Below are 115,343 nucleotides of genomic sequence, written 5' to 3'. Positions count from 1 at the left end.
TCGAAGCCGGTGTCCACCGTGCCTCATCGATCAAGGTCGCGGAAGCGGCAAAAATCATCGAAAACACACAACGCGACCTCAACATCGCCTTAATGAACGAACTCGCAATCATCTTCGATCGGATGAACATCGATACACTCGAAGTCCTCGAAGCAGCCGGTACGAAATGGAACTTCCTCCCGTTCCGTCCGGGTCTCGTCGGCGGTCACTGTATCGGTGTCGATCCGTTCTATCTGACGATGAAGGCGGAGTCACTTGGCTACCATCCGGAAGTCATCCTTGCCGGTCGCCGGATCAACGATACGATGGGGCGTTTCATCGCCACAGCGCTCGTTAAGAACCTGATCAAACAGAATATGCCGGTGCTCGGCGCCCGGGTCACAATTCTTGGATTATCGTTCAAAGAAAACGTCAGCGACATCCGCAACTCAAAAGTTGCGAACCTCGTTCATGAAATCGAAGAGTTCGGAATCGACGTCCAAGTGACGGACCGACTCGTCGAAAAGAGTGAGGCAAAACGTGAGTACGGGATCGACTTACTCGAGATGAGTGAACTCAAACCAGCCGACGTCGTCATCTTTGCCGTCTCACACGAAGAATACGTTGAAAGTGGTTGGAATCTGGCACAACACTTACTGAAGGTCGGTCGCGGCATCGTCGTCGACATCAAAGGCATGTTGCCACGAGCAGAACAACCGGAGGGGGTCCACGTATGGCGCCTCTAAAAATCCTTCAAGTCTGTGCTCTCGATACGACGGCAGAGACGATGTTGCAGCCGCTCTTACTCGCTTTGCAAAATGCGGGGCACGATGTCGGCATCGCCTGTGCCGACACGGGTGCCTCGGTGAAACTGGCAGCAAAGGGATTCCGGATGCATGACATTCCGATCGAGCGGCGAATCGACTGGACGAGTAACTGGCGGACGATCCGTGAAATCACGCGAATCTTGAAAGAGGATGGTTACGACGCCGTCCATGTCCACACACCGGTCGCCGCTGCCCTTGGACGGGTCGCCGCCAAACGTGCCGGGACGAAGCATATCGTCTATACGGCACACGGTTTTTACTTCCACGAGAAGATGGGGCGGATGACGTATCAGCTAACGTATTCAGTCGAAAAGTGGTTGGCACGTCTCGCGACCGATTATCTGCTCCTTCAAAGCGAGGAAGATTATCAACTCGCCCAGCGCAAACGCTTTAAAGCGAATACCCGGCTGATGCATCTCGGAAATGGAATCGACTTGACCCGCTTCTACCCACGACCACGTGAAGCTGGAGCGCCGTTTACGTTCTTATTCATCGGTCGGATCGTCGAAGAGAAAGGAATTCTCGAACTGCTCGATGCATTCGAGGATGTCGTCTATCGTCATCCGGAAGCCCGTCTCGTCATTGCCGGTGAGATGATGGCAAGCGAGCGCGATCAGACGACGAAACACTTATTCTTACGGCGGATCCGCGAGATTCCAAACGTCGACTACCTTGGATTCGTCGAAGACGTACCGGGTTTGTTCCAACAAGTCGATGCCTTCGTCTTACCGTCACATCGCGAAGGCGTACCACGATCAATCATCGAAGCGATGGCGAGCGCAAAACCGGTCATCGCGACAAACATCCGCGGCTGTCGTGAGGAAGTCGTCGAGGGGAAGACAGGCTATCTCATCGAAGTCCGCGATATCACGAAGCTTGCCAACCGGATGAACACACTCGTCGAACATCCTGACCGTGCCAACGAGATGGGACGTAACGGATTTGACCGTGCCATGAAACATTTCAACGAAGCCGACGTCATCAAACGACAACTTGATCTCTTTTCAGCTATGTAAAAGGAGGACGTCATCATGAAACGCACATTCGACTTCACGGTTAGTCTTATCGCTATCCTGATCCTGATTCCCGTCTACGCCCTCGTCGCCCTAGTCATCTATACGAAGCTCGGTCGTCCGATTTTCTTCAATCAAGTCCGCCCGGGTTACAAGGGGGAGTTGTTCAAAATCTACAAATTCCGCACGATGACGAACGAAACGGATGCTGAGGGAAAACTTCTCCCGGATGCAGACCGGATTCCCGCATCACTCGAGTGGATTCGTCGCTTAAGCCTTGATGAGATTCCGCAGTTCTTTAACATTCTTCGCGGACAGATGAGCTTCGTCGGGCCACGTCCGTTACTCGTCAGTTATTTGAACCACTATACGAAGGAGCAGATGACACGGCATGATGTCCTTCCTGGTCTGACGGGCTGGGCGCAGATTCATGGACGGAACGCGACGACGTGGCAACAACGCCTCGAGCAAGATCAATGGTACGCAACGAATCAGACATTCCGACTCGATCTCTATATCTTGTTCAAGACGTTCAAAATGGTCATCTCATCAGAAGGGAACTCGACGGCTCATCAGACTGGAATGGGTGAGTTCAAGGGTATCGACGGAGGTGTTCCCCATGATGTCGTTAAGCGATGAACGGTTAATCCGGGATCCGCGCGAATGGGATGCACTCGTTGCGACCTATCAGCTCGATTGTTACTACGAACATGCTTACTTCGAACTCGCGAAGGAACACGACGAGATTCCTGAGTTGTTTTATTATCCGACGGAGTTTGGGACGTTGATCTATCCGTACTTGCGGCGACGGATTCCAGGCACACTCTTTGAAGATATCACGACACCTTACGGCTACGGTGGTCCTTACTTCAAAGGCATCTGGTCACTCGATCAGATTCGCGAAGCGCGCGAGCGATTCGAACGCTATTGCAATGAGACGGGAATCGTCACAGAGACGGTTCGCTTCCATCCACTCTTGCACAATCAAGAACTGGGCCAATACTGGTGCCATCAAACGGAGATCCTGCAGCCGACCGTGACACTCGAACTAATGGACCCGTTCGAGATGATCGAAAGCGACTTTTCGCAAATGACGCGACGCAACATCCGGAAGGCACGTCGCGAAGGCGTGACGATTCGTCTTGGGCGCCCGGAAGAATACGTAGACTTCGCGCATCTCTATCAGATGACAATGGACAAACATCAAGCGGATGCCCGGTATTACTTTAATCAGACTTACTTCAATCATTTCGCGGACGGACGGATTAACAGCGTGCTGTTGCTAGCTGAACATGACGGGCGAATCATCGCCGGGTGCATCGTCTTGACTGGTCGCCAGTTCGCGCATTATCATCTCGGTGCTTCCGATCCCGCGTCGTTAGCACTTCGACCCAACCATCTATTATTCGCGGAGATGATTCGTTGGGCAAAACAAGCCGGTTTTCAAGCGCTTCATCTCGGTGGAGGCACGACACGATCGAATACGGATAGCTTGCTTGCCTACAAACGATCCTTTAGTGCGAATCAAACGTTTTTTGGACTCGGTACGTCGATTCTTGATGCCACGATCTATGAGCGTCTAACGCGACAATTCGAACGACAACATCCGGAAACTCAAATGGGTCACTGGTTCCCGCTCTACCGAACACCGATTCGTCATCTGTCACCTCGAAGGGAGGAAACATCATGAAACACATCCCACTCTCCATCCCGCATTTAAGTGGTCAGGAAGCCCGTTACGTCAACGAGGCACTCGAGACGAACTGGGTCGCCCCTCTTGGACCAAATGTCGATGCCTTTGAACGAGATATGCAAGCATACACGGGAGCTAGTGCAACGCTTGCGACGAGCAGTGGGACAGCAGCGATCCATCTGGCGCTCGCGACACTTGGTGTCACGACGGGGGATGATGTCTTCTGTCAGTCCTTGACGTTCATTGCCTCGACGAATCCGATTCGGTATGTCGGAGCGCGACCTGTATTGATCGACTCGGAAGAAGAGACCTGGAACATGTCGCCCGTCGCACTCCGGCGGGCGTTGATCCAGGCGGCAACGCGTGGTCGACTTCCGAAGGCTGTCATCGTCGTTCATCTGTACGGTGTCGCCGCGCAAATCGAGGAGATTGCTGCGCTCTGTGAAGAATACGATGTTCCGTTGATCGAGGATGCTGCAGAATCACTCGGGACTCGTGTCAACGGGCGGATGACAGGAACGTTCGGAACGTTCGGAATCTATTCGTTCAATGGCAACAAAATCATCACGACGTCAGGCGGCGGAATGCTTGTCGCCAATGATCCGGCTCTGATCGAGCGTGCCTTTTATCTCGGAACACAAGCGCGGCAACCGGTCTTGCATTATGAGCATACGGAAGTTGGCTACAATTACCGGATGAGTAATGTCGCTGCTGGGATCGGACGGGGACAGCTTGAGGTTCTCGATCAACGCATCGGTGCACGGCGGAAAATTTTTGATCGCTACGACCGTGCCTTTGCACCGGATAGCGTCACGTCGCAAGTCGAGCAGCCTGGAACATTCGCCAACCGCTGGCTCAGTGCCTTTCTTTTACCGGATGGTCAAGCGCAACGCGATGCGATGATTCAGACACTGCAACAAGCGAATGCCGAGTCTCGCCCGGTCTGGAAACCGATGCACTTACAGCCCGTCTATCGCGACGTTCCATTTGTCACAGCAGAAGGGGTTGACGTCAGCCGTCGCTTGTTTGAAGACGGTATCTGCCTTCCGTCTGCTTCACAAATGACGTTCACTGAACAAGCCGTCGTCATCCGAAACGTTCGTCATGCTTTACAGACGACCGTACGCCGGGACGTCCAGTCATGAATATATGGGAAGGGGACATCGTCATGCGCGATATGGAGGAAGCGATCCACGCACTCCGTCTCGCTGCGAACGGGAAGAATGAATTGACGGCCAATACCTATTTCCGCTGGCAACTCCACACCACTCATCCAAGCGTCGCGGAAATCCTGATGCTGTTTGGATCGTGGCAAATCGCCTTGGAACGAGCAGGCATCGGGCATGCCCGCTTGACGTTCACGAAATCGGAAATCATTGACGCCTTGCGTCAGGCACGGGAGGAACTCCATCCTTTCACGAGTGCGACGTACCGCGAATGGGCACAACAGAAACAAGCACCAAGCCTGACGGATATCGTCCATCAATTCAACTCGTGGCAGCAGGCATTGTCAGAAGCGGATATCTTAAAGGAACGCGTCCAGGAAATGGAACAACGGATCATCGAGTCATTACTGGAAGCGCAAGGGGTCTTGCCGGTCTTGACGAGTCAGACCTACACGAAGTGGGCGGCTGGTCAAAATCGTCCGACCGTCGCAACGATTGCCCGCCGGTACGGCTCTTGGTCAAACGCACTTGAAATCATTGGGATCGAATTCCCGCGTAAACGCTGGCGGGAAGAAGAAGTGCTCGACGTACTTGCTGAAGCCGCTCGGGAGACGGAGCATCTGACGATCGCAAGTTATCAACGGTTCAGTATCGGGCGTGATGCGCCAAGCATCGGAGTCATCACTGCCTTGTTCGGTAGCTGGCGCAATGCTTTACTGGTACTCGAAGCACAACGACCGTCCTGAATTCAAATTGAAGAAAAGGAGAATGGGTGATGAAGAAATGGAAATGGATCGTACTGACACTTACGGGGATTTGCCTGCTCCTTCTCTTTAGTTCAGGCGGATATGTGTATCATAAAGCGAGTCAGACGCTCAAAGAAGTTCAGGTACCGGTCAAAGCAAACGTTGAGACGGAAAAAACCGTCGAGCAGAAAAAAGGACTCTCGTTTCTCTTACTCGGCGTCGATCAACGAAAAAATGAGACAGGACGGAGTGATACGATCATCGTCGTGACGATTGATCCGAAAACGAATACCAGTCAGATGATCAGCATCCCGCGCGACTTAAAGACAGACATCATCGGCAATGGTTCGAATGATAAAATCAACCATGCCTATGCCTTCGGTGGTCCACAGATGGCGCTTGATACGGTCAGTCATCTGTTAAAGATTCGAATCGACTATTTCGCTGAAATCAATTTAGCGGGCTTTACGGATCTCGTCAATGCGGTTGATGGGGTCAGAGTCAAGAACGATATCAATTTTTCGTACTATGAGATGCAGTTCCCAAAAGGAGAACTATTACTGAACGGGAAGGAAGCACTCGCCTATGCTCGTATGCGGCACGATGATCCACGTGGGGACTTCGGACGACAAATCCGCCAACGGCAAGTCGTTCAGGCAGTCGCCGATAAAATGACAGAGGACTTCTCGATTCGTCGCTTTAATGCTGTCCTCGACGCCCTCGGGAAAAACGTCAAGACAAATGTACCGTTTTCCGTTGCCCGGACGGTCGTGACGGACTATCGGGATGCCTTACGCAACGTCAAGACCTTGTCGTTTGATGGATCAGGAGGCATCGAATCGGACGGCATCTATTACTGGCATCTGACGGATAAGTCGTTAAAAGAAGTTCAAGCTCAACTGCAGGAAGCGCTCAAATGATTGGAATGGAGAGGAAATTGCGATATCAGGACTGATTGATAACGAAACGAACGCTACTCTCATCCGCGCTTTCCTCAGGCGGGAAATCAGCCGCGGCAACCAACATTTCATGCTGTTTGCCGGGTCTGATTCATCCCTGACGAAAGTACCAATGGCACTTTCTTTTCCTGTAGGAGTCGCGGATGAACGATAGCGTTCTCCATCAATCAAAAAAGATGCCCATCTCCGATTCATGACCGGAAATAGACATCTTTTTTTGATGAATCGATTAGCATGTCACGACGAGCGGATCGTCCGAAGCATCGAGAATTTCATCATCGTATAAAGGAAATAGACGACAGTCAGAATGGCAGCACCGCTCCATAACCATTGGTATGCCGTACTGAAGTAGCCAAACCGAAGACCAATCAGTGCCGGGACGATCAACGTCAACCAGCTTAATACGAGGGCGACGCGGGCAGTGATCGCGTCAATCGGGCGATTCATTCCCATCCCAAGGAAAAACAGGCTCCAGAGCAATACCCAGAACAACCATGTCATCCCGCCGATGATGTCTGCTGTCGTGAAGCTGACAAATGCATAAAATAAAGCGGCGATCGCAACGAACAAGGAAAACCAACCGACACCGCTTCCGTCGAGATTAAATAAGAACGTGATCCCGACATAAACATACGTAAAAGCAAACAAATAAATACTCGCGTACCCGAACGTCAACGCTGGATCACCTGCCGCACCGATGACAAGATACGTTGCGATGAACGTTTGCAGTAGACCCGTGATGAGACTGAAGACACCAGCACTACGGAGATCGACTTTTCCGAACAAGGTCAAACTATTTAAAAAGAGCGCAACGCCCCCAAATAACAAACTGACATTTCCCACGTAAAAACTCTCCTTCATTAAGACGTCAGACGTCTGATTCTAAAGTTAACTCTAAGATGAATTCGTTTTCAGCGCAAGTATAATTTGAAGGAAAAAGAAAACAGTCTGGCTCCCGAAACGGAAAACCAGACTGTTGATGAGTCGATTATTGATTTAAGACGGAGCGAAGTGTCGTCTCGGTTTGGGACAACGTTCCTTTCAGTGTGACGAGACCATATCGTGTCGATCCTTTTTTGATGAAGAAGACGCGTGTGTAGCCAGATTCCGGTGTGTAACCAGTCTTGCTCGCATAAACACGTGTATCTCCTGGAAGCGACGTATTCGTATGATACCACGTCAATGTCCGTGCATTCGGTCCTTTAACGGTCGTCTGATATGACTTGCGTCCACTGATCGTCATGAGCGCGCTGTACTTCGCATATGTATTCGCGAGTTTTTGCATATCAGCAGCTGTCGTGTAATGACTTGGATGATAGAAGCCGTGTGGGTTCATGAAATGGCTCGCACTCATCCCGATTGAACGGGCGCGGTTATTCATGTACGAGACGAACTTCGATTCAGAACCAGCTGTCCGGACGGCGATCGCTTTTGCTGCATCGTTGCCAGAGCGGATCAGCATCCCGTTCAAGAGTTGGCGCATCGTCACTTTGTCGCCAACACGGAAACCCGCTACGCTACTGCCAGCAGGGACAGATAACATCGCAGACGTCAGGGTGAACGTTTGATCGAGTGTGCCTTTACGCGCTGCTTCGTCATAAGCGACGATCCCCGTCAATAGTTTCGTTGTACTCGCTGGGTAACGGCGAACGAAACTTTCTTTCGTCAATTGATAACTTGACGATCCAAGCTTAAAATACCGCATCGACGCAACAGGATAACTACCACTCGATGGTTTTGGACTGCTCGTCGTCACTTTTCTAGCGACTTGGTTCGACACATAGTAGTAATTGGTCGTACCTTTGACCTTATACCAACCGTTCGAATACGAAACCGCATTGAACTTCGAGTTGTAAGGTGCGAGTCGCTTGATATTCTTTGACGATGCCGTGCTTGGGGATGTTCGGACGTTCGCTCCAGCTTTCGAGTAGACGACGATTTTGTACGTCTTCACTGAGCTACTCGATACTTTTTGAGCGACCTGGTTCGATAGATAACGATATGTACCTCCGTCCTTGATCTTGTACCAGCCATTCGTATACGAGACGGCTGTGAATTTTGCCTTGTACGCAGCACGTCTTACAATCGTTGCGGACGAGGCGGTACTCGGCTTCGAGCGGATGTTCGCTCCAATCGTCGAAGTGACGACGACTTGGTAACTGGCTGCCTGAGCCGGAATGGCGGGAAGACACAAAGCGAACAATAATAAGAGCGTAAGACTAGTACGGAGCAAGCGCTTCATAAAAACTCATTCCCTCCTTGTTCAAATATGGTTTTATCATAAAACAAAAAAAGGAAATTCACTTCTTTTCAAAAAAAGGAATTTGATGCCTGTAAAGGGCTGTTTCTCATCTTTTCGTGTCAATTAACGTATCATAGGGAATATAAGCAACAGTGGAAAAGGAGGAGTTCATATGAAATTAGCCGTCATTGGCTTAGGGGATATCGCTCAAAAAGCCTATTTACCGGTCTATGCTGAACGATCTGATATCGAGGTATATTTGATTTCACGAGATGAAGAGAAAGCAAAACGATTGCAAGCAGACTATCGCTTTGCGGGGACATACGCGACGTTTACTGATGCTGTACAGGAAGGGATCGACGCGGTCATGATCCATTCAGCGACCGTCGTCCATGCCGAGCAAGCGCGACAAGCGCTAGAAGCAGGAATCGCCGTCTACGTTGATAAACCAGTCTCGATGGAAATTGAAGAAATTCGTGAACTGACTCGTCTATCGGAAGAGAAGCAGTTACCGTTCATCACGGGATTCAATCGTCGCTTTGCGTCAGCACACCAGCGCTTACTTGAAGTGAACGATCCGAATCTCGTCCTCATGCAAAAGAATCGGACGTCGTTCATCGAAGACGCCAAGCCATTTCTGTTCGATGATTTCATCCATGTCGCGGACACGCTTCGCTTTTTGACGGGACGTGGTGAGATTGAAGACTTACACGTCAAGAGTAAGCAAGACGAAAGCGGGCTACATCACGTGACGATTCAATTCGTCTCAAACGGCATCACGGCAATCGGTGTCATGAACCGCGATAACGGTATGACGGAAGAACGCGTCGAAGTGATGGGACCGGAAGAAAAACGGGTCGCAACCGACGTGACGACACTCGATCAATTGACGAAGCAAGGGACGCTCCGGTATCCGCTCGATAACTGGGAAGCGACGTTAAAGCGACGCGGGTTCGTCGATATGTTAGACGCGTTCCTTCGGACGATCAAAGGGGAACATTCCGAATCGGTCGTAGCGTCTGATAGCCTCGCGACACATGAATTATGCCAACAGGTGTATGAACACGTTCAAGCTGCGCGCTGAGTAGGAATCGTCAAAAATGCCGCTTCACTCGAGGAGATTCTCTCAAGTGGAGCGGCATTTTAGCGTTTACTTCTTTGATAGTTGTTTGAGTTGATAAATCCGCTTACCGCTCGGTCCTTCGAACGTCACACGAAGTGTCGAGCGGGCGAAGCGGTAACTGACTTGTCCTTCGGATAAGTTGATACGAGCAGAGAAATCCGGTTCAAAACGAATGATCTCTTCGTCGTTTCGCAGTGCGTCCGGGAGACCGAACTGCTCAAAGCGAATCATCGCGATGAATGTGTCCTGCTCGTCAAAAGACACATGAATACGTCCGGTTCCGTCGAACGGCTCGTCTTCGAGTATACTTCGTTCGACTTCATACGTACCTTCGAACTGTTTGACTTGCTGCAACATCTCTTTTGCACTGAGGGCAATGGCTTCTGCCCTTTTTCGAACAGGATGATTCGTTGTGAGTTGAAGACGTTCGATTGCTTCCGCTGTTTTTAAGACATCACGCAGTTGATAACCAGCAAGCTGTCGTTCAAGCTGAACCATCAGCTGAGCAGCCGGTTCATCGATATCTTGTTCCGATCGTTCAACGGCACGGGTGTAGGTTTGCTGCTCGAGCTGTTCTTGAATCCTAGATGTTTCTGGCGAACACGCCATCAAAAGACAAAGAGGCAGACAAAGGAGCACTCGTTTCATGAAGTCACCTCCGTTCGATTGACATCAATGATTTGAAGATGATCCGTATGCACTTTCAGACGATAATGGACGCGGTACGTCACAGGCTCTGAACCGTTTGCTGTCGCAATTTGGTACGTTTCTTGTGTACGTAAATGATACGTAACTCCCTTTGACGTGAATTTTTGGAATGTCACGGCGAGAACACTTGGAGCGACTGGGGCATCAACGGCATTCGTTATACGATGGAGATGCTTGAACTCTGATTCAAAGACGTTCAAGGTCGTGAACTGGATCGCAGAAAACGTCTCGATGGAATCGTATTTCTTCGAGAATGTCGCAAGCTCCGGAATCGTCCGAGTATATTGACGGACGAAGCGAAGGACATCATAGGACGTTGGAGGACGGTCTTTCGAGTACGTTTGATTGTACGCTGTTTGTTCATCGGACCATTCCGAAAGCGCGAGTGCTTCGACACTAGGTGTCTGACCCGCTTCAGGGGAAACGGGATCTTGTAGCGAATACCACAGGAAACCGGCTCCTCCGACGAGAAAGAGCAAAAGGCAGGTACTGATGACCCAAGTCCGTGAAGTGGACGAAGTGGGTGGTTCGGCGAGTTGTTCTTTCTTGATAACAGGATGTTGGCAATGCGAACAAGTCGTATCGTATTGACGAAGTGGTGTTCCACATAACGAACAGCGTTCCATGAAATAAAACCTCCTGTGTATGTAAAATGAAATGTCAGATAAGGTAATGGTAATTTGAAATTAGTATCATCGTAACATTAATTGGAAACGCAATCAAAACTTGATATGAGATTTTTGAAGGGGGAACTTACAGATGGCACGTCACTTGATTTTAATGGATGCGTTCAAAGGTAGTATTTCTTCGAAGGAGGCAGCAGAAGCCGTCACGTCTGGAATACTGGCACATGAACCAACTGCAATCATCGATTCCTCACCTGTCGCGGACGGTGGGGAAGGAACGCTTGAAGTCTATCTCGCGCTTGGATATAAGGAAAAGACGACCGTGACGATTGATCTAGCAGGTCGTCCGTGTGAAGTACAGTATGCCGTAAAAGATTCAGACGCCGTCATCGAAGTCGCGCGTATTTGTGGACTGCCGATGCGACAAAGCGGAGATAATCCTGTTCGAGTGAATACGCGTGGCGTCGGGCGTTTGATGGAACAGTTACGCAATCAAGGAATAACACGAATCCGACTGGCGTTAGGGGGTACAGGTACGACGGATGGGGGACTTGGTTTACTCGCGGAAGTCGGTTGTCGTCTTCAAGATGCCTCGGGTAAGCCGATTTTGTTCCGTACAAATCCATTACTTGAGACGCAGACCATTCATTGTTCAACGTATCCGGTTCAGCTGGAAGCCCTCGTAGATGTGACAGCTCCCTATCATGGTCTAGATGGTCCGGCTTATCTGTTTGGTCCACAAAAAGGACTGCTTGCGGATGACATCATAAAACTCGATCAACGACTCGAACAGATCGGAAAGTTACTTGGATTAGAGGGCGTCAAAGGAGCAGGGGCAGCCGGCGGACTCGGTGGAGCCGTGTATGTGCTTGGTGGACGGATCGTTCCGGGCGCATCGACGATCTTGCAACACCTTCGTGTAGCAGAGCGGATGCAACAAGCGGATTATGTCTGGACAGGGGAAGGACGGGTCGACCGTCAAAGCCAAATCGGTAAGTTGCCAGGTGAGGTCACGCGGATGGCGAGAACAGCTGGCGTTCCTTGTCTGATCCTTGCAGGAATCGTCGAAGAAAACATCCCGCAGGCACTTGATTGTCGATCGATTCATGTCGATCAGCCGATCACACTCGACCCGGAACAGACGAAAACGCGCCTACAGGAGCAAACACGTAAATGGCTCGAGGAACTTTCACTGAAACAGGGATGAAGTCGGAAAAGTTTGGGTAAATAACTGTATATTGCCATACTTTTAGAGAAAGTAGGTCATCCTATGATCAATCAATCGATCCAATTATCGTTTCGCCAAGTCCGAGCGCTTGTCGAACATACTTTGCTGTTATTCAAAGAGCTCGATCAACAATTAGCGAATCGTGGATACGAACCGGTCCTACCGGATGTCGTCCAAACGGAACATGGTTTGAGCATCCATCAGACGAAAGAGAGTGCGGAGTCACTCGTTCCGCATTTCCTGACGCGGACGTACGTCCGGCAACAGGAAAAAACGAACCAACATGGATTACTGATCTCTGTTCAATATACGCATCCTCTTCATGAACGATTCGATCCCGTCGTCCTCGTCGGCGATGTGACGTTCAAGCAGGCGAAGCATGCCCACAAAATCTTGAGTGAGAAACCGTGGCTCCTGAAGTATGCTGCCTTTGAATCGACGATTGCGCAAGAGTTCGTTGCCGATGGTACACGATACACGACGCAACCGATTGAAGAAATCGAAGAGCTGATCGTCTGGGGGCATCCGTTCACGGAAATGCGCGATATCGATGATGTCAAACGATTGGCGGAAGAAATGATCAGTCGTCATCTCGAGCCAGGGACAACATAAAAATAAGCTTCCGTTCCTTCAAGAGAGAAGGAGGGAAGCTTATTTTTTAGACTTGAACGAGCAATCGTTCGATCGCTGCCGTCAAATCCGTAGGATTCGTTTTTGGAGAGAACCGCGTCACTTCTCCATCACGAGTCACGAGGAATTTCGTGAAATTCCACTCGATGTCTGTTGTACCGTCCGTCGTTGGTGCTTGTGCTTTCAGTTCTTCGAATAACGGGTGTGCTTGCTCACCGTTGACATCGATTTTTGAGAAGACGGGGAACGTCACGCCGTAGTTGACTTGGCAGAACGACTGAATCTCCTCGTCCGTTCCGGGGTCTTGGTTCGCGAACTGATTACATGGGAAACCAAGTACGGTCAATCCTTGCGAACGATAGTCTTGATGCAATTTCTCCAGTCCTTCGAACTGTGGCGTCAAGCCGCATTTACTGGCTGTATTAACGATCAGCCATGCTTGAGCTGGGTAGTCAATTAAGGATGCCGACGTTCCGTCGACGCGTTGAAATGAATGATCTTGTAACATATCAATTCCCCCTTTTTAAGTACTTCTCTAGTGTAACAAATCCGTTTTCCTGTCGTCTGCTATCATTACTTGCGTGATGACAGAAACATCACAATCAAGTATCAACGACGCATTTGATGTCAATCTTTGTTACGATGAAAAGGAATATGGAAGGAAAGGAGAGATGCCACATGAGAAAAATGTTGAAACAATCGCGGTTCGTCATGATCGCGACGCTTTGTCTCGTCCTCGTCGGAAGTTGTATTACCTTACTGACGCTTGGATTTGAACGCGATATTGTGATTCTTGTTTCTGGAGTGGTTGCCCTATGGGTGACGATGCTAGCTCCTTTGACGGTCCATGCCAAAATGAATCAGCAATCATAATTCTGATTTGCTTATGAAACCGCAGAGCGATTCGATCTAAAAAGGAGCTCCTCCATTTTAGATGAAAGAATCGATTTCTGTGGTTTTTTTTCTTCTATAGCATAGAGTCAAAAAACACTATTTTTCGAAAGTAAGTCATTAAAAAATCAGACTATTTTTTTTTCATTTTTTCTATTTACATCCTTAAAAAATCGGAGTAATATCCATCTCATCAACGAACACTAACATGTTAATGCTTCGATCTCAAAGTACGCCGAATTCATGATTGAAGCGGGGGACCCAATCGTCACGACACGTGACACGGGGTGAATCCTTTCCGAACGGGAAAGGTAGGGCGAAATCCTAGGTATGCCCGAATCCGACAGCTAACCTCGCAGGCGTTTTTAGGAGGGAACGACTCTTTTTCAGTATGCCAAGTTATAAAGGCGATGCTGGGGCCGTTTTTCGCCTCACATCGTCTTTTTGCCGTGCTTAATTGTAAAAATATTGAATAATATGGGGGTAATTTCATGATGGGAGAACTATGGAGTATCGTACTGCTCGTCTTCTTCTTCGGTACGACGTTCGGAATGATTCGACTGATCGAACGTGTCCAGTGGAGAGCAGGTGACCGGAAATGACGTGGTTTTTACTAGCAATGGGATGTCTCGTCTTTTTGTATCTCGGTTATTGTCTGATCTATCCAGAAAAATTCTAATCGCATAGGGAGAAAAGAAAAACATGTGGACTCAATTCCTGATCCAATTTTGGATCCTACTCGTCATGGCACTTTGTGCAGCGGTCTTGCTCGGTCGCTACATCGGGATGTACTTTGCACCGATCGCAGAGCGTCGGGTCGATACAATCGGTAAGGTCGAACGACGCCTTCTATCGTTACTTGGTGTCGATGAAAAGAAACAAGATCAATCGTGGGTCGGCTATTCAAAAAGTCTATTAGTCGTCAATCTACTGTTTTTCATCGGTGGGTACTTGTTGCTTCGCTTTCAAGGCAATCTGCCGCTTAATCCAAACGGTGCTGCCAATCTTGATTGGTCGACTGCGCTTCATACGACGATCAGCTTCATGACGAACACCGATCAACAGCATTATTCAGGTGAAGCTTTATCGTATCTCTCACAAACGTTCGTCCTCGGAACGATGTTATTCGTTGCACCGACGATGGCATTCACGGTCTGTATCGCTGTCATCCGTGGTCTTGCGAATAAACCGCTCGGTAACTTCTACGCCGACTTCGTTCGCTTCATCTTCCGCATCCTGCTTCCGATTTCATTGTTCTTCGGGATGTTGATGATTTTACTCGGCGTACCACAGACGTTTAGTGGCGCAATCAGCGTCACGACGCTTGAAGGGGCGAAGCAGTTGATTTACCGTGGACCGGTCGCAGCGTTTGAGGTCATCAAACAGCTTGGTAACAACGGCGGTGGTTTCTTCGGAGCAAACGGAGCACATCCGTTTGAAAATCCGAATCAGTTCGTCAACTTCATCCAGATGTTCTTGATGTTATTGATTCCGATGTCACTTCCTGTCGCGTATGGAAAAATCATCGGTTCTGCGAAACAAGGACGTCTTTTCCTCGGCGTCATGACGATTTTGTTCGTCATGATGACATTCGGCATGGCAGGTAGCCTGTTTGCAAATCCAACCGCACACGGTCAGGAATTACGCTTCGGTCAAGTCGGTACAGCGCTCTACAGCTCGATTACGACAGCAGCCGAGACGGGTGCCGTCAACGCGATGCATGACTCGCTTCATCCGCTTGCTGGTTTGATTCAGCTCGGCAACATGATGCTGAACGTCGTGTACGGCGGTGCCGGCGCTGGATTCTTGAATGTCTTGCTTTATGCTTTTGTCGCAGTCTTCTTGACAGGTCTCTTGATCGGTCGGACACCAACGTTCCTTGGTAAGAAAATCGAGACGTTCGAAGTGAAGATGATCGCTATCGCACTTCTCGTGCCACCATTCTTGATTCTCGTCGGAACGGCAATCTCCATGTACGTTGCACCAGGCGTCGCTGGCATCTCGAATCCAGGCTATCACGGGCTATCACAAGTCTTGTACGAATTCACGTCGGCGACAGCCAATAATGGTTCTGGATTTGAAGGGCTCGGGGACGCGAATGTCTACTGGAACGTCTCGACATCGTTTGCGTTATTTTTCGGACGTTACATCCCATTGATTTTAATGCTTGCGATCGTTGGTTCGCTGAAGGCGAAGCCATCCGTGCCGCAAGATGAGTTCTCATTCAAAACAGACACACCACTCTTCGGAACAGTCTTCCTCGGTACGGTCGTACTCGTCGGTGCATTGACATTCTTGCCAGTGCTCGTACTTGGACCGGTCGCGGACTGGCTGACGATGTGAACAGGAGATAAAAGCATATGATGGAACGTATCATGCATCCGACGTCCGACGAACACCAACCGAATGGGCAGCCGGAACACCAATCCAAATCAGCAATCAACGGCTCAATCGCGCGCCAGGCGACAATTGATGCCTTTAAAAAAATGAATCCCGTCAACATGATCAAACAACCAATCATGTTCGTCGTCTGGATCGGTTGTTTGCTCGCAATCGGCTATACGATCTTCATTGATGAGATGCGTGGTTTTAACTTGACGGTCAGCATCATCCTCTTCTTGACGGTCTTGTTCGCGAACTTCGCAGAATCGATCGCCGAAGGACGCGGGAAAGCACAAGCAGACTCGCTAAAAGCGTCGAAAGCGGACGTCATGGCACGTAAACGTGTCGGACAATTGATTGAGAGTGTCTCGTCCGCGACACTCCGGAAAGGCGACATCGTCTTCGTCCGGACCGGTGAATATGTACCAGGTGACGGTGAGATCATCAAAGGTCTTGCTTCGATTGATGAATCGGCGATCACAGGGGAATCGGCACCAGTCATCAAGGAAGCGGGGGGTGATTTCTCGTCGGTCATCGGTGGAACACTCGTCGTTAGTGATGAGATTGAAGTCCGAATCACGAGTAATCCAGGGGAATCGTTCCTCGATCAGATGATTGCGCTTGTCGAAGGCGCAAGCCGTCAAAAGACACCGAACGAGCTCGCTTTATCAACACTGTTGACGAGCTTGACATTGATTTTCTTACTCGTCGTCATGACGTTACCAGTCTTTACGAACTATCTTGGATTCAATCTTTCTGGTCCAATCTTGATCGCGTTACTCGTCTGTTTGATTCCAACGACGATCGGTGGTTTGCTGTCCGCGATCGGCATCGCCGGGATGGACCGTGTCACCCGTTTTAACGTCATCGCGATGAGCGGGAAGGCGGTCGAAGCAGCAGGGGATATCCAAACGATCATCTTAGATAAAACGGGAACGATCACGTTCGGGAACCGGATGGCGTCAGAGATCACGCCGGTCGGTGGACGCTCTTCCGAGCAAGCATTCGAAGGGGCGATCATCGCTTCTTTAGCCGATGAGACACCGGAAGGACGTTCTGTCCTAGAACTCGCAGAACTACGAGACATGCCAGTCGAACGCGAGTGGTTAGATGGAGCAGAAATCATTCCGTTCCGTGCGGAAACACGGATGTCAGGTCTGGATTTGACGGATGGTCGTCGTGTACGGAAAGGGGCGGGTCAAGCAATTCAAGAATGGGTGACAGAACAAGGCGGAACGATTCCGAATGATTTGCAAGAAACGATCGATTCCGTCTCACGCTTAGGTGGAACCCCACTTGTCGTTGCGATGGATGCGACGATTCTTGGAGTCATCTACTTGAAAGACACCGTCAAACCAGGAATGCGGGAACGGTTTGATCGGTTGCGTGAGATGGGGATCAAAACGATCATGTGTACCGGCGACAACCCGTTGACGGCAGCAACGATCGCTCGCGAAGCAGGCGTTGATGACTTCGTCGCCGAATGTAAACCGGAAGATAAAATCCGTGTCATCCAGCAAGAACAAGCAGCCGGTCACCTCGTCGCCATGACAGGAGATGGTACGAATGATGCACCAGCGCTCGCTCAAGCGGACGTGGGTCTAGCGATGAACAGTGGGACACAAGCCGCGAAAGAAGCAGCGAACATGATCGATCTTGATTCGAACCCAACGAAGATCATCGAAGTCGTCGAAATCGGAAAGCAGCTCTTGATGACACGGGGAGCGTTGACGACGTTCTCGATCGCAAACGATGTCGCGAAATATTTTGCGATCATCCCGGCGATGTTCATGGTCGCGATTCCGCAAATGGAAGTACTCAACATCATGCGACTCGATTCCCCGACGACAGCGATTTTGTCGGCTCTAATCTTCAACGCGATCATCATTCCGATGCTGATCCCGCTTGCGATGAAAGGTGTCTCGTATAAACCGATGACAGCCGATCAATTGCTTGGGCGTAACTTACTCATCTACGGTCTTGGCGGTGTCATCGTACCGTTCATTGGGATTAAAATCATCGATGTCTTGCTTGCAAGCATCCTTTAAGGAGAAAACGAATCATGAAACAAGCCATTCGTGTGACGATCTTCATCACAGCATTATGCGGGATCGTCTTTCCCGCCTTGTTGACGCTGTTTGGTCAGATTCTCGTACCGGATAAAGCAGCCGGTTCACTCGTACAGGAAAACGGAAAATTCATTGGATCGGAGTTGATTGCCCAACCGTTCACGTCGAAACAGTATTTTCACGGACGTCCATCAGCGGTCGATCAATTAGCGGGATCATCTGCTGGGGATAACTTGGCAGCATCGAACCCGGAGCTTGGTACGAAGATAGCGGCATTGCAGAAACAGAATCGAGAGGACGGCGCTTCGCTTCCGGACGATGCCCTCGTGACATCCGGTTCTGGTTTCGATCCGCATATCTCAGTCGCTTATGCTTTGGATCAAGCGAAGCGTATCGCAACCGCACGCGACCTATCGCATGACGAGGTACGCAAGCTAATCACGAAAGAAGCCGGGACGCATGATTACGTCAATGTCCTCCTTTTGAACCTAGCACTTGATCGGAGCAAATCATGACACGGGGAAAGCTGAAGCTTTATATCGGCTCAGCTCCCGGTGTCGGAAAAACGTATAAGATGCTTGCCGATGCACGAACCTTGACGCTTGAAGGCAAGGATGTCGTCATCGGTCTGATCGAGACGCACGGTCGAAAAGAGACGGCGGAGATGGTCGGACAGCTCGAACAAGTCCCGTTACTTGAAGTCGTCTATAAAGAGAAAGTGTTTCCTGAGGTGAACGTGGACGCGATCATTGCCCGTCACCCGGATATTGTCCTGATCGATGAACTGGCGCATACGAATGCTCCCGGATCAGAACGGAAAAAACGCTATCAAGATGTCGCGGCACTCCTTGACGCCGGGATCAACGTTTACTCGGCCGTCAACATCCAGCACTTCGAAAGCTTACTCTTTAAAGTCAAAGAAGTGACGGGTGTAGAGGTCCGGGAGCGAATCCCGGATCCATTTCTTGGAGAGGCCGATGAGATCTTACTCGTCGACGTGACGCCGCAAACGTTACGAGAACGACTCGAGCAAGGGAAAATCTACAAGAAAGAAAAGATTGAACAGAGTCTGAATTCGTTCTTCTCGCTTCAGAATCTCGCGAGCTTACGGGAGTTATCGTTACGACAAGTCGCGGACGAAGTCGACGATCAAGTCTATCAATCACGTTTGTTGATTGAAAAAGACCCAGCGACGTTACAAGAACGGATTCTCGTCTGCATCCAGCTTAATGATAACGCGCGAAAGTTGATCTATCGCGGATTTCGCATGGCAAGTCGATTAAAGGCGGAACTGTATGTTCTGACGATTTTACCGGCAGCGGAAAATCAATTGAATGCGAAACAGAAGGAAGTGCTTGCGATGGTGCGGGAGAGTGGTGCCTTGTTCGGAGCAGAAGTGCTGATCCGGATTCAAGGCGAACGTTCGATTGCTCAAGCGATTACCGCCGCTGCCAAACATCATCGCATCACGCAAATCGTCCTCGGTCAATCCGCGCGGACCCGCTGGCAGGAAATCCGACGCGGATCGATCATCAATGAAATCATGCGTCATGTCCGCGGAATCGATATCCAAATCGTCGCCGATGACATGGAACGCTAGGGGAGCCCTTCCGCGTAAATGCAGGGGTTTTCTTCGCACCATCATCAGTCTATCGTTTCATAAGACGAACGAGTCAGTTGGTCATCCTCCCTTTCCGCAGGCGGGAGGTAAGCTGCGGCATCCTCGCATTTCATGCGGTCTACCGGGTTTTACCTATCCCTGTCGAAAGCGTCGAGCGCGCTTTCTTTTCCTGCAGGAGTTGAGGATGATCCTGCTCGTTCGCTCCTAACGAAAAAGGAAAGACCGTTCCGGTGGGATCACCAGAACGGTCTTTCCTTTTTTGATGTTGGAACACATTCATTGATTTAAAGACGTTGGTTCATCGTCTCCTTAACGAGCGAAGACTGGAATATCAAAGACAGCTGTGTAGCTATCCATCTGTTGATAGAGTGAATAGATCCGAGACGTTTGCTTAACGGCCCATCCCATGTCTGTTGCGTATTGATGGCTACCAGGACGCATCGGACTCCAACGCATCTTGTAGAGCGTGTTTTGTCCGTATTCATTATGGATGTACTTCGTGCTGATGAATTCAGCACCACCGACGATTGCCGCTTCTGGTGTAAACCAGCCCATTTTATAGGCATAAGCAGCACCGGTGTTGATCGCATCATAATCATACGCACCGATTCCATACATGTTATAGACTTTACGTCCATTCCATGTCACACCCATTGCGAGTGTCGATTGTCCATTGCCTGTCTCAAGTAAAGCGTGTGAGATCAAGTAAGCTTCGTTGACGCTGTATTTTTGACCAGCATCGATGAACGCTTGTCCACAACTACCGTTGCTACACTTGTTGAAGATCCCGAGTCCTTTCGTTACGTTCGCTAACATCTTATCAAGTGTCGCAGCCGATGCTCCTGTCGTTTTCGAGAGATCGAGGAACTGATAGAAGGCAGAAGAGTTGCGGTCGACTTTCAGTGGATCGGCAACATCACGGACGTCCGTTTCCAGTGCATTCAACCATTGGATCGTTGAGTAACCACTTGTCGCACTCGTGTAGACACGTGGCTTTGTCGTATAGAAGCCACTGACTGATTGATAGACGCGAATCATTCGACCAGGTTGGAACTGACCGTAGACGTGACTCGCCGTCGAAGCACCAGAGCGGATGTTAAGTGGTGTCGTCGCTGTGACAGTCGCAATTGTTCCATTGACTGGATCAAGTGCGCCGCCGAGACGGACGTAACCCGTACTGACATACATCAATTTATCTTTATAGATATCCGTTTGTGGTGGTGGGTTCAGTTTCATCTGAGCGCTGATGAAGGTATCGAACGTATACGGTGTCGCGACAGAGTTATAGACGTTTAATTTCGAAGAAGTCGTCACGAACGCCCCCTTATACGCGTACCCACTTTTTCCATCATACGAAATCTTATACCAATCACCGATTTGACCGGAGACAGTAACGACGAGGTTTTTCGGAATCGTCTTGATGACATTGTAGGAGCTACCAACGTAAGACCGTAAGGCAGCGTCTGATGTTGCCCGTACATACATTTTGTCCTTTGATTCATATTTGATCGATGACGTATTTTGTTCAGTACGGATATAACCCGTTTTCCCGTCAATCGTCACTTTATGCCACGACGTGTTCGTGTACGACGTGATCAAAGCAGAAGTGTAATAGACATTTCCGAACGCGAGTGTCGTGACATTCGATGCTTGATCGTCCGGTGCTTGTTTGACGACGAGCGATTCATTCGCCAAAAAGCGTGCACCTGTGATCTTTTTCGTTTCGGTATATGGTGTCAGTGTTGATTTTAAGACATAACCATTTTTCCCAGCGTAGCTGATCTTTAACCACTGATCGAGACTGCCTGTTACTTGAACGACGGCTGCTTTTGGCAGCTTCGTCACTGTCGCATAGGCTGAACCGGCATCCGACTGGAGTGTCGTATCCGTCGTTGCTTGATAGCGGTGGTTATTAACGCTTTCATAGGTGACCGGTGAACCTTGATTGATTTGAACGTAGCCGGTCTTCCCATCGACTGTCAGGCGATGCCATTGCTCGGAACGACCATTCGTGACGACTTGATTCGTCGTATAGACGTCTCCAGAAGAAAGGCGAACGACGGTGTCAGCTGTCGCGTGGTGCGATGCTTTCACTTCGACGCTACGCCCAAGGCGATAATAAGAAGAAGGAATCGATTGCATCATGACTTTTTCCTTAGCGTAACGTGAAGCGATATAACCCGTCTTCCCACTGTACGTCACACGATACCAGTCGTCGATCATTCCAGTGACGGTGATGCTTGTGCCAGAAGGAATCGTTTTAACGGTCGCGTAAGTGTTTCCGGCATACGAGCGAAGTGGAGTCGAAGTCGTCGTCTGCATGACGATCCGGTCCGATTGGTACTGCACACTCTTGCCTTGGTTGACAGGAATGTAGCCCGTCTTTCCATCCTTACTGACACGATGCCATTGCTGTCCGTTTGACGTGACGAGCTGTGTCGTGTAATAGATGTCACCGCTCTGCAGTGTTGCAAGTGTCGATGCTTGTGCGTCGGGTGAAGATTTGATGGAAACCGTGTTTTCCAGTTCGAAACGGGTGCCTGAAATCGTTTGTTTCGTCGCAAGTGTCGTAAACGTGTTTGATGCGGCATATCCCGTTTTGCCGTTATAACTGACGCGGTACCAATTCCCGATCCGTCCAGAAATTTTGATGACGGTATTGCTCGGAATCGTTTGTACTGTTGCATACGATGGACCAGCATACGAACGAATCGCCGTCGATGCCGTCGTTTTTAAAGAGAGGTTTGATTCAGTTTCGTATGCAATCGCTGTCCCTTGATTGGCTGGTACGAATCCGATTTTACCTTCCTTCGATACTTGATGCCATGTTTCGCCGAGCGGATTCGTCACACGTGTTTTCGTATAATAGACGTTTCCGGCACTCAGTGTCGCAAGTGCTTCTCCATTCGCAGCAGGTGTCGTTTTGATGACGAGTGGTGATGTCAACAAGAAGCGTGAAGACGGAAGCTTTGTTTTTTCTGTGTATTCTGCCAACGTAGCGGATAAGACATACCCTGTCTTTCCGGCATATGTGACTTGATGATAGATTGCCGTCTTAGCATTCGAGGTGACGACCGTACCTTTTGGTAGACTCGCTAGACTTTGTTTTGCCTCGGCTTGACTGTAAAGTGGTGTCACACTTTTTGTCTGATACCGTGTTTGTGGAATTAATGTCACATTTTGCTTTTCAGAAGAGGCGAACGCATCTTGATGCATGTAGCCTGTCTTCCCATCGTACTGGATACTGACCCATTTTTCGATCCGACCGACGACTTTGACGTCTTTTCCAGATGGAATGGTCTGAACTTTGGGATAACCTGTTCCAGCGTACTGACGCAAGATGTAAGCATCGATCGTTTTTAACGTCGTGTTCGTCACCTTTTTATACGCGACCGCTTTTGCGCCAGCTGCGACATAGCCTGTCTTGCCGTCATATTTGACGCGGTACCATGTCTCGCCATATGGATTCGTCACACGTTGTGACGTGTAGTACACATCCTCTTCGTTCAACGTGCCGATCGTCGTTGCAGTATCCACTGCTATCTTTTTGATCGGTGTCTTTTTGAGGACGAGGTAGCGCTGTCCTGAAACGGTTTGTTTCTTTTCATACAGCGTGAGGTATTTCGACGCGACATATCCCGTTTTTCCAGCATATGTGACCCTTCTGAACGAGCCAGAAGCATACGTAGATGAAACGACAGTTCCGGTCTTGATCGTCAACAAGCGTTTCCGAGAAGATGCCGTCTTATCGTACAGATAACTATCGGTAGACAGACGGTAGGTCGTCGCTTTCGTCGTTGCTGCTTCAGCCATCGGAAGAGATGTCAAAACGATGCTAAAAACGATGAGAAAGCTTGCGAACACCTTCAAGGTCTTCGAGAATGATGTCGTGTTCAAAGTATCTTTCCTCCTAGTAGATATTCGTCCGGATGGACGGAATCGGCTTCTAGGATGTCTAAGTCTAAGTTGTAAAATCTATTGCCTATCCTTACTATCGACAATATCGGATTTTTATGAACAAAAGATTGAATAATTTTGAAAAAAGGGGTCTGGTTTTTTGAAAAACCCTCCTGTTTTTTTAAACAAGAGGGGATATGGTTAGATATGGAGACGTGCGAGGATTTCCGTTAAACGCGTCGTCGGACGTTCGCAGGAAAAATCATGACAGAGATAAGCCGTTGGTGCGTCTGGTTCTGGATACTCCGCAAGCAGTGGGACGTGCGGAAGAAGGTCGCGCTTCGTACCGATCAACAAAGCAACTTCCGGTAAGCGTAACTGTTGCAGTTGCTTGATTTCGAGCGGGATGTCTACTTCTTCCGGAAGCAAGATAATCAATTCCTTCGGTTCCATCTGCCGGTAGGTGAAGGTACTGACAAGTGAGGCGAATCCAGTCGGTTGTTGCTCGACTTCCTCTATTAAAGTTGCGAGAGCCCGTTCAGCACTCTCTTGGTAAACGAGACGACCAGTAAGACGACTGAGCGTGAAAAGGGCGTTCAAGGCAATGCTATTTCCGGCAGGTGTGACGCCATCATACAGATCGAGTGGACGAACAAGTAGTTTGTCGGAGCGTGACGACGTCAGATAAAAATAACCATCTGCTGTCTGGAACTGGTCCTGCAGCACATCTGCGAAAGCTAAAGCTTCCTTTAGATGGAGAGCGTGGTGTGTAGACTGGAATAGTTCAAGATGTGCATCAATCATGTACGCATAGTCATCGAGGAAACCGTGACCGGTCGCTTGTCCATCGCGGTAATGGACAGCAAGGTGCTGTTCGGTACGAACGAATCGTTCGAGGGACGTCATTGCACGCGTTGCGACATGCGTATAATGCGGTTCGCCAAACACACGACCGGCTTTAGCGAACGTCGAGATCATCATCGCATTCCACGATGTCAACCGTTTATCATCACGGAATGGACGCATGCGTTCATTTCGCGCACGAAGAAGAATTTGGCGCTCGTGTTCGAGTTGCGACGCTGTTTCAGCAAGCGATAAGTGAATGGAACGCGCGAATGCCTCGAGTGTTCGTCCTGTCCGGTAAAAGACGTTCCGTCCCTCAAAGTTTCCCGATGCTGAAGCATGATAGAAGCGGGGGAACAGCGCGTTTGGCCCGAGTAAGTCGGTGAGCTCACGCTCCGTGAACGTATAAAAATGTCCTTCGCCCCCTTCGCTATCTGCATCCAGTGCAGCATAAAAGGTGCCGTCCGGTGCGGTCAATTCCTGTTCTACAAACGTCAGCACTTCTTCTGCGTAGCGACGGAAGCGAGTTTGACCCGATGCTTGATACGTTTCGATGCATAGGGTCGCAAACCAGGCATTGTCATAGAGCATCTTCTCGAAATGAGGAATTTCCCACTTGGCATCGACCGTGTAGCGGAAAAGACCGTAGCCGACTTGATCCGTCATCCCGCCGTCACGCATCGCGATCAGCGATCGCATGACCATATGAAGTGCCGTCTCGTCTTCCGCGAACTGATAATAATCGAGCAAGAAACGGAGCAGGGCAGGCGACGGGAACTTCGGCGCCTCTCCGAATCCGCCATGTTGACGATCAAATTGTCGCATCGCTTGATCGAAAGTGTCATGAATGATCGATTCATTCCAAGTACGGGTAGACGTCGCAGGCTGCAATACGTCGCGAAGCGTCTGCGACATATTCTGACCGACTTGTGCGATTTTCTCTGGTGAACGGCGGAATTGTTCGCTGAGCTGGAGTGTCACTTGACGAAAACTCGGACGATTGAACTGAGGCGTTTTTGGAAAATACGTGCCGATATAAAATGGCTGTTGATCCGCTGTCATGAAGACGCTCAGCGGCCAGCCGCCTTGTCCGTTCATGACTTGAGCAGCCGTCATGTACAAATGATCGATGTCGGGACGTTCTTCTCGGTCGACTTTGATCGAGATATAGCGTTCATTTAAGAGTCGTGCCGTTTCTTCATCTTCGAAACTTTCGTGTGCCAGCACATGGCACCAGTGGCACGTCGAATACCCGATTGATAAAAAGATTGGCTTACCAGTCTCACGCGCGGCAGTGAAGGCATCCTCACCCCAGGGGTACCAATCGACAGGGTGGTGGGCATGTTGCAATAGATAGGGACTCGTTTCATGGATAAGTCGATTCGACATGATGGATTTCCCTCGTTTCTTCTATAGTAATGAGTCCTCTTCACGATACTCGGCTTTTGTAGCAGGTGCAACTCTGATTCCAAGACGAGGGAAAACGATTTTCCAAAAGAAAGATTGACTTTATAAAAGAAAGTATGATAAATTAATATAAGTCATGAATCGGGGATGATCACTCATGTGAGAATCTTCAATCCATATCATACAATTAAATCGACAGGTCAGGATTTTTAGACCGCTACTGACAAATGAGTCAGACATAAGTCATCGCTTTTATTTTGTCCTTCTTCATACTACGGGAAGAAGTCGACCCAGCAAGATAAACCTTCCAATCGATACTTTTCCGCTCATTCCCGAGCTATTTCTAAAAATCCCAGTATCATGCGTCCGTTGCAGACGCATCACGATTCTTGCTAAAATGCTTGATTCAGCTGGCGCGGCCAAGGAGCCGTAACAACGAAAGAGAGGTAGGGCTTTCGTCGTTTCAGGTGTTTTGATCACCTGTAATCCTCGATTCTCATGACAACCAAAAACAACGACACGCTGATGAGGCGTTTTTTTTATGCCTTTTTTCGGGTAAAGCGGAAAGAAGGGGGTGACGACATGCCATGGAATGAGAACAACTATCCGGATTCATTCAAGAACTTTGATCCACCGCTTCGAAAAAAAGCGATTGAGATCGCGAACGCTTTGTTAGAAGAAGGGTATGAAGAGGGACGCGCTATTCCGATTGCGACATCACAAGCTGAAAAATGGTACGAAAGTCACAAAGACGAACAATAAAATGTTGTAAGCGATACCATTTCTTTCATTTACGAAGGATGGTATCTTTTTTTACGAAAAATATACACTCTTTTGAATATAATCTGATATTATAAAGAAGTGTCAGAAAATTCAATAGGGGGTCACATCATGAAATACGGCAGTACGTTTGGAAAGTGGGCATTGGCCGGAGTATTGACTGCAGGAATCCTTCCACAAGCGGGTCTTGTCGGGGCAGAAGGCGAAGGCGTCATCTTGTCTGAATACATAGAAGGAACAAGTAACAACAAGGCAATCGAGCTATACAATGGATCGGGGCAAATCATTGATTTAGCAGACTATACACTCGTTCAATACACGAACGGTGGACCATCTGAGTCCAAAATCACATTATCGGGGAAAGTAGATCCAGGTAAAACATTCGTTATCGCGAATTCAAGTGCGAATGCAGACATCAAAGCAAAAGCGCAAATGACGACGGGTTCGTTGAACTTCAACGGAAATGATCCGGTTGCATTAAAAAAGGGCGACGTTGTCCTTGATATCATCGGACCGATCGGTTCATCCGTTGATTTCGCAAAAGACACGACACTTGTTCGGAAATCAGGTGTTACATCAGGTGTTAAGACGTATGAACCATCACAGTGGACGAGCTTTCCTGTCGATACACTGACGAATCTCGGTAGCCATCAGACGGAAGCCGGCGATATTCTCGTTGCACCAACGGCTACTCCAGTCGGTGAGGTCGAGCGTGGGGATCAAGTGACACTGTCAGGTGAAGGAACGATCCATTATACAGTTGATGGTACGACACCGACTGTTGACAGTCCGGTTTACACATCACCGATTACGATCAATGACGAAGTGACGATTCAAGCGGTTGCTGTCAAGGACGGGAAAACGTCAGCTGTCTCGACATTCAAGTACTACATCGCACCACCAATCACTAAAATCAGCAGTATCCAAGGCGTCGCGCACACATCACCATACGCAGATCAACTCGTCCGGACGACGGGTGTCGTCACGTATGTCGTTGATGCGAACAACTTCTACATGCAGGATCCAAATCCGGATAACGACAGCCGGACATCAGAAGGTATTCTCGTCTACGCGAAAAACCACGGTGCTGCCGTTGGACAAAAGGTCGCGACGACAGGTTACGTCAAGGAATGGATCCTTGGCGGATACAGCGATAAATTCGATACGGATCTAGCCGTTACGGAAATCAGTACGGTCAATCTCGTAAAGGGTGCGCTCAACGAAGGGTTACCAGCGAGCATCGTCCTTGGTGATAAAGGCGTCTTGATTCCGACTCAAGTCGTCGATAACGATTCTTTCGCTCAGTTTGACCCGGAAGAAGATGCGATCGATTTATATGAAAGCTTAGAAGGCATGCGTGTTGCTTTACCGAACGCGATCGTCACAGGACCACAAGCGAACCGGACGATCCCAGTTCGTACACAAACAGACGCAAACAAGGTCTACACGAAACGTGGCACACCGATTCTGACGAAGGACAACGTCAATCCGGAGCGCTTGTTCGTGGAGATGGGAAGTTCATCGTATCGTGCGAAAGCCGGAGACACATTCGATGGAACGATTGAGGGTGTCATGAGCTACAACTATTCGGCTTACAAAGTACTCGCAAAAGCAGCAGACCTTCCGAAACTCGTTACGAGCGAAGCGGAACGTCAACCGACGAACATCGAAACGGGTGAATCACGCCTGACTGTCGCTTCATACAACGTCGAGAACTTTGCTTCGACAGCGGATGCTGGAAAAGTTGATCGTGTCTCGGAAGGCATCGCGACATTCCTGAAGACACCAGACATCGTTGGTTTGACAGAGATGCAGGATAACGACGGCGCAACGGATAGCGGCACAGTCGACGCTTCGAAATCATTTGAGACATTGATCGCAGCGATCGAAGCAAAAACAGGTGTCCGGTATGCGTATACGGACATCGCACCAGAAGATAAAAAGGACGGCGGGCAACCAGGCGGAAACATCCGTGTCGGGTTCCTCTACAATCCAGCGCGTGTATCACTCGCACCAGGAGAAAAAGGTGGAGCGACGGAAGCCGTGGCAGTTGAAAATGGCAAGCTGACGAAAAACCCGGGTCGCATTCAGCCGACGGATCCGAACTTCGCGAGTTCGCGGAAACCGCTCGTCGCGGAATTCCTCTTCAATGGTGATTCATATCATGTCATCGTCAACCACTTCAACTCAAAAGGTGGCGATGGAGCTGACTTCGGGAAAAACCAACCGGTCGTTCGTAAGAGTGAAGTCCAGCGTCATGCGATTGCGAACATCGTCCAAAACTTCGTTTCTGAATTGAAGACGGAAGTCAAAGATTCGAATGTCGTCGTTCTTGGTGACCTCAACGACTTCCAGTTCTCAGAAACGTTAGACATCCTGAAAGGGAAAAATCTCTGGAACACAGTCGATGATCTTCCAAAATCTGAGCGTTACTCGTACGTCTACAACGGAAATGCGCAAGTACTCGACCATATCTTAATTTCGAATAACTTGAAGTCGTATACATCGTCGGATATCGTCAACATCAACTCGGATTACATGGAAGCAGACGGTAGCGCGAGTGACCACGATCCAGCGATCATCTCGATTCAAGGTGCACAAACGGCAGTACCGGTCAAAGGAACGGCAGAAGTCGGTATCTGGCGTGCTGTTCAAAAAGGAAAACATATCTTCATTGAACGTAAATTGGGTCGCAACTGGGATAAAGCCAGTGAAACACACGCCGATCAACAAGGTGAATTGCTCGCACTTCGCGTGTCACAAGGGCGTCCATACATTCAAGTGAAGACAATCAAAGGCAAAACGATCTGGCTTGAATTGTCGAACAAATACAAACTAGCTGAAACAACGAAATACCAATAAAATCAAAAAAAGCGGACTTAGCGGTCCGCTTTTTTGCGTGCTGGGATAAAGAGTAAAAGAAGTGAGAGTGTACTGATCGAGAGTGTGGAAATTAAGGCAACGGGTAACGGGATGGCACGGAACATATACGTGAAGTGAATGATGATCAATAATAGAATAATAGCGAGACCAGGAATGAATTGTTTTGAGAGCAACATACCGGAACCTGGAACGAGTATTTCAAATCCAAGTCGTTGATTGAGACGAACATCTTCGTGGGCATTGGCTAAGCTAAAGGATACAGTCAAGGCGACAAGAATCATCCAGCCGGAGAATAAGTATTGTTGAATGGGTAAAAAGGCAATGGATTCATAAATGAAATACAGTAAAACCATAGGTCAGCTCCTTCATATCATTATGTTATTTGGAAATGCATTGAAAGTTTGGCTTACGAATTTTAATGATACCGAGTCAAGATTCGGAGAGCAACCAAAATTCGCTGAGAATGAAATAAAAGAATGTTCACACATTTTAAGAAAAGGGGAATATACTTTAGTCTCTGTACTAAATGTTTTCAAGAATCGTTTAAAAGAAAGCATTTCACTAAAGGAAGAGCGTTCTCATGAAATGTGTCAGGTTTGTGGACAGAAGATGTGATTTAGATAAATGAGAGCCAATGACTGTTCGGGGGAAACAATTTCTTTTAAAATAAAGGTAATGAGATTAAAGGAGGCGAAACGACGACATGAAAAAATGGTTGATCATCGGAGTAGCAGCGGTAGCCTTTTTCGGCTACGAAAACATTCCAATGGAACAGGCAGAAGCCGATTACCCGAAAAGTGGCGGCAAGCTGATTGATCGATATAGCAGTGAGTATCCCGGATATGACTGGGAAGTCAGACGGACTTCAACGGAAGAATTCGTCGCCTTAACGAAGGATGGTAAGGACTACGGAAAATATCGTTTCAAAAACGGTGTGACGACACAAGGTGCAGTATTGAATAAGGATACGGAATCCTCTTTGAAGAAAAAGGGTTGGACCGCAGTGAAATCCTATCGTAAAGGCAACACAAACTACATGCTGAATCTGGACCATGCCGCCGTTTATGAGAAGAAAGGGAACTATGTGACGTACTTCTTCGATCAACATGACGGCAATAAAGTCAAAGCGACACTTGCGATTCCGAAAGACGTCGAAGCGAAGAAAAAAGGCTTCTACGGTACGTCATCAAATGCGCTACGGACGACGGATGAGAAATTGATGCTTCGCTTGATGAACTGGGAACGCGCTGACTATAAGTTGAATCCGTTAGCACCGTACACAGCATTGAAGCCGGTCACCCGTGGTCACAGCGAAAACATGGCGAAACATAATTTCTTCTCGCATACGGATCCACAAGGTCGTGATCCGTTCGACCGGATGAAACGCGGAGGAATCACGTTCAGCTATGCTGGCGAAAACCTCTCGATGGGGTATCCGAACGTCTTTGCCGCGCATTGGGGTCTAATGAATTCACAAGGACACCGAGAAAATATTTTGAAAAAAGAGTACAAGCAAGCCGATGTCGGTGTGGCATTCCGAGACAACGCACCGTACTTCACGATTAATTTCCGAACACCTTAAGTATGTAAAAAAGAGGATGACATTTCACGATGTCGTTCTCTTTTTCATGAGATTGTTTGTTTTATACTAAAGGCAGGAGGTGGGGCGATTGGAAATCCGTCGATTGAATCCAGAAGATGCAGTACTCTATAAAGCATTGCGATTAGAAGCATTACAGAATCACCCGGAAGCGTTCGGCTCCGATTATGAAGCGGAAAAAGATCGACCGGTCGACCAGTATGCTACGCGATTTCAGAGCGAACAGGCAGCGACGTTCGGTGCCTTTCATGAAGCGCAACTCGTTGGGGTCGTCACCGTTGTCTGCTCCGAGCTGGACAAGATGCGACATCGAGCCAATTTATTTGCGATGTACGTCACTCCAAGCATCAGAAAACAGCAGGTCGGACGGCAATTGGTACAAGAGGCATTACGGGCATTAGAGGAACGTCCTTGGATCGAGCAGGTTCATCTCTCGGTCGTTCGTACGAATGAAGCCGCTAAGGCCTTGTATCGGTCGCTTGGCTTCGAATCGTACGCGATTGAACCGCGGGCGTTGAAAATCGATGGTACCTATCATGATGAAGAACTCATGTGGTATCGGTTCTAACACAAAACGACCGAAATTCAATGAGAGATGATCTCTTTTGAATTCCGGTCGTTTTTAAAATCAGTTTGCCCAATTTGGTTTGCTGAAACCTTTGAATGATTTTTCGATGACTGTGTTGAAGGCATCGGATTCGACAGCTGTCTTCAGGTCTTTTGCGACTTGTGAGTCTGCATCTTTCGTTTGGACAGCAATGAGGTTCCGGTATTGCTCGTCCATCGTCTCAAGTGCTAACGCATCGAGTAAATCGAATTTCGCAGCAAGCGCGAAGTTCCCTGGAACTGCTGAGACATCAACGCTTTCGATGGCACGTGGCAGTTGCGCTGCTTCAAGCGGCTTGATGACGAGTTTCTTCGGATTTTTGACGATATCTTTCTCTGAGACGGTCAGTGGATCGACATCTGGCTTCAGTTCGATCCAGCCTTGTTCTGCCAAGAGGTTCAGCGCGCGTGCCTGGTTCGTTGGATCGTTCGGTGTCGCGACTTCAGCGCCCGTCTTGACGTCGTCAAGTGTCTTCGCCGTTTTACTATATAGTCCCATCGGTGCCGTCGGGACAGTGATGAGTCCTTTAAGGTCGAGGTTCTTTTCTTTAGAGAACGTCTTCAGGTAAATCGAGTGTTGGAACAAGTTAGCATCGATATTGCCGCTACCGAGTGCGATGTTCGGTTGGATATAATCGCTGAACTCGACGATTTCGACTTTATAGCCTTTCTTTTCGAGTTGCGGTTGAATCGCTTGTTTGACCATGTCACTATAAGGACCGCTTGTCGCCCCAATTTTGATCGTCTTGTCTTTTTCATCAGCACTGCTGTCTCCGCATCCTGCGAGGATTCCTGCACCGAGTAAGGCTGTAGCTAAAAAGGCATATCGTTTTTTCATGATTCAACTCTCCCTTTGTATGTATGATTAGCGTTTATCTGTTTTTCGCGCCAGTTGATTGCCAAGTGCTTGAATGCTTTGGACGATGACGATGAGGACGACGATCGTCACGATCATGATGAGATTATCATAGCGATAGTAGCCGAAGCGGATCGCGAGGTCACCGACACCTCCGCCGCCGACGATACCAGCCATCGCCGAGAAGCCGATCAAACTGATCGTCGTTAGCGTGATTCCCTGAATGATGCCAGGGAGTGCTTCTGGTAAAAGGATACTGACGATGATCCGTAATGGTTTCGCTCCGCACGCTTCCGCTGCTTCGATCAAACCAGGTGGAATCTCACGCAGTGATGTTTCAACGAGTCGTGCGAGAAACGGAATCGCTGCGACACTGAGGCTGACGGATGCTGCTGTCGGACCAATCGTATTATCAAGCAAGAACTTCGTTAATGGAATGAGGGCAACAAGCAAAATGATGAACGGCAAGGACCGGACGATGTTGACGACGAAGTCAAGGACACGTCGGATGGCAATGTTTTGAAAGAATAAACCGCGGTCGGTGACGAACAGGAGAATCCCGAGTGGAATCCCGACGACCAATGCGAAGGCAAGCGAAATGCCAACCATCCACGCCGTCTCACCAAGTGCCTTCAACAACTCGGGTAACATCGTTTGTATACGATCAAGCCACATCCTGAATCACCTCGAGTGTATGAAGTTCCGCCGCAAGCCAGTCGAGGGCAGGTGCGATTTGATCGGAGGATCCCGTCAAGCTGACGATTAGGACACCAAAAGCGACGTCTTGGATGTAATCGACTTTTCCGTGCAGGATGCTGACCGAGATATCGTATCGACGGATGGCTTCCGATAACGTACTTTCACCGGTCTTCTCGCCCGTGAACTGCAGGCGGATGATCTTTCCTGGTGTCGCTTGCAAGATGCGTTCCGGTAGCTCGATCTGGAGTGCCGTGTCGACGTAATGTTGTGTCACCGGATGTTTGGCTTGACTGAACAAATCGTATGTAGAGGCGACTTCGACGACTTCCCCTTGCGACATGACCGCGACACGATGGCAAATCTGTTTGACGACATCGATCTCATGCGTGATGAGGACGATCGTCAATCCAAGTCGTTCATTCAAATCTTTCAACAAATCTAAAATCTGCAGCGTCGTGACCGGATCAAGGGCAGAGGTCGCTTCGTCACATAACAAGACGGTTGGATCATTCGCGAGTGCCCGGGCAATCCCAACGCGCTGTTTCTGTCCGCCGCTCAACTGACTCGGGAAGTTCGTCTCGAATCCTTCGAGTCCGACGAGCGAGACGAGTTCACGGATCCGTTCCGGAAAATCTGCTCGTTTGACGCCAGCAGCCTTCAGTGCAAAAGCAATGTTATCTGCGACATTACGCGACTGGATCAATTGGAAATGCTGAAAGATCATTCCTGTCCGCAAGCGAAGTTGACGCAAATCTGCTTTTGACATTCCGCCGAGCGAGACACCGTCGACCTTTACCGTTCCTTGTGTCGGATGCTCGAGACCGTTGATCAGACGAAGCAACGTACTCTTACCGGCACCGGATTCACCGATGATCCCAAAGATTTCTCCTTTTTGAATCGTCAAATCGACATCTCGTAATGCGAAAATCGGGGTCCGGTCTCGGACGAACCGTTTCGTAATCTGTTTGAATTCAATCATCTGCTCATCTCCTTGTACAAAAAAAAGTCGCTTTTTCCTAGTAGCAGAGCAACCAGAAAAAAGCGACGAAAGTGTAAGATTTCGTAACTTATCTCTCAGAATGAATCCATTCTGTAGGATGTGGCACCGTTCCTGATAGGTGGTTGCCGGACGTCGTTGGGCCTAATCCCTCGGTCGCTCTCGATAAGTAGTTATGCTGTTGGGATTTACTTTAACGGAAATGATTCCCATCTGTCAAATGTTTTTTCAGAATTATTCCGCAACAGGTGTCCGGAACAGGTTGAGCGTTCCGATTCGGTCGACGGCCTCCTCTAGCCGTTCGACGTCAGCAATTAAGCTGATCCGCACGTATCCTTCGCCGTATTCACCAAAGAATGATCCAGGGGTCACGGCGACGTGTGCTTCGTCAAGCAGATGATCCGTGAAGCTTTGGGACGTGTATCCTTCCGGCACGGGGAGCCAGACGAAGAAGGAACCGCCCGGTCGTGGTCCACTCCAGCCGATTGCATCGAGTTTTGCGAACAACGCATCGCGTCGCGTTTCATACAAGCTACTTAACTCGCGGACGCACGTTTGGTCACTCGTCAGGGCAACGGTCGCTGCATGTTGGATCGGTGTGAAGGCACTGACGTAGAGATGTTCCTGATACGTCTCGATGCTTGAGATGACGGACGGATTTCCGATCGCGAAAGCGATTCGGAAGCCAGACATGTTGAAGCGTTTCGAGAGTGAGAACAACTCGATTCCAACATCTTTCGCCCCTTCCGTCTGCAAGAAGCTTCGTGTCGGACCGTCAAAGCTGATGCCACCGTAGGCTAAATCATGGACGACACAAACATCATGGGCATCCGCGAAGGCAACTGTCTGTTCGAAGGCTTCTGCTGTCGCTGTCGCACCTGTCGGATTACTCGGGTAATTGAGGAACAACATCCGGGCGCGCTCGACATCTGTCGTATCAAGTAAATCGTAATCCGGCAGGAAGTTATTTTTCTCAAGCAATGGAAGCGTAATCGGGTAAGCACCAGCAAGTGCTGCTCCAGACAGGTAATCCGGGTACCCCGGATCCGGGACGATGACACCTTCTCCAGGATTGACGATCGTTTGTGGTAAGGCGACGATTCCGGCTTTACTACCGAGAAGAATTGCGACCTCGGTTGCCGGATCGATTGTGACGCCGAATTCGTTCGCATAAAAGCTCGCGACGGCTTGCTTTAGAAAATCATGTCCACGAAATGGTGGATATTGAAGGTTTGTTGGCTCATCGATCGCCTGTTTCAAGGCGTCGAGAATATGTACGGGCGTCGTTTGATCGGGTGTTCCTTGACCAAGGGTAATGACATCATGTCCGGCAGCTTTCACAGCACCGATCCGGTTCGCAAGTTCAGCGAAAACGGGAGCAGGAAGCCGATCGATGGCGATGGATGGAGCGAAATGTTTCATGGATGTGTGCCTCCTTCGTAGTATTGTCGTCAAGGATAACGAATATTCAGTCAAAAGAAAAGAACTTTTTTGAAATTCAAAAAAATCGTCCAATAAACAGGTACAGATATGTGGAGCGGGAATAGAGAGTAGGGAAAGGAGTGAGGAGATGAAGCGAGCTAGCTGGAAAGAAGCAGTCGTCTATCAAGTCTATTGGCGCAGTTTTAAGGATTCGAATGGGGACGGCATCGGTGATTTGCGAGGTGTCATCGATAAGCTAGATTACATCGCATCGCTTGGTGTCGATATCGTCTGGTTAAATCCATGTTACCGTTCTCCAGACATCGATAATGGCTATGATATTGCCGATTATTACACGATCATGGACAAGGCGGGGACGATGGGCGATCTACAAGAGTTGATCACAGCGGCTCACGCACGCGGCTTAAAGATAATTCTTGATTTGGTTGTCAATCATACGAGTGACCAGCATGACTGGTTCCGTCAGTCGCGGGACCGAATCCACGACATGGATGATTGGTACATCTGGAAAGATGGAACGAAAGAGACTCCCCCGAACAATTGGCGGTCGTACTTTGCGCCGAGCCCGTGGACGTGGAGCGAAGAGCGCGAACAATATTATTTCCATTCCTTTGCGAAAGAGCAACCGGACTTAAACTGGGAACAACCGGCTGTCCGGCAAGCGATCTACGACATGATGAACTGGTGGATCGCTCAAGGGATTGACGGTTTCCGGATGGACGTCATCAACTTGATCAAAAAACGTTCGCTTGAGGATGTCGTCAATCCGTTTGATCTATCGTATCTCGGAAATCAACCAGGTGTGCACGACTTCCTTCAGGAAATGCATGCGAACGTCCTTGCCGGGAAAGACTTGTTCACGGTCGGTGAGATTCCGTTCGTCGGTCCAGAAGACGGTCTGTTATATGTCAGTGAAGAACGTGAAGAACTTCGGACACTGTTTCACTTCGAAATCGCGGACGACATGGAGGCGATGGATCTTTTACGTTTCAAGGAAATTCAGAAACGATGGTATGACGTCTTGTATCCGTTAGGCGTCAATTCACAGTTTCTCAACAACCACGATCATACGCGACAAGTGACCCGCTTTGGCAGTGAACGATACCGAGTCGAGAGTGCAAAACTACTCGGTTTGATGTTGCATACATTACCTGGCATTCCATACGTGTATCAAGGAGAAGAGATTGGGATGACGGGGATTCGCTTCTCTGATCCGTCGCTCTATCAAGACGTCGCCTTTCGCAATCGATATGAAGAGCGCGTCGCTGGCGGCGAGGATCCGGAGGTCGTACTCTCGTCAATGCAGTTACTCGCACGCGATAACTCCCGCACGCCGATGCAGTGGGACGGTACGTACGCGGCAGGCTTTACGAGTGGGAAACCGTGGTTAGCGGTCAATCCGAATTACACGGACATCAACGTCGCACAAGCAGAAGCCGATCCATCATCCGTACTTGCCTTCTACCGAGCATTGATTCAGATGCGAAAGGATCATCCAATCATGGTCTATGGTACGTATCGCGACTTAGCTCTTCATGATCCGTATCTCTACATCTATGAGCGGGAACTAGAAGGAGAAGTGTGGCGGATCGTTCTCAACGTGCATGACGAACCGATGCAAACTGCCTTCGTTTTATCACAAGATAAGTTGCTTGTGTCGAACTATCCAGATATCTCGGATGAACTACGTCCTTATGAAGCACGTGTATATCGATATACTGTTACAGAACAGAATTGAACTACTGGACGAAAAAACATCCGCGACGTGTCAGGAACGCGTACGGATGTTTTTTCGTGTGTTATTTGAAAGGTGACGATTTTTTCATCTGTAAGACGTGCGTGAATCGATCGACGGCTTGGCGCATCTCGTAACTTGGTCCAAGGATGAGAGGACCATGTCCGACGGCGAGAATATCTGGAGACAGTTCCGTTAGTTGGTCAGCGGAGCGAAGAGCAACGTCCGGATCCCATGTCGCAAGTGCTGGGAACGGAAATTGCCAACGGACGTCACCGGAGACAGCGAGTCCCCCTTGTGTCTGAAAGGCATCTCCGGCGATTAGCATCCGACTACCTTCATGCCAAAGAGAAATCGAACCAGGTGTATGACCTGGCGAGGCGATGACGCTGAGGCTACCGACTTGTTGACCACTTTCGAGCAATCGATCTGGACGTGTTTTGATGTTTTTCGGAATACCGCCTTTTAAAGGGGTCGTTTCGCCTTCGCGTAGCGTCTCGTCCCCACTGAGCAATGCAGCGTCACGGTAACTGATGCAGACTTGAGCGAGAGGAAAGGCATTCGCAAGGAAGTCGAGCGAGCCGACATGATCGGCATGTGCGTGTGTCAGGATAATTGCGCCGAGCGGTTTTTCTTGCTTTCGAATATAGTGATAAAGCGCCTTTGCGTTGATTCCGAGTCCGGCGTCAATCAATGTCAAACTGTCTGCTTCTTCAAACAGGTAGCAATTGACCGGGAAAAAGGATGGGGTCGTCTGCAATTGGTGTAAACGTTCGATGATCGTGACACGCATCGGCTTCACTCCTTCAAAAAGTAAATAGACTTCTTCTTTAGTATCGTCTGTTTTTGAATAGGCGTCTAGACGGATTATGTGTAAAAAGAGGCACCATCTATTACTAGATGATCCCTCCCATGCTAATTATTCAAATGTCACAGCGAAGACAGCACCGGCATGTGGTGCATCATCTCCGTTGGCAGCTGTCGTAACGAGTAATCGATCTTCGTAAAAAATCGGACATGTCGGATTCGAGACAGGGAAGTCGACATGATCCAGTTTTTCGCCCGTCGTAAGATTCCAACGTGTGATACATGATCCGGCGTAATGTGCAATCCAAGCATGACCTTCAGCATCCTTCGTCATACCATCCGGGAATCCTTCTTCCTCTTCGAGATCAACGGCGACGCGTTTATTCGAAAGTGGGGCATCGGGAGCGTAGTCGAAGGCATAGACTTTTTTCGTTGGTGTATCGATATGATATAGCGTCTTGCCATCTTCTGACCAGACGAGTCCATTGGAGTTCGTCAAGTCTTCGTGTAAAACATCGATGGAACCGTCATGACGCAGACGGAACAGCCCAGCTGTTTTACCGTCTTCTTCATTAATGCTACCAGCGACATATTGTCCGGTCGGATCGAGCTTACCATCGTTCATCCGATCAGAATCCGGTAATGACAATTGATGTTCGAGAGACAGATGTCCTTCCTTAAGATCGAACGTGCCAAAGCCATGTGCTGATGTGACACGCAATAAGTCCGGAGCGTCCGTCAAGGCAATCGATGTAATAGCGCTTGGCAACGTATATGGTTTAAGTGCTTCTGTAACAAGATCATATGAAAAGAGCAGTTGATTCGGAATATCGACGAAATAAAAGCGTTTTGTTTTTGCGTCGTAAACAGGGGATTCACCTGTCTTGCAGGTGATATCAATGAATAGGGAAACGGTCATGAGTACTCTTCCTCCTAAGCGGACGGCTCTACATGCTGTCCAAGTAATAACAATTTAGTATACCTGTTTTGATACGCAATCAAACCTAAGTCAAGGTGTACACTCGCAACGACTTTGGGAAAAGAAACGTTAAAAAAATAGCCTGCTTCCAAAGCAGACTATCGGTACGAACGTGACGTCAGCGGCTTTTCACCAGTAGGTTGACCGCTTCCTTCACGAGTTCTTCTGTTTGTCCATCGCCGTTTTGTTCTGCTTCCTTGACGCACTCGATCAAATTCGAGCTAACGACGACGCCGATCGTCCGGTCAATCGCAGAACGGGCAGCGGAGAGCTGGGTGATGACATCGCGGCAATCTTGCCCTTCTTCCATCATCCGTAAAATACCTCGTAGCTGTCCTTCAATCCGACTAACACGGTTTTTCATCTTCCGATCATAATCCATCTTTATTCCTCCGATTCCCGTTGACCTGACGTCATGTAGTATCTTTATGCTATGCCCATTACGGTATCGCTGTCAATTCAGCAGAATTTTAAGCTATACTTTTAATAGAATGAGGGAATATGGATGTGGTGAAGTTTTTTACTTAGAAAATGGATGAAATCGAAAACGATTTGGTGTCAGCTTGCGTATACTATATGATAGGGCTGACGTCAGAAGGAGGAGAAGGATGCACACTCAATCCGATGAATCGCTTTATCATCTGATGCGTAGCGGTGACGAGCAAGCTCTCGAGACATTATACGATAAGTACGAGAGGTTATTGTTTTCATTTGCCCATCGCTTTACGAATAATGACCGGTTGTCCGAAGAAGTCATACAGGAAGTATGGATGAAGATTTGGAATGGTCGTGTTGATTTTGATACACAAAAAGGAAAGTTTTCATCGTGGATTTTAACGATTACACGTAACGCGGCACTCGATTGTCTCCGTCGTGAAAAACGACAACCGACGATCGAAGTCGAAGAGCGGGATGGTGGATACGACGAGCCGGTCGAGCGGACGGTCATGCAGCGGGAAACGGCTGCTGAAGTACGCGGCGCGGTCAGTGAATTGAAGCCAGAACAGCAAGAGCTGATCGAACTCGTTTACTTCCAGGGGATGACGCAACAACAGATTTCAGAGCAGCTCGATTTACCTCTTGGAACGGTCAAGACGCGAATCAGGAGCGCGATTCAAGCATTACGAAAACGAATGGATGGGAGGGAACGAGATGGAAGAACGTTGTCATGACTTAATCGATTATTTTAATGGAACATTATCCGCAGCTGATCGCGACGCGTTCGAAGCGCATCTTTCGACGTGCGAAGAATGTCGTGAAGCGCTTTTAGAAATGGAAGAACTCATGCTTCCCATCGCTGAATCGCTTCCGGAGCGACCCGTTCCTGCAGGTATGAAAGCGCGAATTCTTGGAGAAGTCCTTGGTTCAGCAGAGGCAGCGTCTCCGAAGGAAGCACCGATGACTACTCCGGTAGACATTAAACAAGCACGTCAGCAACAAACGAAGAAGAAGAGTGTGCCACTCGGTTGGTTGATGAGTATCGCCGCCGCCTTGATTCTCTCGCTTGGTGCGAATGCCTACTTCCTGTCACAGGAAGAGAGCACAGATACACCAGAGACGTTAGCCATGGATGAGATCAAAGGGATGGGGAACTTTGAAAGTACCGAGTCCATTAAAGGATCGAGCATGATTTTCACGCAAAACGATAAATCGTATATGCTCGTTCAACTGAAAGATTTACCACCGCTTCAAAAAGGTCAGCTCTATCAATTGTGGACGCTCGAAGGAGAGACGCCTACTGCGAACGGTGTCATCGAAAAAGATGGAGAGGCAGCAGCTGTCTTCCCGCTTAAAGGAGACGGAAAAGTTGATGCCGTCGCCATCACGGTCGAACCCGAACCGGATTTAGAAAAACCAACGGGTGAAATCGTCGCATCGGTAGCACTCTAAAAATGATGTTTAACGGATCCGTCTCGAGCGGATCCGTTTTTGTGTAAGATGTCGAGTGGATTAGGTAAAAAAGTGATGGAATGATAAGAAATCAAACGAATTTCTAAATTTCACTGAAAAAAAGAGTCAGAGCAGACGATAGTTAGGAGAATGACATTTCATAAGGAGAGACCTCATACAATGAATGAATGGATCATCTTAACGAAACACTACGAAGTGACATTGGTCGTGTTATCGGTGCTCGTTGCCATCCTCGGCTCATATGGTTCACTGGAGTTAAATCGTCGTCTAGCGAAAGCGACTTCCTTAAAGAAGCGTGCCTTGTTCCTCTCGTCGTTGACGATGGGGTTATCGATCTGGGGAATGCATTTCGTCGGGATGGGAGCATTCGCTCTGTCCGTCACGGTTCGCTATGATTGGTTTTTAATGTTCTTATCCGTCATTCCCGCTATTTTGGCTGCTTTCATTGCCTTTCATTTGTTGTACTCGTCGACGATTACGCGAAAGAAGGTCATTTTAGCAGGATCCCTGATGGGGGTCGGAATCGCTACGATGCATTACCTTGGCATGATGGCGATGGAGTTCGGTGGAGCCGTTCGGTATGAGAGAAGTTTATTTTTTTTATCCGTCCTGATTGCAGTCACTGTCGCCTATATCGCCTTGCTACTGCTTCATCGCTTGAGACATGTCGATAAGAAACGGATCTTGATTCCCATCGCAGTCGTGATGGGGTTTGCCATCTCTTCGATGCATTATGTCGGAATGCTCGGCACATCGTTCTGTATTCCAGCCTCAGATGCCGGACTTATCGGTGATGCTCCAATCACGTCGAACATCTTGAATGAAGTCGCGATACCGGTCTTCTTGATTCTCGTGTTGATTGCAGGTCTCTACATTCACCTCGAACGTCGTGCACTGCAGATGATGGCGTATACCGATCATCTGACGGGATTACACAACCGACGATGGCTCGATCATCACATGACGAAAGTCGATGCCCAGTATGGTCGTGCTAAGCAGGAGATGGCGATGGCGTTACTTGATCTCGATGGATACAAATGGGTCAATGACACATTCGGATTCGATAAGGGAGATGCGGTCATCCGCCAATTCGCAGAACGGATGTTACAGACGTTGAAGGAAGATGAAGCGTGTATTCGTTATAACGGGACGCAGTTCTTCCTCATCAAACGTGTCTCACAAGAAGACATGACAGATGTTTTCGAACAAATTTTAGACGATGTACGTCTTCCGATTGATCTCGAAGATCAACCGGTTCATTTGACAGCAACGATGGGCGTCATCCTCCCGAATGCAAAGGAATCACTTGAGATGCGAATCGGTCAGATGGAGAGTGCGCTTCGGGCTGGCAAAAATGAGGGGCGTGATCGCTTCATCGTGTATGATGACTCACTACACTCGGATCGTAGAGAGCAATTGATTGTCGGATCCTTACGCCGGGCGATGACGGATTTCAAGGAGTTCGCCCTCGTCTATCAACCGAAGATCGCCCTTGCGACGGGAAAAGTTGATCAAGCGGAAGTCTTGATCCGCTGGAATCATCCGAAGTTTGGTTTCATCTCACCGGCGGAGTTCATCCCGCTTGCAGAAAAATACAGTTTGATTCACCGTTTAACTGAGTGGGTACTCAAAGAGACCGTCGCCCAGATGGAGATTTGGAAGAAGGAAGATTATTTCATTCGCCAAGTCTCGGTGAACTTATCGGCGATGCATTTCCGGTCCGAGTCACACAACTTAATGATTAAGGAAATCGTCCACCATTCATTGAAGAATGGGAGCGAACTACAGCTACAGCTTGAAATCACGGAAACATCCGTCATGGAGAACCTCGACCGGGCAATGATGATGCTCGGTGAACTGAAACAACTCAGTCTGACGATTGCACTTGATGATTTCGGAACGGGTCTATCATCATTGACACACCTGAAGCATCTCCCGATTGATATCCTGAAGATCGATAAATCGTTCATCGATGAAGTCCCGCATGACGAACGCGGAACGGCAATCACGGAAATGATCATCCAGCTTGCGAAGAGTCTCGGGATCGAAGTCGTCGCGGAAGGCGTCGAGACACTCGAACAGCATCTTTTCCTGAAACGTCTCGGTTGTGATTATGGACAAGGTTATTATTACAGTAAGCCGATGCATGTGAAGGATCTGAATCAGCGGACGATTGAAGAGACCGTTCTAAATGTCGGATAAAGCAATCCAAACACGACTTTCGTTCGTATACTAGATAAGCATGCTAGGATGATGCATGCGACGTCTGGGGGGACGCAAAGCGCTGGATTTTCTCACCAGCTTGTGCACGACGCAGACAGACATCTAGTACATTCAATCATACTCAGACCATCCAAGCTTTTAACGTAGCACCTGTCTGTTCGAACACAAACAAAGGCAACTTCCATCGCGGAAGTTGCCTTTTTCGTCTGTGCTTATGAACGAACTGTCAGGACACAGCCTGTTTGATCCGTAACGAGCACGTTCGTATTGAAGTATTGTCCATCGCTTTTAAGGATTAACGCTTTTTTCTCCGCGTTGTAATCGAGCGTCATGTCTTGATCGAGGAAATGACTCGACCATCGTTTGACAAGAACGGGTCCGACATTCGAGTCGATCGTCATGTCTTCCGGTGTCGCTTCATCGACGAGACGAATACTGAAAATACCAGAGTTTCCGCAACCGCAACCTTCTGTATCGTAGTAGAGGTGTAGTTGACCGGATACTTCACCGCGTAATTGATTGATTCGTTCCTGAGCAGATGATGTAAATGTGATGTTCATGGTCATTCACTCCTTTTCTCTAGTATACGCCGTTCGAATGAGAAAGGAACGTCACTTGCTCACGCTGACTCGACGGCGCATCCGTACAAGAAGGAAGATATACCCGGCTAACAATAAGACGACGCTACCGAGAACCGCCGTATCGACGAGACCGTTATCCGACTCGAAATTGATTGCGATGTACGCCCAGACGAAGACGAGCGGATAAATCGGATCGCGGTTTGTGAACATGAAGAGAAGGGCGACGATGACACCGACGACCAGCATAATCATCGTCCAACCGGCATCTCCGATTCCAAGCCACGACGTCACGCCCTCTGCGTTGATCGTTAGGAAGATGTCGGCGATCGTTGCGACCGATACCCAGCCGAGATAAAGCGAGAAAGGTAGCTTGAAGCGTAAGCCTTTCGTCTCGCGGTCGATTTTCGAGTAGATGACGATCAATGACAGCAAGAGACCAACGATGACGACGACAGATACGACGAACAATTCGAAGGTGAATGAGACAATCCAGCCAGCATTGAATAAACAGCTGATCAGGAACCATGGTCCGATTTTTTTCGCCAGTTCATGTTCCTTGAATTTTGGGATCGTTTGGAGAATCAACCAAATGAGTAAAATCGTATAGATCAATCCCCAAATCGAGAACGCATAACCAGCCGGTTTGAATAACGTAAAGATGGAGTCAGAAATCCGTCCTGTCTTTCCACCATCGAGGGCGTTCACAGCAATCGTAAAGATGAAGCCGACCCAGTTAAGCCAAATCCATTTATTTTTCAAACAAAAAACCTCCTTTATTCTCTAAAGAAGGTTTACCCAAAAATCATTTTCATTAGTCATCATGGTCGACGCGTCGGGTTCAAAAAGGACATGCCGATGGCGGGGTTTCCGGTATGTGAACCGAGAACCGGCGTTAAATCATCGATTCGGACCCGGACGTCGAACTGTGCTTCGAGTCGATTTTTCCAATCGAGCGCCAGTTCATACGCTGTCGCGTGGAACAACGAGATGTCCGTCACTTGACCGCGCTCGAGAATCAAAACAAGGTGATCAAAAATCTTTGAATGGGCTTTCTTGAACGTCCGAACGGTTTGGTATGGAACGATCTTTCCTTCTTCGAAGTGGAACAACGGACGCAGTTGCAACAAGTTACCGACGAATGCCTTCGTCGAGGAGATCCGTCCACCGGCTTGCAATTGATCGAGGTTCGCGACAGTGAATTCGATATGGTGGTCGAAACGACGCTCCAGAATGAACTGTTCGACGGATTCAATCGAATGTCCCGCTTCGACGAGCTCGATTGCCTCTGCTAAGAGCTGACCAGCCGGATAAATCCCACAACGAGAATCAATCGCGATCAAGCGGAAGCCGGCAATTTCTGCGCCTTGGACGGACGCGTTATACGTTCCGCTCAGTTCACTCGACAGGTGGACAGCAAAACCGATGTCGTAATCTTCTTTTAGTCGTTCGTAGTGTTCGGTAAAACTACCGATGGAAGGTTGACTCGTCGTCACTTTATGTTTTGCATCAATCCAGCTATAGACGGTTTCCGCATTTACATCGACCCCATCGATGAAACTTTCGCCATCCTTCATGACGAGTAAAGGGACAACCGAGAGATCGTCGCGCTTTGCGATCGTATCCGGTAAAATCGTCGTACTATCAGTGATCCAAGCAATCCGCATTACAAGTTCCTCCTCAAATTAGTACCTGATAATAATTGTAGGTGTAAGCGTTCTCGCTGTCAAATGAACATTAAAAAATATCAAACGTTTTAGTTGATTAAATAATGAAATACGCTATAATCGGTACGTGATTAGTAAACTTTTAGTCATCTTATACTAAACTAAGCCGATGAGAGGAGGACGTCGATTGTACTCAATCGGACAAAAAATCAAGAACCTCCGTCTTCAAAAGGGATTGACGCAAGAGGAACTCGGGGAAAGAACAGACCTGAGTAAAGGGTACATCTCGCAACTCGAACGGGAAATCAGTTCCCCATCGATCGAGACACTGTTTCATCTCCTTGAAGTCCTTGGCATCTCACCGAAGGATTTCTTTGATGAGGACGCACTTAATCAAAAAGTCGTCTATGGAGAAGAAGATGTCACAACATATGCGGACGAAGAACAAGGGTATCATGTCACATGGCTCATCCCAGAATCGAATGAAAAAGAGATGGAACCGGTCCTGCTGACACTTGCGCCAGGGGGAGCCTTCAAGACATACGAACCGTCGGGAGCGGAGACATTCGTCTATGTGCTCGCGGGGAACGTCACGTTGACGCTCGGACGTCAGTCTTTTTTAGCGAAGCAAGGGGAGACACTTTACTATAAGGCTTCAGAAATTCATCAATTACGCAATGAGTCAATGCAAGAGACAAAGGTCCTCGTGACCGCAACCGACTCATACCTATAAAGGAGGAACTAGATTGGCAGATACTACGATCATTCAATTCAAGGACGTCACGAAACGTTATGACGATCAGACCGTTCTTGATCAAGTCAGCTTTGAAATCGAACGCGGCAAGTTCTATACGTTACTCGGACCATCGGGTTGCGGGAAAACGACGATCTTACGACTTATAGCCGGTTTTTCGGAAGCGACAGAGGGAGACATTATCTTCGACGGGAAACGGATCAATGATGTGCCGGCGAACAAACGTCAAGTTAATACCGTTTTCCAAGATTACGCACTGTTCCCACACTTAAATGTCTTCGAAAACATTGCTTTTGGTCTTCGGATCAAGAAGGTGAAGGAAGCGGAAATCGCACAACGTGTGACCGATGCATTGAAGTTCGTCAACTTGTCAGGTTATGAGAAACGGGAAATCACCGAGATGTCGGGTGGACAACGGCAGCGTGTCGCGATTGCCCGGGCAATCGTCAATGAACCGGAAGTCATCTTGCTCGATGAGCCGCTCTCAGCACTCGACTTGAAATTGCGGACAGAGATGCAATATGAGCTCCGTGACTTACAACGTCGTCTTGGGATCACGTTCATCTTCGTCACACATGACCAAGAAGAGGCACTCGCGATGTCAGATGAAATCTTCGTTCTCAATCACGGTGTCATTCAACAATCGGGAACGCCGACAGATATTTATGATGAACCGATCAACCGCTTCGTCGCGGACTTCATCGGCGAGTCGAATATCATTCCTGGACGTATGATTGAAGATTATCGAGTTTGGTTCGCAGAAAAAGAATTCGAATGTGTTGACCGCGGTCTTGAGCTGAACGAACCGGTCGAAATCGTCATTCGTCCCGAGGATCTTGAAATTACGAATGTGACACAAGGAAAACTAAAGGTTACGGTCGACTCACAGTTGTTCCGTGGGGTGCACTATGAGATCGCCTGTATGGATGAAGTCGGAAACGAATGGCTCGTCCACAGTACGAAAAAAGCGACGGTTGGTGAACAAATCGGTCTGACGTTTGATCCGGAAGCGATTCACGTCATGCGATTGAACGAGACGGAAGAAGAATTTGATAAGCGTCTGGAATCCTACGACGGGGTGTTATGATGCAGAAATCACGTAACTGGTATCTCATCCCGTATCTATTCTGGATCGCCTTATTCGTCATCGCACCAATTGTGCTCGTCGTCTATTATTCGTTCCTTGATCTTGATGGCAATTTCTCATTTGAGAACTACCGGAACTTCTTCACATCGACGTATCTAACGATGACGCTTAGTTCGTTCTGGTATGCTTTTTTGATCACCTTGTTTTCACTCTTGATCGGTTATCCGACGGCTTATTTGCTGACGAAGACGAAACATAAACAACTTTGGCTGTTGCTCGTCATCTTGCCGACGTGGATCAACTTATTGTTGAAAACCTACGCCTTCATCGGATTGTTCAGTACGTATGGTCTCGCAAATCAAACGCTTGAAGCGATCGGAATCGGACGGAAGCAAATCCTGTTTACCGATTTCAGTTTTGTCTTCGTCTCGGTTTACATTTTCATTCCGTTCATGATCCTACCGATCTTCAACGCGATAGAAAAACTGAACCCATCGCTCGTCTTCGCGGCACGTGATCTCGGAGCTTCAAATTTCACGACATTCCGTCGTGTCGTCTTTCCGTTGACACTTGACGGTGTGAAATCAGGCTGTCAGCTTGTCTTCATTCCGGCATTGTCACTGTTCATGATCACGCGTTTGATTGCCGGGAACCGCGTCATTACGCTCGGTACGGCGATTGAACAGCAATTCCTCGTGACACAGAACTGGGGCATGGGCGCTACGATTGCCGTCTTCCTCATCATCGCGATGGCAATCATCCTTGCCTTGACAAGTACGAAACGGAAGAAAGGAGCGACGACTTGATGAAACGTCTGAAACTAGCAAATCTTTATTTGATCGGTGTCTTCATCATTTTGTATGCTCCGATTTTTTATCTCGCATTCTATTCGTTCAACAGCGCTGATAACATGACGAACTTCGATTCGTTCACGTGGGATTGGTATAAGGAAGTCTTCCAAGATTCACGCTTGTTGATCATCGTCTTGAACACACTCGTCATCGCGTTGTTGTCGGCTGCAATCTCGACGATTCTCGGAGTATTCGGAGCGATCGGGATCCAGGCGGTCCGCAAGAAACGTGTCGAGACGTCGTTGTTGACGCTCAACAGTATCTTGATCGTCAGCCCCGATGTCATCATCGGAGCATCGTTTTTGATCTTCTTTACGATGCTTGGAATCCAGCTTGGCTTTACGTCAGTCTTACTCTCTCATATCGCATTTTCGGTACCGATCGTCGTCATTCTCGTCTTGCCGAAATTACAGGAGATGAGTCCAACGCTCGTCGATGCGGCGCGTGACTTAGGCGCGAGTCGCTGGGATGTCTTAACGAAGGTCGTCCTGCCGTACATCACACCCGGTATCTTTGCTGGATTCTTTACAGCATTGACGTATTCACTTGACGATTTTGCGGTGACATTCTTCGTAACAGGAAACGGCTTTACGACATTATCTGTCGAAATCTACTCACTTGCCCGCCAAGGGATTTCGATGAAGATCAATGCGTTGTCGACCGTCATCTTCTTGTTTACATTCCTGCTCGTCATCGGCTACTACTTCTTGAACCAACGAGCTGCTACGAAGCTTTCGCGACCGGAGGTGAAATGACCGTTGAAAAAATTGATTCAATTATTCGTCGCGATTTTCTTGATCTCGGGTGTCATCCTATTCACCTTGAATCAGTTAAACGAGACACAAGGGTATTCAGGTAAGAATGTCTTGAACATTTATAACTGGGGCGATTATATCGATCCGGCACTGATCAAACAGTTTGAAAAAGAGAGTGGCATCAAGGTCGTCTATCAGACATTCGACTCGAACGAAGCGATGTTGACGAAAATCGAACAGGGAGGAACGACGTATGATATCGCCGTCCCATCCGACTATGCGATCGCAAAGATGATCGATGAGAAGCTCGTCCTGCCGATTGATCATCAAAAAATCCCGAATCTCAAAAATATCGATTCACGTTTCTTGGATCTATCCTTTGATCCGAAAAATAAATATTCGATTCCGTATTTCTGGGGAACGGTCGGTATCGTCTACAACAAAGACTTGATCGGAAAAAAACCAACGAGCTGGAAGGATCTATGGGATCCGAAGCTGAAGAACCAGATTCTACTTGCCGATGGTGCGCGTGAAGTAATAGGTATGAGTTTGAACAGTCTCGGTTATTCCTTGAATGAGACGGATGAGTCGAAGCTACAGGAAGCAAAAGCGAACCTGATGCGTTTGACGCCAAATGTCAAAGCGATTGTCGGGGACGAAATCAAGTTATTGCTTGCGAACGAAGAAGCAGGACTTGGTGTCGTCTGGTCTGGAGATGCGAACGAGATCATGAGTGAAAACGACAAACTTGACTATGTCATTCCAAAAGAAGGCTCGAACGTCTGGTTCGATAATATCGTCATTCCAAAGACAGCTAAAAACGTCAAGGGAGCACATCAGTTCATCAACTTCATGTTACGCCCAGATATTTCAGCGAAAAATGCGGACTACGTCGGTTATTCGACACCGAACAAAGAAGGCTTAAAGTTACTCGACAAGTCGGTTCGGACGGATAAACGATTCTATCCTGATAAACAAGTCACTGATACGCTTGAAGTCTATGAGAACCTCGGGAAGAAGATGCTCGCCCATTACAATGAGTTGTTCTTAGAGTTTAAGATGCATAAGAAATGAGGAAAAACCTAGTGCTAGGGGGCACTAGGTTCTTTTTTTATTTCTCTTCATAAAAATAAATATAAGTTCCCAAAAAAAAACTGTAAAAACTGAATAATTTTTTGGAATAGGGGAATCAGTTTATTATCAACGCCTTTTTACAGGCACCGGGGAGGACATCATCATGAAACAAGTTCTAGGAATCATCTTAACTGCCGCTCTCACTGTCAGCATCGTGTCAGGCACTTCATATAAACAGCAACCGGTCGAGGCATCAAAACAATCAGACGTCAAATGGCTTCAAGAAATTCAAACACAAGCGAAACAAGCGCGCTCACTCGATGGAAAAGTCGTACTTGAAAAAACGACACTTGCACAAGTACATAAAGCGTACAAAGGGGAAAAGAACTCCAATTGGTGTCAAAGTGGAAATGGTCTTGCTTCAGCAGATCGCTCCCTTCATTACTGTTCAACGTATGGCGTGAAGGACACAAAAGCTAAAGTTAGCGCCATCGTCTATGATCCAAAGCAAATCAAACGGACGGTGACGGTCAAAGAAGCTAAAAAAGCATATCCGACAGCGAAACTCGATAAAACATTCAACGTCATGACTGTTTCCTCGAAACAGGTCAACATTTATCTAAATTTAAATTCCGACCGTACACAAGTCATGTCAATTCTAGTAAAATATAACTAACGAAAAAGGATGACCGATTCGGCCATCCTTTTTATTTAATCGTTTTATAGAGTGGTACGAGATGCGAATAGGTATTTCGAATCATTTCGAGTAATTCTTCGCGTGACAGTTGATGAACTTGTTCTGCCGGAATATGGCGACCGACAAGGAACTCTGCTTTTTTGACGTCGTGGAAACGTTGTAAACCTTTTTGAAGATCCGTCGCGTGAACAGGAACCGCGTCTTTTTTCATATGGTCATAAGAAACGACGAAATCATCCGGAAGAGTCGTCAGCAGTTCCGTATGCTGTAACAGTTTTGATGCATATTGTTGTTTGTTCGGTAACTCATAAATATAAGCGAGCCAAATGAACAAGTGATCATCAAATAGACCGATTTGAAAGTGCGGATGTTTTTTATATCCACGTTTATCGGGTGAGAATGCCATCCATGTATCTTTCGGAGGATTGACCTTCCGCCGAGCATGTTGCGCGATGTGGACATGGACATCTTCTGCTGTTGCGACCGTCAAGTCAGGTGCGACTTCTTGACCGATGTCGCGGAAGACAGGCTGAATCCGTTCACGAATCGCCTTCATCCGGGGTTCTAATCCATCAATCTGAAATGTATCAAATGCATGTTGCGTGAATGTGTTTGTCATGAAAAATATCACCTCACATTAATTGTATCAAAGGATACTATCGAAGTTCGACATTTTGCTTGAAAAGTAGAATAATGGACATTTCGATTTCCAGTAATATACAACTACATACTTAAGAGGAAGGGGAATGTTTTGTGCGTCGTTTTCAACAATATCTCCTCCGAAGCTGGGTCGTTTTTTTCGTAATCGTCATTGGCATCGATCTTTTTGCGAAGTCAAAGGATTATAATCTCAGCATCGATTTGTTTACGTTCTTATTGATTGCCGTCTTGTCGACGATTTTCGTCATCGATCCTGTCCGCCGTCGTCATATGAGTTTTACCTTTCATTTTGGATTTGTTCTCTTTACGTTTTTATCATACGGTTTGTTATCAGCGATTTTCGTCGGTCAACTGACGATGCTCATCTATCAGTTGCGGACGATCCATACGCCGATCGGACGTCGTCGAATGTTGCACAACTATCCGTTCAATGTCGCGCTCGAGTTGTTTCTGATCGTGCCAGCAGGTCTTGCCTATAATGCCCTAGGTGGAACACACGGAGACGCATTCCTGTTGACAGAAAACATCGTTCCGTTACTAGCGATGGTCGCGATCCTTTGGATCGTACTCTTGTTACAATACCAGTTATCTCGATTTCTTCTCGGAGAAAACATTCCGAGTGACGTCATGTTCCAGCTCTTACGTTTTGAAGCAGTCGTCATCACGGCAGAACTGTTATATGGGATCTTCAGTACACTCGTCGTCCAAGGGAATGGGAATAGTGGACTCGTCATGGCAGCATTTGCATTGTTCATCATCAAACGAGCACTCGGGAGTTCGGTCGAAGCGTCTGATCGTATCGAACATTGGGAGCAGATCGAGCGATTGAAAGAAGCAGCTTGGAAGGACGGCGATGCACAGTTCATCATCGAGCGATATCTGCGACAGCTCAATCAATTCGTCAAACCGGATATCGCTTGGATTAAGTTTGATTTTGAAGAAGGCAAGCAGACTGTCTACTATTCGTTGAAGGATGGACGAAAGTTAAAAGCAGATCATGTCGAAGGACGAATCATTGAAGATATCATCGAAAAAGAAGAAGTCCTTCTTTACGGCATGCAACAGGAATGGGATATTCGTCTGTACGATTGTCTGCCAGAAGAAACACAATCTGTCCTCTTCATCCAACCGGAGGCGACGGAGACGATTAACTGCTCCTTATTCCTTGCGTCCCATGCGAGTGGAGAGTTCACGAAGGATTTCGGATACGAGTTATACCGCGCTTTACGTGTTCTATCATGGGCCGTTGAACGAGCGCACGAGCGAGAGCGGTTATTGACGGATAGTCGAACAGATGCGATGACAAAATTGCCAAACTATCGTGCGCTACAAGAGTGGGGCGATCGTCGTATTAAACAACGCGATCTGTATCCGTTCTCTGCATTGATGATTGATTTGGATCACTTTAAACAAATCAATGATACGTATGGTCATGAAGTCGGAGATGTCGTTTTATTTGAAGTCGCGAAGTTATTGATGCAAGCAACACGTATCACGGATCTCGTTGCGCGTTACGGGGGAGAGGAATTCGTCATCTTGCTACCAAATACGGATCTTGATTCCGCACAAATCGTTGCAGAACGGATTCGTGAGACGTTACATGCGCATCCTATTTTAGTTGAAGGTCACACCCTTCAGATCACAGCAAGTATCGGGATCGATACGTTAAAGGAACTTGGGGATCTCGCGAGTCTGATTCGAAATGCGGACCGGGCGATGTACGTCGGTGCCAAGTTCCAAGGACGCGATCGTGTCGCATCGTATCAGGAGTGGAAAGAGAAGGTCATTTAAAGAAGCGAATAGAAGGTGGCGGATGCGTCACCTTCTTTTTTGATGTAAAAAATCCTTCCAGTTCAAATGAACGAGAAGGATTGAAGAAGGTATAAGTTCATTGGGCTTGTTGTTTACTAAGGCGAATCTCGTTTTCGATCGCATGGATCGCGGCTGACCAAGACCCATAGCGATGAAGTAAGGCTTTCGTCGATGGTTTGTTGTTTCGCTTTGCCCATTCTCGATATGCTTCAAAGGAGAGGGAGAAGCCAACTTCTTCGATTGCTTGACGCAGGGAAGCAGCAAGTTCAGCTTTTGAATAGGTGACACTTGCTTCAAGTCCTGCTGCGGTACAGGCGTCATGCCATGAACCGAACATCTTGACGATATGATAGTGACTCGGGGCATGATGGACGGATTTACGCCACATTTGATACTTTTTGAGCGTGATCGTCGAGCCGACGTCTTGTGCATACCGTTCGAATGACTTTAAGATCTCGTCTTTCGTGTATTTAGGTGCACGCTCAAGTTCCTCCGGCTGTTGATCGACATTCCACTCGTATCCAGCAGCAGATAAGGCTTCTGGCCATGAACCGAATTGACGAATGATGTTTTCTGGCTGAGGCCAGTCATTCACGAGAGCATAACGGCGATAGACAGTGCGGCGTGGACGATCCTGGATGAGTTCACCGACCGCGCGGATGGCTTCAATCATCTCAAGTTGCTCTTCTGTATAACTCTGTTGACTCGTAAGTACACGTTGCTTCATGAGTGAGTCCTCCTTCCTAGTTCGATGTAATATTGAGGCAAAAGTCCTCTGTATTAGATATATCGGTACATTTCCATTAATTATGAATAATTCCCGCAAAATATTGTAAATAAAGTGAATCGGATTCTTTGCTTAGTATAAATGGAAGTCATGGAAATGAAAACAGAATGACACGAAATTTTAATTCTATTCAGAAAAATAGGACAAACGGCTCATATGGAAAAAAAGACCAGACACGCTCGTCAGCGAATCTGGTCTTCGGATATAACTTATTTTCCTTCAATGGAAGCCCATTTGTACGAAGTATCCGCACCAACTTTGTGGTTGACGACTCCTTTGACATACGGTTTACGTAGGAAGGATGCTCCACGTTGGTACATGACTGAGATGGCTTGATCATCCTCAAGGAGTGTTTTCTCAGCATCTTTCAGTGACTGCCAACGTTTTGCTGCATCGACTTCTTTTTGAGCCGATTTGATGAGTGAATCATACTTATCGCTTGTGTACTTACCACGGTTGTATGGTCCACCTGTTACCCACATATCAAGGAACGTCATCGGATCCTGATAGTCAGGTCCCCATCCTGCGAATGACAGTTCGAATTCACCTTTTGATTCAAGATCCAATTTGTTCTTGAACGGTTGTTGTTTGATCGTGACTTCAAGACCTGGAAGGTTTTTCTCCCACTCGCCTTTGAGGTACTCAGAGATTTTCTTCGAGTTGTCATCATCGTACGAAAGAAGCTCGAGTTTCACCGATTTCTTACCGACTTCTTTGAGACCTTTTTCGAACGATGCTTTGGCTGAAGAAGCGTCGTATGACCCGAAGCCTTCGTTGCCGTCACGGAAGTCTTTACCGTCTGGACCTTTAGCGAAGTCTTTTGGTACATAGTAGTACGCAGGGATCGAACCGTTGTTCAAGAGGACTTTCGCCATCTGCGCTTTATCGTATCCCGAATCGATCGCTTTACGGATATCCTTGTTTTTCAAGAGTTCATTCTTGAAGTTCATTTGGATGTAGTACATTGACGCATCAAGACGCGTATCGAACTCTTTGCTATCTTTGTACTGATCAACGAACTCACTCGTCAGACCGACTTGGTCGACATCACCTTTTTCGTAAAGGTTGACGCTCGTTGAGACTTCCTTAACGATCTTGAAGTTGATGTCATCGAGCTTGACGTTGTCTTTATCCCAGTACTGGTCGTTCTTCTTAAAGCTCCAGCCGACTTCCGTCTTCCAATCCGAGAGGGTGAATGGTCCGTTGTAGAGGAATGTATCCGGCTTCGTCGCAAAGTTTTTCCCTTGTTTTTCGACGAATTCTTGCTTGAGCGGCATGAATGAACCAAAACCAGTCAATGATTTGAAGTATTCAGCCGGTTGCGTCAACTTGACTTCGAGTGTTTTGTCGTCGACCGCTTTAACTGCAACGTCATCTGCTTTCCCTTTACCCGTATTGTACGCTTCCGCACCGTCGATGATATACATGATATACGCATATTGCGAACCGCTCTTCGGATCGAGGACGCGTTTCCACGCATATTCGAAGTCTTTTGCTGTGACATCGCTGCCATCCGACCATTTTGAATCACGAAGTTTGAACGTGTATGTAAGTCCATCTTCCGAAACATCTACACTCTCAGCAACACCTGGTGTTGCTTCTTGTTTGTCGTCAAGACGGAACAGACCTTCTTGAACGTTGTTCAATACTGTGAAGGATACAGAGTCCGTTGCGACTGTCGGGCTAAGAGCCGGAATGTCTGAACCGCTCGTTAAGTTCAAGACTTGTTTGTCTGAAGTTTTGTCGCCTGACGTCGAGCCGCCTTCTTTTTTACCTTCATCTGTCGTCGAACATGCCGCAAGACTTGATCCAGCGATTGTCAGTGCTCCGACGAGTGCGAGTGCCTTTTTCTTCTTCATAAAGTAAATCCCTCCCAAAAGAAATAGATATATATGGTGAAACGAAAAGAACCGATAGGATAGCGATCCGGTGTCCGACTAAAAATAAGAGGGGTCATCGCCTTTTATTCTTAAGCTATGGAAAGCACCGGATCAACTTGTTATCAATAATAAATACAATATTCAGAAAAATCAATAGAATATTTTCAGATTATTTCAAAATCATTAAATTTGTGTGTGATACCAACGTTTCCTTACATGAAATTATTTTTATGTAAGGATAAAATTAGGAATATTAATAATCTGCACATACAAAAAGAACCAGTTGAATGATTCAACTGGTTCTTCGAATTATTTCTGTTCTTGTACGTATTGAAGTGCTTCTGCGACGTGATCTTTTACTTTCACACTACGCCATTCCTTGACGATTTCACCGGATTCATCGATTAAGAAAGTCGAGCGTACGATTCCATAATATTCCTTACCGTAGTTCTTCTTTAATTGCCAGACGCCATATTGTTCACAGACTTCGTGATTGACATCTGATAACAATTGAAACGGTAATTCGTATTTCGCGATAAAGTTCTGATGACGCTTCTGGCTATCGGCGGAGACGCCGAGAATGACGGTGTTGTTCTCTTCGAACGCTTGCGTCGCATCGCGGAAATCACATGCCTCGGTCGTACAGCCAGGCGTTGAATCCTTCGGATAGAAATAAAGTACGACTTTTTTTTCGCGATAATCCTCAAGGGAGATTGGTTCTCCTTGTGCATTTGGAAGGGTGAATGTTGGTGCTTGCATGAAAAATTCCTCCTTATCCTAATTCCATGTTTAATTGATCCGCATATTTTTCAAGCTTCTTTTGAAGACTTTCTTTTAATGGATCGAGTGCGATCAAGTACTTCTCATAATCCGTACCGGCTTTCGCTGTCTTCATGAGGAGAGGCTGTTCTTCCTCATACCAATCTGCATAGTCTTGATAGTAATCAACAAGCGTCTCAGGGTTTCCTTCATTCTTCAGCGCCTCACCGTAAATCATCAGAATATTACTGTTCATCTCAAGCGCCATATAATCCGTTTGCGCATTGACGCGAGAGAAGACGGCATCCTGTTCTTTTTCATCCGTTTTCCCGATTTCGTCTGCTGCTTTCGCATTGACACCATACTCATCGGCGTTAAACCCAGTGAACAGATCACCAAGCGTCGAGAAGACGGCCGGGTCGAACGTCGTCGGTGTCAGAACGATCTTCCACTCATCGTCTTTCTTCAATAACAGCTTCGATCCGCGGTTCGGGAGAATTGCTCCCTTCGCATCCTTGAATTCATGGATGATATAAGCGACGTCGCCCTTTTGGAACGACCTGACGATTTTACCAGGAATGACGTTCAAGTTCTTCGCACCAACGGCGAGGGGTTCAAGTTGTTTTGTGTCACCTGTATATTCAATCGATGCGAGGTCTTTCGCATCTGCTCGTCCCGATTGACCGAGCGTTTTTTCATAGGTTTGATAGATATCGAGAACGGCTTGTTCAGCCTTCTGTTGTTTCGTTTCCGTCGTCTTCGGGGATTTGGTATTTGTAGAAGACGGGGAATCGTTTCCGCAACCGACGAGTACGAGACTGGTCGCAAGCAGCACTACGAGCGATCGTTTCATTCGAATTCCTCCTAGATGGGTGTTCCTTGATGATTTCATAGCTAATCTTGTCTCTACCATACAGGAAATTCGCTTTTTTGAGTAGGATATCGGTACACTAAACGAAAGGGGAGTGATAGATATGAAAATTCATATTACAGACGAGGCATTGCAATACTTTAAAAATGAGATGGAAGCACAATCGGGCGATACGATTCGCTTTTTCGCAAAATATGGTGGATCAACGGATTTAACGCAAGGTTTCTCCGTCGGCGTTCATATGGAAGAAGTCGAACGGGCAGCGGTCGAGGAAGTCGTCGACGGTATTCATTTCGTCGTATCTGACCAAGATGACTGGTTATTCCAAGGACAAGACGTCAAAGTCTCGATCGAAAACGAAGAGATTGTTTTTTCACAAGCGAAGGAATGATAGAGGAACGAGGAGAGACCGAATCGGTCGCTCCTTTATTTTTTTGACTAGAATAATTGTAAGCGGACTCATGCTTCTGTACAATGGAGAATGTAAGCGATTTAAAGTAGAGATTAAAGGGGGAATAGAGATGATTCCGTACAAACACGAACCATTCACGGACTTCTCACAAGAAGCAAACAAGAAAGCGTTCGAAGAGGCACTTGCACTCGTCACGCAAGAACTCGGCAAAGATTATCCGCTCGTCATCGGTGGAAAACATGTGACGACGGAAGATAAAATCGTCTCCGTCAATCCGGCCAACAAAGAAGAGATCGTCGGACGTGTCTCAAAAGCGACACAGGAACATGCAGAAGAAGCGATGCAAGCAGCAGTCACAGCCTTCGAAACATGGAAATTCGTCAATCCGTCTGTACGTGCGGACGTCCTATTCAAAGCAGCGAACATCATCCGTAAGCGGAAGCATGAGTTCTCTGCCTACCTCGTCAAAGAAGCAGGGAAGCCTTGGAATGAAGCGGATGCGGATACAGCAGAAGCAATTGACTTCCTCGAATACTACGCACGTCAGATGCTCGTCTTAAAAGACGGTAAGAAAGTCGAGAGTCGTCCAGGCGAATACAATCGTTACGATTACATTCCACTCGGTGTCGGTGTCATCATCTCACCATGGAACTTCCCACTCGCGATCATGGCTGGAACAGCCGTCGCAGCAATCGTGGCAGGGAACCCGATCCTCTTGAAACCAGCATCGACGACACCGGTCGTCGCAGCGAAATTCGTTGAAGTGATGGAGCAAGCTGGTCTTCCGGCAGGCGTCTTGAACTTCGTACCCGGTTCAGGAGCAGAAGTCGGCGACTACCTCGTCGATCACCCAAAAACACGTTTCATCAGCTTCACGGGATCACGTGATGTCGGTCTTCGCATCAATGAGCGAGCATCAAAACTGAACGAAGGTCAAATCTGGCTCAAACGTGTCATCGCGGAAATGGGCGGAAAAGATACGATGGTCATCGATGAGTCGGCTGACCTCGATTACGCAGCGGACATGATCACGAAAGCGGCATTCGGATTCTCAGGTCAAAAATGTTCAGCTTGTTCACGTGTCGTCGCACTCGACTCTGTCTATGACGAGTTGCTCGAAAAAGTCGTCGCGAACACAAACAAACTCAGCATCGGTAACCCGACGGATGTCTCAAACAATGTCGGACCAGTCATCGATGCAGCAGCCTTCAAGAAAATCACGTCGTACTTCGACGTCGCAAAAGAAGAAGGACGCATCGTCGCAGGTGGTACGGCTGACGATTCAACAGGATTCTTCGTCTCACCGACAGTCGTCGCGGACGTTCAACCAACGGATCGTTTGATGCAAGAAGAAATCTTCGGACCAGTTGTCGCCTTCACGAAAGCGAAAGATTTCAAAGAAGCAATCGATATCGCAAACAACACGGAATACGGATTGACAGGTGCTGTCATCACGCAAGACCGGACGAATCAAGAGTACGCACGTGCGAACTTCCACGTCGGTAACCTCTACTTCAACCGGGGTTGCACAGGCGCAATCGTTGGCTACCAACCATTTGGTGGGTTCAACATGTCAGGTACGGATTCGAAAGCGGGCGGACCGGATTACTTGACTTTACATCTTCAAGCAAAAACTACTTCAGAAATGTTCTGAAATGGTGTTTAATAGATGAAACGGGTGTGCGACCTGCACACCCGTTTTTCTTATATCACGGAAAAAGGGGGAGCAAGGATGAACGGAATGTGGTTCGCGATTTTGCTATATCTCGGCCTGATGGTCGCACTTGGCGTCATTGCGTATTATCGGACGAAGAACATGAATGACTATATGCTTGGAGGACGTACGATCGGTCCCGTCGTCACGGCGCTCTCTGCAGGAGCAAGTGACATGAGTGGGTGGCTGTTGATGGGTTTACCGGGTGCGATGTATGCAACTGGTCTGTCCAGTGGATGGATTGTCGTCGGATTATTACTTGGCGCTTATGCCAACTGGTTACTCGTCGCGCCTCGTCTGCGTGCGTATACGGCACATGCAGGGGATGCAATCACGATTCCCGATTACTTTGAAAAACGATTCCACGATAAAAGTGGTGTTTTGCGTACCGTTTCAGCTGGAGTTATTTTAATATTCTTTATAATGTACGCATCAAGTGGTTTTGTCGCAGGTGGTCGTTTATTCGAAGCTGTCTTTGGTCTTGAATATACAACAGGTCTTTGGATTCTCGCAGGCGTCGTCATTGCGTATGTCTTCCTCGGTGGTTTCCTTGCCGTCAGTTGGACGGACGTCGTGCAAGGGATGATCATGGTCATCGCATTGCTGATCGTACCAGCTGTCGCGCTGACTTTAAGTGGTGGGATTAATGATACACTGGAGACGATCCGGTCGACAGGCGGCTCGAAACTGGAACTGTTCAAAGGGACGACGACGATCGGTATCATCTCGCTTCTCGCGTGGGGACTCGGCTATTTTGGACAGCCGCATATCATCGTTCGTTTCATGGCGATTCGTAACTTACATGAGATGAAGTCGGCGCGTCGTGTCGGGATGATTTGGATGACGTTCTCGATCGTTGGTGCAATGGTGACGGGCTTGATCGGATATGCCTATTACACGCAACAAAGTGCGGGATTAAAAAATCCAGAGAATGTCTTCATTCAATTATCACGTGACCTTTTCCCAGGGTTCATTACAGGGTTGTTGCTTGCAGCCTTACTTGCTGCGATCATGTCGACGATTTCGACGCAGCTGCTCGTTTCTTCAAGTGCGGCAACGAATGATTTCTATCACCGTTTCTTTAAACGTGATGCTTCAGACCGTGAATTGATGTTGATGGGGCGTGCTATGGTTCTTGTCGTAGCGCTTCTTGCGATTCTCTTATCATTCGGTGCGGAGAAGTCGATCTTGACGCTTGTCGGATACGCGTGGGCTGGTTTTGGTTCAGCGTTCGGTCCGGTCGTGCTGTTCAGCTTACTGTGGCGCCGGATGAACAAGACGGGAGCACTCGCTTCAATGATCACGGGATCCGTCGTCGTTATCGCTTGGATCCTCATTAACCAAAATGTTGAGGGATTACCATCGTATATTTCGGAAATGTACGAGATGATTCCAGCATTCATCGCTTCGACGATCGCGCTCGTTATCGGTAGTCTTGTGACGAAGGAACCGAGCCAAGCGATCTATGATGAATTCGATCAAGTACAAGCACAACTAAAAGGTGCAGAGCCTGAGCGAAAAATCGTCTAAATAACGGAAAGGGGTGTTTCCTGAGTAAAGGAGACACTCCTTTTTTTGTTTACTTGATACGTTATTATTTACCATAAACATATTTGTTGTGCTTACGCAAAATGAGCGTATAATAAAAACAAAAAAGTGAGGTGAATGAGATGGTGACACAGCCACTTACACAAGACGTACCCAAAAAACGGACATATATCGGACCGGCGTTCGTTGCTGCCGTCGCGTACCTCGATCCGGGAAACTTTGCAACGAACATGACAGCAGGTGCTCAATATGGCTATTTACTGCTCTGGGTCATCGTTGCCTCGAACTTGATGGCCGTCGTCATTCAGTTCCTATCAGCCAAACTTGGAATCGTCAGCAATCTTAGTTTAGCGGAGGTGATTCGAGAAGAGTTATCGCCGGTCTATCGCTTCTTTTACTGGGTACAAGCGGAACTCGTCGCAATGGCGACCGATCTCGCGGAGTTCGTCGGAGCCGCACTCGGATTTCATTTACTGTTTGCGATCGACTTACGTATGGCGGCGCTGTTGACGGCAGTCTTATCATTCGTCATCCTCGGATTCGAGCAAAAGGGACTTCGACATTTCGAAGCCGTCATCGCGGTGCTTGTTTTAATCATCGCTGCCGCTTTTGCAATTGAAGTGTTTGAAGTTCATCCGGTCTTTCGCGATCTATCGGCAGGATTGGTACCGGGATTTGAAGGTACGTCGAGCATCGTGCTTGCTGCCGGGATGCTCGGAGCAACCGTCATGCCACATGCGATCTATCTCCATTCCGATTTAACGAAGCGACGGATGGGACATGTTGCAAACAAAATACCGCTGTTACGAATCCAACGCTTCGATATTTGGGGAGCGATGCTGATCGCCGGAGCGGTCAACGGAGCAATGCTCGTCATCGCGGCCAGTGTATTTTACGGTACGAAATATCAAGCTGGTTCACTTGAAGCGATCTATGAGGGACTTCATGTCACGCTTGGTGGCATCGCGCCGTATCTGTTTGCAATTGCCTTACTCGTTTCAGGTCTTGCATCATCGAGTGTCGGTACGATGTCAGGTGACGCGATCATGCGCGGATTCCTCCATCTTCAATTGCCGTTGTTCGTTCGACGGACTGTGACGATGTTACCGGCGATTTTGTTGCTCTTCTCCGGTTTTGATCCGACACGCGCACTTGTCCTGAGTCAGGTCGCTTTATCGTTCGGGATTCCGTTCGCGCTAATCCCTTTGATTCGGGCGACAGCGAGTGAACGGTACATGGGGGAACATCGAAACAGTCATTTCATGAACGCGTTGGCATGGATCATCGTCTCGATCGTCATCGTCTTCAATATCTATTTACTCTTTGATGTCTTAGTATGAATATTCAGTATTTTTGTTTCGTCTGATTTAAACCGGGTATTTCATAACTAGAAGCTTTCCGCCCGGAAGCTTTGCTACCCCTATAAGGACGATGGTGCGGACCTCCCCCCGATGCACCATCGTCTTTTTTGTCTGGACAAAAAGTGCTATGATTAGAAATAGTGTAAAATATATCGCAAAAGTTCCGGAGGTGGAATGACATGGCAAAGATTAATGAGGAGCAAGTCCGCCACGTGGCGCATTTGGCACGCCTTGCCGTGACAGACGAAGAAGTAGCACAATTCACAGGACAACTCGAGAAGATTCTTGGGTTCGCTGAACAATTAAATGAACTCGATACGACAGGCGTCGAACCGACGACTCATGTCCTCGATTTAAAGAACGTCCTACGTAAGGACGAAGTACGTCCATCACTTCCGCGTACGGAAGTAGAACGACTCGCACCCGATTGGGAAGACGGACAAGTCCGCGTCCCAGCGGTGTTCGAATAAGGAGGAAATGACCCGATGTCACTTTTTGAACATGGTGTCAAAACATTACACACACTCATTCAGGATGGCGAAGTCAAAGCTTCTGAACTCGTCAAGGAATCCTTTGATCAAATCGACCGCGTCGACGGAAAAATCGGTGCGTTCCTCTCATTGAATGAAGAAGCGTTCGAGCAAGCGAAACGAATGGATGATGTCGCGAAACACGAAGCGAACCCACTGTTTGGTCTTCCAATCGGCGTCAAGGATAACATCGTCACGAAAGGAATGACGACGACATGTGGTTCGAAATTCCTTGAGAACTTCGTACCAGCACATGATGCGACGGTCGTCGAGCGTCTGCATGAAGCAGGGGCAATCACAATCGGGAAGTTGAACATGGATGAGTTCGCAATGGGTTCTTCAAACGAGAACTCAGCGTACAAACCGGTTCGCAATCCATGGAATACAAAACACGTTCCAGGCGGTTCTTCGGGTGGTTCAGCAGCTGCTGTCGCAGCAGGCGAAGTCTTGTTCAGCCTCGGTTCGGATACAGGTGGTTCGATTCGTCAACCGGCTGCCTATTGTGGTGTCGTTGGGTTGAAACCGACTTACGGTCTCGTCTCACGTTTTGGTCTCGTTGCGTTCGCGTCGTCCCTTGACCAAATTGGTCCGTTGACACGAACAGTCGAAGATAACGCGTATCTTTTGAGCGCGATCGCAGGACACTGTGAGATGGATTCGACGTCTGCGAACATTGCAGCAACGGATTATACACAAGCGTTGACTGGTGATATCAAAGGTTTGAAGATCGCTGTTCCGAAAGAATACTTCGGCGAGGGTGTCAGTGAAGGCGTCAAAGCCAACATCCGTGAAGCGATCCAAAAACTCGAAGCACTCGGTGCGACGGTTGACGAAGTCTCACTTCCGAACTCGAAATATGCGCTTGCGACGTACTACTTACTCGCTTCATCAGAAGCATCTTCGAACCTCGCACGCTTTGACGGCATTCGTTACGGTGTCCGCGCGGAAGCGGACGCACTTGAAGATGTCTTCAAGTATTCCCGTTCACAAGGATTCGGAGACGAAGTCAAACGCCGGATCATGCTCGGAACGTATGCACTCAGCTCTGGTTACTACGATGCCTACTATAAAAAAGCACAACAAGCTCGGACGTTAATCAAAAAAGATTTCGAAGATGTCCTTGCGAACTATGACGTCATCATCGGACCAACAGCACCGACACCAGCATTCGAACTCGGTGCACAGCTCGATGACCCGGTCACGATGTATGCGAATGACATCTTGACGATTCCGATTAACTTAGCAGGTGTCCCAGCGATCTCGGTTCCAGCTGGATTCGTCGACGGTCTTCCGGTCGGCTTACAAATCATTGGAAAACATTTCGATGAGGCGACGATCTATCGCGCTGCGCATGCGTTTGAGCTTGCGACAGGTGGATTCGCGCTTCCGAAGTTATAAGGAGCGAATGTATCATGAACTTTGAAACGATCATCGGGATTGAGGTCCACGCCGAACTGAGCACGAACACGAAGATGTTCTGTGGTTGTGCGCGGGAATATGGCGCAGAGACGAACACGAAAACGTGTCCGATTTGTCTTGGACACCCGGGCGTCTTGCCGAAAATCAACGAAAAAGCCGTCGAACTCGCCGTTCGTGCAGCGATGGCACTCAACTGCCAAGTAGCTGATCAAACAAAATTCGACCGGAAGAACTATTTCTATCCGGATACGCCAAAAGCGTATCAAATCTCGCAGTTTGATCAACCAATCGGCTTTGATGGCTACATCGATGCGGAAGTCGATGGCGAAACGAAACGCTTCCGAATCGAACGTGTCCATCTGGAAGAAGATGCCGGTAAGATGAACCACACGGGTGCCAACCACTCGGTCGTCGACTTCAACCGGACAGGCGCACCGCTAATTGAGATCGTCAGTGAAGCGGATATGCGTTCACCGAAAGACGCGGTCGCCTACCTCGAACGTCTCAAAGAAGTCTTGCAATATGCAGGCGTCTCAGACGTCAAGATGGAAGAAGGATCACTCCGTTGCGACTGTAACATCTCGGTGCGTCCATACGGACAAGAGAAGTTCGGTACGAAAACAGAGCTCAAGAACTTAAACTCATTCGGAAACGTCTTAAAAGGGCTTGAGTTTGAAGAAGATCGTCACCGCAAGTTACTGCTTGCTGGTGGAGTGATGCGTCAAGAAACACTCCGTTTCGATGAGACGAAAAAACAAACCGTCCTCATGCGTGTCAAGGAAGGGGCGTCGGACTATCGTTACTTCCCAGAGCCTGACCTCGTCAAGCTTGTGCTAGATCACGATTGGAAAGAAGCGATTCGTGCCGGTATCCCGGAACTTCCAGATGCACGCCGTGTTCGTTACCAAGAAGAACTCGGTCTTTCAGCGTATGACGCGAAACAATTGACGGTCACACGTGAAATGGCAGAGTACTTCGAAGCGACACTTGCAGCTGGTGCAGAGCCAAAAGCAGCAGCCAACTGGACGATCGGTGAGATCCAAGGTCACTTGAATAAATCGACGGAAACGTTCGAAACAGTCAAGATGACACCAGCTCGTCTGGCAGAGATGATCGACTTGATCGCAAGTGGCACGATTTCTTCGAAAATCGCCAAACAAGTCTTCACGGCAGTCATCGAAGAAGGTGTCGAGCCGCGTGCATACGTTGAAGCAAACGGTCTTGCACAAATTTCGGATGAAGGATTGTTGCGTGGTCTCATCGTCGAGATGTTCGAAGCAAACCCAGCCGTCGTCGAGGAGTTACTCGGTGGACGTGATCGGAAGAAAGGCTTCGTCATCGGTCAGATCATGAAGAAAACAAAAGGAATGGCAAACCCTGCTCTCCTTGATCAACTCTTCTACGAAGAGCTCGAAAAACTGAAATAAGTTCCACTTAAGATAGCGTCCGTCTCTCCCTCGCTGAGGTGAAGAAACGGACGCTGTCTTTTTTGGCTTTGTAATGTCTCGAGAGTTCATGTAGAATAAAACAGTTATGTATCAAATGAACGGTTGAGTCAAAAAGGAGAAAATCTTATGAGACCTAGAGCGCGCGTGATTTATAACCCGACTTCCGGGAAAGAGATGGTTAAACGAAATTTACCGTATATCCTCGACCGACTCGAAGCAGCGGGTTATGAGACATCTGTCTACTCGACGAAAGCGGTCGGCGATGCGACGTATGAAGCAGCACGAGCATGCGAAGCAGACTTTGATCTTGTCGTCGCTGCAGGCGGCGATGGTACGTTGAATGAAGTGATCAGCGGAATGGCAGCTTATAGCAAACGTCCAAAGCTTGGTGTACTACCTGTTGGAACGACGAATGACTTTGGTCGAGCGATGCGTATTCCGTTGACGATCGAAGGGGCGATGGATGTCATCTGCACAGGACATACGATGCCGGTCGATATCGGTAAGATCGAAGGGTCGACAGGCGTCCATTACTTCATCAACATCGCCGGTGGCGGCATCATGACAGAACTGTCGTACGAAGTGCCTTCAAAGCTGAAGACGGCACTCGGACAGCTCGCGTACTATGTCAAAGGGATGGAGAAACTTCCGCAAATCCGACCAACATATGTCGAACTGGAGCATGAAAAGGGTATATTCAAAGGAGAAGTCATGTTGTTCTTGACATCCAATACGAACTCTGTCGGCGGATTCGAGAAGTTGTCACCGAACGCATCACTTAACGATGGGCGATTTGATCTCTTCATCCTGAAGAAATGTAACCTCGTCGAATTAATTCGTGTCATGCGTCTTGCTTTAAAAGGGGATCATTTCTCGGACCCTTGCATCGAGCATGTCACGACCTCATTCGTCCGTATGAAGAACACATCAGAGATGAGTTTGAACATTGATGGTGAGTTTGGCGGCATCTGCGAAGGCGAGATGACGAATCTTCGCTCTCATTTCGAAGTCATGACACCAAAGTTCCGGATCGAAGAAATGGAACAGATTAATACACAACTACAAGAAGCAGAAATGAACCTCGCGTGAAGCGAGGTTTTTAAGGAGGATATTCATGATTCCAGTACAAAAGAACGATGAACACGTCGTCGAGATCGTCGACCTGACACATGAAGGATCAGGGGTCGCGCGCATCGATGGATATACGGTCTTCATCCCAGGCGCATTGCCGACGGAGCAGGTCAAGATCAAGATCACGAAAACGACGAAGTCTTACGGATTCGGTCGCATCATCCGTCAAAAGACGAAGAGTGCCGATCGTGTCGAGCCACCTTGCCCAGTTTACAACCAGTGTGGCGGTTGCCAATTGCAACATTTGTCATACGACGCAGAACTCAAATTCAAGCACAACCGCGTTCGTGACGCTTTCGCGCGCCTAGCAGGCCTTGAGATTCCGGTCCACGAGACGATGGGTATGGAAGATCCATGGGGTTACCGCAACAAGGCACAAGTACCGGTCGCGTTCCAATCGAACAAATTGATGGCTGGCTTCTATCAAAAACGGAGCCACCGGATCATCGATATGGACTACTGCTTGATCCAAAACAAAGAAAACGATGAAGCTGTCCAAGCGGTTCGTAAAGTCCTCGCTGACTTAAAAGTCCCAGCATACGACGAGAAGAAAAAAGCAGGTGTCATTCGTCATATCATGGCACGTCATGGCTATCATACGAACGAGTTGATGGTCGTTCTCGTCACGAAGGTCAAACAACTTCGCGGTATCGATAAAATCGTCGAAGGAATCTTAAAGGCGTTACCGAACGTCACTTCGATCCAGCACAACATCAACCCGGATGATACGAACGTCATTCTTGGGAAAAAGAACGTCGTCTTGTACGGACCGTCCGTCATTCGCGATCAAATCGCTGGTTTGACATATGAGATCTCACCGCATTCGTTCTTCCAAGTCAACCCGTTGCAAACAGAGAAACTCTACGCGAAAGCGCTCGAGTATGCTCAGTTGACAGGAGATGAGACAGTCGTTGATGCATACTGTGGAATCGGTTCGATTTCATTGTCACTCGCAAAACAAGCGAAGCACGTCTACGGTATCGAAATCGTACCGCAAGCAATCGATGACGCACGCCGGAACGCACAAGCGAACGGGATCGAGAACGTGACGTTCGAGTACGGTGCAGCTGAGAAGGTCATGCCTGATCTCGTTAAAGCAGGTATCCAACCGGACGTCATCGTCGTCGACCCACCACGTAAAGGCTGTGACGAAGAGTTCTTACGTGCTGCAGCAGATGTCGCACCGAAGCGGATCGTCTACGTCTCATGTAATGCGTCGACACAAGCACGTGACGCGAAGTTGTTGACGGAGCTCGGTTATACACTCGTTGAAGTGACACCGGTCGATATGTTCCCGCATACGACACACGTTGAGAGCGTTGCCTTGTTCGTCCGTAACTAAATCGTTCATGAGGCTGACTCAAAAAAAGAATGACGCGTCTTTTCACGCCCTTTCCTCAGGCAAGACACAAGACCCGCTTTCCTGCTTCATTTAAGCAGGAAAGCGGGTCTTGTTCGTCTCTGACAGCGCATAAATGCGCTTTTCCTGTAGGAGTGGCGTGTGACGCGTCATTCTTTTTGTTACGAGATAAGGGTGGCAGATCATCATTCTGCCACCCTTATCTTTATAGAGACTGCCTTTTGAGTCAGTTTCGTTTTTTGATTGACCTGATGTACAAACGAAAGTAAATAAGAACCTCTATATGGTAAAATAATCAAGTTATATATAAAAGTATAGGAGGGTTCATAATGGAGACTAACGATGTTCGAGTGTATGCGACATTTCGGTTGGAGCAGGACGTATTGTATCGCTATCATACATATATCCAGTGGGGGGAAAGCGAGACGTCACTTGGTGCATGTCTGATGTTGAATCCAGGATCTGCGACGGTGGATCCGGCATTGCGTCAGCAGCTTGATACGACAGGTCAAGCAACAGGTGAGGTTGGACGATTGGATGATACGATGCGTCAAATCATCCGTATCGTAGAAGGTATCTATGAAGGGAAAACCTTATCTGGACGCTTTCATCTATACAATCTATTTCCGATGCAACATGGCAATGATGTCACATCGATCAATCGTTTTGAAGAACTCTGTCAGGAGACATCATTTGAAAAACAGACGTTGTTTGCGTCAGTCGAAGAATTACGACGGCACCCATTCGTGATTACAGGATGGGGAGTTCAGAGACATCTTATTCGTTGGACACACTTACGACAAGCGAAGGAGGAGTGGGTGAAGCGTCTCGAAGCATCGGGTATTCCACACTTTGGCATCAAGCATCCAAGAACAGATGATTTTTATCATCTGTGTCCGAATCTCGTTGCTAGCCGGGAAACGATCAAAGAGCAAATCATCGCGCAACATCGTGAAGTTATGGTACCGAGTCGAAAGCGTCAATGGGAGCGAATCCTTTTGTACCGGATGGAAGGTGGGCGTATCACCTTGATGGGACGCAAGCGCTCTGATGAGACGTGGATTTTCATGAGAACGACGGACGAGACAGCATTACTCGAAGAGGATGATGTTTCTGCGAAGACCACTTCTGAGATCGTCGAACGATGGGATGACGTGGTAGAACATCTTCTCGGTGAGGTCGTCTTATCGTTACGTCCTAGTTTCGTCCATCCTGAATTCGAAGAACGGATTGCATCCTATCGGAGAAGATGACATGAAAAAGGAGAAAGTGCGCAAATACGCGCCTTTCTCCTTTTTGTTGTATATCCTTATTCAGTATCTGCTGATCGTGTGTTCGGGAACAATTCAGCAAGAACACGTTCACTTGCCGTGCCGTCATCCAAGCTACAGAACCGTTCGAGGAAGCGATCATATTTTTCTTGGTAAGCGACAGACTTCGTATCAATCTGTTCGATATAATCGATGACTTGATCCGTTTCTTTTAGGAGTGGTCCCGGAACAACTGCTTCGAAATCGAAGTAGAATCCACGTAACGTCGATGCATATTTCTCTAAGTCATACGTAAAGAAGATCATCGGACGTTGTAAGTGCGCATAATCGAAGAAGACAGACGAATAGTCGGTGATTAGCACGTCACTGACTAAATACAACTCTGCGATATCACCGTACGACGACACGTCATAGGCAAATCCTTCATGTCCACTGATGTCCATGTTTTGTGCAATCAAGTAATGCATCCGGAGTAAGACGACGTAGTCGTCACCGAGTCGGGCTTGCATCTCGTTCAAGTCGAGTTGGAGATCAAAGCGGTATTTTCCACGCGCAATGAACTCGTCATCCCGCCATGTCGGTGCGTACAAAACGACTTTCTTGTCGGCTGGAATATCCAGACGCGCTTTGATTTCGCTGATTAAACCAGCTTGATCGTCCGCATACAAGAGATCGTTTCGCGGATAACCTGTCTCAAGCATCGTATTTTGGAAACCGAACGCACTCTTGAAGATTTCGCTCGAATACGCATTCGGAGAAATCAAGTAGTTCCATTCCTGTGCTTGATTGTAGAAGTTCCGCTTATAGCGTGTCGCATTCGTTCCCGCCATATGGACTTCTTCCATGTCGAGACCTAATCGTTTTAAAGGAGTACCGTGCCATGTCTGGAGATAGATTGTTTCTTCGCGTTTTTTCAAGCTCAGTGGCTGACGTGTGTTGAAGACCCAGTACTTGGCACGTGCCATTGCTTGGTAGTACGCGAAGCTGTTTTTGAGCACCCAGTTCGGACAAGCTTCCTTGACGTCATTTGAAGGTTCTTTCGAGAAAATCCAGACGAGTTCAAGTTCTGGGCGTTGTTCTTTTAATTTCAGGTAAAGCGCCTTTGGATTATCAGAATAGCTCCGACCGAGGAAACTCTCAAATAAGACGAGGTTCTCTTTGACCGGCATCTTTTGGAACAGGCGATAGAGCATCAGACCGTTCTTGATCTTTTTACGTCGTGCCGTCCGTAGCGTTCGTTTTGTCTTCACGGCAGTGATGTATGAACGGAACATGAAGTAGGAACCCGTCGACCATGCTTGTAGATACTTACTTCGTGTCTTCGTCCGTCTTAAATCGTAAGCTACATGGCGGAATATATCTGCCTGCTGACTTTTTGACGTGCTTCGTTCAAGCAACGCACGACCACGTTTTGAGATGAATCGTTTGTACCATGTATTCAAGAACTTTTGAACAGTGTTATCCATCGTATGCGCAGATAACATACCATAGATCCGTGAGATATCAGTCAATGTCGTGATATCGCGTGCTTGATAGAGTGATTGTCCCTCGAGTGGTGTACTGCGTGAGTTTCGACCGTAGACGACATAACTGACCGATGTCAGGTTCGTCAGTTTCGCGATAATCGTATGCGCGATGATCGTATCAGCAAACCATCGTGTCTCAAGAACCGGCAAATCGCTCAGCAAGTCCTTTTTGATCATCCAGCCGTGAATCGTCGTCAAATGACGCGAATTGAATTTCGTGCGAGTGTAGAAGAAATAACGATCATCGTCGATCGGCATAAGCCATTTTTTCTTGTTGTAGACAGGTGAGACTTTACCGATGATGACTTCACCGCGTGATTTCTCATAGGCTTTGATATACGTATAGAGCGCACGTGGTGCGAGGATATCATCACTGTCGAGGAATGTGACGTAGTCACCTGTCGCGACTTCAAGACCGCGACGGCGTGCAGCATATGTTCCTTGATGTGCTTGTTCCAAGATCGTACAAGTCGGATAGAGGGAGCGAAGCTCATCGATGTATGGGCTTGGTCCATCAAAGACGACGATGATTTCTACCGGAATAGACACCTTCTGATCAAGAACGGATTGAATGGCTGTCTTCGTTTGTGATTCGGTTTGATAGACAGGAATGATGACACTAATTGAGTTCATGTTGATTCTCCTTTTTTGTTGAAAGAATCCGCTCAAGACGGATTCACGAAAATAGTTCCTGTTGAATAGGATATCACAAAACGAAAAAAAGGCACGATTCTCTTAAAATTCACTTCGTTGTCGATAATGTGTCGGGGTCTCACCGGTCGTCTGCTTGAAGGCTTGACTGAAGTGGCTTTGACTCGAGAAGTGTAACTTGTTCGAGATCGTCAGCAAGGAATCGTCCGAAGAACGCAAGAGGCGCTTCGCTTCCCGGATCCGTTCCCGGATAACGTAGCGGGCGAGCGGTAGACCGGTCTCATCTTTGAATAGGACGGACAGATAGTTAGACGAGACATGGATGGCTTGACTGATCGACGAGACGGACAAAGGTTCATAGAGGTGTTGCTGAATATAACGAATGGCTGCCAACACATGTGGCGAATGACGTAATGCTTGGAGCTCCTTGACGGCTTCGGCAAACGAAACGGTAATCCGGACATGCCGATTCCGGAGCTCAGCGATACTCGTCGCCGCTTCAATCGTCTCAATCATCCGGTCGCTGAGTGAGAATGCCTCATCCGGTTCCAATCCGCCTCGAATCGCAGCACGCGCGCTTAAGAGGACAGTCCCGAGCAACAGATTCTTTTCTGCACGTAAGGGCTGATGACGGGCGAGTGTTCCGAACTCGCCATAGGCCGGCAGGGAATAGGTCGTAGCGAGGCGCTCACTTTGACCGGTCGCGATCCAATCAATGATTTGTTGTTCCCGTTGCCAGGCTTTTCGATATGCCGTGACGCCCGTATGGGAAGGGGCGTCTGCGACGAGAGGGATTTCGGCTTCCTGAATATCAGACTGTTGTTCGATCTCGCGCTTCGGTAGAGCTTCCCCGTGTAACAAGCGATACATCAAGTGAGCACAGTCAATCAGTCGATTCTCCGTCGTACGTGGTAAGGCTTTATAGAACTGATGGTAGGCTTCATCTTGGATGTGTGCCCGAAAAAGAGCCGATTGTAGTAAAACCGGACCGATTCGGTACATTCCTTGTTCCGGAACCTCTAAAAAGAGGTAAGCTGTACCATCTTTCAGGGTATAGAGTAGAGGAGTCTTTTTTAGTACTGGCCATTCGTTCTCAATCAGTAAGGTTCCCGGATGAGATGGAGCTTCTGGACGTAACGACAGCGGAGTACCGTGATGATCTCGGTACGTGACGAAAAAACCAGTCATCCCGTAGAGGTGCTCTGCGATTTGCGTCAAGTCAGACGTCGACAAGCGATTCATGACACGACTCCTTTCGAAATATAGTGGATTGCTTCTAGTGTATGTCCTCTTTCGCGGATAGTCGAGAACGAAACAATGAAAAACGAAGCCTTTCGAAAAAAGACTTCGCTGAAAAATCATTCGGATGAAGACGAAGGAACCTTTAAATCCGAATCATGTCGTTCCTCGTCAAGTGATGCGACAGCTGCTTCCTCATACAAGACGGATTCTTCCGAATGTATGACCTCTTCAACGGAGTCGTGAACCAATGTTTCCGTATCGTCGAGTTGGAAATCAAGCGTCAGTTGATGGAGATTACCAGCAATCTTTGCAAGATGCGTAGCGGCAGACGTCACGGATTCGAGTGTTGCGTTAGTTTCTTGAATGCTCGCACTACTCGTCTCAAGACCTGCGGCATTCTCTTCCGTCAAAGCGAGAATCGTCCCCATGGCGTCTGAGACTTCTTCCGTCGCTTGCGTCAACGCATGGATGTCACCGGTCAGTTCTTCTGTCCGGCGTGAGACGTGTTGGACGGAACCTGCGATTTGCTCGAAATCGTCACCGGTCGTCTTGACGGAATCAAGCGATCGTTTCAAATCATCCATGACATGGTGCATCGCACCCATCGCGGTCTGTGTCTCGTCTTGGATATGATCGAGGAGTTGTTTGATTTGCTTCGCAGAAGCGTCACTCTCTTCCGCAAGCTTTCGGACTTCACTCGCAACTACAGCGAATCCGCGTCCTTGTTCGCCAACGCGTGCTGCTTCAATGGCGGCATTCAAGGCGAGCAAGTTCGTCTGACTCGAGATTGCTTGTAGTGTGCCAAGGACTTTGGCAATCTCATCCGATCGTTTACCGAGGAAGTCGGACGTATTTTGGATTTCCTGTTCGAGTGAGACGGAATGATCAAGTAAATCGGCGATCGTCTGTTTCGTTACATCACTTCCGCGAACGGCTGCGGAAGCGACGGTCGAGACTTCCGATAATGTCGTTGACGCGACGTGTTGCATGGCCGTCGACCGTTCCTTGACGCCATGAACGGCATGGGACGAGCGCTCTGCTTGTTTCGTCTGTGTTTCACCAGCCGCCGCGATCTCTTCCATCGTTCGTCCGATTTGCAGAGAAGCTGTTTGGACGTGCGTTGCATTCGTGGAGAGTTCGGCAGATGCATCCCGGACGGTCGTCGCTGAAGTCGTCAAAGCGAGAATTGTTTGACGTAGTCGAGTCCGCATCGCGTCAAAGTTCTCGGTGAGATCCGTCAACTCGTCTTGGATGAAACGTGTCGGACGCTTTGGCGTCCGTAAATCACCAGAGGCGATGGCAAGTGCTTCTTGACGGAGTGTTGATAAAGGACGATTAATTGATCGACCAATCAACCAAGCAATCAACGTGGCTAAGGCGATCGCGACGACGAAGTTGATCAACGATTGACTGAGCATTTCTTCTTTCGGTGCATACAAGGAAGCATAGTCAAGAACGACAGCTAACTTAAAGCCTGTTTTTGACGAGGTCTGCCAGATGACGACGGATTTTGTACCGGCGACGTCCATGATGTTCGAACCCGACTCTTGTTCCATCATTGCTTTAGGAGCAGAGAAATAAGGTTTTCCGTCTTCTTTCATCTGCGTTACGTTTTTGAAGAAATAATTTTTATTCGGATGGGTGACAATCTTCCCATTTTGGGTATAGCTGAAGACGAATCCTTTTTGTCCGATTTCAATCCGCTTCATGTCTTCTGCTAGGCGATCGATACTTTTATAGATGGATAAGACACCTTTGATATTCGCCTGTGCATCTAGTGTTGCTTTTGAGAAGCCAATGATGGATAGTTTCGTTGCCGCATCATAATGCGGTTCACTCATGATGACGGTGCTAGAGTTATCGAGTGCTTGTTTGTACCAGTCTTCCTTGCGTGGATCGTACCCAGGTGCTGCCGCTTGTTTTGGCCAGTTGAGATAACCACCAGCGGTATCCGCATACTGAATGAATGAGTTTTCGATTTTCGATGAACCGTACTTTTCTAGGACGCTATAGATATCGCTCGCTTTTTGCGTCGGAGGAGTAGCCGGATCGGGTTGTTTCGTTTGATCCGTGTAGTTCGGTAAAGCGCCGTCCGCTCGGTTGAACGGAAGACCTGCGAGTAAGGTCGTATCCTTTTTCGTATCATCAATGATTCGTGTAAAGGATTGTTCGAGTTGCTTCAAAGCGGTTTGTGACGTCGAGTCTACAAGCTGATCGACGGTTTGGCTCGTCTGATCATAAGAAAACCAGGTCGAGGCACCGAGAGTGAGAGCGGGCAATAAAATAAGCCCGATGAACAGGCGACGCGTGATCGGGAGGCGCATATGTATTCTCCTAACTAAATAGTCTTTAAATTCTGTCTACTTGGAATATCGGAATAGTATGACCAAATATGAAGGAATTATGTAGAGATTTTCATCATTTGAGAAATGAATCGGAGCAGGGTTCATGATAAAATGAAAAGGGTGTCACAGAGTGGCTAGGGAGGAACAGAAATGAATATTGCTTTTTTCTTATTACCTAAAGATGAGGTGAAATATTTAGATCCTGAGTCAACGGTCAGACAAGCACTAGAAAAGATGAAACATCATCGTTTTACGTCAGTCCCACTCGTTGATAATAAAGGGAAATACGCAGGAACGCTGACAGAAGGCGATGTCTTGTGGGCGCTCGAAGCAAATCTCGAGCATGCCGATTATGACCATGTCTTGCAGACACGTTTAACCGATATCAAACAACGCGTCCGTTATAAACCGGTCTCGATCACAGCGCAAATGGAAGAGATGATTGAAGTCATCACGGATCAAAATTTCGTACCCGTCATCGATGACGGAAGACATTTCATCGGGATTATCCGACGACGTGACATCATCGATTATTTTGCTAAAAAAGTAGCGCGTGAGAACGTCAGTTATTAAAAAAGAATAAAACTAGTAAAAAAAGCACTTATTTTCGCAGAAATGTGGGAAGACGTGCTTTTTATTGACCCAAAACGACTTCAGGAAACGGTATGAGACGACGATATAGAAACATAATGACAATTTAGGGAGGACGATGTGTTGCGACGTTTATCACCAGTCTTCATCGTAGAAGCTTTTCGAAGACGCTCCTACTATAAAACGTTCTCATGGATGATTGCGATCATCGGGTTATTAGCATTGATCGTCGCATGTCAACATTTGATGAAAACACTCGAAGAAGGTTATCGCTTCAAAGCATCAGGAAAAACGATTGCTGAAGTGACACCATTTAATCATGCTGAACAAGAAGTGACACGCTATTATTTTTCATCATTGAATGAGGACACGGATGTTCTACAAGCGTCCAAACAATCCGATCGTGCATTGGAACAACTAACGGATCGTCTACCGAACATGAAAGCTACTGGGTCGGCACAGGAAGAAGTCTTGGCGGAAGTCAAGAAGCTTCAACGGCAAGGATATGAATCGAACCATCGTTTCTTCACGACGATGACGAATTTCAAGAGTGAAATCATCTTCAATCAACTCGTACTGAGCAAAGAGACAGGATCTTATTATAATGTCTTCTCCAATTTGATTCTGATGGAGGAACAACTTGGGAAATCAGCTGAAATCTTAAAAGATGCCCGTCAAAAGGAAGAACCGAGCTCGATTGATCGATTACGGATTCAGCAGATGCGGATTGATTTACCGATACGCCAGGCATCACTCATCAAATCATTGTATGATGTGATTCCTCTTCAGGACGATACGGGACGGCAAGATGTCGCAACAATGCGGGAACAGATGGCTGCCTATACACAAACGCTCGATGATCTATTACGTGCTCCGAAAGTCGAGACCTACGCTGCTTTGGCAGGACAAGCGGAAGAATATGAATCGAGTATGTATCGTCTGTACGATCAAGAACTCAACCAAGTCGCACAAGAAATGCAGGATCGAGGCCATCACATCATTCGCAATGCCTGGCTTCTCTTTGGTGCAACCAGTGTCTTAATTCTTGGACTGTTGATTTTGACCTTATCGTTATTACGCGCCTTTCGCCAAGATCTATCCTTACTGAAAGGAGAAGCGAATACCTTTGCAGAAGACCACCGGCAATCCGGTTATGACGTACCGGAGCGAAATGATTTTCAACCTGTCGTCCAAGCGTTTCGGACGATGACGGCCATCATCGCCGGGTTGCTCGATCATAATGATGCCAAAACAAAAGAAATCAAGCAGAAAAAAGCGGAAATCGAGTCGCTCTTTTCACAAAATACAGATCCGATTCTTGCGATGTCATCTGACTATACGATTGTGAACGGAAACGAACGCTTTCGACAATTGACGAAAGCGACGGCGGGATGGACGATCGAAGAACTGATCCATCCGGCTGATTTGAATCGGATGCGGCGAGCGTTGAAGCAATCATTGGAAGGCCATAGTCAAACGATTCGTTGCAAGATGTTGTTCGATGAAGAAATCTTAAACATGTTCGTCAACATCGTCCATGTCGCAAACAAAGAAGACGATACAGGCGTTGCACTTTACTTATCCTGTCATGATGAAACGGATCAATTCCGGCGCGAAGAACGGATCACACAACTCGCACTCTTTGACATGTTGACGGGACTGTTGAACCGAAATGGCTTTGAACAAAAGATGGCAGATGCGTTGAAAGCACCTCAGCCGGGAGAACTCGTCACCATCAGCGTTCGACAATTCCGGCGGATCAACGATATTTACGGACATGGTGCAGGCGATCAGATTTTGAAAGATCTCGCCAATCGACTCAAACATCATTTCATCGGAACGGGACAAGCCGCACGAATCGGGGGAGACGAATTCGCCGTATTGGTTGCACAACAGGATATCGTTGATTACGAGAAATTGAAGCAAGTCATCGAACACGTCTATGAGATCGATGGAGAGTATGTCAATGTCAGCATCAGCATGAGTATGGTGCGGTACCCCGATGATGCAGTAGCCGTCACGTCCTTGTTATCTTCGGTTGATATCGCGATGCAGCATGCGAAGCAACAGACAGAAGGCGGACCGGTCTGGTTCGAATCCTGGATGAGTGCCGAGTATCTCGAATCCGTCGTCCTCGAAGGAGAACTGCGGGACGCGATCGAAAAGAACGAGCTACAATTGTTCTATCAACCACAAATCAATCTCGCGACAGGTCAGGTCGATGGTTGTGAAGCGCTCCTGCGCTGGTTCCACCCTGAACGGGGGATGATCAGTCCGGCGATCTTCATTCCGATTGCCGAACGATCCATGTTGATTGAAGAGATCGGGATGTGGGTCGTTGCCGAAACGGTCCGACAAGTCGAAGAGTGGAAGGATACGGAACTCGGAGTACTACGCGTCTCAGCGAACTTATCCGTCAAAGAACTCGTCTCCGGTCGGATCGTCGATTATCTGACTGATGTCCGAGAGGTTCATCCGGGAATCGAACAACGGATGGAACTGGAAATTACGGAATCGTTCGGTGTCTTTTCAGACACACGCGTGTTTGATGCGTTACAGAAGTTGCATCAGATGGGGTATCGTCTTGCGATTGATGACTTTGGTACGGGGTATTCTTCCTTGTCGTACTTGAGTCGCTTGCCAATTCAGCGACTGAAAATTGATCGTTCGTTCATCAGTGGTCCGGATGCATGCTCGAACGCACCGCTCATCGAGACGATCATCAAGCTCGCACATACGCTGAAGTATGACGTCGTCGCTGAAGGGATCGAAGAACTTGAACAAGCTGATCATTTGCGAGTCCTTGACTGTGAGTATGCGCAAGGATTCTATTATTCAAGACCGATTCCAGCCGACGAGTTTCGAGTCTGGTACGTGAAGTACCATCAAAAGCTTTTATCTGAATGAAATTAGTCTATTATGATTCATGATTTTAATATGTATGTGTCTTAAAATGAAAAAAGGTGAGCTTCCGGACTGGAAACTCACCTTTTTTCATTCGATAAATAGAGAACATGAATGTTCATCCTCGACTCCTGCAGGAAAAGAAAGCACGATTTTCGCTTTCGTCAAGGCTAGATAAGACCCGGCAGACCACATGAAATGCGAGGTGCCGGGTCTTATCACCCGCTTGTGGAAAGCGGGGATGACAGAAACGTTCATTGTAAGCGTGAACTTTAGATTGATGAAAATAATTATTAAACGCGATCGAGTACGAGGTCGTCTGCTTGTTCGAGATACGCTTTGACCGGTGCGACCGCTGCTTCGACCGTACCTGGTGCAAACGGAGACTTCAATCCAGCGCGCTCGACGAGCGTGAGGAAGCTTTCTGATCCACCGGCACGACAGAGATCAAGATATGATGTCCAAGCTGCTTCCCGGTCCTGTTCCATCCAAGCATAGAACTGGAAGGCACAGACTTGAGCGAGCGTGTAATCGATGTAGTAGAAGGGACTTCCGAAGACGTGCCCTTGCTGATGCCACCAGGCACCTGAATCGAGATAATCATTCGCTTCATAATCACGATGCGGCAAATATTTCTTCTCGATCGTCCGCCATGCTTCACGACGCTCAGCTGGTGTCAATTCCGGTTGGTTGTAGATGACGTGCTGAAACTCATCAATCGCAACGCCGTATGGAAGGAACGTGACGCTTCCTGCGAGGTGATTGAATTTGTATTTCGCCGTCTCTTCACCGAAGAATTCTTCCATCCACGGATAAGCGAAGAACTCCATCGACATCGAATGGATCTCGCACGCTTCATACGTCGGGAAGGCACTTTCTGGAGCAGTCAGGTGACGGCTCTCATAGACTTGGAATGCATGTCCGACTTCGTGTGTCAGGACATCGATGTCGCCCGCCGTTCCATTGAAGTTTGAGAAGATGAACGGGAGTTTTTCGTCTGCGATGTAGGTACAATACCCACCGCCCGCTTTTCCAGGCTTCGCCGTTAAATCGAGTGCTTCCCGGTCGAGCATGTAGTTGAAGAACTCGTTCGTCTCCGGTGACATCTCCGCATACATCTTTTTGCCGCCTTCGATGATGAACGACTCTTCGCCTTTAGGTGTCGCGTTCCCAGACTTGAAGGCAAATCCTTCATCGTAGTAGTACAAGTGATCGACACCGATGCGTCGTTGCTGGCGTTCTTTAAGTTGTGTCGCGAGCGGGACGATCGTTTCAAGGATCTGTTCGCGATATTGTTCAACCATCGATTGATTGTAATCGACGCGAAGCATCCGTGCGTATCCGAGTTCGACGAACGATGGGAAACCGAGTGTCTTTGCGATGTCTGTCCGGATACGGACGAGTTTATCGTAAATTGTATCGATCGTTTCCCCTTGCTCTTTTAAGTAGCCATAGCGGGCTTCTGAAGCTGCTTTACGAACAGCCCGGTCTGGTGATTGGAGGTAAGGACCGAACTGCGATAAGTTAAGCGTCTTCCCGTCAAACTCGATTTGAGCAGAAGACATCAGTTTCGTATATTCGCTTGAGAGACGGTTCTCTTCTTGGAGCTTTGGAATGATCTCTTCCGAAAACGTCTTTAGGCTCGCTTCCGCGATTAGGAATAACTGTTTGCCTTGCGTCCGTTCGAGTTCATTGCGAAGCGGATGCGTCGTCAATGCTTGATAATAGCTTGAGACATATCCCTGATAGATCGCGCTTGCTTCATCAAAGAACCCTTGTTCCGTCTCATAGAACGTATCACGTGTATCAATCGTATGACGGATTTCGACGAGCTGGCTTGCCGTTTCAAATTGATTTCTGAGGGTATTAATCTCAGTGATGGCTGCGTTTGCTTCATCTACCTGTGTGGCTTCCGTTAGTCGAGCGATTGCTTGATTCATCGATGTTTCAAGCAAAGCAAGATCAGGACGGACGTATGTAATTTCTGAAAATGGCAACATGTAAGCGCCTCCTTTTGATTTCTAACTATTATCACACAAAAATACTTGCAAAACCAGAGGGACAAACGTATGCTTTTTGTGAGAACGTGAGCGAGCTGTCTAACAGCTTACTCCTATAAAAAATCGAAACTTCCATTCGGAAGAAAAACGATCGAGAAAGTAGAGGGATAGTATCATGGGATTCTTAAAAAAATTGTTTGGTGGTAACGACGCAGGAAACACGAAAATCGCTTCTGCACTTACAGGTAAAATCGTCAACATCGAGAACGTACCCGATCAAGTTTTCTCTCAAAAAATGATGGGCGACGGTGTCGCGATCGAGCCAACAGAAGGTAAAGTTGTTTCACCGATCAACGCAACGGTTGAAACGATTTTCCCAACAAAACACGCAATCGGTCTAAAAGGTGAAGATGGTCTTGAACTCTTGATCCACGTTGGTCTTGATACAGTTAACCTCAAAGGCGAAGGCTTCACGGCTCACGTCCAGTCAGGTGACAAAGTCAAAGCAGGAGACGTCCTCGTCGAGTTCGATCTCGAGTACATCCGTGCAAACGCACCATCGACGATCACACCGATCATCGTGACGAATCACGATCAATTCACGCTTTCAGCTGTACCAGCTGAAGGAACTTCTGTTGTCGCAGGCGACACAGAGCTCTTCAAAGCAACACATAAATAAGATACGACACGCCTCCATCCCTTACGGATGGGGGCTTTTTTGATGTCTCCTCCCTTGTCTTACCGTTTTGTAAGAGAAGTGAAAGTAAAGTCCATTTTGAGAAAAGCATGGAAGGACTAGACTGAGTGTAACGAATCAAACACAGGAGGCATTACAGATGAAAGCAATCTTACGAGCAGAACAGATCACAAAAACCTATCACACGAAAACGGCACGCCACGAAGCACTACGTCCGACGACGCTCAGTGTCCATGAAGGGGAATTCGTCAGTATCATGGGACCGTCCGGTGCCGGGAAATCGACGTTGCTTAATCTGCTGTCGACGATCGATCAGCCGACGGACGGATCGATTTTAATCAATGGAGCAGACGTGACGGCGATGAAGGAAAAACAATTGGCTCGCTTTCGCCGGGAACAACTTGGCTTCATCTTCCAGGATTTCAATCTCCTCGATACAATGACGGTCCGGGAAAACATTGCCTTACCGCTCTCACTCGCGAACATCGATAAAAAGATGATCTTAGAGCGTGTCGACCGTGTGGCGCATCAACTCGGTATCCAGGACCTACTCGATAAACGTCCGGTCGAACTATCGGGAGGACAAAAACAACGGACGGCTGCCGCCCGTGCGATCATTCATGATCCGTCACTCATCTTAGCGGATGAACCGACCGGTGCGCTTGATTCAAAGTCAGCGACAGGATTGCTTGAAGCGATGCAGTCACTAAACGACGAAGGCGCGACGATTTTAATGGTGACACACGACCCGATGACGGCGTCTTATGCAGAACGAATTCTGTTCGTCAAGGATGGAGAGCTGTTCAAGGAAGTCCATCGCTTCGGTTCACAGAAGGATTTTTTCGAGCAGATTATGGAAGTCCAACGCGAACTCGGAGGTGCCGTCCGTGAGTTTGTCTAAACTGGCGTTTCAAAATCTAAAAAACATCCGTCAAAACGTGATGTACCTCGGTGCGGTCACGTTCGCGATTCTCATTTACTACACGTTCCTCGCGATTCGATCAAACGAAGCGATGCTTCAGGCGAATGAATTGTACGGAAAATTAGGAACGGTCTTTACTGGAGCGAGTGTTATTCTAGCGCTTTTCTCTGCTATCTTCATCTGGTATTCAAGTGACTTCTTCTTACGCCGCCGTAAGCAGGAAATCGGTCTCTACGCGTTGCTCGGTTTAGAGCGGGGGCAGATCGCCCGACTGATCTTCCTTGAGACGATGGGGTATGGAGTAATTGGTCTAATCCTCGGGATTGCGATCGGAACAGTCGCATCGAAATATTTCGTACAGTTGCTGGCTTCCGTCATGGCGATGCAAGTCGATGCGACCTTTACGATCAGCGGAGCTTCCGTCGTGCAGACGATCGGCGTCTTCCTTTTGATCTTCCTGATCATTGCCTTACGTTCAGCCCGAACGATCTATCGTTTTACATTGATTGAATTGTTCAAGGCAGAGCAACAAGCGGAATCCCTTCCGAAAGTCCATCCGATCCTAGCCGTGCTTTCGGTCGTTTTGATTGGTATCGGTTACTATTTGACGGGACAACCGTTGATGGATCACTTTACGATTGTCGCACCGCTCTTGATGCTGTGTGTGATCCTCGGGACATTTGGAACGATGAGTTACTTCACGATCTTCTTATTACGCCTCTTAAGTAATCAAGCGCGACATTTCAAAGGAACGAATTTGATTCTGCACGGACAATTGCTGTCACGAATCAAATCGAACGCTGTCATGCTGTCGACGATCACGGTCATTACTGCCGTGACATTGACGACGGTCGGTACAGCGACATCGATCTATTACTTCATCGATCAGACTGTCGAGGAGCAAGTCCCGTACAGTCTGTCGATTGCGAGTAAACAAGCGGAAGCGGAACAGCTGATTGCAAAGTCCGACCAGAAGATCGACAGCCGGACGATGGTCAACGTCAAGAACGTCGATCACAAGATGACTGAGCTTCCGAACCCGCTGACGTTCACACGCTATTATCAAACCTATGCTTACGAAGATCAGCCAGGGCAATTTAGTTACGTCAATTACTCGGATTACGTGAAGCTTGCGAAAGCAAACGGTCAAACGGTCATTAAAGAACCAAAACGAGGCGAAGCAATCGTCCTTGAGACATTTAAAGGAAACGATTTGTTGAAGATGAAAGTCAAATCGCCGGTCGGTGTCAAAATCAAGGATGTCCATGAGTCCTTTCGCATCACCGCTGCGACGAATTTACCGATCGCTCAACTTTATGAGAAACAGCGGCTTGCCTTCGTCGTAAACGACGATGCGTTTGCAAAGATGCCGGAAAAAGGTTTTACGCTGACGAATTATCAATTTTCGGATGAACGTCATGACGATGGGCTGATAAAGCAATTAACGCAACTGTATGGAAAACAAGCGGATACGGAGATGGCGGCGTACTATCCGGTCTATACGATGACGACGGCAACGACCGGTTTGCTTGCGTTTGCTGCCGGCTTCCTCGGTCTCGTCTTCTTGCTTGCGACAGGTTCAATCATCTACTTTAAGATGCTCGCGGAAGCAGAAGAATCGAAACAACGGTTTGCGATCATTCAAAAGATTGGTGTCGATGAAAAGGAACAAACGGGTATCATCCGTCGCCTCGTCGGATTCGTCTTCTCTTTACCGTATGTCCTCGGGCTCGTTCATAGTCTAGTTGCGATGCAAGTCCTGCAGAAACTGTTGAACTACAATATCGTCCGTCCGACATTACTTGCGATTGTTTGCTATACGATCGTTTATCTGATCTACTATATCGTCACGGTTCGTGCTTACCGCCGCATCGTGACGGGATGAACTAAATACGGATACACAGAACTGGAAACGGAATAATCGTTTCCAGTCCTTTTTGAGTTCGTTATGATAGAAACAGAAGGAGTTGACGTGAACGATGCATACGATTTTATTAGTCGAAGATGATGTGAAAATCGCGACATTATTAAAGGAACTACTCGAACGTTATGATTTTAAGGTCGTCGTCGAGGATGGCCGAGGGGATGTCATCGCGACCTACGAGGAAACGAATCCGGATGTCATTTTATTAGACGTTAATTTACCGAAGTTCGACGGTTTCTATTGGTGTCGGCAATTACGGATGAAGACACGGGCACCGATTCTCTTTATCTCGGCACGTGTCGGCGAGATGGATCAAGTCATGGCACTCGAATATGGTGCTGATGACTATATCGTCAAACCGTTCCAAGGAGCGGTCGTCATCGCGAAGATTAAAAGTCAGATTCGCCGGGCGTATGGCACGTTGTCGAACGAGGCGGATGAGCGGACGGTGACGAAAGAGGGTGTCACACTGTACTTAGACCGTTATATCGTCGAGTACGGGGAACAGTCGATCGAGCTGTCGAAAAAAGAAGGGCTGATCCTTGAGATGCTGCTGACGGCAAGTCCACGAATCGTTAGTCGGGGTGACTTACTCGAACGGATTTGGGATGACGAAGCATTTGTCGATGAGAATACATTGAATGTAAATATCACCCGTGTCCGTAAACGACTTACAGAAATCGGAGTTGCTGGTCTAGAGACGGTTCGAGGTGTCGGCTATAAACTGGTTCTTGAGCCATGAAGCTTTTTTTACGGCACGTGATACCGGGTACCATCTTCTTTACCGGACAGATGCTCATTTTATACGCTATTTTATGGCTCTACGACCTCTATCGTCCGGCAGCATTTTTTTACATCGTCCTCTTGAACAGCATCGGTCTCTTGATTTATCTCAGCTATCGTTTCTTCAGCATGCTTCCGCTGTTACGACGGATGCAACAACCGGTCCAGTCAGTCGCAGAACCGATTCGTAGCGATAGCGAAGAACCGATTTCCGTTGCCGTCGAACAATTTTTAGAGCGGCAACAGACATTGTTTCGCAATAGCCTGTTTGCTGAGCGACGAAAAGAAAAAGAACGACATCGGTATGTCGATCAATGGATTCATCAGATGAAGACACCATTATCTGTCATCGAACTGATTCTCGAACATCCAGGGGAACACTATCAAGCGGATTTACGTCAAGAGGTTGATCGGTTACGCAGTGGACTCGATCAGATGCTCTATTCGTCACGCTTAGAAGCAATCGAGACAGACTTAAAGGCGGAACGACTGGTATTGAAGCCGCTCGTGACGAGCATCATCAATCAAGAAAAACGATTGTTCGTCAAAAACCAGGTCTACCCGAAACTCGACATCGCCGAGGACGTGTATGTCTATACGGATGCAAAGTGGTTTCGTTTCCTCGTCTTACAGCTCGTGACGAACGCGATCAAGTATACAACGGGGCATGGTCGAGAAGTCGTTCTGACGGCAGAGGTGACAAAGGGGCAGGTCGTCTTGTCGATTCAAGACGATGGTGTCGGAATTCCGAAACGAGATGTTCCGCGTGTCTTTAATGCGTTCTTCACGGGTGAGAATGGGCGCCGCTATGGGGAATCGACCGGGATGGGCTTGTATTTCGTCCAACAAGTTTGCTTGAAGCTCGGGCACGAGATCGAACTCGAGAGTGAAGAAGGTGTCGGCACGACATGCCGGATTCGATTAGTAGGAGGTCGCGCACATGATTGAAGTCAAACAATTGGGGAAGGTCTATCCCGGAAAGGTGACGGAGCAACCGTTGACCGATTTGAACTTTCGGGTGGAGGAAGGTGAGATGGTTGCCGTCATGGGACCGTCCGGTAGCGGCAAATCGACACTGATCAATTTGCTTGCGACACTTGACGAACCAAGCTGGGGATCGATTCTGATCGATGGCGTCGATACAGCGACGTTCAAGCGAAAAGAGATGACACGTTTCCGGCGCGAGACACTCGGGATCATCTTTCAGGAATTCAATCTACTTGACTCGTTGACACTCGGTGAAAACATGCTCGTTCCGTTGATGCTGTCAGGGAAAAAGGCGAAGCTCGCGCGGGAAGAGATGGAAGAGTTGGCACGTCGTCTACAGATTGACGATCTGCTCGATAAACAGGTCGATGAGGTAAGTGGTGGACAACGACAACGAACGGCAATCGGTCGTGCCTTGATCCATACCCCGCGTCTGATACTCGCGGATGAACCAACCGGAGCACTCGATTTTCAATCGACGAAACATGTCATGGACGTCCTAGCCGAGTTGAATGCGACCGGGATGACGATGGTCATCGTGACGCATGATCCGCAAGTCGCGTCGTACTGTAATCATGTCTTGTTTCTCAAAGACGGCAGCATTCAGACGGAATTATTCCGTGATGAGCCACGACGTATCTTTTTCCAACGGGTCATCGAATCATTATCGCTATTAGGAGGGGATGAGCATCAATTATCTGCAATACGCCCTACGTAACATCCGCCGCTATCAGCGGTTGTACTACGGTTACGCCTTGACAATTATTATCGCGATGACAATCGTGACGAGTTATTGGAACTTGTTGACGAATAGATCGTTCCAAAATGTTGCCAAGGTATTGAGTCAATTGAACCAGGTCATCGAGCTGACGATTTTCTTCGTCTTCACCGCGGAGCTGATCATCTTACTCTTTAGTGTCCTGTTCATCTATTCGACGACGTACACGATGCTTGAGCACCGTAAGAATGATTTGCGGACGATGCGAACACTCGGCAGTGGACTATCGCATTTCTTAAAATATTTTTTGATTGAAGTCTTGATCGTCGGTGGATTTGCGATTACGGCAGGATTAGTGCTTGGAAACGTCTTGACGAAGATGTTATTACTCTCTGTCGTTAAGGTCATGTTCTTGCCACCGATTGAATTCGAGTTATCATTTTATGCAATCCTCGCCTTGATTGGTGGTGCCCTCATCGTCTTACTGACGGCAACCGTTCTCGCGATCTATCGCTTTCGTCCCGACCGACCGGTTCGATTACGGTCTCCGTTTCGACGACGGATCTGGATTCTGATACAAGTCATTGCTTTGTTGACCCTGATCTACGGGTATACGCTCGCATTCATTCGGATGTACGAATTTTACATCGTATTTCCCCTCGTCATCTTCATCGGATCGTTCTTCATTTGCCGTTATGTCTTACCGTGGTTGACCCAATTATACCGTCCTCGTCGTCTGTCGCTTCGGAAGCTGATCGTCTCGGAAATCGCCAATCAACTCCGGACGAATAGTACGTTGATTGCTCTCGGGACGATTTTGACGTCTTGTGCGCTGACAGCAGTCGGTCTCGTTTTCTTATTTCAATTGGTCGGACTCGATTTATCGTCACAAAACCAATTCGGTCTCGTCTATTATGAAGAGTCCGCTCAGCCGACGAAACGATTGAAGGATATCAAGCAGACGATGACCAAGGCGTTCCCGGATCGCTACCAGCAAGATATTCAAGTGAAGGCAGATGGAACACGGGTGCTCTTGCCGATTTCAGCGTACAACAAGATGATGCGTCAACTGCATTTTCAGGAGCGGACAGCGACCGGTCGACAGAGTTTCTTCGTACCGGCACGTCCAGTACAACTGGAAGAGAACACGCCGACGATGAAAAAAGCGAAACAGGCGATGGAAAAAGCCGACTTTGAATTGCTTCCCGCTGCTTCCCATGATTTAGTCTTCGGTTACAATTACCGGATCGAGACGATGTTCGTCGTCAGTGATGCCGTCTTTCAAACACTGAAGCAACCTGTCCGTCAAATCGTCGTCTTTGATACGCCAGCCTATCATGATTACGGAACAAAGGACTGGGAACAGTGGATGAAGATTGTCCGCAACATCCAGTCTGCAGCAAAGCTAGATGAAAAACAGTCGGTTCCTTATCAGTTGATCAATGAGACGGAGGATGAGATCGACGGCATCCGGATCGTGCGCCTCGTCACGTTCGTCGTCATCCTCCTGACGATCTGGTTGTTCGTCATCAATGCAAGTTTCCTGCATGTGTGGATGCAGATGACAGCGGAACAAGAACAAAAACGAATGAAGACATTGTTTGCGTTAGGGTTCGGTTCCGGGAATATCCGCCGTTACTTGCTCATGAAGTATGGTGCGGTCTTGCTCATTCCGTACCTGATCTCGGTTTTTCATGCTTTCTTATTGTTCCAAGTCGTCGTGACCCGAGCAGGACTACAGGTCGGATCATTCCTCAACTTAGCCGCATTTTGGATCAGTATCGTCACGATCGGATACTTTTTAAGTGTCCTACCGATTTGGTTACGCTACCCACGCCATCTGTTCCGGAATTCATCCAAAAGTTCGATGTATCCGACACCGGATTCAAGGGTATGATGATACCATAGGAACAAGGGAGGGAATCGTATGCTAGACCATTCACCATATCGGGGTTACGGTGACCGGATCCGTATCTTACGAGAGCGTGCCGGGATTACGATTGAACAATTGGCTGAACGCCTCGGTGTCGCACCGTATTTCATCCGTCGGACGGAACTCAGCGAAGTCTATCCAACTAAACCCTACATCGAAGCATTAGCGGACGTCTTGAACATCGATGCCAGTTATTTGGCACGGCATATCTGGACGGGAGAGTCGTTAAAGTTCATCATGCAACAGAACACACCGCTCGAAGAGATGAAGCTTGCTTATGAACAGACGCTCGGACAAGACGGAACATGGGTCGAGGAACAGCTCGAGGAGCGAATGCGTCTGTTTGATTTAATGTATGATGAGGATGTCAAACGGATCGAGCAGACAATGAGTGCCACCGAGCAACGGATCTTTCATGAGCTCGTCGAAGCCGTCATGGAAGCTGGAGAGTTGCAACGCGATCAAGCTGAAGAGACGTATGAGTTATTTGAGGATAAATTACCATCGATGATGCAACTGGATGAATACCTCGATCGTATGACGGACGGGATTTCTTTGTCCAGTTCGACTTATTATGCGGATTATAGCGACCGGAAAAGCCGCTCTCGTTATCACCGAAAATGAAAAAAAGTCGCTGTCTTCTGATTGACGTTCAGAAGACAGCGACTTTTTTATTGACGTTGTGGCATCGGACGTGGGCGACGCGTCTTTTGACGTGTCCGACCGATGATGAAACCGATGATCGCATTCGCAATGACGAGTACCCAACCGACATAGCCGAAATTGAGAGTTAAGCTACCGAGCATCGCTTGCCACTTGAAAATCATCATCACATCACCACGCAAGACGAATCGCGCGAGACAGACAAGTAAGACAGTCAATCCGGCGATGAAGACACCAGCCCAGCTACCGTATAAACGTGAAGACTGGCGGCGCACCGCGACGAAGGACCAGCAAAAGAGGCTAGAGACGAACGCCATGCCTCCATAGGCAATGACGAGTTCCCATGTCGCACTCGCTTGCGGGAATTTCGTGAACATGACAAGTGACGAGACCATGGCAGCAGCTGTGAAAAGGATCGCTGCCCAAAAACGAGACCGCATAACGTAGTTCCTCCTAAAGGCTTTTTCTCACCTAACGATAGCGGAAACGATTCGTCTTGTAAACTGTTACCGGCGTCCGCTTAAGATGCGGCGTAATTGTTTAAGCGGATTCGATCCGTAGAACAGAACACCACCACGGTAGAATTTCGTTCCGACAAATAAGGCGAGCGAAATGCTGATCAGCATTAAAATGAGGGAAATCGAAACTTGCCATAGCGGTACATCGGTCAACATGACACGCAAGAACATGACCATCGGTGTAAAGAACGGAACGAATGACAAGACGACGACGGCTTGATTCGTCGGTGCGTTCAGACTGAACATTGAAATCATGAAGGCAGCAACGATTAACAAGATGACCGGTAACGTCACTTGCTGCGCATCCTCGACCCGACTGACGAGCGAACCGAGTGCTGCAAGTAACGTGGCATATAGGAAGTATCCAAGCAAGAAGAAGACGAACAGATAGATGATTGTTCGGGCACTTAAGGAATCGAGTGATAACTGATCAAATAAACTGCTACTTTGAGCACTGTAGTAGCCGACACCGACGAGAATCGACAATTGTACGAGACTAACGGTAGCGATTGAAAGAATCTTCGCGAGCATGTGCTGGATCGGACTCGCCGCAGAGATCAGCAACTCCATGACCCGTGATGATTTTTCATTCGCGATTTCCGTGACGATCATTCCACCGTAGATCGCGATCGTGAAGTACATCAAAAACAGCAATACATAGACGAGCGCGGATGCGGCAAAGAGTTCGTCTTCACTTTTTCCACCTGTCGACGTCAACTCTTGTTTGACGGGAACGGGTTTAGCGAGTGACGCAAGAACGTTCGGGTCAATCTTCGCATCCGTGATGACCGCTTGATCACGGACTTGTTTGACGACCGTCGCGACTTGTGTCTGTAACTCGGATTCAGGACTAGCACTAACGAGCGTCACGTCATAAGAATCTTGGACAATCGCTACGACGTCAAACGTGCCTCGATCGACCGCTTTACGTGCTTCTGCGACCGTATACTCCTTCGGTGTGATGTCTGAGGTGACACCAGCCTTTTTCAAGGCAGGGCGAAGGTCTGTCGATAATTTACTGACGAGGGCGACTTTCGGATCGTCACCCGAGAACCAGTCGAGAATCCGTTCGATATTGCCAAAGCCGACGAGAAACAGGACCATCAGAACAGTTGAGATCAAAAAGCTTTTGGCACGTAGTTTCTGTAATAAATTGAAGCGATATAAAGTCAGGAATTTACGGTTCATAACGTTTTCCGACCTCCTCGATGAAGATATCCTGCAAGGATAATTGATCCCAGACAAAACGATCAACATGGTGTCCTTCACTGACGATATGTTGGAGAAGTTGGTCAGCGGTTTCTTTTGAAGAAACTTGGACGACATGTCCATTATTGTCCGACTCAACTTGAAGGACACCCGGTAAGCTATCCCATAGGAGTGGTGGGGCATCCGTCGTCAAGAGGACACGGGTCTTCCCATAGCTCGCCTTGATATCAGGAAGATAACCAGCGACGACGGGCTTACCATGATCGAGAATCGCAACATGCTCGCAGAGTTCTTCGACATGATCCATTCGGTGACTCGAGAAGACGATCGTCGTTCCATCGACGGTCAATTTTTTAACGGCACGCTTTAATTGTTCCGCATTGACTGGATCGAGTCCGCTAAATGGTTCATCTAAAATCAGCAGTTCAGGTTTATGTAGGACGGCGGAAATCAACTGGATTTTTTGTTGGTTTCCTTTTGAGAGTTGTTCGACACGCATTTTTTCATATTGAGGAATTTGGAAATACTCGAGCCATTCGGTCAGTGCTCGTTTTGCATCCTTCCGTTTCATATCGCGGAGTTCAGCAAGAAATAAGAGTTGTTCGTCGACTCGGACTTTCGGATACAATCCGCGTTCTTCCGGAAGATATCCAATCTTTGAAGTCGGAATACGCTCTCCATTCCATGTGATCGAACCTTCGGTTGGTTGGAGTAGACCGAGTAGCATCCGGAACGTCGTTGTCTTGCCGGCACCGTTCGCACCAAGCAAACCAAAGATTTGTCCGCGTGGCACTTCGATCGTCAACGCATCAACGGCAGTGAAATCGCCGAAACGCTTCGTGATGTGTTTGATTTCTAACATAAGAACCTCCTTATAAAGATGTCTGTTGCACGACAAGTGTACCATTGTTACCTAGTGTCCTACGGTCAAAATTGGGTAAAGGTTCCAGGGGAAATGGAAACAAGTCTAATTAGTTTACTTTTTGTTCATTAGTTACTATTATTGTGTTAACAGTAACGATTGAAGGAGGGGACCTATTCTATGAAAACGCAAGGTATCCATCACATCTCAGCAATGGTCGGCGATCCTCAAGAAAATCTTGATTTTTACGGGACGATTCTCGGACTACGGTTCGTCAAAAAAACGGTCAACTTCGATGATCCAGGGACGTACCATTTTTACTTTGGAAACGAGTCTGGTGCACCCGGAACGATCATCACGTTCTTCCCATTTAAAGGCATGGCGAGAGGACAGGTCGGTGCCGGACAGGTCGGAACGACAGCTTACGCGATTCCGGTCGGTGCATCGGATTTCTGGAAAGCACGGCTGACACAAAAGAACGTCTCGTTTGAAGAAACAGTTCGTTTCGGAGAGCAACAGATCGCGTTCGAAGATCCACATGGTCTTCAAATCGAGCTCGTCGAACGCAAGGCGGGACGAGGCAGTCGCTATGAAATCGACGGTATCACGCGTGACGTCGCCATCAAAGGATTTGCGGGAGCGACATTACTGTCGCGAGATCCATCAGACACAGCCAAATTACTGACCGATACATTGGGGCTCACCCTCAGTAAACGGACGGAAACCGTTGACCGATACATTGCGGAAGGGGAGTTTGGAAATGTCATTGATGTCGTCCATGGTCAGATGCCGGTTGGTCGTCCGGGTACGGGAACCGTTCACCACATCGCCTGGCGCGCAACCGATCAAGAGGAACAACTCGACTGGATGAAGGCGATCAACGCGTTCGGTTTGCAGACGACTGAAGTAAAAGATCGCAATTACTTTACGTCGATCTATTTCCATGACCGTGGACGCATCCTCCATGAAATCGCAACTGACAATCCAGGGTTCGCGATCGATGAAGACTTCGAGATGCTTGGAGAAGACTTGAAGTTGCCGGAACAATTTGAAGCGCATCGCACCGCGATCACGAATCACGTAACACCTATTACAGTACCGAAGGGGAGACTCATATGATTCATTTATATCAAGCGCCAAAAACAATGGATGCACCGATCTTTTTACTCTTACACGGCACAGGCGGAACGGAACAAGACCTCATCGGACTCGTCTCGCTGCTTGATCCGGAAGCCGGTTACTTGTCCGTCCGTGGAGAAGTCTCGGAAAACGGGATGCCACGTTTCTTCAAACGGCTCGCAGAAGGCGTCTTCGATGAAGAAGATCTCGCTTTACGGACAGCACGATTGATTCAATTTTTACAAGAACAAGCAGCGGAACGTGACTTCGCACTCGATCGCCTGATTCCGGTCGGTTATTCGAACGGAGCCAACATCGCAGCGAACATGTTGTTTGAAGAAGCGCTATTTAAACAAGCCATCTTACTGCATCCGATGGTACCACGTCGCGGTGTGACGTTACCGGACTTATCAAATGTTCGTGTGTTCATCGGCGCCGGTAGTAATGATCCAATCTGTCCCGCTCAGGAAACAGAAGAGTTGTCAGCACTCTTGAAGGAGGCTGGTGCATCAGTCGATGTCACATGGTCGAACTACGGACACCAACTTGTCATGCCGACGATCGAAGCAGCAACCGATTGGTTAAAACACTAAAAAGGGACTGTCCCATCTGCTTCTCTTCTAGAAGGTAATGGGGCAGTCCTCTTTTCGCTTCAAGCGGGATGATCACTTTTTGGACGGGAGTAGACGATGAGCACGCCACGCTCGACAAGCTGAAGGGCAAGGATCTGTTTCACTTCTTCCGATGCCTTCGTCTGAGCGAGCTGCCGGTAAAGTAGGCGAAGTTCACGACGCATCGTCTTACGGATCAGCCACATGCTATCGATCGTCGTGCACCAACTGGTCACGGTCTCATGTCCGATATAATACTGGGTCTGACGTTCAAGATAATGAATCCACCACTCGTCACGCGCCATTTTTAGTACGATACCTGTGAGCCCAAGTACAAGGATCGCGAGGGGAATGCTTTCATATAAGGGAAGACGACCAAGAACGGTACCAACATTCGTGACGAGGGCAAGCATCACCCATCCTATGCATCCGATGACAAGCCAATATCCAAAGTTGAGAGTACTTCGATGTCGTAATGTCACTTTCGGCGTAAGCAATGAAGTGGCCATCAGAAACACCTCCTTGTTAAATAATCGAATTTTCTGACAATTTATAGTTGTCCTTCTACTATAGTTACTTTTTCCCGAATCGTCTAGTCATTAGACATGGAAAATGTGTTTCTTTCTTGACGAAATTCGTGTACGCTAAATGTAGAAGTGAGCGGTTACATAAAGGAGGATATGAAGAAATGATGGATCAGGTTATCTGGATCGCTGTCGGAATCGTTGCTGTTGCTGTTTTCTCAGCATCAAGCGTTGCAGCTTATATGGGTGTTAAAAACCAAGAAGACTAAGAATCGAAAAACGGCGCATCCCGATTGTCGGGATGAGCCGTTTTTTTAATGCGCCATCGCTTATTTGTTTGCTGTTATGTTTGCTTGCAACGCATAAGGTTTTAAGGCATCACTCCAGCGCAGGTAACCCCCACCGACGAGGTGTAATCCATCATACGTCAAGCGATTCTGAAGATACCCTTGTTTGTTCGTCAAGACAGGTCTCAAGTCGACGAATGGGATTTTAAGCGATTGAGCGAGATTTTGTAAGTTCCGGTTCAACGCTTCGACATCACGATTGATTCGGACAGAGTCCGAATATTTTGGAGCCACAGGAACGGTTGACTGGAGGACGACGTCGATGTTATTTTTTCGAAGTGTTGTCACGATCGTCGTCATGTTCTCAGTAATTTGTGGAATCGGCGTATAGTGACGGATGTCATTGATGCCACCCATCAAGAAGACGCGTTTTGGTTTCATCTCGAGAATCAAGTCGAGGCGAGTCAAAAAGCCTTCTGTCGTATCGCCAGGAATCCCGAAATTAATGATTGTCGGATCCTCCATCAAGATGCGCCAATCGGCAAAATTCGTCATCGAGTCACCTAACATGACAGCGTTCGCTGATTTTGGGTATTGATAAGTATGGAATAGACTATTCAAACGGACATAGTTCGGGTTCTTATCGTATTGGAATGTCGTGACTGGAGTCGTACTCTTTGCAGGTAAGACGCTTCCGAAGGTTTCGAGCGGTTTACGTCCCAGTAACAATGCAAGGAGAACGACGTTCAAGACGATGGATAGAATCAGGAGTGTCTTTTTCATAAACATTCGTTCCTTTCGAGGGAGTATAAGGGGTAGTGTAACATGAATCGGAATCCTTGGTTTGATAATATCAAAGGTTTTCTTGTCATTTTCGTCGTCATCGGTCACATGCTGACGGATTTACGGTTTGATTATGACGGAAAGTTGCTCGAGACGGTCTATCTATTAATTTACTCGTTTCATATGCCATTATTCATTATCTTAAGCGGTTATTTCTTCCGCGAAAATAAATACTTACGCGTCATCCAATTATTTGCCGTCTATTGTGTCTGGCAAATTTTAATTGGTTCTTGGGCGACACTTGGAGAAGGACTACCACTGTTGTCCGGGGAAAATATCGGAACACATCTACTACGTCCGTACTGGGCACTTTGGTATTTGTTCGTTATGGTCGTCTGGTATATCGTAACGCCGTATGTCGTCCGCTTGCGAGGATATGTCTGGTTTGGTCTCGCGTTCGCTTTGTTATATGGGTTCGAGCTTGAGAACACGGGCTTCTTAGCACTTCGCAAGTTGATCATGTTCTATCCGTATTTCTTACTCGGGAACTATCTATCGGAGCACGAGTTCATCCGGATTTTCGAGATGCCGAAGAATTTCAAGCGGCGGATGAACGTCCGTTTGATTGGTGGTATCACGTTCGCAGCCGTCATGGGCTTCCTGTTATTCGAAGCATGGCGTGATACGCCGAAAGAGATTGTCGACTTTGCAAATGCGTTCAAGCATCGTTTCCCATATGTCGAACAATATGATAGTGACGCGTGGGTTGGTGTACTCAAGCATAGCGTCATCTACCTCTTATCGATTGCGGCTTCGCTCGGTTTCATGATGTTAATTCCAATGCGTCGTTTGCCGCTCATCACGCGAGCAGGGGAACTCAGTCTCTATGTCTACTTGCTTCACGTCTTCTTCGTCATGGCGTGGCGCCAATACGTAACGGATGCGTTCGTTCCGCAAGCATGGCTTGCCTTACTGATCATGATTGGCGTCGCCTTACTAATCGTTGGCATCATCATACACCCGCTCATCGTCCGTGTCCTCCGTCCTTTGATTGAGATCGATATTCGTCCGATCGTCGAGAAGCGGGAAGACCTTTCAAAATAAAGCGGAATGCATTACACTTTAGATAGATGGATTACTAGACGAAGGGCGTGGAAGGTATGTCATATAATTTAAATAATGCGGATGGTGTCGTGAACGTCTCGCAACAAGTCATCGAGGTCATCGCAGGTGTAGCCGTTCAAGAAACAGAAGGCATTGCTTTTACAGCAGACGATTCAAAATTACAGGAAAAACAGATGGTCAAACTTGTAAAAGTCGAAGATGTCGGCGGCGACATCACGGTCAGTTTATCTGTGCATATCAAATACGGCATGTCGATCATCAAGACAGCTGGAAAAGTCCAAGAACGAATCGCGCAAGACATGGAAAACATGCTCGCGTTCCAACCCAAAGCAATCAACGTCCGTGTCATCGGACTCTTAAAAGGATAAGGAAAACGTCTCGGCATCTTGTGTGCCGAGACGTTTTTTTATGAAGAAGGTGGGAGATAGCGAAGTCCGAGAGCATCGACGTGCGGGGCAGTGCAGGAAAAACGGAGACGGATCGCTTGTTGACTATAAGCGGGTAAGGAGAGTCCGGGATGGGTGACATCTGCGATTGGCGTTTCGTCATCCATTAGTTCAAGTGTTAGCGCCTCGAGTGTCAGCGTCTGATCGCTCGCATTACGGACGAGAACGATTGCTGTCACAGTGTCTAGCTCGCGCGTGATTGAAACTGGTAAGAGGGACCAACCGTCTGCGGGTGGTGTCGGATGCGAATAAGCGACTTGGCGGATCATCCGTTGCTCGAGTTCCGTGGAGTCGTCTTCGATGAAGAGCTCCGTCAGAGTCTCGCTTGAGAAGACGAGTTGTAGCGGCTCCGTCAACTGTTCGAGGTCGACGAAACATTCGTCTTCTTCAAACGTCAACCAGAGCGGTAACGTCGCCATCGGAAGGATGACCGGGATCTCCTCGATACTGAGAACTTTACGAGCAACAAGTTCATCACCGGATAAAGCAAGGACGACGAGGTCATTCAGGTGGAACGACCGAGACAACGTGTTTTGGAACAAGGCGATGACATGAAGCGGACGGTGTGATAAGACTTGAAACAGATGGATCGCCATCTGATTGGCTTCTAGATCAGGCAGTTGTTTCACGACGTGACGAAAGACGTATTCATCTTCCTTGACGATCGGCATGTCCTCCGTGAAGTAGAGCGGGGGACGGAACACTTCATTCGACGTGTGCATGGTGCAGTTCTCCTTCGCTATCGTGTGTCTGTTCGGCGCGGCAGATGCCTGAAAGGACCTGTTTCTCGAAACTTGCAATGGCATATTCAAAATAATCCATGCCTTCCCGTTCGAAGATGCGGACCGGTTGTTCTTGTCCGTAACTGCGGAGATGAATCCCTTCTTTTAAAGTGTTCATCGCCGTCAGGTGGCGCGTCCATTGCTCGTCCAGTGCAAGGAGGATGAAACGTTTGACGGTCTCTTTTTCAGCTGTGACATGGGCAACGAGTAGGGCTTCGGTTTCAGCAATCAGCGGCTCGAGTTGTCGTTTCATCTCGTCGATCGTCTCCAGTCGTTCTAACGTGACTGGTTGATGTAACAGTTGCTCGAGTTCTGTCATGACGAGAGCCAGTGGCCATTCTTCTGGAACCAGATCGTCAGAGAGTGTTTGGTCGAGGATCGACGGCAAGACACGTCCTGCAAATGGCTGAACGATATCCTCGAGTGACGTCGCATCAACGATTCTGTTTCGGAGATGATAGATCGCTTGCCGTTGTTCACTGATGACTTCTTCGAGCTGAACGAGTTCATCCCGAACACTTCGGTTGACAGATTCACATGTCGACTGAGCGAACTGCAATAGATCCCGGACGTCACGCGAAGTGAGCGGACCGGCAGTATTTCGTACTTTTTGTTGCACACGCTCGAGGCGATCGCGCGCGAAACGGCGTGGCAGTTCATCTTCGAGCGAAAGATAAAACTGCGTCAATCCAGGATCACCCTGGCGACCTGCCCGACCACGCAACTGGTTGTCGATCCGGATCGATTCATGGCGTTCGGTACCGATGACGAACAAGCCGCCTTGTTGTCGTGCCGCTTCATCGAGTAAAATATCCGTTCCGCGACCTGCCATATTGGTCGCGATCGTGATTCGACCAGCTTGTCCGGCAGCCGCAATGATCCGGACTTCCTGATCGACGGTTTTAGCGTTCAGGATCTCGTAGGTGAGTCCGTGCGCATCAAGTGTCTTCGCGACGCGCAAGGACTGTTCAATCGATGAAGTCCCGATCAAAACCGGTCGTTCCGTGACGTGTGCCGATTTTGTTGCCAGCGCGATGGCTTCTAGCTTTTCGTCGCGTGTTGCAAAGACGACGTCCTCTGCATCGATCCGAATTTTCGGGCGGTTCGATGGAATCGTCACGACGTCCATGCCGTATGTCTTTTGAAATTCTTCCCGTGACGTCGCCGCCGTACCGGTCATTCCAGCTACCTGATGATAGAGACGGAAGTAATGTTGGATCGTGATTTGGGCGGTCGTCCGGTTCTCTTCCGTGACCGGAACCCCTTCTTTTGCTTCGAGGGCTTGGTGTAAACCATCGGATAGACTGCGTCCTTCCATCAGACGACCTGTGAAGAGGTCGACGAGCGCGATTTTTTGATCCTTGATGATATAATCGACATCTCGTTTGAGAACGACATGGGCACGTAAGGCTTGAATGACGTAATGGAAGAGGACGGAATGCTCGGCGGCAAACAGATGATCAATCGCAAACGCCTCTTCGATTGTTTCGATGCCATGATCGGTCAAGGCGACGGCTTTGATTTCTTCATCAAACGTATAATCCCGCTCGTCTTCAAACGTCTGGACGACATGACGGACGAGTTGTTGTAATCCTTCGTGGACACTGTCTCGTTCCGCCATGATGAGTGGCGTTTTCGCTTCATCGATTAAAATGCTATCGACTTCGTCGATTAAGGCGAAGTGCAGGGGACGTTGCAGACGTTCCGTCGGCTCTATGATCAGATGATCCCGCAGGTAATCGAATCCGAATTCAGTCCCGACACCGTATGTAATATCTGCTGCGTAGGCAATCCGTTTTTCCTCAAACGTTGCTTCAGCGGAATTGATTCCGACCTGCAATCCTAAAAAACGGTGGATCTGACCGATTTGTTCAGCATCGCGTCGTGCTAGATACTCATTGACGGTAATGACGTGAACGCCTTTTCCATATAACGCTTGGGTGAAGCTCGCGAGTGAAGCGACGAGCGTCTTTCCTTCACCTGTCGCCATTTCGGCGATTTGTCCTTCCAGTAGTGCGAGTCCGCCCATGAGCTGCACATCGTAGTGTCGTAAGCCGAGCGTCCGTTTACTCGCTTCTCGAACAAGCGCAAACGCCATTGGTGAGATTGCATCAATCCGTTCTCCGTTTCGTAGCCGTTCCCGCAACGAAATCGTCAACTCCCGTAACGCTTCATCAGATGTTTGCTCCATTTCTCGTTCTAAGCTATTGATCGTCGTTACGATTTTTTCATAACGATGAACTCTTCGACTTTGATCATTCAACAACTGTTTAACACGTTGAAACATCTTCGTCACTCCCTCATATGCTATGAAGTCATTATAGCAGTTAAAAATTGTAAAACGAATAGTAAAAAACGAAATAAGTAAAACATTCCCTTAAAATTGAAAGCGTTATCAAAAAGAAGGTATCTCAGCTTTAAAAACAAAGAATCAGAAATATTTGATAACGCTTGCAAAGAGTCGAGAGAACCAGTAAAATTATTCATGAGGCAAGTGCAATCGTTTGCGCAAAGTCATTCGATTTCTTGCCTTGCATGGACGATGGAAGAAAGGATGGATGTCGGATGGCACCAACGATCGAAGCGGTCATTTTTGATTTAGACGGCGTAATTACCGATACAGCAGAGTATCACTACTTAGCGTGGAAACAATTAGGAGAGGATTTGGATATCCCGTTCGACCGGGAATTTAATGAGACATTAAAGGGTGTCAGCCGGATGGATTCACTCGAGCGTATCCTTGCGCTCGGCGGAAAACAAAACGCTTTTTCAGAGGACGAGAAGCTAGCACTCACCGCTAAGAAAAATGAACACTATGTCACATTGATCCAGCACATCTCTGAACAGGATCTTCTTCCTGGAATCACTGCATTCCTCGATGAAATCCGAAACGCTGGGCTGAAAATCGGAATGGCGTCCGCCTCTAAAAATGCGCTGATGGTCGTTGAGACATTAAAGGTTCGACACTATTTCGATGACATCGTAGACGCTGCGACTGTTGCACAATCGAAACCACACCCTGAAGTGTTTCTCCGTGCTGCAGAAGCACTCGACGTCGAACCGAGTCGTTGCATCGGTGTAGAAGATGCGACGGCTGGCATTACTGCCATCCACGCTGCCGGCATGTATGCCGTCGGAGTCGGACCGGAGTCGGCACTCCATGAGGCAGACTATCGTGTCGATTCGACAGATTTGCTTTCCCTTGAGCAAATCCTCGCTAGTCGCTCCCTTGTCTGAACCATTCCCTGATGGTGAAGGACATTCCTTGAAAGTTATGTATTTAAAAAGGATCGCTTCCCTGAGCGATCCTTTTTAATATGTGGTTGATTTAAAGCGAAGCGAGGATTCCGTCCGCGATTGCTTGCGCGTAGCGGGATTGATATGTCGGATTCGTAAGTTTCGCACGATCCGAACTGTTCGAGAGGAAACCGAGTTCTGCTAGAATCGATGGCGCTTGTGTGCCGCGAATGACAGCATAGTTCGCATAGTGAACGCTTCGGTTACGCATGCCAGCATACGAGACGAGACGTTGCTGAACGTTCTGAGCGAGGTTGATCGAAGAAGCACCCTTATAGTAGAAGGTCTCTGCTCCATATGCCTGTTCACTCGTTGAAGCATTGATATGAACACTGACGAAAGCAGTCGTCGCATGACTGTTCGCAAGGGCGCTCCGTTCTCCAAGTGACGGGTAGTAATCGTTTGTATAACGTGACATCGTCACATCGACTTTTCCGGCAAGACGTTCAGCGACTTGTTTCGTGACTGCAAGGACGATGTCACGTTCAGTAACGCCGTAACGAACCGCGCCTGCGTCATGTCCACCATGACCTGGGTCAAGGACAAGCAATGGACGGTTTGATGGTGCCGGTTGGAACAGTGTCAGATACGTCGCATCGACATAACCGCTTTGACCACTTGCTGTCCGGACGGAGACGAAGCCTTTCGTTTGATGCCGCGGATTCGTGACGACGACAGGGGTCCCCCGACCGAGACGGGCGATTTGACCACTGAGCGTTGAAGTATTCGCACGAAGAGCGACACTGTTACCGGACGAGATCAAGATATACATCTTCGAACCACTGTAGTCAACGTTTCCAGTCGTCGAGGCAGGGACGGAAGCCCCTTTCTTCAAGTATGTCCCCATGACATAACCTGTCTTCCCTTGGTACTGCACCGTATGCCAGTTCGATTTAACGGCGAGGGAGCTGACTGCTGTTCCACTCGGAATCGTTGTAAGTACTTTCCCGGACGTCGAAGGGGACGAACGGAAGTTCAAGCGATCGGTCGTCGTATAGACCGTGGTCTTAGCTGGTGCAGCTACTTTCTTCAAATAAGAACCCGAAACATAACCAATCTTGTTCGCATAGGTCACTTTATACCAATTTCCGCTTTTAAAACTCGATTGTACGCCTGTCCCTTTAGGAATCGTCAACAAGCGATTAGAAGACGTCGTTGCCGCACTACGTAAGGACAACGCATCGGTCGTCTTATAGGACGTCTTCGTAAAGGACGTACCACTCTCAATCTTTTTCAGGTAAGATCCCGTCACATAACCCGTCTTTCCTTTATATGACAACTTATACCAAGAGCCTTTACGGTAGTTTGACGTGACGTTCGTCGTCTTCGGGATCGTCAGTAGTTTCTTCGAAGAGGTCGAATTCGAACTACGTAAATTCAAAGCATCCGTCGTCTGATACGAAGTTTTCGTAAAGGTTGTGCCGGTCGCAGCCGATACAGTAGAAGTAGAAGCGAAGCAACCGGATACCAACGAAAGTACTAAAGCGGTCTGAAATGTTTTAGGTAATTTGCCCATTAAATTTCCAGTCTCCTTTTCGTTAAAATAAGAAAGATATATCTTGTATTAATAGAACTTAAGTATTATTAAAATAGTTAAATCTCGAAATTATATGTTCCGTTTTCATTCCTTTCTGTTAATATGAAGTGTAGCCAATTTATCGGTAAGGATATGAAAATATTACAGGATAATTAAATAATTAAAGAAATTATATATTATCGAGGCAAATTATAGTTTAATATATTTCAAAATACATACAATTGAAACACAAATGAAACATTAATGTATAAAATAGGAAAGAGGGGCAAGGAATGGGGAACAGTGAACACATCTACCGCGAACTAATGGAAATCGAAGAGGAATACCGTCGTCTGCAACGACGCGCCGAGTATTTGATCTCGGAATTAAGCCGTGGAACGGGAGAACATTCGCAAGAAATCGCCGTCACGCATGAGCGTCCGTTAAAGCAACGTCGCGTCAATCAACGGTATCCACTAGAAGTCTACGTGCACCAAATCAGTGATTTAATGCGCGAGCGTGAATCGATGACAGCACGTGATATCCAAATGGAACTCGAGTTACGTTATCGCCACCAAATCAGCAATATCTATCAATTGATGGCGAAAGTCGAACAGGCAAACCCTGCCATTAAGAAAGTCGGACGCGGTATCTATACATATGATCCAGCTGCTGAAGTACCGATCTTCATGTAAGAGCCGCTCGTCGGCTCTTTTTTTTTATGATATAATTCGCGCAGGAGCGTGATGTTACTATGTTATGGACTGCGTCCATCGTCTGTTTTATCGCCGCCTTACTGATCACACCCGTCGTGAAACGCTTTGCGATTGCAGTCGGTGCCGTTGACAGTCCAGACGCGCGAAAAGTACATGTCCGAATCATGCCGCGACTTGGCGGACTTGCGATCTATATCGCGTTCATGATCGGTTATTTTATCTTACAACCTTCGAGTCCGTATGCGACGCATATTCTAGTCGGCGGATTCGTTATTATTTTGACAGGTGCCTTTGATGATCGATTCCAGCTCAATGCCCGTTTAAAGCTGATGGGGCAAATCGTTGCCGCCGTCATTGTCCTCAACGGTGGGATTCGGATCGAGTTCATCAATCTACCGTTCGACCAACAATTATATCTTGGGTGGTGGAGTGTTCCGTTGACGTTCCTTTGGGTCATCGGGATCACGAACGCCGTCAACTTGATTGATGGATTAGATGGTTTAGCAGCCGGTGTCTCAAGTATCGTCTTGTTGACATTGATCAGTCTTGCCGTCATCCAAGGAAACGTCTACGTGACGATCGTCGCGATTCTCTTATTGATGAGTACGTTCGGCTTCTTGTTCCATAACTTTTACCCAGCGAAGATTTTCATGGGCGATACGGGTGCTTTGTTCCTCGGGTATATGCTCGGTGTGTTGTCGTTACTTGGATTCAAGAACGTGACGCTGTTCTCGCTTGCCGTCCCGGTCATTTTGCTTGGTATCCCGATTTCCGATACGTTATTTGCGATCGTCCGCCGGGTGTTGCAAGGAAAGCCGCCATTCGCACCGGACAAAGCTCATTTGCATCACCGGTTACTTGATCTTGGCTTTACAATGCGACAAGCGGTCCTTGTCATCTATGGACTCTGTGCAATTTTTGGGATGACGGCAGTTCTCTTTTCTCAGACGAACTCACTTGGGGCACTTGTCTCCCTCGTCATGTTACTGCTTGTCCTCGATATTTTAGTCGAGTCGCTTGGTTTGCTCGGTGAACGCTATCGTCCATTATTGAATTTGTTGGAACGTTTTACATCGAGATAGCGTATGATAAAGACCGCTCAGAAAATGAGCGGTCTTTTTTTAGGAAGGAAGTGTTAGGTTGGAACAACAGTTGAATCAACGCATTATTTATTTAGATGTGTTACGGGGTTTTGCATTATGCGGAATCCTATTCGTCAATATGCCAAGTTTTCTTGGCGATCGATCACATGCGATGATGGGAGAAGCGGACCAATGGATTCGTCTGTTTTTTGACCTTTTCATCCAGACGAAATTCTATACGCTGTTTAGTGTCTTGTTCGGAGCAGGATTCTATTTGTTCATCCAGCGTTTGCGACAAAAAGGATTATCGAAGATGATTTTTGCGCGTCGTCTGGGGATTCTTTTTCTCATTGGACTAGTACATTTATGCTTGTGGCAGGGCGATATTTTACATACGTATGCGTTGACTGGTTTCATCTTGTTATTATTTACGAAAGCGAAGCCGATTACAAAAATGTTAGTTGCAGTCGTCGGTCAAGTGTATACTTTCCTGATTTACATATCGATTTACCAATATGCTAACGAATTCGGAGATGAATCGAGTATCGAAGAGAATGATTTCCTGCAATCGTTGGTCGCTTCCCGGGATATTGTCGGCTTCATTCACGATGAGATAACCGTTCAACTACCGCAATCCTTTCTGAACACCGGTATCATATGGCCGCAAATTCTGTCGCTGTTCTTAATCGGGGCATTGTTGATGGAACGTTTCAGCACACGACCGCCGACGAATCGTTTTCTCTGGTGGACGCTCGGAATCAGCCTGTTGCTGACGGTGCCATCATTCGTAGGAATCATTCATTCACATATGGACGTACCAGACGGTTCATCTAATCTCTTTTATGTCTGGTTATCAGGTCGGACGCTTGCTATCACCTATGCTTGTGCTGTCGCATTACTCGTCCGTGCTGGACGAATGCGGTGGTTTGCTGGACTGGGACGGATGGCATTGACGAACTATTTAATGCACACACTCGTCTTTACATGTTTCATCTTCCTGAGCGGTCAGTTTGAAACGACGCCTTTATGGCAAGGTCTGTTACTTGTATTCCTGCTTTTGATTACGCAAGGTATCGCATCAAACAGATATCTAAAGCATCATGCACAAGGTCCCATGGAGAAATTGTGGCGAAAGGGAACATACGGGAAGAAAAATCATTGAAGTTCACGAGAACTTAACAATTTTTATGTAAAATGAAAGATGGAGGTGAAACATGCATCGTTTAATCGAAATCTTTCTAGTGTCGTTTAAGCTCGGATGGACGTCGTTCGGTGGTCCGGTCGCCCATCTCGGGTATTTTTATGAAGAATATGTCAAACGGAAAAAATGGATCGACGAGAAAGCCTATGCTGACTTAGTCGCGCTCTGTCAATTCTTACCCGGTCCAGCCTCGAGTCAGGTTGGAATGGGCATCGGACTGATCCGTGGTGGGGTAGCAGGAGCAATTATTTCCTTCATCGGCTTCACGTTGCCGTCGAGTATCGCCTTGATTCTGTTCGCGCTTCTTGCGACACGGTTCGACGTTGCAGAAGCTGGATTCATTCACGGATTAAAACTGGTTGCGGTCGCGATTGTCGCTGACGCCGTTCTGGGTATGGGAATGAAGCTTGCGACAGGTGCCAAACGCCTGACCTTGATGTTACTGGCGCTCGCAGGCGTGCTCTTGATTGCCCATCCATTGGTGCAAGTCGGAGTTTTACTACTCGCAGGTCTTATTGCCTTCTTCTGGTTCAAAGAAGGAACGAAGACAGGTGGTTCGTTGTCAATTCGCGTACCACGAATGTTTAGCGTCATCGCACTCGTCTTGTTTTTCGTCTTACTCACCATCACACCGTTTCTCGCTCAAGCGACAACTGGAACCATCCAGCTGACGAGTATCATGTACAGTGCCGGAGCTCTCGTATTTGGTGGCGGGCACGTCGTTTTGCCGTTTCTTGAGCAATCGCTCGTACCTGGACTCATGAATACGGATACGTTCCTTGCCGGATATGCAGCGGCACAAGCGGTACCAGGTCCACTGTTCACGTTCGCGACGTATCTCGGTACGATCATCTCTGGTATTTCTGGAGGCATCCTTGCGACGCTTGCGATTTTTTTACCCGGTTTCTTACTCGTCATCGGTGTTTTGCCGTACTGGGATCGCATCCGAAAAAATCAGTCGGTTGGTCGGATGTTGATCGGGGTCAACGCTGCCGTCGTCGGTATCTTACTCGCGGCATTGTACGATCCGATTTTTACATCGAGTATTAAAAGTGGACTCGACTTCTTGATGGCTTTCGGATTATTTTGTCTGTTACGTTTTTACAAGCAGTCACCGCTTCGTATTGTTCTGATCGGTGCAGTGCTCGGGTTTCTTTTCTTCTAATAACAAAGCAGCAGCGGACTTTTGTCCACTGCTGCTTTGTTATTAGACGTCACATGCGCGTCAAGAAGACGAGTTCAATCTCATCGCGGAATACGCGTCGAACTTCCGTGAAGCCGAAGCGAGCATAAAGAGCGAGCGCGGGAAGATTACGCGCGCCAGTCATGACATGTTTTGCGTGACTGTGTTCGAATAGATGTTGCAACAAAGATTGTGCAATCCCTTGCCGGAAGTATGCCGGATCAACGACGAGACGGGTGATTGTCAGAGCGTCAACCGTGACAGCACCAGTGATGTTATCGTCGATAACATAAACAAAACCAGTCGGTGCCTCTATGTTGATGTTATCAATCGTTTCGCGTAATGGCGGGAAATCAGCAGTTTCGAGTAATCGTGCTTCAATCTGATAAGCGCGGCGCTGAACATCTAATAGTGACGTATGATCAGTTGGTTGAAGTGACCGAATCATCTGCAGCCTCCGTCGTCGTGCCGTCCGTTGTCTCATCAGTCGGTAGATTGAGCTGTTCCTTCAACGTCGTTTTTGCATCCGCAAGTGAAGTCGGATCAAGTTGGTAGTAGTAGACGCCGTTGATTTTCGTATCCGTTCCTTTTAGATCAATCTGGTTGATCGAACCGATTTTTTTGATGAATGGTTGCAATTGGAATGCTTCCGTCAACGACATGTTCGTTTTGAAGTTATCACCGGTCGCATCCATCAGACTGTTCAATTTCGTGATGGAACCGAATGAGGTGGATTGATCGACGATCGCTTCGACGATTTGTTGTTGGCGTTTTGTTCGACCGATATCACCTTCAGGATCTTGATAACGCATCCGGGCATAAGCGAGTGCTTCCTCCCCGTTCAACGTTTGTTTCCCCGGCTCCAATTTGACGCCATTGCGCTTATCGGATGAGTCGAGCGTATCGATTGGTAATTTGACGTCGACATCGATGCCACCTAAGGCGTCAACGATCGCGACGACACCGTTGAAGTTGATCGAGGCATAATAGTCGATGGGGATATCAAGTAATGTCTCGACGGTTTCAATCGTTGAATCGATGCCACCGAAGGCATAGGAATGGTTGATCTTATCTTCATAACCAACCGAAGGAATCTGGACAAGTGAATCACGAGGAATACTGACCATATCGACCGTCTGATCATTCTTGTTGAATGTCGCGACGATCATCGTGTCAGCACGTGAGGAGGTATCGCCAGGTCGTTCATCCGTTCCGACAAGCAAGACAGAAAAGTGGTCTTTCGTCAAATCAATCGCAGCTTTTCGTTTCTCAGACTTGTCCCCACGAGCTAAATCGACTTTTGAGTCGTTTGCGGTCTGAAATGTCTTGTACGCGACATACGCGAAGGTCGCCCCTCCGCCAATAAGCACGATAAGAAAACTGATCACGAACACTTTGAACCAAGAACGTTTTTTCTTTATCTTTTTTTTATTGCTTCGGGTTCGCTCTTCCACGTTCATTAACCCCTAACTTTATCTGAATTTTTGAAAAACTTTAAAATTCTTTACAATCAGTATAGCAGTTCAAGAAATAATGTCACGTTCGAGGTAGCGTTTAGAGCCGCTTGACAACTCAGCTTGACCATTCGTCATATTCGTCATCCAGTCGAGAAAATCCGGAACATCGGCTGTCTTGACGAGGACGTCGATCTGGACTTGATCGAGGTAATGGATCTGATCAATTGGATGGACGCTTGCCCGCAGTTCGTTCTCGAGTTTTCCAAGCCATGTATAATCGACGGTGACGGAAACGACAGTATGTTCGATCCGTTCGACGACGCCGACTGCGTTCAGTGCTTCAGAAACGCTCGAACCATAAGCACGAATCAATCCACCGCCACCCAGTTTGATGCCGCCGAAATATCGTGTCACGACAACGACCGTATTGCGTAAGTCTCGCTTTTTCAATACTTCAAGCATTGGAACACCGGCCGTTCCGCTCGGTTCACCGTCATCGTTCGCTTTTTGGATCTCATTGCGTTCACCGATGACGTAGGCGGAACAATTGTGGTTCGCATCGTGGTGCTTTTTTTTCAGCTCGGAAATGAACGCCTGGGCTTGTTCTTCCGTCGTTGCACGCGCTAAATAGGTGATGAATCGTGACTTTTGGATAATGATTTCGTGGAAACCGTTTTCTTTTACTGTATAATAATTAGATAATGTCATAATCAAAAATGTCCTCCTCGTTAACTAGTTCTTTCTAGCATAACGACGTTCCAAGAGAGAGACAACCGTAGACGACTGGCAAGGAATGGAGGGAGTACCATGACGAATGAGATGAGGGAGCGGCTATCCTTGAATGATATCGTACAAAACATCATCGGCGTCGTAGAAGAGAGTCGGGAAGAAATCGTCCGGATTACGGAAAGTTCTCGCGAGCAGTATGCCGAAATTCAGCAAGAACTACGCGACCTGAAGATTCGGGTGCACGACTATATAAAAGAAGCAGAACGACTTGAACGTCATATCAAGGATGCGAAGGCGCGACTCGTCGTCGTCAGTAAGAACTTCGACAGCTACTCGGAACAGGATGTCCGGTCGGCCTATGAGACTGCGAACGCGTTGCAGCTCGAATCGTTCATCAATCAACGAGACGAGATGAATTGCCGAAAACGACGTGATGAGCTCGAGCGCCGACTGATTCAGCTCGATGAGACGATAGAACGAGCAGATCAATTGATTGGACGTGTCTCGGTCGTCTTGAACTTCTTGACGGACGATATGCAGGTGATGAATGAAAAATATGAAAAGGCGATGCAAAAGCAGGAGATGGGTCTAAAAGTCTTCCAGTCCGCCGAAAATGAACGCCGCCGGCTGTCGCGCGATATGCATGATGGTCCGGCACAGACGCTTGCCCATGTCTTGATCCGGGCAGATTTGATTGAAAAGATTCACCAGCACAATGGGGCAGAGGCAGCTTTTGAAGAGATTCACCGTTTACGGACGTTGATTCGGGATGGGCTTGCTGATATCCGTCGTATCATATACGATTTACGTCCGATGACGCTTGACGATCTCGGATTCGTTCCGACGCTCGAACGTTATCTTCGTCATATTCAAGAAATTTCGAATATTCCGGTTCACTTCAACTATCTCGGAGGCGGTGAGCGAATCGATTCGACGTATGAAGTCGCCGTTTTCCGAATCGTGCAAGAAGCCGTTCAAAATGCAGTTAAGCATTCCAAAGCGAGTGACATTCGTATTATCATAGAACAATATCAGCATTCCGTACGAATCCATGTAAAGGATAATGGCGTTGGATTTGATTTTGATTCCATCGTCGCGTCGTGTGACGAGTCATTCGGACTCGTCGGTATGCGTGAACGGATCGAATTGATCGATGGTGAATTCGAAATCGAGACGCAACCCGGAAAAGGTACGGTCATCAAGGTAAAGATTCCAATCGAGGAATCCGAAGCGAGAGGGGAAACACTGTGAACAACGAGCAAGTGAAAGTAGTCATCGTCGACGATCATCAGTTATTCCGCGAAGGCGTTAAACGAATTCTTGATTTCGAAGAAGAGTTCGTCGTCGTAGCGGAGGGGGAAAGTGGAGCGGAAGTCATCTCGCTCGTCGAAACCCACCAACCGGATATCGTCTTAATGGATATCAACATGCCGCAAGTCAATGGTGTCGAAGCAACAAAACGTCTGATGGAAGTCTATCCGGACGTCCGTGTCATCATCTTATCGATTCATGATGATGAGACGTATGTCATGCATGCACTCGGTGCGGGCGCGGTCGGTTATCTCTTAAAAGAAATGGCAACCGATGAGCTCGTCAATGCGATTCGTTCCGTATACCGCGAAGGTGGCTACGTCCATCCGAAGGTCACACCGAACTTGTTACAGGAATATCGTCGTTTGATGAAGATGAAACAAACGATGGCATCACAGCCTGTTGAAAAACGAGTCGCGGAAGCACCGCTCCACGTTCTAACACGTCGCGAATGCGAAGTCTTACAGTTACTGGCAGACGGCTTCTCAAACCGTGCGATCAGCGATACGTTATACATCAGTGAAAAGACGGTTAAGAACCACGTCTCATCGATCCTTCGGAAGATGAATGTACCGGACCGTACTGGTGCCGTCGTCGAATCAATCCGCCGTGGATGGGTCGTCGTCTAATATCTCGAAAGACAGGAGCCGGGGCTCCCGTCTTTCTTTTTTTATCCAAGGAAAAATGCTACACTTAAAAACGATTGTGGCGTGTCACATTCGGCAGCGTCACGACGGAACTATAAAAGCGAGGAAATTCACGGATGAGCCAGATTGTGATCTTAACGGATAGCACAGCCTATCTGCCAACTACCTATTGTGAAGAACATCAAGTGCACGTCGCACCACTTAGTGTCATCTTCGACGGTGACGCCTATCGAGAAGGGTTTGACATCTCAGTAGCTGAATTTTATAAACGCATCCAGACGGGCAGCCTCCCGACGACATCACAACCGAACATCGGTGATCTCGTTGCGTCGTTCGAGCAATTGCCGGAAGGAACGGATATCATCGGTATCACACTATCGAGTGGGATCAGTGGAACGTATCAAGCGTTACATACGATCAACATGATGGTGGAGCATGTTAACGTTCATCCAATCGATTCACGTATTTCCTGTATGCCGCAAGCGTTTCTCGTCCAAGAAGCCGTTCGTTTGCGAGATGCAGGAGCGACGGCAGAGACGATCGTTAATCGTCTGGAGACATTAAAAAAACAGATTCGAGCCTACTTCGTCGTCGACGATCTAGCCCACCTCCAGCGTGGTGGACGTTTGAGTGTCGCACAGGCATTCGTCGGCTCGTTTCTGAAGATAAAACCGGTCCTTCACTTCATCGACGGGAAAATCGTTCCGTTCGAAAAAATCCGAACGTTCAAGCGAGCGGTCAATCGAATCGAGGAAATGATGAAGGAAGACATCAAAGGGGACGGAGCAGGATATGTCATCGGTGTCATCCATGCTGAGGATTCTATGAAAGCAGAAGCAGAAATTGCCGAACTAACGGCACTTTTCCCGCAGGCGCGCATCGAGATGAGCTTCTTCGGACCCGTCATCGGGACCCACCTCGGACCTGGTGCAATTGGTATCACATGGTATCATGCAGCGGAATGAACAACATAACCGATAAAACAGATGAGCAACAGGAATTCTCTTACATTGAGAATACCTGTTGCTTTTGTTTTGTCAAAATCCTTGATTTTCATGAATGACTCTACTTACGACAACTTTTAGAGACATAACATATACTATTTTCTTAAATTGACTGAGGAAAAAAGCGATGGAGCAGGAACGAATGCGGACAAGGAGATACCAGGCATATGCGAGAAAGGAACGTCACAGAAAGGAGAGGTCATGATGATGGATCTTCGAGGACGACTCGTACCTGCTGAATGGATAGATACACCAAACGAAACATATCGATACATGCCAGCCGTGACATGGCGTTGTCAACGGTGTGGCGCACTACCAGTACGAGGTGCCTGTACATGTGGAAAAGCCTGTTATTATTGCCGAAAATGTCTCGCTTATGGCAAATTGCGAAGCTGCGGGAGGCTCGTGACGGATTTGGGGGCGCTTGATCCAGTGATCCCGTCGCAACACGGACCATTGTTGTTGACGCCGGCGCAACTGCGCATCGCACAAGCAATCCAGCAGACCGTCTTGCGTCCGAAACGACTTCTTGTCCATGCCGTGTGTGGTGCCGGAAAAACGCCGATGCTCTTTCCAGGAATCGCCGACGCCCTTACGAACGGACGACGTGTTCTTGTCGCAGCACCTCGGGCAGATGTCGTCCGGGAATTGACAGGACATTTGAAGCGAGCATTCGCAAATACGTCCATTGTCTCTTTATACGGTGGTTCGTCGGAGCGTCTCGAGTTAGGTGACATCACGGTCAGTACGACACACCAATTGATTCATTACCGGCATTGTTTCGATGTCGTCTTCTTGGATGAGGTCGATGCCTTCCCTTACCGGATGGACCGGACATTGCACCGGTACGTCAAACGAGCGATGACGAAAGACGCTGCCTTGATTTTATTAAGCGCCACACCTTCGTTTTGGCATCGACGCTTTCCGATAGTCCGACTGATGCGGCGCTATCACGGGTATCCGTTACCGGTACCAAAGCTCGTCGTACCTTATACCGAACAGATCGTATTCGATTGGTTGGCGCGTCATGCTGCTGTACCACGGCTCGTGTTCGTCTCGCGTATTGCGGAGCTTGAGCGGTGGCAGAACCGATTCACAGATGCAGGCTATACCGTCGAGACGGTCCATGCCGCGGATTCAGAACGAGTCGAGAAGGTCCAACGCTTTCGACAATCGACAGGAATCTTACTGACAACGACGATTCTAGAGCGGGGTGTGACGATTGAAAACGTCCAGGTTGCGATTCTTGATGCCGATCAAGGATTCAGTACGGCAGCCTTGATTCAAATCAGCGGACGTGTCGGACGATCGTCGGCGTATCCAGATGGTGACATTTTATTTTGCGCCAATGACCGAAGTGATGCGATGTATGAAGCGATCCATCACATTAAAAAAGCGAATGCCGTGCAACCATGAATCGATGTTTATTCTGTCAAGAGGTCTATCTACCTAGTTGGGAACTCGGAAATCTCTGGACTAGGCAAGTGACCTGTCCGACCTGTAAAATAAAGTTTGTAAAAAGAGGGGAATGCGTCGATTGTGGAAAGCCGGGTTCGCCATGCTGTTCAGATTGTACGGCGTGGCGGCAACAAGGGCTGACGCTCCAGACGACACCTCTTTATCTGTACAATGATGCAGCCAAGGAATTCATGCGTCGGTTCAAGTTTCTCGGAGATACTGCGTTGCTTGAGATGTTTACCGATGACTTGAAGAAGGTAAAAATCAAACAAGCTGTTCTTGTTCCGATACCGTTAAGCACCAAGCGTCTCGCAGACCGTCGTTTCAATCAAGCGGAGTTGATCGCACGCCAGATGCATGGGAAAATCGCGCCGTATTTGAGTCGTTTGGAGGGTCCTGCCCAAAGTAAGGCAGGACGACAGGCTCGGCTTGCGCGAAGTAATCCGTTTTGCGTGACAAATGACGCCAAAGGGAAGAACATTGTGCTCGTCGATGACGTCTACACGACAGGTGTGACTCTTCGGCAAGCGATGTTTCGACTGAAGGAAGCAGGCGCAAAAGAAATTTCTGCTGTAACTTTATTTCGAAGTGTTTAAGAAAGCGACAATCCTGCCGATACTCTGTATGAGGTGAAAGAAATGGATGTCATCAATTGTAAATCTTGCGGAAAGTTAGTCGTGCGTCAATCTTCAGAACTGTGTATTGATTGCATACGAAAGGATCATACGGATTTTGAGAAGGTGCGCGAATTTCTGCGAGAACGACGAAAAATCCGGACTTCACCTAAAGATGTCGAGATCGGAACGGGTGTCAGTCAAGATACCGTCTTCCGTTACATCAAGGAAGGGCGCTTATTGATCTCCGAGATTTCCCAAATGGAAATCATGTGTGAGAGTTGCGGGAAGCCCTCCCGTGAAGGCACGATTTGTGCCGCATGTCGTGATCGTTTACGACGTGACCTCGCCCAGGCGATGCTTGACTCTTCTGACTCTTCGAAACCAAGGACGTATCGGACTTGAACTAAGAATCTTGTAGTCTAGAAAGCAGGTGTTCACATGCGAATTGATTCTACGAAATGGGTGAACATGCCCAAAACGTACGAAAGAACTCAATCAGTAGAAGGAACAAAAAACCAACGCACGAACCGTCCGGACGAAGTCAGTATCTCAACAGAAGCGCGCGCGCGTTTCAATGAGACACAGACGTCACGGACTGAAAAGATTGAATCCCTCAAGCAGGCGATCCAGGATGGAACCTATAAACCGGACGCGAAAAAAATCGCGGAACGTTTCTTGAACCTGTAAGCGGAACATCGTAGAAAATGGAGGCGACTCGGGGCACGGATGCGCGGGTCGTTTTTTATATGAATGGAACCTTTTTAATTCGGAAGGAGAAACCGAATGCAACTCATCAATCAACTCAACGAGGCGCACGCTCAATTGCTCGCGCTCGCAGAAGAAAAGAAGCACGTCTTGATTGCAAACGACATGCGTCGCTTGTCTGAAATCGTCAAGGAAGAACCGGTACATATCAAGCGGATTGAAGCATTAGAGCAAGAACGACTTAAACTCATGGGGAGCGTGACGATGACCGAG

The 115,343-nt window shown here is 48.0% G+C and carries 106 protein-coding genes and 2 riboswitches (2 of these 108 only partly in view); of the genes, 68 read left to right on the top strand and 38 right to left on the bottom strand.

The genetic code is table 11. The features are described from left to right. The 7 genes in view from ACN9MT_RS13410 to ACN9MT_RS13380 are tightly spaced (at most 29 nt apart) and all read left to right on the top strand, a layout consistent with a single transcriptional unit that may run on beyond the window. A protein-coding gene (locus ACN9MT_RS13410) for a nucleotide sugar dehydrogenase (RefSeq protein ID WP_426272373.1) crosses the window boundary here: on the top strand, positions 1–725 show its 3' portion. 619 nt of this gene lie to the left of the window's left edge; only the last 725 of its 1,344 coding nucleotides appear in the window; its start codon lies beyond the left edge, outside the window; its stop codon occupies positions 723–725. Then, the gene (locus ACN9MT_RS13405) at positions 713–1,822 is read left to right on the top strand and encodes a glycosyltransferase family 4 protein (RefSeq protein WP_375092042.1); all 1,110 of its coding nucleotides are present in this window, start codon (positions 713–715) and stop codon (positions 1,820–1,822) included. Before ACN9MT_RS13410 ends, ACN9MT_RS13405 begins: the two co-directional genes overlap by 13 nt. A gap of 15 nt (positions 1,823–1,837) precedes the next feature. Continuing rightward, positions 1,838–2,458, top strand: a complete 621-nt coding sequence (locus ACN9MT_RS13400) for a sugar transferase (RefSeq protein ID WP_426272372.1) — start codon at positions 1,838–1,840, stop codon at positions 2,456–2,458. Further along, positions 2,439–3,509 carry a lipid II:glycine glycyltransferase FemX gene (locus ACN9MT_RS13395; protein WP_426272371.1) on the top strand — a complete coding sequence of 357 codons (1,071 nt, stop codon included), beginning with the start codon at positions 2,439–2,441 and terminating at the stop codon, positions 3,507–3,509. The genes ACN9MT_RS13400 and ACN9MT_RS13395 overlap by 20 nt, the downstream gene beginning before the upstream one ends. Then, positions 3,506–4,657, top strand: coding sequence for an aminotransferase class I/II-fold pyridoxal phosphate-dependent enzyme (locus tag ACN9MT_RS13390; protein ID WP_426272370.1), 1,152 nt, complete (start codon positions 3,506–3,508; stop codon positions 4,655–4,657). The genes ACN9MT_RS13395 and ACN9MT_RS13390 overlap by 4 nt, the downstream gene beginning before the upstream one ends. Then, positions 4,654–5,424: a hypothetical protein gene (locus ACN9MT_RS13385; protein WP_426272369.1), complete on the top strand. Its 771-nt coding sequence runs from the start codon at positions 4,654–4,656 to the stop codon at positions 5,422–5,424. Before ACN9MT_RS13390 ends, ACN9MT_RS13385 begins: the two co-directional genes overlap by 4 nt. Before the next feature lie 29 nt (positions 5,425–5,453). Then, positions 5,454–6,344: an LCP family protein gene (locus tag ACN9MT_RS13380; RefSeq protein ID WP_426272368.1), complete on the top strand. Its 891-nt coding sequence runs from the start codon at positions 5,454–5,456 to the stop codon at positions 6,342–6,344. A 276-nt stretch (positions 6,345–6,620) separates the two neighbouring features. Here the strand turns inward: ACN9MT_RS13380 and ACN9MT_RS13375 are convergent, their stop codons facing one another. Then, positions 6,621–7,226: an AmiS/UreI family transporter gene (locus ACN9MT_RS13375; protein WP_426272367.1), complete on the bottom strand. Its 606-nt coding sequence runs from the start codon at positions 7,224–7,226 to the stop codon at positions 6,621–6,623. 145 nt (positions 7,227–7,371) lie between these two features. Continuing rightward, positions 7,372–8,625, bottom strand: a complete 1,254-nt coding sequence (locus ACN9MT_RS13370) for an SH3 domain-containing protein (RefSeq protein ID WP_426272366.1) — start codon at positions 8,623–8,625, stop codon at positions 7,372–7,374. A gap of 172 nt (positions 8,626–8,797) precedes the next feature. Here ACN9MT_RS13370 and ACN9MT_RS13365 point away from each other — a divergent pair, with 172 nt between their 5' ends. Then, positions 8,798–9,709: a Gfo/Idh/MocA family protein gene (locus ACN9MT_RS13365; protein WP_035410358.1), complete on the top strand. Its 912-nt coding sequence runs from the start codon at positions 8,798–8,800 to the stop codon at positions 9,707–9,709. A gap of 66 nt (positions 9,710–9,775) precedes the next feature. Here ACN9MT_RS13365 and ACN9MT_RS13360 read toward each other — a convergent pair whose 3' ends face one another. Both ACN9MT_RS13360 and ACN9MT_RS13355 read right to left on the bottom strand, forming a co-directional pair. Continuing rightward, positions 9,776–10,396 (bottom strand): hypothetical protein, encoded by a 621-nt coding sequence (locus ACN9MT_RS13360; RefSeq protein WP_426272365.1) that lies wholly within the window; start codon positions 10,394–10,396, stop codon positions 9,776–9,778. Then, a complete protein-coding gene (locus ACN9MT_RS13355) occupies positions 10,393–11,082 on the bottom strand; it encodes a hypothetical protein (RefSeq protein ID WP_426272364.1) in 690 nt (229 codons plus the stop codon). Before ACN9MT_RS13355 ends, ACN9MT_RS13360 begins: the two co-directional genes overlap by 4 nt. Before the next feature lie 133 nt (positions 11,083–11,215). Between ACN9MT_RS13355 and ACN9MT_RS13350 the strand changes: the two genes are divergently transcribed. Continuing rightward, positions 11,216–12,289 (top strand): glycerate kinase, encoded by a 1,074-nt coding sequence (locus tag ACN9MT_RS13350; protein WP_426272363.1) that lies wholly within the window; start codon positions 11,216–11,218, stop codon positions 12,287–12,289. Between the two features lie 63 nt (positions 12,290–12,352). Further along, positions 12,353–12,922, top strand: coding sequence for a hypothetical protein (locus tag ACN9MT_RS13345; RefSeq protein WP_214852305.1), 570 nt, complete (start codon positions 12,353–12,355; stop codon positions 12,920–12,922). A gap of 46 nt (positions 12,923–12,968) precedes the next feature. On the opposite strand, the gene ACN9MT_RS13340 is transcribed toward ACN9MT_RS13345, so the two are convergent. Then, positions 12,969–13,448, bottom strand: a complete 480-nt coding sequence (locus tag ACN9MT_RS13340; RefSeq protein ID WP_426272362.1) for a glutathione peroxidase — start codon at positions 13,446–13,448, stop codon at positions 12,969–12,971. 170 nt (positions 13,449–13,618) lie between these two features. On the opposite strand from ACN9MT_RS13340, the gene ACN9MT_RS13335 reads away from it, so the two are divergent. From ACN9MT_RS13335 to ACN9MT_RS13310, 6 genes are all read left to right on the top strand, one after another. Then, positions 13,619–13,813: a hypothetical protein gene (locus ACN9MT_RS13335; protein WP_023469379.1), complete on the top strand. Its 195-nt coding sequence runs from the start codon at positions 13,619–13,621 to the stop codon at positions 13,811–13,813. A 241-nt stretch (positions 13,814–14,054) separates the two neighbouring features. Further along, positions 14,055–14,208: riboswitch (cyclic di-AMP (ydaO/yuaA leader) on the top strand. Between the two features lie 221 nt (positions 14,209–14,429). Beyond that, positions 14,430–14,510, top strand: coding sequence for a potassium-transporting ATPase subunit F (locus ACN9MT_RS13330; RefSeq protein WP_081780413.1), 81 nt, complete (start codon positions 14,430–14,432; stop codon positions 14,508–14,510). Between the two features lie 23 nt (positions 14,511–14,533). Continuing rightward, positions 14,534–16,174, top strand: a complete 1,641-nt coding sequence (gene kdpA / locus ACN9MT_RS13325) for a potassium-transporting ATPase subunit KdpA (RefSeq protein WP_426272361.1) — start codon at positions 14,534–14,536, stop codon at positions 16,172–16,174. 17 nt (positions 16,175–16,191) lie between these two features. Then, positions 16,192–18,261, top strand: a complete 2,070-nt coding sequence (kdpB, locus tag ACN9MT_RS13320; protein ID WP_426272360.1) for a potassium-transporting ATPase subunit KdpB — start codon at positions 16,192–16,194, stop codon at positions 18,259–18,261. Between the two features lie 14 nt (positions 18,262–18,275). Further along, positions 18,276–18,797, top strand: a complete 522-nt coding sequence (kdpC, locus tag ACN9MT_RS13315) for a K(+)-transporting ATPase subunit C (protein ID WP_290752674.1) — start codon at positions 18,276–18,278, stop codon at positions 18,795–18,797. After that, a complete protein-coding gene (locus ACN9MT_RS13310; RefSeq protein ID WP_056063215.1) occupies positions 18,794–19,882 on the top strand; it encodes a universal stress protein in 1,089 nt (362 codons plus the stop codon). Before kdpC ends, ACN9MT_RS13310 begins: the two co-directional genes overlap by 4 nt. A 330-nt stretch (positions 19,883–20,212) precedes the next feature. On the opposite strand, the gene ACN9MT_RS13305 is transcribed toward ACN9MT_RS13310, so the two are convergent. Together ACN9MT_RS13305 and ACN9MT_RS13300 are read right to left on the bottom strand one after the other, a co-directional pair. Next, positions 20,213–23,800, bottom strand: a complete 3,588-nt coding sequence (locus tag ACN9MT_RS13305) for an SH3 domain-containing protein (RefSeq protein ID WP_426272359.1) — start codon at positions 23,798–23,800, stop codon at positions 20,213–20,215. Between the two features lie 201 nt (positions 23,801–24,001). Beyond that, a complete protein-coding gene (locus ACN9MT_RS13300; protein WP_426272357.1) occupies positions 24,002–26,032 on the bottom strand; it encodes a thioredoxin domain-containing protein in 2,031 nt (676 codons plus the stop codon). Between the two features lie 600 nt (positions 26,033–26,632). Between ACN9MT_RS13300 and ACN9MT_RS13295 the strand changes: the two genes are divergently transcribed. Continuing rightward, the gene (locus ACN9MT_RS13295; protein ID WP_035410333.1) at positions 26,633–26,812 is read left to right on the top strand and encodes a hypothetical protein; all 180 of its coding nucleotides are present in this window, start codon (positions 26,633–26,635) and stop codon (positions 26,810–26,812) included. A gap of 129 nt (positions 26,813–26,941) precedes the next feature. Continuing rightward, positions 26,942–29,692, top strand: a complete 2,751-nt coding sequence (locus ACN9MT_RS13290; protein ID WP_426272355.1) for an FN3 associated domain-containing protein — start codon at positions 26,942–26,944, stop codon at positions 29,690–29,692. 17 nt (positions 29,693–29,709) lie between these two features. Here the strand turns inward: ACN9MT_RS13290 and ACN9MT_RS13285 are convergent, their stop codons facing one another. Next, positions 29,710–30,066, bottom strand: coding sequence for a hypothetical protein (locus ACN9MT_RS13285; RefSeq protein ID WP_035410328.1), 357 nt, complete (start codon positions 30,064–30,066; stop codon positions 29,710–29,712). Positions 30,067–30,416: 350 nt separating this feature from the next. Between ACN9MT_RS13285 and ACN9MT_RS13280 the strand changes: the two genes are divergently transcribed. Both ACN9MT_RS13280 and ACN9MT_RS13275 read left to right on the top strand, forming a co-directional pair. After that, a complete protein-coding gene (locus ACN9MT_RS13280) occupies positions 30,417–31,295 on the top strand; it encodes a CAP domain-containing protein (RefSeq protein WP_290752658.1) in 879 nt (292 codons plus the stop codon). Positions 31,296–31,383: 88 nt separating this feature from the next. Continuing rightward, positions 31,384–31,881, top strand: a complete 498-nt coding sequence (locus ACN9MT_RS13275; protein WP_290774680.1) for a GNAT family N-acetyltransferase — start codon at positions 31,384–31,386, stop codon at positions 31,879–31,881. Between the two features lie 60 nt (positions 31,882–31,941). Here the strand turns inward: ACN9MT_RS13275 and ACN9MT_RS13270 are convergent, their stop codons facing one another. The 4 genes from ACN9MT_RS13270 to ACN9MT_RS13255 all read right to left on the bottom strand — a co-directional run bounded on the left by ACN9MT_RS13270 (position 31,942) and on the right by ACN9MT_RS13255 (position 35,893). Then, positions 31,942–32,757: a MetQ/NlpA family ABC transporter substrate-binding protein gene (locus ACN9MT_RS13270; RefSeq protein ID WP_290752652.1), complete on the bottom strand. Its 816-nt coding sequence runs from the start codon at positions 32,755–32,757 to the stop codon at positions 31,942–31,944. 27 nt (positions 32,758–32,784) lie between these two features. Beyond that, positions 32,785–33,450 (bottom strand): methionine ABC transporter permease, encoded by a 666-nt coding sequence (locus ACN9MT_RS13265; RefSeq protein WP_035410311.1) that lies wholly within the window; start codon positions 33,448–33,450, stop codon positions 32,785–32,787. Next, positions 33,440–34,453: a methionine ABC transporter ATP-binding protein gene (locus ACN9MT_RS13260; protein ID WP_035410309.1), complete on the bottom strand. Its 1,014-nt coding sequence runs from the start codon at positions 34,451–34,453 to the stop codon at positions 33,440–33,442. The genes ACN9MT_RS13265 and ACN9MT_RS13260 overlap by 11 nt, the downstream gene beginning before the upstream one ends. Before the next feature lie 85 nt (positions 34,454–34,538). Beyond that, positions 34,539–34,643, bottom strand: a riboswitch (SAM riboswitch). Between the two features lie 62 nt (positions 34,644–34,705). Next, positions 34,706–35,893, bottom strand: coding sequence for an aminotransferase class I/II-fold pyridoxal phosphate-dependent enzyme (locus ACN9MT_RS13255; protein ID WP_426272351.1), 1,188 nt, complete (start codon positions 35,891–35,893; stop codon positions 34,706–34,708). A gap of 148 nt (positions 35,894–36,041) precedes the next feature. Between ACN9MT_RS13255 and ACN9MT_RS13250 the strand changes: the two genes are divergently transcribed. Continuing rightward, a complete protein-coding gene (locus tag ACN9MT_RS13250) occupies positions 36,042–37,652 on the top strand; it encodes an alpha-glucosidase (protein WP_426272350.1) in 1,611 nt (536 codons plus the stop codon). Between the two features lie 61 nt (positions 37,653–37,713). Here ACN9MT_RS13250 and ACN9MT_RS13245 read toward each other — a convergent pair whose 3' ends face one another. From ACN9MT_RS13245 to ACN9MT_RS13235, 3 genes are all read right to left on the bottom strand, one after another. Next, positions 37,714–38,442: an MBL fold metallo-hydrolase gene (locus ACN9MT_RS13245; protein ID WP_426272349.1), complete on the bottom strand. Its 729-nt coding sequence runs from the start codon at positions 38,440–38,442 to the stop codon at positions 37,714–37,716. Between the two features lie 126 nt (positions 38,443–38,568). Continuing rightward, positions 38,569–39,375 (bottom strand): SMP-30/gluconolactonase/LRE family protein, encoded by an 807-nt coding sequence (locus ACN9MT_RS13240; protein ID WP_056063188.1) that lies wholly within the window; start codon positions 39,373–39,375, stop codon positions 38,569–38,571. A 178-nt stretch (positions 39,376–39,553) separates the two neighbouring features. After that, a complete protein-coding gene (locus ACN9MT_RS13235; protein WP_035410294.1) occupies positions 39,554–39,817 on the bottom strand; it encodes a metal-sensitive transcriptional regulator in 264 nt (87 codons plus the stop codon). Between the two features lie 226 nt (positions 39,818–40,043). On the opposite strand from ACN9MT_RS13235, the gene ACN9MT_RS13230 reads away from it, so the two are divergent. The 3 genes from ACN9MT_RS13230 (at position 40,044) to ACN9MT_RS13220 (ending at position 43,548) form a co-directional block, all read left to right on the top strand. Beyond that, positions 40,044–40,607 carry an RNA polymerase sigma factor gene (locus ACN9MT_RS13230; RefSeq protein WP_029342596.1) on the top strand — a complete coding sequence of 188 codons (564 nt, stop codon included), beginning with the start codon at positions 40,044–40,046 and terminating at the stop codon, positions 40,605–40,607. Further along, a complete protein-coding gene (locus ACN9MT_RS13225; RefSeq protein ID WP_290752633.1) occupies positions 40,588–41,325 on the top strand; it encodes an anti-sigma factor in 738 nt (245 codons plus the stop codon). The genes ACN9MT_RS13230 and ACN9MT_RS13225 overlap by 20 nt, the downstream gene beginning before the upstream one ends. Before the next feature lie 180 nt (positions 41,326–41,505). After that, positions 41,506–43,548 carry a putative bifunctional diguanylate cyclase/phosphodiesterase gene (locus ACN9MT_RS13220; RefSeq protein WP_426272347.1) on the top strand — a complete coding sequence of 681 codons (2,043 nt, stop codon included), beginning with the start codon at positions 41,506–41,508 and terminating at the stop codon, positions 43,546–43,548. A gap of 233 nt (positions 43,549–43,781) precedes the next feature. Here ACN9MT_RS13220 and ACN9MT_RS13215 read toward each other — a convergent pair whose 3' ends face one another. The 3 genes from ACN9MT_RS13215 to ACN9MT_RS13205 are packed head-to-tail and all read right to left on the bottom strand — an operon-like array spanning position 43,782 to position 45,814. Continuing rightward, positions 43,782–44,129: an iron-sulfur cluster biosynthesis family protein gene (locus ACN9MT_RS13215; RefSeq protein ID WP_368914520.1), complete on the bottom strand. Its 348-nt coding sequence runs from the start codon at positions 44,127–44,129 to the stop codon at positions 43,782–43,784. A 51-nt stretch (positions 44,130–44,180) separates the two neighbouring features. After that, the gene (locus tag ACN9MT_RS13210) at positions 44,181–44,909 is read right to left on the bottom strand and encodes a tryptophan-rich sensory protein (RefSeq protein WP_308101951.1); all 729 of its coding nucleotides are present in this window, start codon (positions 44,907–44,909) and stop codon (positions 44,181–44,183) included. Between the two features lie 59 nt (positions 44,910–44,968). After that, complete coding sequence (locus ACN9MT_RS13205) at positions 44,969–45,814, bottom strand: DegV family protein (RefSeq protein WP_426272345.1); 846 nt, start codon at positions 45,812–45,814, stop codon at positions 44,969–44,971. A gap of 187 nt (positions 45,815–46,001) precedes the next feature. On the opposite strand from ACN9MT_RS13205, the gene ACN9MT_RS13200 reads away from it, so the two are divergent. The 6 genes from ACN9MT_RS13200 (at position 46,002) to ACN9MT_RS13175 (ending at position 51,011) form a co-directional block, all read left to right on the top strand. Further along, positions 46,002–46,547, top strand: a complete 546-nt coding sequence (locus ACN9MT_RS13200; RefSeq protein WP_081780412.1) for a helix-turn-helix domain-containing protein — start codon at positions 46,002–46,004, stop codon at positions 46,545–46,547. Positions 46,548–46,560: 13 nt separating this feature from the next. Further along, positions 46,561–47,655: an ABC transporter ATP-binding protein gene (locus ACN9MT_RS13195; RefSeq protein ID WP_035410273.1), complete on the top strand. Its 1,095-nt coding sequence runs from the start codon at positions 46,561–46,563 to the stop codon at positions 47,653–47,655. Further along, the gene (locus ACN9MT_RS13190; RefSeq protein WP_414651173.1) at positions 47,655–48,461 is read left to right on the top strand and encodes an ABC transporter permease; all 807 of its coding nucleotides are present in this window, start codon (positions 47,655–47,657) and stop codon (positions 48,459–48,461) included. The genes ACN9MT_RS13195 and ACN9MT_RS13190 overlap by 1 nt, the downstream gene beginning before the upstream one ends. Beyond that, positions 48,461–49,261, top strand: coding sequence for an ABC transporter permease (locus ACN9MT_RS13185; RefSeq protein WP_035410268.1), 801 nt, complete (start codon positions 48,461–48,463; stop codon positions 49,259–49,261). Before ACN9MT_RS13190 ends, ACN9MT_RS13185 begins: the two co-directional genes overlap by 1 nt. A 3-nt stretch (positions 49,262–49,264) precedes the next feature. Further along, complete coding sequence (locus ACN9MT_RS13180; protein WP_056063175.1) at positions 49,265–50,335, top strand: ABC transporter substrate-binding protein; 1,071 nt, start codon at positions 49,265–49,267, stop codon at positions 50,333–50,335. 163 nt (positions 50,336–50,498) lie between these two features. Next, a complete protein-coding gene (locus tag ACN9MT_RS13175) occupies positions 50,499–51,011 on the top strand; it encodes a hypothetical protein (protein WP_035410262.1) in 513 nt (170 codons plus the stop codon). A 31-nt stretch (positions 51,012–51,042) separates the two neighbouring features. On the opposite strand, the gene ACN9MT_RS13170 is transcribed toward ACN9MT_RS13175, so the two are convergent. Next, entirely contained in the window at positions 51,043–51,651 is a 609-nt protein-coding gene (locus ACN9MT_RS13170) for a YktB family protein (RefSeq protein ID WP_035410258.1), read from the bottom strand. Between the two features lie 134 nt (positions 51,652–51,785). Between ACN9MT_RS13170 and ACN9MT_RS13165 the strand changes: the two genes are divergently transcribed. Then, on the top strand, positions 51,786–53,483 hold the full coding sequence (locus tag ACN9MT_RS13165) for a GGDEF domain-containing protein (RefSeq protein ID WP_035410254.1): 1,698 nt from the start codon (positions 51,786–51,788) through the stop codon (positions 53,481–53,483). A 97-nt stretch (positions 53,484–53,580) separates the two neighbouring features. Here the strand turns inward: ACN9MT_RS13165 and ACN9MT_RS13160 are convergent, their stop codons facing one another. From ACN9MT_RS13160 to ACN9MT_RS13145, 4 genes are all read right to left on the bottom strand, one after another. Next, on the bottom strand, positions 53,581–54,231 hold the full coding sequence (locus ACN9MT_RS13160; RefSeq protein WP_035410251.1) for a homing endonuclease associated repeat-containing protein: 651 nt from the start codon (positions 54,229–54,231) through the stop codon (positions 53,581–53,583). Between the two features lie 269 nt (positions 54,232–54,500). Then, the gene (locus ACN9MT_RS13155) at positions 54,501–56,150 is read right to left on the bottom strand and encodes a peptide ABC transporter substrate-binding protein (protein ID WP_056063166.1); all 1,650 of its coding nucleotides are present in this window, start codon (positions 56,148–56,150) and stop codon (positions 54,501–54,503) included. A 330-nt stretch (positions 56,151–56,480) separates the two neighbouring features. Continuing rightward, on the bottom strand, positions 56,481–56,930 hold the full coding sequence (bcp, locus tag ACN9MT_RS13150; RefSeq protein ID WP_426272342.1) for a thioredoxin-dependent thiol peroxidase: 450 nt from the start codon (positions 56,928–56,930) through the stop codon (positions 56,481–56,483). A 13-nt stretch (positions 56,931–56,943) separates the two neighbouring features. Further along, positions 56,944–57,783 (bottom strand): hypothetical protein, encoded by an 840-nt coding sequence (locus tag ACN9MT_RS13145; protein WP_426272341.1) that lies wholly within the window; start codon positions 57,781–57,783, stop codon positions 56,944–56,946. A 121-nt stretch (positions 57,784–57,904) separates the two neighbouring features. Here ACN9MT_RS13145 and ACN9MT_RS13140 point away from each other — a divergent pair, with 121 nt between their 5' ends. From ACN9MT_RS13140 to ACN9MT_RS13095, 10 genes are all read left to right on the top strand, one after another. Further along, complete coding sequence (locus ACN9MT_RS13140) at positions 57,905–58,192, top strand: HesB/YadR/YfhF family protein (RefSeq protein ID WP_035410238.1); 288 nt, start codon at positions 57,905–57,907, stop codon at positions 58,190–58,192. Between the two features lie 130 nt (positions 58,193–58,322). Then, positions 58,323–59,867, top strand: coding sequence for an L-glutamate gamma-semialdehyde dehydrogenase (pruA, locus tag ACN9MT_RS13135; RefSeq protein WP_029342578.1), 1,545 nt, complete (start codon positions 58,323–58,325; stop codon positions 59,865–59,867). Positions 59,868–59,945: 78 nt separating this feature from the next. Further along, positions 59,946–61,457 carry a sodium/proline symporter PutP gene (gene putP, locus ACN9MT_RS13130; protein WP_308101946.1) on the top strand — a complete coding sequence of 504 codons (1,512 nt, stop codon included), beginning with the start codon at positions 59,946–59,948 and terminating at the stop codon, positions 61,455–61,457. A gap of 140 nt (positions 61,458–61,597) precedes the next feature. Then, positions 61,598–62,815 carry an Nramp family divalent metal transporter gene (locus tag ACN9MT_RS13125; protein WP_052019106.1) on the top strand — a complete coding sequence of 406 codons (1,218 nt, stop codon included), beginning with the start codon at positions 61,598–61,600 and terminating at the stop codon, positions 62,813–62,815. 200 nt (positions 62,816–63,015) lie between these two features. After that, positions 63,016–63,306 (top strand): Asp-tRNA(Asn)/Glu-tRNA(Gln) amidotransferase subunit GatC, encoded by a 291-nt coding sequence (gene gatC / locus ACN9MT_RS13120; protein WP_023469336.1) that lies wholly within the window; start codon positions 63,016–63,018, stop codon positions 63,304–63,306. 15 nt (positions 63,307–63,321) lie between these two features. Next, complete coding sequence (gene gatA / locus ACN9MT_RS13115; protein WP_056063150.1) at positions 63,322–64,764, top strand: Asp-tRNA(Asn)/Glu-tRNA(Gln) amidotransferase subunit GatA; 1,443 nt, start codon at positions 63,322–63,324, stop codon at positions 64,762–64,764. Between the two features lie 14 nt (positions 64,765–64,778). Beyond that, a complete protein-coding gene (gene gatB, locus ACN9MT_RS13110; protein ID WP_035396151.1) occupies positions 64,779–66,212 on the top strand; it encodes an Asp-tRNA(Asn)/Glu-tRNA(Gln) amidotransferase subunit GatB in 1,434 nt (477 codons plus the stop codon). Positions 66,213–66,359: 147 nt separating this feature from the next. Beyond that, positions 66,360–67,322: a diacylglycerol kinase gene (locus ACN9MT_RS13105; RefSeq protein ID WP_035410224.1), complete on the top strand. Its 963-nt coding sequence runs from the start codon at positions 66,360–66,362 to the stop codon at positions 67,320–67,322. A gap of 25 nt (positions 67,323–67,347) precedes the next feature. Further along, positions 67,348–68,706: a 23S rRNA (uracil(1939)-C(5))-methyltransferase RlmD gene (rlmD, locus tag ACN9MT_RS13100; RefSeq protein ID WP_056063144.1), complete on the top strand. Its 1,359-nt coding sequence runs from the start codon at positions 67,348–67,350 to the stop codon at positions 68,704–68,706. Positions 68,707–69,053: 347 nt separating this feature from the next. Beyond that, on the top strand, positions 69,054–69,977 hold the full coding sequence (locus ACN9MT_RS13095; protein ID WP_426272338.1) for a hypothetical protein: 924 nt from the start codon (positions 69,054–69,056) through the stop codon (positions 69,975–69,977). A 56-nt stretch (positions 69,978–70,033) separates the two neighbouring features. Here the strand turns inward: ACN9MT_RS13095 and ACN9MT_RS13090 are convergent, their stop codons facing one another. The 3 genes from ACN9MT_RS13090 to ACN9MT_RS13080 form a co-directional block, all read right to left on the bottom strand. Then, entirely contained in the window at positions 70,034–72,154 is a 2,121-nt protein-coding gene (locus ACN9MT_RS13090) for a bifunctional glycosyltransferase/CDP-glycerol:glycerophosphate glycerophosphotransferase (RefSeq protein ID WP_426272337.1), read from the bottom strand. 102 nt (positions 72,155–72,256) lie between these two features. Next, complete coding sequence (locus ACN9MT_RS13085) at positions 72,257–73,414, bottom strand: helix-turn-helix domain-containing protein (RefSeq protein WP_368914529.1); 1,158 nt, start codon at positions 73,412–73,414, stop codon at positions 72,257–72,259. A gap of 116 nt (positions 73,415–73,530) precedes the next feature. Next, positions 73,531–75,738, bottom strand: a complete 2,208-nt coding sequence (locus tag ACN9MT_RS13080) for a methyl-accepting chemotaxis protein (RefSeq protein ID WP_426272335.1) — start codon at positions 75,736–75,738, stop codon at positions 73,531–73,533. 171 nt (positions 75,739–75,909) lie between these two features. On the opposite strand from ACN9MT_RS13080, the gene ACN9MT_RS13075 reads away from it, so the two are divergent. Together ACN9MT_RS13075 and ACN9MT_RS13070 are read left to right on the top strand one after the other, a co-directional pair. After that, entirely contained in the window at positions 75,910–76,332 is a 423-nt protein-coding gene (locus tag ACN9MT_RS13075) for a CBS domain-containing protein (RefSeq protein WP_035410212.1), read from the top strand. Between the two features lie 138 nt (positions 76,333–76,470). Beyond that, a complete protein-coding gene (locus tag ACN9MT_RS13070) occupies positions 76,471–79,257 on the top strand; it encodes a putative bifunctional diguanylate cyclase/phosphodiesterase (RefSeq protein ID WP_426272333.1) in 2,787 nt (928 codons plus the stop codon). 290 nt (positions 79,258–79,547) lie between these two features. On the opposite strand, the gene ACN9MT_RS13065 is transcribed toward ACN9MT_RS13070, so the two are convergent. Then, entirely contained in the window at positions 79,548–81,251 is a 1,704-nt protein-coding gene (locus ACN9MT_RS13065; RefSeq protein ID WP_035410863.1) for a M3 family oligoendopeptidase, read from the bottom strand. 178 nt (positions 81,252–81,429) lie between these two features. Here ACN9MT_RS13065 and ACN9MT_RS13060 point away from each other — a divergent pair, with 178 nt between their 5' ends. The 8 genes from ACN9MT_RS13060 (at position 81,430) to ACN9MT_RS13025 (ending at position 89,842) form a co-directional block, all read left to right on the top strand. Next, on the top strand, positions 81,430–81,933 hold the full coding sequence (locus ACN9MT_RS13060; RefSeq protein ID WP_035410206.1) for a PTS sugar transporter subunit IIA: 504 nt from the start codon (positions 81,430–81,432) through the stop codon (positions 81,931–81,933). A gap of 157 nt (positions 81,934–82,090) precedes the next feature. Further along, complete coding sequence (locus tag ACN9MT_RS13055) at positions 82,091–82,852, top strand: ABC transporter ATP-binding protein (RefSeq protein ID WP_426272331.1); 762 nt, start codon at positions 82,091–82,093, stop codon at positions 82,850–82,852. After that, positions 82,839–84,758 carry an ABC transporter permease gene (locus tag ACN9MT_RS13050; protein WP_035410201.1) on the top strand — a complete coding sequence of 640 codons (1,920 nt, stop codon included), beginning with the start codon at positions 82,839–82,841 and terminating at the stop codon, positions 84,756–84,758. The genes ACN9MT_RS13055 and ACN9MT_RS13050 overlap by 14 nt, the downstream gene beginning before the upstream one ends. A gap of 94 nt (positions 84,759–84,852) precedes the next feature. After that, a complete protein-coding gene (locus tag ACN9MT_RS13045) occupies positions 84,853–85,539 on the top strand; it encodes a response regulator transcription factor (RefSeq protein ID WP_426272329.1) in 687 nt (228 codons plus the stop codon). Next, a complete protein-coding gene (locus ACN9MT_RS13040; RefSeq protein WP_035410195.1) occupies positions 85,536–86,528 on the top strand; it encodes a sensor histidine kinase in 993 nt (330 codons plus the stop codon). The genes ACN9MT_RS13045 and ACN9MT_RS13040 overlap by 4 nt, the downstream gene beginning before the upstream one ends. Next, the gene (locus ACN9MT_RS13035) at positions 86,521–87,285 is read left to right on the top strand and encodes an ABC transporter ATP-binding protein (protein WP_035410192.1); all 765 of its coding nucleotides are present in this window, start codon (positions 86,521–86,523) and stop codon (positions 87,283–87,285) included. The genes ACN9MT_RS13040 and ACN9MT_RS13035 overlap by 8 nt, the downstream gene beginning before the upstream one ends. Beyond that, positions 87,251–89,182: an FtsX-like permease family protein gene (locus ACN9MT_RS13030; protein WP_056063129.1), complete on the top strand. Its 1,932-nt coding sequence runs from the start codon at positions 87,251–87,253 to the stop codon at positions 89,180–89,182. Before ACN9MT_RS13035 ends, ACN9MT_RS13030 begins: the two co-directional genes overlap by 35 nt. 30 nt (positions 89,183–89,212) lie before the next feature. After that, a complete protein-coding gene (locus ACN9MT_RS13025; RefSeq protein ID WP_035410187.1) occupies positions 89,213–89,842 on the top strand; it encodes a helix-turn-helix domain-containing protein in 630 nt (209 codons plus the stop codon). Between the two features lie 47 nt (positions 89,843–89,889). On the opposite strand, the gene ACN9MT_RS13020 is transcribed toward ACN9MT_RS13025, so the two are convergent. The 3 genes from ACN9MT_RS13020 to ACN9MT_RS13010 form a co-directional block, all read right to left on the bottom strand. After that, complete coding sequence (locus ACN9MT_RS13020; protein WP_426272328.1) at positions 89,890–90,321, bottom strand: hypothetical protein; 432 nt, start codon at positions 90,319–90,321, stop codon at positions 89,890–89,892. 66 nt (positions 90,322–90,387) lie between these two features. Beyond that, complete coding sequence (locus ACN9MT_RS13015; protein ID WP_426272327.1) at positions 90,388–91,587, bottom strand: ABC transporter permease; 1,200 nt, start codon at positions 91,585–91,587, stop codon at positions 90,388–90,390. Then, entirely contained in the window at positions 91,577–92,470 is an 894-nt protein-coding gene (locus ACN9MT_RS13010; RefSeq protein ID WP_035410178.1) for an ABC transporter ATP-binding protein, read from the bottom strand. The genes ACN9MT_RS13015 and ACN9MT_RS13010 overlap by 11 nt, the downstream gene beginning before the upstream one ends. A 180-nt stretch (positions 92,471–92,650) precedes the next feature. On the opposite strand from ACN9MT_RS13010, the gene ACN9MT_RS13005 reads away from it, so the two are divergent. Together ACN9MT_RS13005 and ACN9MT_RS13000 are read left to right on the top strand one after the other, a co-directional pair. Continuing rightward, positions 92,651–93,589 (top strand): VOC family protein, encoded by a 939-nt coding sequence (locus ACN9MT_RS13005; RefSeq protein ID WP_426272326.1) that lies wholly within the window; start codon positions 92,651–92,653, stop codon positions 93,587–93,589. Beyond that, entirely contained in the window at positions 93,586–94,182 is a 597-nt protein-coding gene (locus tag ACN9MT_RS13000) for an alpha/beta hydrolase (protein WP_426272324.1), read from the top strand. Before ACN9MT_RS13005 ends, ACN9MT_RS13000 begins: the two co-directional genes overlap by 4 nt. A gap of 59 nt (positions 94,183–94,241) precedes the next feature. On the opposite strand, the gene ACN9MT_RS12995 is transcribed toward ACN9MT_RS13000, so the two are convergent. Both ACN9MT_RS12995 and ACN9MT_RS12990 read right to left on the bottom strand, forming a co-directional pair. Then, positions 94,242–94,709, bottom strand: a complete 468-nt coding sequence (locus tag ACN9MT_RS12995) for a hypothetical protein (protein ID WP_035410169.1) — start codon at positions 94,707–94,709, stop codon at positions 94,242–94,244. Positions 94,710–95,053: 344 nt separating this feature from the next. Further along, the gene (locus ACN9MT_RS12990) at positions 95,054–95,794 is read right to left on the bottom strand and encodes an SGNH/GDSL hydrolase family protein (protein WP_035410166.1); all 741 of its coding nucleotides are present in this window, start codon (positions 95,792–95,794) and stop codon (positions 95,054–95,056) included. Between the two features lie 42 nt (positions 95,795–95,836). On the opposite strand from ACN9MT_RS12990, the gene ACN9MT_RS12985 reads away from it, so the two are divergent. Then, on the top strand, positions 95,837–96,898 hold the full coding sequence (locus ACN9MT_RS12985) for an acyltransferase family protein (protein WP_426272323.1): 1,062 nt from the start codon (positions 95,837–95,839) through the stop codon (positions 96,896–96,898). Between the two features lie 56 nt (positions 96,899–96,954). Further along, positions 96,955–97,287 carry an Asp23/Gls24 family envelope stress response protein gene (locus ACN9MT_RS12980; protein ID WP_029342549.1) on the top strand — a complete coding sequence of 111 codons (333 nt, stop codon included), beginning with the start codon at positions 96,955–96,957 and terminating at the stop codon, positions 97,285–97,287. Positions 97,288–97,325: 38 nt separating this feature from the next. Here ACN9MT_RS12980 and ACN9MT_RS12975 read toward each other — a convergent pair whose 3' ends face one another. After that, on the bottom strand, positions 97,326–98,087 hold the full coding sequence (locus tag ACN9MT_RS12975) for an SLAP domain-containing protein (RefSeq protein WP_426272322.1): 762 nt from the start codon (positions 98,085–98,087) through the stop codon (positions 97,326–97,328). After that, on the bottom strand, positions 98,071–100,434 hold the full coding sequence (gene secA2 / locus ACN9MT_RS12970; RefSeq protein ID WP_426272321.1) for an accessory Sec system translocase SecA2: 2,364 nt from the start codon (positions 100,432–100,434) through the stop codon (positions 98,071–98,073). Before secA2 ends, ACN9MT_RS12975 begins: the two co-directional genes overlap by 17 nt. Positions 100,435–100,712: 278 nt before the next feature. Here secA2 and pgmB point away from each other — a divergent pair, with 278 nt between their 5' ends. Next, on the top strand, positions 100,713–101,384 hold the full coding sequence (gene pgmB / locus ACN9MT_RS12965) for a beta-phosphoglucomutase (protein ID WP_426272320.1): 672 nt from the start codon (positions 100,713–100,715) through the stop codon (positions 101,382–101,384). 91 nt (positions 101,385–101,475) lie between these two features. On the opposite strand, the gene ACN9MT_RS12960 is transcribed toward pgmB, so the two are convergent. Further along, positions 101,476–102,960 (bottom strand): N-acetylmuramoyl-L-alanine amidase, encoded by a 1,485-nt coding sequence (locus ACN9MT_RS12960; protein ID WP_426272319.1) that lies wholly within the window; start codon positions 102,958–102,960, stop codon positions 101,476–101,478. A gap of 293 nt (positions 102,961–103,253) precedes the next feature. Here ACN9MT_RS12960 and ACN9MT_RS12955 point away from each other — a divergent pair, with 293 nt between their 5' ends. The 4 genes from ACN9MT_RS12955 to chrA are packed head-to-tail and all read left to right on the top strand — an operon-like array spanning position 103,254 to position 107,124. After that, a complete protein-coding gene (locus tag ACN9MT_RS12955; RefSeq protein WP_035410150.1) occupies positions 103,254–103,655 on the top strand; it encodes a hypothetical protein in 402 nt (133 codons plus the stop codon). A gap of 59 nt (positions 103,656–103,714) precedes the next feature. Then, complete coding sequence (locus ACN9MT_RS12950) at positions 103,715–104,758, top strand: glycosyltransferase family 4 protein (RefSeq protein WP_035410148.1); 1,044 nt, start codon at positions 103,715–103,717, stop codon at positions 104,756–104,758. A 58-nt stretch (positions 104,759–104,816) separates the two neighbouring features. Then, entirely contained in the window at positions 104,817–105,920 is a 1,104-nt protein-coding gene (locus ACN9MT_RS12945; protein WP_426272318.1) for a DUF418 domain-containing protein, read from the top strand. A gap of 52 nt (positions 105,921–105,972) precedes the next feature. Continuing rightward, positions 105,973–107,124 carry a chromate efflux transporter gene (gene chrA / locus ACN9MT_RS12940; protein ID WP_426272316.1) on the top strand — a complete coding sequence of 384 codons (1,152 nt, stop codon included), beginning with the start codon at positions 105,973–105,975 and terminating at the stop codon, positions 107,122–107,124. A gap of 49 nt (positions 107,125–107,173) precedes the next feature. Here the strand turns inward: chrA and ACN9MT_RS12935 are convergent, their stop codons facing one another. From ACN9MT_RS12935 to ACN9MT_RS12925, 3 genes are all read right to left on the bottom strand, one after another. Next, positions 107,174–107,590, bottom strand: a complete 417-nt coding sequence (locus ACN9MT_RS12935) for a GNAT family N-acetyltransferase (RefSeq protein ID WP_426272315.1) — start codon at positions 107,588–107,590, stop codon at positions 107,174–107,176. After that, the gene (locus ACN9MT_RS12930) at positions 107,565–108,596 is read right to left on the bottom strand and encodes an LCP family protein (protein ID WP_290752507.1); all 1,032 of its coding nucleotides are present in this window, start codon (positions 108,594–108,596) and stop codon (positions 107,565–107,567) included. Before ACN9MT_RS12930 ends, ACN9MT_RS12935 begins: the two co-directional genes overlap by 26 nt. 69 nt (positions 108,597–108,665) lie before the next feature. Next, on the bottom strand, positions 108,666–109,307 hold the full coding sequence (locus ACN9MT_RS12925) for a YigZ family protein (RefSeq protein ID WP_426272313.1): 642 nt from the start codon (positions 109,305–109,307) through the stop codon (positions 108,666–108,668). Between the two features lie 99 nt (positions 109,308–109,406). On the opposite strand from ACN9MT_RS12925, the gene ACN9MT_RS12920 reads away from it, so the two are divergent. The 8 genes from ACN9MT_RS12920 to ACN9MT_RS12885 all read left to right on the top strand — a co-directional run. Further along, positions 109,407–110,579: a sensor histidine kinase gene (locus ACN9MT_RS12920; RefSeq protein ID WP_426272312.1), complete on the top strand. Its 1,173-nt coding sequence runs from the start codon at positions 109,407–109,409 to the stop codon at positions 110,577–110,579. Beyond that, complete coding sequence (locus ACN9MT_RS12915) at positions 110,576–111,268, top strand: response regulator (RefSeq protein ID WP_029342537.1); 693 nt, start codon at positions 110,576–110,578, stop codon at positions 111,266–111,268. The genes ACN9MT_RS12920 and ACN9MT_RS12915 overlap by 4 nt, the downstream gene beginning before the upstream one ends. Positions 111,269–111,402: 134 nt before the next feature. Beyond that, positions 111,403–112,251 (top strand): DegV family protein, encoded by an 849-nt coding sequence (locus ACN9MT_RS12910; RefSeq protein ID WP_056063083.1) that lies wholly within the window; start codon positions 111,403–111,405, stop codon positions 112,249–112,251. Positions 112,252–112,494: 243 nt separating this feature from the next. Further along, entirely contained in the window at positions 112,495–113,706 is a 1,212-nt protein-coding gene (locus ACN9MT_RS12905; RefSeq protein ID WP_426272310.1) for a helicase-related protein, read from the top strand. Between the two features lie 233 nt (positions 113,707–113,939). Then, complete coding sequence (locus tag ACN9MT_RS12900) at positions 113,940–114,344, top strand: ComF family protein (protein ID WP_426272308.1); 405 nt, start codon at positions 113,940–113,942, stop codon at positions 114,342–114,344. 144 nt (positions 114,345–114,488) lie between these two features. Then, positions 114,489–114,767 carry a hypothetical protein gene (locus ACN9MT_RS12895; protein ID WP_156359001.1) on the top strand — a complete coding sequence of 93 codons (279 nt, stop codon included), beginning with the start codon at positions 114,489–114,491 and terminating at the stop codon, positions 114,765–114,767. Positions 114,768–114,803: 36 nt separating this feature from the next. Beyond that, positions 114,804–115,052 (top strand): flagellar biosynthesis anti-sigma factor FlgM, encoded by a 249-nt coding sequence (gene flgM, locus ACN9MT_RS12890; protein ID WP_035410118.1) that lies wholly within the window; start codon positions 114,804–114,806, stop codon positions 115,050–115,052. A 96-nt stretch (positions 115,053–115,148) separates the two neighbouring features. Further along, on the top strand, positions 115,149–115,343 hold the beginning of the coding sequence (locus tag ACN9MT_RS12885; RefSeq protein WP_426272307.1) for a flagellar protein FlgN. It continues 213 nt past the right edge of the window; 195 of the gene's 408 nt are visible here — the first part of the coding sequence; it begins with the start codon at positions 115,149–115,151; the stop codon falls past the right edge of the window.

The sequence above is a fragment of the Exiguobacterium sp. R-17 genome (assembly GCF_049913315.1).
GTDB lineage: Bacteria > Bacillota > Bacilli > Exiguobacteriales > Exiguobacteriaceae > Exiguobacterium_A.
This window is presented reverse-complemented; position numbering and strand designations above follow the sequence as displayed.

Bases quoted from the DNA above. Each gene is read 5' to 3' on its own strand.
- ACN9MT_RS13125 (WP_052019106.1), top strand. From the start codon at position 61,598: ATGGTGACACAGCCACTTACACAAGACGTACCCAAAAAACGGACATAT.
- ACN9MT_RS12935 (WP_426272315.1), bottom strand. From the start codon at position 107,590: ATGATTCGGTCACTTCAACCAACTGATCATACGTCACTATTAGATGTT.
- ACN9MT_RS13080 (WP_426272335.1), bottom strand. From the start codon at position 75,738: ATGCGCCTCCCGATCACGCGTCGCCTGTTCATCGGGCTTATTTTATTG.
- ACN9MT_RS13160 (WP_035410251.1), bottom strand. From the start codon at position 54,231: ATGAAGCAACGTGTACTTACGAGTCAACAGAGTTATACAGAAGAGCAA.
- gatA (WP_056063150.1), top strand. From the start codon at position 63,322: ATGTCACTTTTTGAACATGGTGTCAAAACATTACACACACTCATTCAG.
- ACN9MT_RS13190 (WP_414651173.1), top strand. From the start codon at position 47,655: ATGCAGAAATCACGTAACTGGTATCTCATCCCGTATCTATTCTGGATC.
- ACN9MT_RS13055 (WP_426272331.1), top strand. From the start codon at position 82,091: ATGAAAGCAATCTTACGAGCAGAACAGATCACAAAAACCTATCACACG.
- ACN9MT_RS13020 (WP_426272328.1), bottom strand. From the start codon at position 90,321: ATGCGGTCTCGTTTTTGGGCAGCGATCCTTTTCACAGCTGCTGCCATG.
- ACN9MT_RS13060 (WP_035410206.1), top strand. From the start codon at position 81,430: ATGGGATTCTTAAAAAAATTGTTTGGTGGTAACGACGCAGGAAACACG.
- flgM (WP_035410118.1), top strand. From the start codon at position 114,804: ATGCGAATTGATTCTACGAAATGGGTGAACATGCCCAAAACGTACGAA.
- ACN9MT_RS13355 (WP_426272364.1), bottom strand. From the start codon at position 11,082: ATGGAACGCTGTTCGTTATGTGGAACACCACTTCGTCAATACGATACG.
- ACN9MT_RS12925 (WP_426272313.1), bottom strand. From the start codon at position 109,307: ATGACATTATCTAATTATTATACAGTAAAAGAAAACGGTTTCCACGAA.
- ACN9MT_RS13230 (WP_029342596.1), top strand. From the start codon at position 40,044: ATGCACACTCAATCCGATGAATCGCTTTATCATCTGATGCGTAGCGGT.
- ACN9MT_RS12980 (WP_029342549.1), top strand. From the start codon at position 96,955: ATGTCATATAATTTAAATAATGCGGATGGTGTCGTGAACGTCTCGCAA.
- ACN9MT_RS13270 (WP_290752652.1), bottom strand. From the start codon at position 32,757: ATGAAAAAACGATATGCCTTTTTAGCTACAGCCTTACTCGGTGCAGGA.
- ACN9MT_RS12995 (WP_035410169.1), bottom strand. From the start codon at position 94,709: ATGGCCACTTCATTGCTTACGCCGAAAGTGACATTACGACATCGAAGT.
- ACN9MT_RS13030 (WP_056063129.1), top strand. From the start codon at position 87,251: ATGAGCATCAATTATCTGCAATACGCCCTACGTAACATCCGCCGCTAT.
- kdpB (WP_426272360.1), top strand. From the start codon at position 16,192: ATGATGGAACGTATCATGCATCCGACGTCCGACGAACACCAACCGAAT.
- gatC (WP_023469336.1), top strand. From the start codon at position 63,016: ATGGCAAAGATTAATGAGGAGCAAGTCCGCCACGTGGCGCATTTGGCA.
- ACN9MT_RS13040 (WP_035410195.1), top strand. From the start codon at position 85,536: ATGAAGCTTTTTTTACGGCACGTGATACCGGGTACCATCTTCTTTACC.
- ACN9MT_RS13085 (WP_368914529.1), bottom strand. From the start codon at position 73,414: ATGAATCGCTTGTCGACGTCTGACTTGACGCAAATCGCAGAGCACCTC.
- ACN9MT_RS13140 (WP_035410238.1), top strand. From the start codon at position 57,905: ATGAAAATTCATATTACAGACGAGGCATTGCAATACTTTAAAAATGAG.
- ACN9MT_RS12905 (WP_426272310.1), top strand. From the start codon at position 112,495: ATGATGGATCTTCGAGGACGACTCGTACCTGCTGAATGGATAGATACA.
- pruA (WP_029342578.1), top strand. From the start codon at position 58,323: ATGATTCCGTACAAACACGAACCATTCACGGACTTCTCACAAGAAGCA.
- ACN9MT_RS13380 (WP_426272368.1), top strand. From the start codon at position 5,454: ATGAAGAAATGGAAATGGATCGTACTGACACTTACGGGGATTTGCCTG.
- ACN9MT_RS13330 (WP_081780413.1), top strand. From the start codon at position 14,430: ATGACGTGGTTTTTACTAGCAATGGGATGTCTCGTCTTTTTGTATCTC.
- ACN9MT_RS13395 (WP_426272371.1), top strand. From the start codon at position 2,439: ATGATGTCGTTAAGCGATGAACGGTTAATCCGGGATCCGCGCGAATGG.
- ACN9MT_RS13385 (WP_426272369.1), top strand. From the start codon at position 4,654: ATGAATATATGGGAAGGGGACATCGTCATGCGCGATATGGAGGAAGCG.
- ACN9MT_RS13300 (WP_426272357.1), bottom strand. From the start codon at position 26,032: ATGTCGAATCGACTTATCCATGAAACGAGTCCCTATCTATTGCAACAT.
- ACN9MT_RS13075 (WP_035410212.1), top strand. From the start codon at position 75,910: ATGAATATTGCTTTTTTCTTATTACCTAAAGATGAGGTGAAATATTTA.
- secA2 (WP_426272321.1), bottom strand. From the start codon at position 100,434: ATGTTTCAACGTGTTAAACAGTTGTTGAATGATCAAAGTCGAAGAGTT.
- ACN9MT_RS13185 (WP_035410268.1), top strand. From the start codon at position 48,461: ATGAAACGTCTGAAACTAGCAAATCTTTATTTGATCGGTGTCTTCATC.
- ACN9MT_RS13405 (WP_375092042.1), top strand. From the start codon at position 713: ATGGCGCCTCTAAAAATCCTTCAAGTCTGTGCTCTCGATACGACGGCA.
- ACN9MT_RS13015 (WP_426272327.1), bottom strand. From the start codon at position 91,587: ATGAACCGTAAATTCCTGACTTTATATCGCTTCAATTTATTACAGAAA.
- ACN9MT_RS13295 (WP_035410333.1), top strand. From the start codon at position 26,633: ATGCCATGGAATGAGAACAACTATCCGGATTCATTCAAGAACTTTGAT.
- ACN9MT_RS13310 (WP_056063215.1), top strand. From the start codon at position 18,794: ATGACACGGGGAAAGCTGAAGCTTTATATCGGCTCAGCTCCCGGTGTC.
- ACN9MT_RS13105 (WP_035410224.1), top strand. From the start codon at position 66,360: ATGAGACCTAGAGCGCGCGTGATTTATAACCCGACTTCCGGGAAAGAG.
- kdpC (WP_290752674.1), top strand. From the start codon at position 18,276: ATGAAACAAGCCATTCGTGTGACGATCTTCATCACAGCATTATGCGGG.
- ACN9MT_RS13400 (WP_426272372.1), top strand. From the start codon at position 1,838: ATGAAACGCACATTCGACTTCACGGTTAGTCTTATCGCTATCCTGATC.
- ACN9MT_RS13260 (WP_035410309.1), bottom strand. From the start codon at position 34,453: ATGATTGAATTCAAACAGATTACGAAACGGTTCGTCCGAGACCGGACC.
- ACN9MT_RS12985 (WP_426272323.1), top strand. From the start codon at position 95,837: ATGAATCGGAATCCTTGGTTTGATAATATCAAAGGTTTTCTTGTCATT.
- ACN9MT_RS13285 (WP_035410328.1), bottom strand. From the start codon at position 30,066: ATGGTTTTACTGTATTTCATTTATGAATCCATTGCCTTTTTACCCATT.
- rlmD (WP_056063144.1), top strand. From the start codon at position 67,348: ATGATTCCAGTACAAAAGAACGATGAACACGTCGTCGAGATCGTCGAC.
- ACN9MT_RS13090 (WP_426272337.1), bottom strand. From the start codon at position 72,154: ATGAACTCAATTAGTGTCATCATTCCTGTCTATCAAACCGAATCACAA.
- ACN9MT_RS12900 (WP_426272308.1), top strand. From the start codon at position 113,940: ATGCGTCGGTTCAAGTTTCTCGGAGATACTGCGTTGCTTGAGATGTTT.
- ACN9MT_RS12920 (WP_426272312.1), top strand. From the start codon at position 109,407: ATGACGAATGAGATGAGGGAGCGGCTATCCTTGAATGATATCGTACAA.
- gatB (WP_035396151.1), top strand. From the start codon at position 64,779: ATGAACTTTGAAACGATCATCGGGATTGAGGTCCACGCCGAACTGAGC.
- ACN9MT_RS13250 (WP_426272350.1), top strand. From the start codon at position 36,042: ATGAAGCGAGCTAGCTGGAAAGAAGCAGTCGTCTATCAAGTCTATTGG.
- ACN9MT_RS13240 (WP_056063188.1), bottom strand. From the start codon at position 39,375: ATGACCGTTTCCCTATTCATTGATATCACCTGCAAGACAGGTGAATCC.
- putP (WP_308101946.1), top strand. From the start codon at position 59,946: ATGAACGGAATGTGGTTCGCGATTTTGCTATATCTCGGCCTGATGGTC.
- ACN9MT_RS12910 (WP_056063083.1), top strand. From the start codon at position 111,403: ATGAGCCAGATTGTGATCTTAACGGATAGCACAGCCTATCTGCCAACT.
- ACN9MT_RS13170 (WP_035410258.1), bottom strand. From the start codon at position 51,651: ATGACAAACACATTCACGCAACATGCATTTGATACATTTCAGATTGAT.
- ACN9MT_RS13025 (WP_035410187.1), top strand. From the start codon at position 89,213: ATGCTAGACCATTCACCATATCGGGGTTACGGTGACCGGATCCGTATC.
- ACN9MT_RS13245 (WP_426272349.1), bottom strand. From the start codon at position 38,442: ATGCGTGTCACGATCATCGAACGTTTACACCAATTGCAGACGACCCCA.
- ACN9MT_RS13335 (WP_023469379.1), top strand. From the start codon at position 13,619: ATGAGAAAAATGTTGAAACAATCGCGGTTCGTCATGATCGCGACGCTT.
- ACN9MT_RS13280 (WP_290752658.1), top strand. From the start codon at position 30,417: ATGAAAAAATGGTTGATCATCGGAGTAGCAGCGGTAGCCTTTTTCGGC.
- ACN9MT_RS12955 (WP_035410150.1), top strand. From the start codon at position 103,254: ATGGGGAACAGTGAACACATCTACCGCGAACTAATGGAAATCGAAGAG.
- ACN9MT_RS12960 (WP_426272319.1), bottom strand. From the start codon at position 102,960: ATGGGCAAATTACCTAAAACATTTCAGACCGCTTTAGTACTTTCGTTG.
- ACN9MT_RS13175 (WP_035410262.1), top strand. From the start codon at position 50,499: ATGAAACAAGTTCTAGGAATCATCTTAACTGCCGCTCTCACTGTCAGC.
- ACN9MT_RS13010 (WP_035410178.1), bottom strand. From the start codon at position 92,470: ATGTTAGAAATCAAACACATCACGAAGCGTTTCGGCGATTTCACTGCC.
- kdpA (WP_426272361.1), top strand. From the start codon at position 14,534: ATGTGGACTCAATTCCTGATCCAATTTTGGATCCTACTCGTCATGGCA.
- ACN9MT_RS13005 (WP_426272326.1), top strand. From the start codon at position 92,651: ATGAAAACGCAAGGTATCCATCACATCTCAGCAATGGTCGGCGATCCT.
- ACN9MT_RS13095 (WP_426272338.1), top strand. From the start codon at position 69,054: ATGGAGACTAACGATGTTCGAGTGTATGCGACATTTCGGTTGGAGCAG.
- ACN9MT_RS13225 (WP_290752633.1), top strand. From the start codon at position 40,588: ATGGAAGAACGTTGTCATGACTTAATCGATTATTTTAATGGAACATTA.
- ACN9MT_RS13255 (WP_426272351.1), bottom strand. From the start codon at position 35,893: ATGAAACATTTCGCTCCATCCATCGCCATCGATCGGCTTCCTGCTCCC.
- ACN9MT_RS13340 (WP_426272362.1), bottom strand. From the start codon at position 13,448: ATGTTACAAGATCATTCATTTCAACGCGTCGACGGAACGTCGGCATCC.
- ACN9MT_RS13360 (WP_426272365.1), bottom strand. From the start codon at position 10,396: ATGAAACGAGTGCTCCTTTGTCTGCCTCTTTGTCTTTTGATGGCGTGT.
- ACN9MT_RS13045 (WP_426272329.1), top strand. From the start codon at position 84,853: ATGCATACGATTTTATTAGTCGAAGATGATGTGAAAATCGCGACATTA.
- ACN9MT_RS13370 (WP_426272366.1), bottom strand. From the start codon at position 8,625: ATGAAGCGCTTGCTCCGTACTAGTCTTACGCTCTTATTATTGTTCGCT.
- ACN9MT_RS13155 (WP_056063166.1), bottom strand. From the start codon at position 56,150: ATGAAGAAGAAAAAGGCACTCGCACTCGTCGGAGCACTGACAATCGCT.
- ACN9MT_RS13220 (WP_426272347.1), top strand. From the start codon at position 41,506: ATGAATGAATGGATCATCTTAACGAAACACTACGAAGTGACATTGGTC.
- ACN9MT_RS13265 (WP_035410311.1), bottom strand. From the start codon at position 33,450: ATGTGGCTTGATCGTATACAAACGATGTTACCCGAGTTGTTGAAGGCA.
- ACN9MT_RS13235 (WP_035410294.1), bottom strand. From the start codon at position 39,817: ATGGATTATGATCGGAAGATGAAAAACCGTGTTAGTCGGATTGAAGGA.
- pgmB (WP_426272320.1), top strand. From the start codon at position 100,713: ATGGCACCAACGATCGAAGCGGTCATTTTTGATTTAGACGGCGTAATT.
- ACN9MT_RS13000 (WP_426272324.1), top strand. From the start codon at position 93,586: ATGATTCATTTATATCAAGCGCCAAAAACAATGGATGCACCGATCTTT.
- ACN9MT_RS13215 (WP_368914520.1), bottom strand. From the start codon at position 44,129: ATGAACATCACATTTACATCATCTGCTCAGGAACGAATCAATCAATTA.
- bcp (WP_426272342.1), bottom strand. From the start codon at position 56,930: ATGCAAGCACCAACATTCACCCTTCCAAATGCACAAGGAGAACCAATC.
- ACN9MT_RS13345 (WP_214852305.1), top strand. From the start codon at position 12,353: ATGATCAATCAATCGATCCAATTATCGTTTCGCCAAGTCCGAGCGCTT.
- chrA (WP_426272316.1), top strand. From the start codon at position 105,973: ATGCATCGTTTAATCGAAATCTTTCTAGTGTCGTTTAAGCTCGGATGG.
- ACN9MT_RS13350 (WP_426272363.1), top strand. From the start codon at position 11,216: ATGGCACGTCACTTGATTTTAATGGATGCGTTCAAAGGTAGTATTTCT.
- ACN9MT_RS12975 (WP_426272322.1), bottom strand. From the start codon at position 98,087: ATGCACACGTCGAATGAAGTGTTCCGTCCCCCGCTCTACTTCACGGAG.
- ACN9MT_RS13035 (WP_035410192.1), top strand. From the start codon at position 86,521: ATGATTGAAGTCAAACAATTGGGGAAGGTCTATCCCGGAAAGGTGACG.
- ACN9MT_RS13145 (WP_426272341.1), bottom strand. From the start codon at position 57,783: ATGAAACGATCGCTCGTAGTGCTGCTTGCGACCAGTCTCGTACTCGTC.
- ACN9MT_RS12950 (WP_035410148.1), top strand. From the start codon at position 103,715: ATGTTATGGACTGCGTCCATCGTCTGTTTTATCGCCGCCTTACTGATC.
- ACN9MT_RS13365 (WP_035410358.1), top strand. From the start codon at position 8,798: ATGAAATTAGCCGTCATTGGCTTAGGGGATATCGCTCAAAAAGCCTAT.
- ACN9MT_RS13290 (WP_426272355.1), top strand. From the start codon at position 26,942: ATGAAATACGGCAGTACGTTTGGAAAGTGGGCATTGGCCGGAGTATTG.
- ACN9MT_RS13205 (WP_426272345.1), bottom strand. From the start codon at position 45,814: ATGCGGATTGCTTGGATCACTGATAGTACGACGATTTTACCGGATACG.
- ACN9MT_RS12990 (WP_035410166.1), bottom strand. From the start codon at position 95,794: ATGAAAAAGACACTCCTGATTCTATCCATCGTCTTGAACGTCGTTCTC.
- ACN9MT_RS13390 (WP_426272370.1), top strand. From the start codon at position 3,506: ATGAAACACATCCCACTCTCCATCCCGCATTTAAGTGGTCAGGAAGCC.